This is a genomic window from Paenibacillus sp. FSL L8-0435 (assembly GCF_037965655.1).
Lineage (GTDB): Bacteria > Bacillota > Bacilli > Paenibacillales > Paenibacillaceae > Paenibacillus.
On the sequence record NZ_CP150185.1, the window covers coordinates 807,403 to 922,745 of the forward strand.

The following is a 115,343-nucleotide window of genomic DNA, read 5'->3' on the forward strand; positions in this document are numbered from 1 at the left end:
ACTGATGTAGCTAGAGATATCTTCTTTAATTTCAGAGTTATATTTCACGAAAGCCGCATAATTCATTATGGGATAGAGGGAGCCTTCGAGCATGACGAGGCGGTAGCCGCTGTCACGGGCTTCTTTTAACAGTGCACGCAGATCAGAGTCCTGGGTACGCTCCATGAGTTTGGTGAAGCTATCATTCAACTTGTAGGCCTTGATCATCTTGTCCTGAACATTAGGTACGAGTATGCGGTCCGTCATGGCTGTTAGCGCCTCCAGGCGAGCATTCTCCAATTGAAGCACCATCAGGGTGGCGTGATGCTTTGTTACTTTTTTGATATGAGATTCGAGATAGGTATCCGCGGCAGGCAAGCCGTTCTTTTTATAGAGCATGGATTGAAATGTTTTATATATCGTTGTTGAACTGGCCGTCGTGACTTTGGTATCTGTACTGGAAGAAGCGGCAGCAGCGACTCCGGATAATGGAGCGACAGCCGTTTGGAGTAGCAAGACAATGGCGGTAGCTGTAATGAAGGTGCGCATGCCTGTACGTTTGGCGGATTGAAACGATGATGTCATAGATATGAACCTCCCGTAGTTGAGAAAATGATAGGCGTTGTTCACTAGTCACTATACATTAACCCAATTGGTGCAGGATGTGGTTGCGGAATGGTGACAAATTCTTCTGTTATTTTTAACTTTTGGAGGGTGGAAGATAGAGGAAGACTTCTGAGAAAATATTTTTTGTACAACTGGAAACTTTTGAGCCGATCGGAACGTCTTAGTTGTGCATAGGTAAATACAGGAATTAATGAAAAGAACAGCGAATCTATTTCGATGTTAACTAATTGCGAGAATGGGGATATGGGACATGAGGAAAGCGGGAGGAAAACAAGTGAAGAAGGTAATGTCAGCGCTGGCTGTATCGGCCATGCTGATGTCCGCACTTCCAACGTCGGTTATGGATGCAGCTGCGAGAATCAGTATATATATTAATGATGCAGAGTTATCATCTGCTCAGGCACCTGTCATGAAAGGTGGACGTGTACTGGTTCCACTTCGGTCGATTTTTGAAGGATTGGACGCGAAGGTATCGTACACCAACAGAACCAAAACGATTGTTGCAACTCGTGATGATCAGGAAGTTACTTTGAAACTTGGTTCCAAAACGGCATACATCAACGGAGAAGCGATCTCGCTGGATGTACCTGCGAACACGATTAAGGGCAACACGATGGTTCCAATTCGTTTTGTCAGTGAAGCTTTTGGAGAGAAAGTATTCTGGAACTCGCGTAATCAGCGTGTAGATATCAAGACAACCGCGACGCCTCCAGTGGATGAGACACAATATGCTGCATGGAACATCTATGGTTCGGTATCTGGAAGTAATGGAGATGGTCGTGACCTGACCGTGAGCTTCACACGTCCAACTTCAGAGAAGGCTGTATCTGCTTACCGAATTATGCTGGTGAAAACTCGCGATGTGAATAGCTTTACGGAGTCGGCAGCGTCTGCCGTACCTTCTGCGAACTATACATCGGTTACACCAAATGGCAGCAACCCGAAACTGACACTTAATGCACAGACGCGTGACGTAAACGGGGATTTGCTTAACAGCAATGAAACGTATCGCCTGTATGTACTGACTGTTGGAAACAGCAGCAATAATTATAAAAATGCATTGAACTGGTCTTCCCAAGCATTGAAGCTCAATAATGTGAAATCCACAGTACAGGCGGTTACAAGTCTGCGTGCCGCAGATATTAGTGACTATGGCGATGGCCGCGATCTGGAGATTAACTTCACGCAGCCGAACACAACATCGAATATTACGTATTATCGTGCTTTTGTTGTTAAAGCGAAGGACTCTTCTGCATTTAATCTGGCTGCAGCGAACAAAGTGTCCAGTGCAAACTCCACGATCATATACAAAGGAAACAGTACCGCAGTGAAAAGCCAGTTGACTTCTTCGACACGGGATACGTCCGGCGAATTGATCAAAAGCGGTACAGCATATGTAGTTTACATCTTGTCGGTAAGCACTAATACAACAACAGACAGCAAGCTGTCCGCAGCAACATCTTCACTTACGCTGTCCGTGAACACAGCAACCTCTCCAGTAATTACGCAGGTGAAGGATAACTCGGATTATGGAGATGGTCGTGATATTCAGGTGAGCTTCAACCGTTCATCAGATGAGTCCAAGGTGGCGAATTATCGCGTCTTTGTGGTGCGCAACTCGGTTGCCAGCAGCTTTAATCTGACAACGGCAAGCAACCTGTCCTCCAGTCTGTACTATACGGTGAATAAAACAGGTAACAACATTACAACGACTTTGCCTTCATCCATGAAGGACACAAGTGGTTATAACGTAACGAATCTGCAAGATTATCGCATCTTTGTGATGGCGGTGGGCAATCAGCAAAATGGATACACCAATGCGCTGTCAGCTTCCTCCACAGCTCTGAGACTGACAACGACCGGTAACGCGGGAGTTATTAGCAACCTGTCTGTTGCGGATATTAGTGACTACGGTGATGGGCGTGATCTGCGGGTGTCTTTCAACAAAGCTGCGGATGAATCCAGAATCTCTGCCTACCGAGTATATGTAGTTCGTTCCGCTAATGTGGGCAGCTTCACACTAAGCGCAGCTAATGCGTCAAACAACTATACGCAGGTGAACAAAACGGGTGGTAACCTGTCCGTTACGCTTCCAAACTATGCGGTAGATACCAATGGTTATACCATTAGCAATAATGTTGCTTATCGGGTATTCGTTCTGTCGGTGAACAACAACGGAAACTCCAGTCAGAATGCTTTGTCTGGTTACTCTTCCCAAATTACATTGTCGGCAAACGCGGCTGTAACAGCTCCGAGCAATGTGGTTGCAAGTGATATTGGGGATACTGGAGATGGACGTGATCTGCGTGTGACGTTCACTAAATCCGCAGATGAGACAAATGTGAATCATTATCGGGTGTTTGTAGTGAAAAATGCAAATGCAGGCAGCTTCAATCTGAACGTAGCCAATACAGTGAATAGCTCAAATTATACGTATGTAAGTAGAACTGGAAGCAACCAGACGATTACTTTATCTGGTTCGAGAACAGTGGATGGTGACTTGATCCGTAATGATGTAGGCTATCGCGTTTACGTGATGGCTGTGAATAATAATACATCTTTGGCAAATGCATTATCGTCAGCCTCCAGTGTAATCACATTAACTTCAAATTCCGCTGTAGCAGTGGCGAGTAATGTGAATGCAACCGTTAAAGATCAAGGACAGTCTGGAACGCCTTCGGATGTAACAATAACCTTCAATAAGGCAACTAACGAGACCAATATCTCCAATTATCGTATCCTGATTGTGCCTGCTAACCAAGTGAGTGCATTCAATACAAGTTCTGCTCTTGGAATTAATTCTTTTATTGAAATTAACAAAAACAATGCAGGCAGTCCGGTAGTACTAAACGGTGGACATCGAGATATTAATGGTAGTGCCCTTGTAGCTGGACAGAAGTACAGAGTGTTTGTCTTGTCCGTTTCGGACAGTACATCACGTGCTTCCAATCTGTCTTCTGCTTCCAATGAGTTTAATATCTTTGCACAAGCAAATGTGGTTCAAACTGCCACTATAACAGGTCTTCAAAATACAAGTACTGTAACCGAGGCAAGTTATAAGCTTAGCTTTGCTAAACCAACTTCTGAAACTGGGATTTCTGCATACCGACTCTTTATTGTTAAAGGAACAGATAATTTGGATATTACTACAGCAAGCTCTAACACTAGCTACCCAATTGGAAATCCTGCAGCGGTTGAAGTTACATTAACGAAAACAGCTATAGATTCAACTGGAGCCAATCTGGTGGAAGGAGGCGAGTACAAGGTGTATATTCTTTCAGTTGCTGCAAATACACCAACGAATAAACATACACTTTCAGGCCCATCGGATACATTCAAGCTTGATAAAGCTCAGTCTACGCCAACACAGGAGCCGACGCCTTCTACCAATCCACCAGCCTCAAGTGAGGGGCAAACACCTCCACAGGGCTGAATGTAAAAATTTACACTGAAACAAACTCGAACACCCTTTCCATCCGGAAAGGGTGTTTTCATTATGTATGAACGACAATCGTCTGGCTAGTATTTCAAATTGCTTTTTGAAAATCTTGTCGCCAAAAAGGTTCCTTAGACCATTGTTACATAAGGAACGAATAATGGATAATAAAGGTAAATAGGCGATATAGATCGAACTAAACATTTACACGAAACGGAGTGGCCAGTGTAAATATCATTAGTTTACCTTATGTAAAGCCTATGAGCCGAAAGGAATGATGGAATGCTTGCATTTCGTTTGACCGGCCTGCCGGATTCCCGGTTGCCGCTGTACCTGTATTGTGTAGGCACGCAGGAAGAGAAAGTTCTGCATAGACCGAATGGATTTCCGGTGTATCAATTGTTTTTGTCACATGGTGGTGAAGGGCAGTTCAGGCTTCCGGATAAAGGGGCATGGACGATGGGAGCAGGGCAGTTATTTATCATGGAACCCGAGGTTGCGCATGAGTATGTGCCTCATTCCAAATCCAAAGGAGAACTTGGTTATATCGGTATTGGCGGTGCATCGGCTGGATCGGTGCTACAATGCGCGGGTTTGATTCAGAACGAGCCGTACCATATCTCCGGTTTTGAAATCATCTGGTCAAGGATGACCAATCTCTGGCATGGGCTGGATCGAGGAGCAACGGAGATGTGGAACACATCAACCCTGATCTACCAGCTTATTTTGGATATAGCACAATCGAAAATTCCATCTGTTGTAGATATTGGCGGTGATGGATCATCGATGGCACAGGACGGCACTGTAACACGTTCTAATCGGGAGTCTGATCCGAGCAAGGATGCACTCATCCGAGCAGTAGCATTGATGCATACGCACTATCAAGACGATCTGTTATTGAAGCATGTTGCTGACGCAGTGGGTTATTCGGTTCAGCATCTCAATCGATTATTTCACCAGCATTATGGCGTGACAGGACATCAATATATGCAAAGATTACGTTTAAAGAAGGCTTCGGACTGGATGGACAAGCATCCACGAGCAAGTGTTCGAGAGGCGGCAGAGACCGTTGGGATGGAAGTGAACTATTTCATCAGGATGTTCAAGCGGGAGTTTGGAGAGACACCGGGCAAAGGAATCAAACATCGGAATCAGCTCCAAATGGAAAAAGACCTCACGAATTCGTGAAGCCTCGCTTATATAACGTGTAGCGTGTTATGCAGTTTTCTTTTGTCCAAATAAAGGCCTTACCGTTGCAAGTCCCACAACTCCGATCACCGCACTCACCCACGGAGCCAGTGCAAATACCGGCAATTTATCACGCAATGGATACCCTACAAATAGCACAAGGACCACGATGACGATGTAGATGATGATTCCCTTAAGGTTAACCTTAGGTACGGTGTTCTTGTCCGCTCCTTCATCGTCCGGTCGCTCAGCAAGACGGCGAAGCATCTCCACCAATGCGATCCCTCCAACTGCCGCAATGATCAGAGAGAACAGACTAATGTGTTGGAAAGGCTCCGTATCTCCGCCAGTCCAACCCACGAACAATCCCACACATCCTTGAATCAACATGACAAAAGACAAAGCCGCCCAAGCGATCATGGCATACCACTTTGGTGTCCGTTTCACAGGCTCTGGATTCTCGGTTGGCTGTGGTTCTACAGCGTTGGCTTTCTTTTTCGATGAAGCTGTTGGACTATTACCACGAGTTGGGCTGGATTTACCCAGCTCAACGGCAGCCGTCTTCTCCGGTGCTTTATTTGTTATCCCGAGCTGTGCATGGATGTCTTGTTCCAGATCAGGTCCGTATAACTCGCGAGCGGGTTTGTTATCCCGCTGAGCCTGTACGATTGCTTTTCCTGCGGAGAGTATCCACTCTTCCTGTGTTCTCTCGTCCGCTGGCGCATGACGCGCAATTGTGCTGATCTGGTCATACAATTTCACATGTTCAGGTGTCATTCGACTCATCTCGGTTATTTGCCGATTCTGTATTTCTTTAAGCTTCTTATAGGAAATCCCCAATGATTGCTCCCCCTGTCTACACACGTTCTGATCTTCCAATGGTCTGAAGACCCTGACGGTATTTTAGTATACGGGAAGGGCTCTCGTTTCGCAAAGTTATTCCTTATAAAAAAGCTGCTCATGGTGGACCCATATCCATACACAGGCCAGTATAACACAGGTGCATAACAGCACCAGTTTACCGTGATGTTGAATCCATTCCAGTAGATGTTCCATGAATTCATTCCTTTCGGCAGAAGGATTCCGAGGCATATGCTACCTATGTTTGTTCATTTATTTTCCCCTGTTCATGTAAAAAAATACCCTCACGCCTCCCAGATCTAACGATTGTGTGAAGGATGCATAAAGAGCAGCCGATTCCATCACAATAGTAGCATTTCCAACAGAAATCCAAGATTGGAGTGTGCTTGTTATGGATAAACAAACAGAATTGACGCGGAAGCTGCTACTGAACAGCAACTCCCGTGGAGTCGTGGACGAAGTTGTATCCTTTGAAGAGAACCTGGAGGATACGGAGTATGCAGAAGAACTGACAGATGGCAATTTGAAGGGAAGAAGTTTCTGGGACAATAGTGATTCGGGTCATGAGCATGAGTGGAATGGGCGGGTGGAGACCCACGAGATGTTCCGTAGAAGCTACGAATAACGATCCTGCAACACTTGTTAGAATTCCAAATGATATCCGGGCCAGCTGTTATCAGCGTGGCTCATTTTTTTGCGGTCATCAACCGATAAAATGTAGAATAACAGTCGACGTAGAAAGGATTCTTACGTACGTTGACTTGAAGGTTACGGGATGATAATATATGAATAACATCTTAATACACACTAAACTTATCGGATTATATATATTTAATAAATGAAGCTCAACAGGCTAAGCGTGAAAGGGGAAATCGGTATGGAACGTCAGATCAGTATCCGTCATGGGCAGGAAGAATTAACAGCCACGATTCATTATCCGGTTGTGAAAGATATCAAGGAGGAGAAGAGCCAGCAACGGGTCCCTCTGGCGGTCATCTGCCACGGCTTTGTTGGTAGCCGGATCGGCGTGGATCGTTTGTTTGTAAAGACTGCTCGGGAGCTGGCTGAAGACGGTTATCTGGTCCTGCGTTTCGATTATATCGGTTGCGGAGAGAGCAGTGGGGAGTACGGAGCGGAAGGACTGGAGTCCATGGTGCTGCAGACCCGATCGGTGCTGGATTACGCGGTGAATTGCAGTGATGTAGATCCTACGCGTGTTACGCTGATTGGTCATAGTCTGGGTGGTGCCGTTGCATTACTAACTGCAGTACGTGACAAACGTGTCAAAAACCTGGTGATGTGGTCCTCCGTGGGTTATCCATTCAATGATATCGTGAAGATTACGGGACGGGAAGTATACGATGAAGGCGTGAAACTGGGTGCGGCTGATTATCTGGGATACAAATTCACACCGACGTTCTTCGAGTCCCTAGCTGAACAACAGCCATTCCAGGAAGCAGTTAAGTTTAGCGGAGATGTACTCGTCGTGCATGGCACGTCAGATGAGATTATTCCTGTAGACTACGCATTCCTGTATCAAAAGGTATTCTGGATGCGCCAAGAGGGCCGCTGTGACAAGGAGATCATCTTCCAGGGCGATCACACCTTCTCTTCAGGTAAAGAGCGGGAACAGCTGATTACGCGTACCAGAGAGTGGCTTGGCGAACGTCAGAAGATCGAGCAGGATTGGCAGCACTGGATGATATAAGTGGCAGGATTACAACTGTTTGGGATGTCAGCTTGGAAAAGCGCCTTCTTAAGGGTAAAATAGAGGAGTAAGCATTCTATCCGTGTCTGGAGGTTGGCAGCAATGACATTACCCGCACTTTTCATTGCGCATGGTTCTCCCGCTCTGGCGGTGGAGAGCAATGACTACACTCACTTCTTGAACCAGCTTGGAGACAGGCTGCCGGCTCCGAAAGCCATTGTCGTATTTACGGCGCATTGGGATTGTCCTGAACCGTCCGTGACGATGGATGATACACATCAGACCTTGCATGATTTTTACGGATTTCCTTCTACGATGTATACGATGGAATACCCTGCATCTGGGCAGCCAGATTTAGCAAACGAGATATGTGCTTTGTTCACCCGCAGCAATCTGGCACATCAGCCGATTCGAGGCCGAGGGCTGGATCATGGCGTATGGGTACCGTTGCTCCATATGTATCCCGAGGCTAACATTCCTGTGATTGCTGTATCTGTAGACTCACTGCGTACGCCGCAGGAACAGTATGATATTGGCCGAATGCTGGAACAGCTGCGGCATGATGATGTGTTAATCATTGGCAGCGGTGGAACGGTTCACAATTTGCGATTGCTGGGCAATACGGATGAACCGCAAGAGTGGGCGGTGGAGTTTGATAACTGGATCGGGGAGCGCTTGCAGCAGTGGAACACAAGAGAACTGTTTCAATATGAGAAAAAAGCCCCTCATGCACGTACGGCGGTTCCGTCGTATGGTACAGAACACATTGCACCTTTGTTCTACGCCATGGGTACAGCGGATATGTCCCGATCAGCGAAGCGTCTATTCCAGTCTTACCCTTATGGAACGCTCAGTTTGAACTGCTGGCAGTTTGGAGACGGCGTGTAACTTGGAACAGACAACAGCCTGATTATGGTGCTTGAAGCCAGTTTCGTACGAATAACGTGTATTAATGCATACAATTACAATATATAAACAAAAAAGAAGGTTACTGTACACCCTTGATGGGCTACAGTAACCTTTTTTCAATACAAGGACTTATTCATGCAATAGATCTTTATTTGCGGATTTCGAACAATTCACAGTCTGTACGCGAATGATAAGCGAGCTCACTGACACTGGATTGTACCACTACGGTGTTGCTGTCAAAACGGATAATGATGCCACCGGAGTCAATCTGGTGATTATCTTTAAAAACTCGAACCTTATACTTCATATTCATGGCTTCCTGGAAGTCCGCATCGGTCTCGAGACGTCGCTGGGTCGGCATATCCTGTACTCCTTTGAAGTTCAACTTTATTTCATCATAATACGATTTTCTGTGGATGGGCAAGTCAGTCAGGCATTCGGGCTGATTTTGAAAAGTAAAAAGCCCTGCTCTCCAGGGGGATTGGGAGCAGGGCCGAGAATGCTATGAATGATTGCTTAAGCTGTTTTTTGAGTAGGGCTAATCGTTGGTGTGTCTTTAGGAAGATTTCCTTTGTTGTTACGAGTGAACAATCCGCGAAGGTAAGGCAGTACCCAGTGATCCAGACCAATTTTACCTGCATTTGCACCAGCAACGACAAGGAAGATTTCCATTACAACCAGTTGAGCATTCGTGCTTACTGTTCCCGAGAAGAGGAACGCGAAGTTCATGACCATAGCCATCAGGGCAGCCAGTGTTGTGAAGCAGCCGAGGATGAGACCCAAACCTACAAGGAATTCACCCAATGGGATAACGAAGTCGAACAGTCCTGCGTTTGGTACTGCGAATTTCTCAAGGAACGTTGCCCACCAAGCTTGGACAGCCGGGTGATCACCTGTTGCTTTTTCTACCGCACCGGCCAAGAACCCGCCAGCTTGGAATCCGCCAGTTAATTTGCTCCATCCATGAGTCATCCAATCATAACCGATATACACCCGAAGTACTGTCAAAATCCACATTGCTACTTTGTTTTCTCTAAGCCATTGGTTTGTGCTGAACATATGAACCACTCCTTCATGGAATTTAGTGTGTGTTGTTTTTTTTCTTTTTCTAAGTGATCACCTTTGATGTCTTTATTGTATAGTTCAAAAGTCGTTTTGTTTGTGATTAAAATCACAATCTAGTTCAAATTTTAAGTAAGGTTTGAGGAGTTCACATTTAGGACATATTTTTCTCGCGATATGCTGTTTCAAATATGAATTACACGCTGTATCAAGGCCTTCTGGGCGCAGACAAATCGGATGGGGTGTGATTAAATGGAAAGAAATACGTGAAATGGTTGCCTACATGAGACATATATCACAACTTAGAACCAGGCCATATCGTTCAGGAGGTCCTATATTGAAGCTTTTTAAATGGAACAAAGCAGCATCGGCTGCATCTCTCTTTATTCTCTCATTGAGTCTTGTTGCCTGCCAAAACCAGGAGGCGACCCCGATGCCACTTCAGCCAGAACCGACACTTGCCCCTGTACAAGAAGAACAGAATGTGGAGGAATCCAACACGTCTCTTTATACAGCACCTCTGACGGGTCTGCCTGTAGATGAAGCGATTACGCGTCGACCACTCGCCGTAATGATTAATAATGCACCAGCAGCTCGGCCCCAATCGGGTCTTAGTTCAGCCGATATCATTCTTGAAGTCCTCGCTGAGGGAGGCATTACCCGTTTCATAGCCATCTTCCAGAGTGAAGGCGGTGCGGAGACGGTTGGACCTGTCCGCAGTATACGTCCATATCTGATTGAGCTGGGCGAGAGTTATGATGGGGTACTTGTTCACGCTGGAGGCAGTCCGGATGCGTATTCCATTTTGCAAAGGCAGCAGAAACAGCATATGGATGAAATTTCGAATGGTGGACCATATTTCTGGCGTTCCTCTGATCGTAAAGCTCCGCATAATCTATATACTTCAGCGGACAAGCTGAGAGAAGGATCAGATATCAAGGGTTATAGCCATGACTTCAAGTCTCCCGTATACATCTATAACGAAGAAGGCGCGACATCCGCAGGAGAGGCAGTGAAGCAATTCGATATCCATTATTTATTGGATAGTTACCGGGTGACGTATGATTATGATGAAGTTAGCGGACGATATATGAGAATGGTGAATGGCAAGGCAGATCAGGATCTGGATAATGGCACTCAACTTGGCGCAGCGAACATCATTGTGGCAGGTGCAGATCACAAGGTGCTCGATAGTGTAGGTCGGTTGTCCGTTAATTTGGAACAGGGCGGGGAAGCCATGTTGTTTCAGAAGGGCAAGATGATTCGTGGGCAGTGGGTGAAGAAGCAGGGGGATATTATACGATTTGCTCAGGGTGGTAATGAAGTTGCTCTTGTGCCGGGTAAAACCTTTATCAGCATTGTTCCCAATCAACCGGAATTTTCCAGTCACGTGAAGCTGGCTGTGCACCAATAAAAGGATGTAATGAAAGAAAACAATGAAACATGTATCCATTTTGTTGTCAAAAAGGCATTATAACTTACCTTATCGTGAAAAGTAGAATCGTGTCGATTCTGTATTTTGATGTCGAATTGTAAACGCAGTGTAAAATCTTGACTTGAATTTACCATTATTCCAAATAATTAAGATTCATTTCAGATTAATGTGATAAGAATATAAAAAAGGATCACACCTTTTGTACAAACCATGAAACAAATATGATAAGATATCAAAGGTTGTCATTTCATGTTTCATCGGTTATCAGCAATTTTTCTCGTAAAGGGGATAGAGCTATGAAGCTTAAGAAGAAGAAGGATATATTTTTTGAGACACTGGAGAACATGGCAGATACGGTTGTTCAAGCGGCGGATTATTTCTCCCAGCATGTTTCCAACCTTCAGGATGTGACTCTTTTCGCTAATGAAATGAAGAAGTACGAGTCGAAATGTGATGATTTCGTGCATACGATTATTACAGAACTCAACAAAACATTTATCACGCCGATCGAACGCGATGACATCATGGAGCTGACAACAACACTTGATGACGTATTGGACGGACTCGAAGCAACGGCTTCCCGTTTCTATATGTACCAATTGACTGAACCGGATGAATTTATCGTTCAGTTCTCTGAAATTTTGCGCCAATCGGCTTACGAAATTCAGAAGGCGATCCATCTGCTGTCCCAGAAAAAATTGCTGGCTATTCGTGAGTACACCATTCGTTTGAATGATCTGGAAAACCAGGGCGACGAAGTGCTTCGCATGTGTATCAAACATCTCTTCGCTACCGTGTCTGATCCGATTGAACTGATCAAGCGTAAGGAAATTTACGAGCGTCTTGAGACAACAACGGATGCTTGTGAAGACGTAGCGAATGTGCTTGAATCCATCATTATGCGTAATTCTTAAGGAGCCAGAGAATAATGGAAACAACGATTTGGGTATTAGGTATAGTCGTCTTCCTTGCACTGGCGTTTGACTTCATCAACGGTTTTCACGACACGGCCAATGCCATTGCGACTTCGGTCTCAACCCGAGCGCTGACGCCACGTCGAGCTATTCTTATGGCAGCGGTGATGAACTTTGTCGGTGCGATGATGTTCACAGGTGTTGCGAAGACGATTGGGGGGAGTGTGACCGACCCCACCACGCTGGATAACGGGATAGAGGTCGTCATAGTCACCTTGATATCAGCGATTATCTGGAACCTGGTTACATGGTGGTTCGGTATTCCGTCCTCATCCTCACATGCACTTATTGGAGCCCTTGCAGGTGCCGTACTCGTTGGCGCAGGATCTGATAAAGTGAAATGGAGCGGATTCATTGATATCGTCGGTGGTTTGTTATTATCACCTCTGATCGCATTTGCGATAGGTTATGTGGTCATGACGATTCTCAAATATATTTTCGCCAAACGCAGTCCGCATAACGTGAACAAAGGTTTCCGTACGGTACAGATTTTCACGGCAGCACTGCAAGCATTCACGCATGGTACGAATGATGCACAGAAAGCGATGGGGATTATTACGTTTGCTCTGGTTGCAGCAGGTGTGCAGGATAATCTGGATGTTCCGCTGTGGGTTAAAATCTCAGCAGCAACTGCGATGGCTCTGGGTACATCCATTGGTGGTTGGAAAATCATCAAAACGATGGGTACCAAAATCTTTAAAATTGAACCGATCAACGGTTTTGCCGCGGATCTGTCAGCTGCATCCGTTATTTTCACAGCAACGTTGCTTCACCTTCCAGTTAGTACAACGCACGCGATCACATCAGCTATTCTGGGTGTGGGCTCCGCGAAACGTTTCTCTGCGGTGAAATGGGGACTTGCTGGACGTATTATTATTACGTGGTTCATTACGATTCCGATTACTGGGGCACTGGCAGGATTATTGTACTGGATTATTTTCTAAAAAGAGAAGTTATCCCGAACAAATTCGGAGTTACCAGACAATCTGTTCATAACTGTGTGAATATCGGGATATGTGGATAAATATACAACCAAAATCAAGAGACGCCTGTGCATGAACGTGTGGACAGGCTGGATATGTGGATAGCCATCCGTGGAATGATAAACCAAAAGAAGATATTCCTGTGGATACAGGGAACTGTGGATAGGGAAATGAGAGAAGCCAACAGGGTTGGCTTTTTTTGTTGTCGAGTTTGAATGCGTCTGTGGATATTTTGGACACGTGGGAGACGTACCTATGGTTAAAGTTGTACAATGACGTAAAGATACAGGACAAGGACGTGGTCTAATTTATGATTCGTACACTCGCCATTACACGAGAACATCAAGTCTCCGTTAACGTACCACTTACACAGCTGGATCTGAACGATTACGCCTGGGTATGGGCCGATTTTAACCAGCCAACGGAAGAGGAAAGCCGTTTGCTGGATACATATTTTCATTTTCACCCTTTAGCTATTGAGGACTGTCTGCATGTATTGCAGCGGCCTAAGCTTGATTATTATGATAATCTGCAGTTTCTTGTACTGCATGCACTGAACCCGTCCACACTGGAAGCCGAGGAGGTTGACTTGTTTCTCGGATCAAACTTCCTAGTGTCTTTTCATCATGGCGTATTGGAGGAAGTGGATGAAGCGTGGGAGCGCTTGTTGCACCATGCACATGAACGAACCATCTGGGCGCGAGGTCCGGTGGCAGCAGCCTATACGGTGATGGACAAGCTGGTCGATCATTATTTTCCGTCTTTATTTGCGATTGAGGATGAACTGGCTGAACTGGAGAACCGGGGTGGACAGGAGTCAGTTGAAGACTTGATGAACCAGGTGTTTGATCTGCGGACTCGATTGCTGAAGCTGAGACGAACGGTAGTACCGATGCGGGATCTGCTCTATCGGGTGGTCAATTCCCAGCATGTACAGCGAACAGGTGAACATACGGCTTATTTTACCGATATCTATGACCATTTATTGAAGCTGACGGATATGATTGAAGCTGATCGGGAGATGACCGCTGACCTGCGCGACAGTTATATTTCCCTGAACTCCAACCGGATGAATCAGATCATGAAGACACTCACGGTGATTACGACCGTATTTATGCCACTCACACTGATCGCGGGTATTTATGGCATGAACTTTGCCTATATGCCTGAGCTGCAATGGAAGTTTGGGTATGGTGCGGTGCTGCTGTTAATGTTTGTGCTTGGCGGAAGTATGGTGGCTTGGTTTGTAAAACGGGGTTGGTTTAAGTAGAAAATGTTATACCTTACTGCTCCGTATGCAGTTCCATCTTTCGGTGATAAGCGCACGCTATTGCAAGCAGATCATCAGAAGAAGATAGCTAGCTGAAGCAACGTTTGTTACATATGAAAAGGGCCACTGGACAAGGATCTCAGGCAGAAATAACTGTCGGGAGATGATGCTTGCCAGGTGGCCTTTCTGATTCTTCTATTAGAAGTTTTGAAAAAAAAATGTATCCACATGTGAATAACTATTCCGCTGCAGTAAGCTGTGTATAACTTACGATGTCTTCCTGTTACTCCACTTCAAGAACAAAAGAAGTCGTTGCTGCCTCTTTACCATTCACAACAATCGTTAGTGTATGTAGTCCAGCATAATATTTTCTTGTTGTAATGATTTTGAACGATTGTGTAGTGGCTACCTTGGTTCTGCCTGTCGGGTACATTTTATCGGAGCATTTGAATCGTTTGGGAGCCTGTTTGCCGTTTGCCTTCATATAACCCATCTCATATTCAATTCGCAGCATCTGTGACTCGCCGCTCTCATTAACGACATCAAACGAAAAGTGAAGATCCTCGCCAATGCTAATCGAATCCTGGACAAGCAGAAGCTGCTCAATGTGAATCGAATCCTGCTCGTTATAACCAAAAAGACTTAGTGCTTTGCTATGTCCTTTCTTCAGTAATGACCTGCTGGCATGCCGGACAATCCAGTCTGTGTGTACATGTTGTCCATACCAGGTCGTGGCCAGATCCATAACTAGTTCAGGGTGGTCCTTGGAGATGTCATTCAGATGATTGGCGACACTTTTGCGAACATAGAGGGACTCGTCCTGTTTCAATGCATGCAGAATCGGAAGTACAGGTGTTGGATCGGTGATAAAGTTCTGGAGTTTGGCGCCCCATGGCAACCGTGGCCGGCTGCCTTCACTGGCAAGTCTGCGGTTATGCTCGTTGTTGCTCTCTGCCCACGTCATCATATGTTTCATCGTTTGGATTGGATAATGTTCAATAAACGGGCGTACCGCGAACTCAGAGCTGGAATAAGGTGTGAAGAGGGTCAGATACTTCATGGATAACTCGTAATCCTCTGGGTCAAGTCCGTTCACTTCGATAAAATCGGGTACAAATAGATATTCAACACCTCTCATCGTCGGGGCGGCTTGTTCAATAATATGTAATGCTTCCTCATAATTGTCCGGCAGTACCTGGGTCAAAGCCAGTGTGATTCTGCGAATGCGCGCTTTGAATTCTAACTGTCCCCAGCCTTCAGCGAAAACCAATTCATGAAATTGCTGTGTATCCAGCTTTGGGTAGAATTGACGCAACAGTTCGCCGGTCCGATCGATTAATGCGGGAGTGTATTTGTCTTTGATAAGTTCCATGGTCCGCCTCCTTTAGTTACTATCCAGTATACCTCAAATTACAGAAATAAGAACGTAAGTTCCTGAAATTTATTTGTATACGGATGAACGTTGTTAAGGCACCCGCCTTTTGCAAGGGGATGCCTGGATTTTTTAACCTTTGCGACTTTTGGGACGACGCTTCGTGGAATTGGATTTGCGGCGGACTGGAGTTGTGTTGCGGCGACGTGTAGCATTCGTTGTTTTGTTCCGACGTTTGTTTTTACGTTTCCGGGGTGGCGTATATTCTTCATAGTCTGCATCAGCTGCGCTGTTATTCGATTTTCCTTTTCCAAAAGGCAGAATGCCCATAACAAGTTTCATCATCGGAGCCATCTGCTGGATCCCACCGACGACCTTCTGCATTTTGCCTATTCCACTCATGATCCCATCAATGCCGCCGAAGCGGTCAATCATTCCTTTTAACTCACCGATGTTGGCTAATGAAAAGCCGGAACTGCCAGTAGCAGGCGCCGGTACCGGAGCTGGGGGAAGAACCTGAGCTGCGCCTCCATATAAGTTCCCGCCAGCTACACCTTGCCCATACGGTACGATTGCAGATGCTTCGACTTCACCAAAGCCCGGGTAGTGTGGTTCTACGCCAGGGTACATCGGTTGGATCTGGGTTTCATTCAAAGACCGTGGAACCACACCGGGCGGCATATAGGCAGAAGTATGCGCCTGGCGATGAGCATGAGAAGACGGACGCTGCCTTGGTGCTGGCTGGCGGTGATAATAATGCTGTGGCATGAACGATCACGTTCCTTCTATGTTGGATTTCGGAATTGCGTTCCATGAGTTGCATGACAGATGTACATCATAGACCCTTGTGGAACTCCCTTTTGTTATACTGTATGTCATTCGCGGAGAGACGGCGTAGGCGGGTATCCCGGAAAACGGGATATTTGCGGATTTGGGCGCATGTAAGATGGCAGGTTCACGAAGAGTAAAATGCAGTTCAGACACAAAGTTGTAACATTTAGGAGGATTGAAATCCTACATAAGTAATCGGATATATACAGGTGAAAACTGGGAAATAGCGCGGTAAATTCGTCCGATGTACGCGAGGGGAGGACAATAGTACCTTTTGTAAGCGGTAACATGTATTTTTATTCTGTAGTGCGTGAAATCGGTAACGCTTGAAATACCAACTCAGGGTGAGTACAATGTAGGTACACAGTAACCGCTAGGGGATGATGATGAAATGCAGCTGAAAAAGCTAAATGATAAAAGCATTGAACAACTATTCGAGGCTATTTTGACGCTAAAAGATATTGAAGAGTGTTATGTTTTCTTTGATGACCTCTGCACAGTTAACGAGATCCAATCCATGTCCCAGCGGCTGGAAGTGGCTCGTATGTTGGGTAAAGGCAATACGTATAACCAGATTGAAGCAGAGACAGGCGCGAGTACAGCTACAATTTCACGTGTGAAACGCTGCCTGAATTACGGCAATGATGGTTATAAAATGACGCTGGAACGCCTGGGACGCTAATATGAAGAAGCCGGGTGTACTCATCATCAGTCACGGTTCACAGGAGCAGACCTGGGTGGAATCCGTCGATGACGCGATCTCCCGGTTGAATCTGCCTATTCCATTACCGGTTGAAGCCGGTTTTCTTGAACTTGTGGAAGGACGCCTGATCCAGGACGGTATCGACCGACTGGAAGCACAAGGCGTAACCGATATTCTGGTCGTACCTCTATTTGTTTCGTCCGGGAGTACACATGTGGATGAAATTGAATATGCCATTGGTGCAAAGGAAACACCTGATCGCGAAACGGATCTGGAACCGTTCGATGTGAAGGCTCGGGTTCACTTCGGGTATCCGGTGGATAACGATCCGGATATTGCCGTGATGGTGTGGGACAAAGTCCGATTGTTGTCGCAGCAACCAGAGAAGGAAACGATTCTGCTGGTAGGCCATGGGAGTATTCATGATGGTTTTCGCGAGCGTTGGGAAGCCGGAATTTCTTCCCTTGCAGAGCGTGTGCAGGAAGTTAGTGGTGTAGCCCATATGGATTATGCATTGCTGAATCCGGAGAGTGTGTACGATAAAGTGAAGTACTGGAGCGAAGAGCGGGGGAACCGAGTCATTGTGGCGCCGCTGTTTTTGAGTGCCGGTTATTTCACGAGGAACGTTATCCCGGATCGGCTGCAGGAACTGAACTATGTGTACAGCGGTGAGACACTGTTACCACATCCATTGCTTGGGCAGTGGCTGGAGCGCCAAATCCAGATTTTGCTGGAGAGATGTAATGAGGTTAAAGCTTCTTCTTGAAGTGATCGCTTTGGCATAGGTGTGTAATCACATCGCTCGCAGTAATGTCGTATCAATTGATTTGAACTCCATAGCTTCATAAACAATCAAACCACGTCGAAGGACGTGGTTTTTGTTTGTTGTAGATCACTTGAAAGAAATTGGGCTATCCATTAATCGGTGCGTGCAATTGCAGATGTAGCTCCAGTAAACTTATTAATTGGTCAACGATCTCCTCGGCCGGATAAGGCATGGAATTCATAATCCACCACTCCAGGAGGCCCACAGCAGCGGAAGCAAGAAACTGTATGGTGATCTCTTTTTTCATACCTTCCTGTATACCACAGGCATCCATCTGTTCCTCCACTCCCTGGACCAACAATGTCATCAACTTACTACGGAATGCCGGAATACCTTTTTTGGTTAGAAGTATGGTATAGGTAGACGCATGTTGTTCCAGATAACGGAAGGTTCTGAGAAGCGCATCCTTGGCCGTAACGGGTGTTGTAGTAGAGCTTTCGATCATACAGGCATCCAACAACCGCTGCAAATAGGTCTCAATGCATTGATCCAACAGGTCGAACTTGTCAGCGTAATGCAAATAGATTGTTCCTCGGTTTACATTAGCCCGATCAGCAATATCGTTTATCGTAATTTGCTCGAAATCCCGTTCTTCCAGTAACCCGACAAAAGCTTCGATTATCGCCTTTCGTGTCTTGAGTACTCGTCTGTCCATGGCCCCTCCTATGATGGTTTTCAACAATAAGGAATCATTCGTTGATTATTCAACAAAAACGGATATTTTAACGATTGAAGCACAGTAGGTGCTTTGTTAATCTTATTTTATCAACAAATGTTCATAAAGCAACGAATATTGATAAAATATGAAATAGAGGGATAACCAATGAAAATATTAGTGTATGGTGCAGGTGTTTTGGGCAGTCAACTGGCGCATGTTCTGGTGCGCGGCGGCAATGAAGTCACCATTCTGGCTAGAGGGAAGCGGGCAGAGGAGCTGGAGAAGGATGGAATCGTCATCCGGCATGTTTTTCAATTCAAAACGACAGTTGATCCGGTTCGGGTAGCCAGAACGTTGGAAATGGATGACCAATATGATCTGATTTTTGTTGTCATGAAATATAATGATTTTCCTTCAGTGTTACCTATTCTGGCAGAGAATCAGAGCAGCAATATTGTGATTGTGGGAAACAACGCAGATGCGCGAAGCATGCAAAATTTTTTGGAGGAAAACAGCAGGGTAGCAAAACAGGTCGCGTTTGGATTCCATGTGAGTGGAGGAAAGCGGGAAAAGGACCGAATGTTATCGATCGGTGGAGGTAGCGGACAAATGGTGATCGGCAGTCTGGACGGTGAGATAGGCTTCAAACCTTTGCTGGATCAAGCTTTCCAACATGTGAAATACAAGTTAAATGTCCTGAGCGATATTGATGCCTGGCTGAAAAGCCATATCATCCCCATTCTGATGCTTAATGCGGTGAGCTTTAATGAGAAGCGTGAGTTGATCAAGTTGGACGGGAACAGAAAGCAAATCCAACATATGATTAGGGCGATGGATGAGGGCTTTAGCGTGCTTGAGGCTATGGGCATAACGATTATACCGGAGATTCAGGCTAAAATGATTCGCAAGCATCAACGGATGTTGCACCTTCTGTTGAAGATCTATAGTGTGCTTCCAATTCATAAGCTGATTGCGGGTTCTTTTGGAGAGATTGAGGCGTTAAATAATGCATTTACCGATTGGAAAAAGACAACAGGCGTCCCGACTCCCCATTGGGACGTGCTGAAAAGAGATTTTACTCCCCTTAAATGATGTATTGCTCATTCCCTGCATACCGACTACAATAAAACCAACTAATAAAATGGGGATAAGGAGATATACAGATGCGGGAAATACCTATGCGCTATGTGAAAGCGAATCAGGTCGGTATTGTATTGTTTGTTTTACTCTCGTTTGTGTTCAATCCGCTGGTAGTTCTGGGCTTGCTGTGGATCATTCAGGTGGTGGGGCTGGTTTCCAGTGGCAAATTGAATCTGTTTGTGCAAATTGGCAAAGTCGTGCTGACTGGTCAAGGGACAGAGACGCAGGCGGTGGAGCTCCAGCGATTCAACAATATTCTGGCTGTACTCTTCCTGTCTCTGGCACTCATCTCGTTCTCGCTCAGCTGGGTAGCTGCAGGTTATGTATTCTCCGTCATGCTTCTCATGGCTGCAAGTGCGGCCCTGCTGGGTTATTGTGTAGGCTGCACCGTCTATTTCTGGTATAAACAGCTGCATGCAGGTAGAAAAATCGGATTTTGAGGTTGGCTGAAGAGCGATACGAGGACAGAATAACTTATTCTTCGAGTAAGGATAAAGACAGTCATGTTCCGAGGAGCTTTCTGGCGGGAAGCTTTTAGCTGGACCTATATGGCGATCGGAATACGATCGCATTATAATGAAATCCCCCTCAAGTGAATTGTTCACTCGAAGAGGATTTTCTTTTTTTATCTAAACCAGGCCTTGTTCAAATTGTTCGTGAAATTGTTATCGTTCATAGGTACGTTGGCACTGCCAAAGTCCGTGGTGTTGAGTGCATTCCGTGCCGCAGAAGTCAGATCGTCCCATCCGATTAAAGGCTGAGTTCCACCTACAGCATTAGTAACGCCAAGCTCATGGTTCAGTGGCCAGGTACTATTATAGGAAATCAACGGATGGTTACCTTGTGTATTGGTATTGCTTGGTGTAACTTTTGTAAATTGTCCGTGACCGGAATAGGCGATGGAGAGGATTTGGGGATTGGCCGCTGCCGGATTATCGACCCACACGACGATCCCTTCCCAATCATGACGATGGCCGAGTCCAGAGGAAGGGGAGTCTTTGGGGAAATACCACGAATACATGATAGCCCACACCCCATTGTGCCATGCGGAGCGGGAGTAGATCTGCCCTGTATTTGAGCTACAGTTCCCATTCGATGACCCGGACGTATTCAAGCCAGCACTGGTATTGCCCTGTTGATCCACTGCGGGGAAAGGCACGCATCCATGATAGACTTTTAGAAAAGGCTGAAAACGCTTGGCTGCTTGTTGCGTGACGGTGACAGGCGTAACTTCCTGGAATCCGACTACCTGATCATGATTAATTTCTGCCGCTTCAATAACAGTGACCCAAGGAATACAGGCCATAAGCGAAACCATGAGCATTAACACGATTTTTTTCATTTACACTTCTCCTTCAAGGGTATGATGTGGTGCTAAGTTGAGAGTTCAATAAAACTATATTGGAAAAAGGTTGATGTTATTTATCTTTTCATCTTAAGATTTGTAAATTTGTAGCATATCTATGTCATAATCATATGAAGATCATCGAAATCGAAGACTAATTCCTGTCCAAGCGGGCAGAATGGTTGATTAATGAGACTATTTTACATAAAAGGTAGTGGGGAAGATTCAGGAGCGGTGCGTGAGGTTTATTGGGTAATGGATGGATTAATGGGTACCTATATGAAAAAATATACTTATGGATTACAGGCTAGGACATCTTTACATTTGATGATATGATAGGAGTTAAAGGCTTTGGAATGAGACGGAATTCCTGATGCATAGATATAGGTAAGACGAAAGATTCGAGCAGAATGAACGGAAGATCATTTATATGTAAAAAATATACCCTTCTGTGGACTCGTGCAACGTAAGAATATGAGGTCGTTTAGACTCATGGATAATGTGGAATAGGTGGCGTATGAGATGAAAAAAGCTCGCTTAATATATAATCCGACCTCAGGCCGGGAAGAAATGAAGAAACGTCTGGCTGATATTTTGCAGCGTTTGGATCAAGGTGGTATTGAAGCTTCATGTCACGCAACAACGGGTGAAGGTGACGCAACCCGGGAAGCTGAACTAGCGATTGAGCGCGGTTATGACATGATTATTGCTGCTGGTGGCGATGGCACGTTGTATGAAGTGATTAACGGTATGGCTGAGCGGGAGAACCGTCCTCCGCTGGGTGTGTTTCCTTTGGGAACGACGAATGATTTTGCGCGTGCTCTAGGCATTCCGAGACAGTGGGAAGACTACGTGGATCTGGTCATTAACCAGCAGCTTCGTCCACTAGATCTGGGCAAAGCGAATGATAAATATTTTATCAACATCGCCGGTGGCGGCTCATTGACTGAACTGACCTATGAAGTACCGAGTCGTCTGAAAACGATGATTGGGCAACTGGCCTATTATATGAAGGGTATTGAGAAAATGGCGAGTCTGTCTCCACAGGAGCTGATTATTCGCGCCGACGGTCAGGAAGAAATCCATGATGAATTTATGTTATTCCTCATCGCCAATACCAATTCGGTCGGGGGATTTGAGAAGTTGGCTCCAGGTGCAACCATTGATGATGGTCTGTTCGATGTGATCGGTGTTCGCAAGTGTAATCTGGCCGATATGATCCGCCTCGTAACGCTCGCGCTGCGTGGGGAGCATCTGAACGACAAGAAAGTGGTTCATTTCCAGACGAGTCATATGGAAGTTACGTCCCCGGGATATGTGCAATTGAACCTCGATGGAGAGTTGGGGGGAACATTGCCAGCTACATTTACCAACTTGCGTCATCATCTGATGTTGTATCGTTAAATACTAAAAAGAAAGAAGTGAATGTACGTTGTCTAATACGAACCGCAGCGGTCGTGGAAAAAACCGCCGGAATTCGGCTGCCTCTCAGGGGCAAGGGAACGCTTCAGCGTCCCGTCAGCCAAGTCAATCATCTCGTCCATCTACACGTCAGCAGGGAAAAGAGGTGCGGCCACAAGGCGCATCTCTTTCTGCCGTTCGTCCAAAGGGGAGAACGCGTGAATCTGCACCAATCGAAGGTCTGCCCGTTAGCAAAAATGAAGAGACCGTCATCGACATCATTGGCATGAACCATGACGGTGAGGGTGTAGGTCGTGCGAATGGATACACGCTCTTTGTGCAGGGTGCGCTTCCAGGTGAAACCGTGCGTGTGCGCGTGATGAAAACCAAGAAGCAGTATGGCTATGCCAAACTGCTGGAGATCGTGAAAGCAAGCCCGGATCGTGTGTCCGCGCCATGCCCGATCTATGATCAGTGCGGCGGCTGCCAGATCCAGCATATGAGTTATGCCGGACAGCTTGCTTGGAAACGCCAATTGGTGGTAGATAATTTGCAGCGGATTGGCAAGTTGAACGTAATGGTGGAGGATGCAGAGACGTTGGCATCCAACGTGGATGATAATGAGGGCGCCGAACAGCACGTGCAGGATGACGTTTCAGTTGGTGAGGCGAATGAAGCACAAATGATTGGAAGTAATCGTATTCGTTTTCGTCTCGAAGGTGTCATGAACGAAGAGGATACGGAGCAGGGCATTCGTGTACTGCCTACGATGGGTATGGACGAGCCATGGCGCTATCGGAACAAGGCACAGGTGCCAATTGGCGTGACCGAGGACGGCTTGGTGGGTGGATTTTACGCTAAAGGAAGCCACCGGATCATTGACATGGAGACTTGTCTCATTCAGCACGAACATAATGATGAAGTGGTTGCGAAGGTGAAGGAGATCGGCAGTCATTTTGGAATTAGTGCCTATAACGAAGAGACAGGTCGCGGCTTGTTGCGTCACGTGGTCGTGAAGAAAGCGTTCCGTACTGGCGAGATGATGCTTGTTCTGGTTACGAATGGTCGAGACATTCCGTACAAAGACGAATGGATTGGCAGTATCCGTGAAGCGATTCCGCATGTGGCGAGCATCTGCCAGAACGTGAACAAAAAACAGACGAACGTCATCTTTGGCGATGAGACCCGCGTCTTGTGGGGCCGTGATGTAATCTATGATTATATTGGTGATGTGCAGTTTGCAATCTCAGCGCGTTCATTCTATCAGGTGAATCCGGTGCAGACGGAAGTACTGTATGGGAAGACGGTAGAGTATGCAGGACTGAGTGGCAAAGAGACAGTCATTGATGCCTATTGCGGCATCGGTACGATCTCTCTTTTCCTCGCGCAACATGCGGATCAGGTGTACGGGGTAGAGATCGTGCCTGAAGCAATCGAGGATGCACGTAGCAATGCGCTCTTGAACGAGATGCGTAACGTGAAGTTCGAAGTTGGTGCCTCAGAGGACGTTATTCCACGCTGGAAAGAACAAGGCATCGAAGCTGATGTGATCGTCGTCGATCCGCCGCGGAAGGGTTGCGATCCACGTTTGCTGGAAACGATCCAGGAGATGAAGCCGGAGCGAGTTGTGTACGTGAGTTGTAATCCAAGTACGCTGGCGCGTGATTTGCGTGTGCTGGAGGATGGCGGATATCGGACGGTTGAGGTAACGCCGGTGGACATGTTCCCACACACGGTGCATGTGGAGAGTGTAGCGATGTTGGTTAGGGTGTAGTGTTTTGAAGCTACATTTACCTTTTTAATAAATAGCTACTTTGCCCGAAGCTTCTAAAGCTCGGGCTATAGTTGTTATAACCATTAGTAGAGTTGATGTTGGTCTGAACAATATCCAGTTTTCAGTTTATCATTTCTCAATAGCTTTGTGTTGTTGCTCAGTGTTTGCAAATGCCGCAGTAAGCCGTGGTGAAGGCATACCTAACTTTTTTGCTTCTCTCACAACTTCTTGTACTGCAAAGCCGGCTTTACTATTGTTGTATTCAATGAAAAGTCGCGGTAAGCTGCCCTTTGCAAAAATAACCTTGTTAAACAGCGTGCCGAGAAGTGCTGATGGAATTTTGGTCAACAGTAGAGTAATCGCGTCCATCTTTGCTCCTCTTGCTTTAAGTACAGGTGCCATTTCCCGCATATTCTTACCAACATTTGCGAATGAGTCACGATGATTCATAAGTGCTGGAAAACTTCCCCGTTTTAACACCTCGGTCTCCATCGCCGCATTCATGGCAAAGTGATTCCATAGCCAGCTTTGCATATCCTTTATCCAATTGATTTTAAAATGGGCGCTCTCAAATAGTTCTTTGAATTTGTTGTTAATCTGTTCCGTGCCTACACGTGGTTTCTCCAGAAATATCATTTTTAAAAAGCCGCCCCTAAGCTTATTGTCCTCAATGCCGCCTCCTGCTCCTGGGAAACCAAAGACAACATTGTTCATAGACAAGGGCAAGATCGATGATTTTAAATCCTGCCAAATATTATTGAATATAAGGATCGGGGTGTTACCCGCGGTAGTCGATAGTAATTGTGCTGCTTCGGGAAGTTGTTTCGTGTTGACACTCGCAATAATGAGATCGTAATTTGGGCTTACCTCCTCATGCAACTTGACTTTCCAGCTTTCCTGGATTAACTGTTTCCCTCTTCGCGCATCCCACATTTCAAGCGCTATATGGCTTCCAAAGGTTTCTTTTCTCCCTTTTCTAACGTAAAACTCAACGGTATGCCCTGCCTTTTCGAAAGCCCATGCGTATTGGGTCGATATGACACCTCTACCGAAAAATAAAATTCTCATCTTAGCCTCCTAATAATCCATATTCATCCTTGTTGATGATCCAACAACGTGTTGTATAATGTTATTGTATTGATTCACTATACGGTCATCAACCATCAGATTTTTAATATCTGTCGGATAATTGATCGAACAGCAAACGGAGGCAAATAATGAAAAAGCAACCTGAAATTACGGACAAAACAAGGCAGACATTCATAAATGTATTCTGCGATTTATATAGCCGAAAACCAATAGAAAAAATATCCATTCAAGAGATTGCTAACCAATCAGGATATAATCGGAGTACATTTTATCAATACTTTACAGATATCTATGAGTTGTTGGACTGCGTTGAAGAGCGTGTTTTGAAATCCATTAACGAGGAAATGGCAGGCAGAGAGTTTTCTACACATACGTTCCAGGATGCACTTCAATGCTTGGAAAATGCAGAGGACATTTCAGTTCTGAAAGCCCTCTTGGGCGACTATGGTTCTGTTCATTTTGTGGAACGCTTGAAAAGAGAAATTCCCTTTGAGCGATTGATTGTGGATTTTCCAACAGATGATGTCTTGGCACCATATATCATTGAGTTTTACATTTCAACATTAATATCTATGTTTCGCCTTTGGATACACAGAGACAAAGATCTATCGTCGGAAGAATTGATCAAGCTGATCGATAGTCTATTTTCAAAGGGGATTACACCGTATCATATCTTTGGCACGGACAATCCGCAGCGTTCTGGAGTGTAGAGATGTCGGTTAGAAGCTAAATATAAACATAAAGGGTTCGAGAATTTATACATAATTCTCGAACCCCTTCTTGTCTTTGTTTCAATAGCATCCATTAACTAAAATAGTCTAGAACTCCCATCATCCCAGCCGGTAATTAATATACGTGCACACCCGTACCAACCACGGATTTGTTTTGTACGGAATTACCGGATAGATATACCTTTTGCAGATCAGGCAGCTGGCTTAGGGTCTCGATATTGGAAATGGCATTGTTCTCGAGATGAAGCTCTTCTATGCCCTGCCAGTTACTCATGAATTCCAAAGAATCCAAATTGCTATCCTGCATGGTGAAGGAACGTAGAGCGGACATGTTGGCAAAGTAAGGCATCATCTGGTCAACTTCAGTAACAGAGGTATTGTTCATGCTAAAATATGACTGGTCTAAGATCAAATGTTCAAGTACGCTGTTCTCCGCGGCCGCCTTTTGTTCAAAGTTCAGCCTACACTCGGAGCACACCAAAGATTTCACCTGCTTCAAACGAAATAAGGCATCGCTTTCCTTGAACAGTGACGAGTCGTAAATGTTTAAGGTTTCTAGGCGGGACAAGCCGTCCAGGGCGGCAAGACGGGTTATTTCATCGATCTCCCAGAGCGAGAGTTGCTCCAGTTTCGGGAATTTCCCCAGCGCAGCCAAGTTCAGTTCCCCACTTCCGCCACGGAGCGTCAGACTGGTTGTAGCCGGGGCCTTTAGCCCGGGGAGAAAGGAGCTTGGAACTTCCACTCGCTCTACTTTAGGCAGTGTCAGCGCTTCTGCATTCTCGTAGTAGCCGGACAACGCTAATTCCCGCAAAGAGGACAGGCTATTGATGGCCTTTACCGAGCCAAGCTCACTTAGAGAAGCCAGGCGTAGTGTGGTAATAGAGTTTTTGCCGGTCAAGCGCTCCAGACTGGAGAAGTTTACATTTTCAATATCTAATGTTTGTAGAGCAGGCATATTTTGCACAAAGTCGATGGACTTTACATTCGTTAAATAGGACAACTGAAGCTCCTGAAGCTGGGTCAAGGCATACAGCGGCTGCAGGTCTGTGGTTTCACTGTACTGTATAGACAAGGATGATAGCCCGGTCATGGACGACAACCATCCGAGTTCATCGACAAAGGTGAGCGACAGGGACTTGATTGGCAATTGGTTTAACAAGTGAAAATCCGTTACGGACTCATCCACATAGGTAATGGATAAAGAGTTCAGATTGGGGAAGTCCAGCAACATGGCCAATTCCTGATTGCTGCGAAGCTGAGTGGTAAGCTCCGTAATTGTAGACTTGTCGCCAAAGTAGCCCGAAAATGTACTAAAGGATTCGTTAAAAGCGCCAGCATAACTTTTTAATCCGGGCATATGGGCCAAAGTGGTTTGGTCCGTCTGGGATATTTCATAGGTATTCGTCAGGTCCAATGCCGTCAGTCCCTTAAAAGCTTCAAAATCTCGCTGATCAATCCGCTGGCTATTCAGTTTCTTGTCCTGAGTAACATAAGTGATCTTCTCGGCCTGTTCATCGCTGAAGGGATCGGAGAGGCTATATGTAAACTTCCACTGATCATTCTCCGAATGCTCTACGGTTAAATAGCGAATACGAGCCAAGTCCTCCTCTGTTGGCAAGGCGGACCCTTTATCGAAGATATCTCGCAAAAATGAGAGCAGAACCTCGCTTTCGGGCATCTTTCGCACAGGCAGATTGGCTTCTGTTTTTGGATAGGTGGAGCTGTTGCTATAATAAAAATATGTACCGATCGCGCCAGTTAGGACTAACATCAGTATCAGCATTACCTTTACGGAGGCAGTCTGCTTCGGTGGTACTTTAGGGGGCGTTCCATGGTAATGATTAATAGTCTGGTCTACGTAATAGACATGATTTTGCTTCAATAAAAGCTCTGTTTCACAATAGGGACACTTTAAAACCTCATCCTTCTTGTATTCAATTTTTCCGTTGCAATTGGGGCAGTTTAACGGGATAAACGCCACGAATGTCCCCTCCTTCATTATGATGGTCATAAGATCATGCTGAACGGTCATCTGATTTCATTATACCTTGTGAATTTACGTTTGATGAGAGAAAGAAGTTTCACATAACGAAGGAGCAGGGAAATCCTGCTCCTTTTTGATCTTTTTTTAATATGGTCAGGTGGTAGGTCTTATTTAAATTAAATCATCAAGCAATAGATGTAATCGGATGTTTAACGTGCAGAGGGTAGATATGTTCACCATGGGTTCTTACAAATAAACCTTCATTGGTGATCGAACTTTTTAGATCAAGACCCTGATCATCTGGAGTGAAATGAAAGGTTACTCTCTCTGTATCTTCATCTGCAATCTTATCCAAGATATCTTTCATATTCATTTCGTTTAAGCTAACAACGTCGAAGAGCTCAATATGATTGTCTTCTTTCTGATAAATAACAATGACGTTTTCGTTTTCCAAGTAATAAATATCATCACTAAAAACATTCAGGCAATAAAACATGAGTATTCCTTGAGCATGATGGGTGGAGAAATACTGAGAAACAGGTAATCGTTCCGATGCCAATTTTTGAATAAGACGTAAATCCTCCGCGTTAGTTACATTTAGTTTTCGGATATTCGCAGGCTCGGGTGATTTTTTTGCCGTATAATTCATTGAAAAAAGACGTTCTTCCACGGGTTTAAATCCAAACTTGGGGTAAAAATCGAGCACCGATTCATTGGCAAAAAGGTACATGTAATCGTACTTGTTCTCGTATTCCTCTAAAACTTTATTCATTAAATGTGTAGAGAGTCCTTTCCCCCGATAATCAGGATGTGTCATCACCGTACCGATTTGAATCGCTTTTTTCTTCTCACCCTGAATGATGAGCTCAAGGATGTTAACAGAAACGTTGGCAATAACCTGGTCTCCATCGACATATGAATAAGGGATGTAACGCTCGCCCCAGTATCCTTGTTGATACCAATCTTCAAAATTGATCTCAAACGTGTTGACAGCAAGCTCGAAAAAACTCTTGCGCAGTACTTCATTGTTTTTATAATTCTTCATAAATATTAATTCTTGCATGGTATTCTCCCCTTAATCCTCAAAAATGACTATTTGTATAGTTGTACGATCCCGTATTTAACTATGTAAAATATGATTGCAGGTGACAATTCTGCTTATAAGTTGTTGTTGTTGTTGTTTAAGCAGGAGTTGTAACAAGAGAAAGTGGAGTATGATATGGAAAGAGACGCGAGCGAATTCGCGTCTTCTTTTTTGCATGCTTTATAGGATATGTTTAAATGCAATTGCGTCAGTGAACTGTTTTTCACTATTTAAAATCTTGGTCCATTAATTTACGGCAAAATGCACGATTGCACTATATAACATCTTGTTGCGAAAAGGGTCAAACGTTACTTGATGTTGAACTTGCTTCACACGCAGCATTAATGCTTTGTTCATTCCGATTCGTTCTTCGATCGCTCGTTCCAGTTCACGGAAGTCATAAGCCTGTAAGCATTCGACTTTGTCTTTGATCATATCCAGTGAAATTTCCATATCTAATTCAGGCCTCCTTAAAATCTCGATTTGCAGGTTAAAAGCCTGTCGAGCTTCATTTTAGAGGAGCTTTTCCAGTTCGGCAAGAGCAATCGGGCTGAAAATCTAATAAAGACGTGATAAAATCGGGAAAGGGCAATTTCGAGATCATCGAACTTCCGTTAATCTGAAGATCTAATGGAAGTAATAACAGATACTGCTGTTTGAACAAAGTTACATTTGCATGGTATAAGTGAAGAAGAAGCTAGGACACCATAATGTGAATTGCAACGAAAATGCGAATGATCATGTAAATGATAGCAATCAGATGCATGAGTTACGAGTTTTACTATTAATGAGGACAAAGACTGTCCTGGAATGTATAGAGGAGCTTTTGAGATGACAAAGGAAAACTTTTGGCGTGAATTGCCACGACCATTTTTTATTCTGGCACCGATGGAAGATGTGACGGATGTTGTGTTTCGGCATGTCGTAGGTGAAGCGGGCAGACCGGATGTGTTTTTTACGGAGTTTGCGAATACAGAGAGTTATTGTCACCCGGAGGGGCACCATAGTGTGCGCGGGCGTCTGACATTTACAGCGGATGAACAGCCTATTGTGGCTCATATCTGGGGAGATAAACCGGAATTCTTTCGTGAGATGAGTATCGGTATGGCAAAGGAAGGCTTTAAAGGCATCGATATCAATATGGGCTGTCCGGTAGCGAATGTAGCTGAGAATGGAAAAGGAAGTGGATTGATCTGCCGGCCAGCCCTTGCGGCGGAGATTATTCAGGCGGCGAAAGCCGGGGGGCTGCCGGTCAGTGTAAAAACGCGTCTTGGATTTACTGAGGTCGATGAATGGCGCGACTGGTTGACCCATATTTTGCAACAGGACATCGTGAATCTGTCCATTCACTTACGAACGAGAGAAGAAATGAGCAAAGTAGACGCTCACTGGGAACTGATTCCGGAGATTAAGAAACTTCGCGATGAGATAGCGCCTAATACACTGCTGACGATTAATGGGGATATTCCTGACCGTGAAACAGGCCTCAGGCTCGTGGAGCAATATGGTGTGGATGGTATTATGATTGGACGCGGTATTTTCCAGAATCCGTTTGCTTTTGAGAAGGAGCCGAAGGAACACAGCAGTAAGGAATTGCTTGATCTGCTAAGGCTGCATTTGGATCTCCATGATCAATATTCCGAGCTTGACCCACGTTCATTCAGCCCGCTGGCCCGTTTTTTCAAAATCTATGTTCGTGGCTTCCGCGGTGCTAGTGAGCTGAGAAACAGCTTGATGAACGCCAAGACCACTTCTAAAGTACGCGAATTGCTCAATGAGTTTGAAAGTAATGAACAGACCGAGTAGAGTAAGGCGTAATCATGGATACGGAGTATGATTCAGGTAGATTAATAGCAAAAAAAAGAAGCGGTAACTCATCCGCTTCTTTTTTTTTGCTTTGCTGTTTAACGCGTATACGCAGGCTTCTCCATTGCGACCGGTTGAGGATTGGCAAGCACCCATATCACAGCCAACTCGGATAATCTGGCAGGCGCATCAAAATCGTATCCATTGTGAAGTCTGCTGACTAAGTCTGCTGCCTCTTGGAGCAGGGCCGGGGCGAGTGGCGCACCAGTGCCCAGGTGACGAATCAGTGCATCCAGCATCTTGCGATACTCCGCATCCCAGTTTCCACCGCCATTATCCAATACTTCATGGGACACACGTCCTGTGATGCGGATGACCTCTCCCTGCACCGTTTGAGCGTGGCCTTGGGCCGGAATGAGATATTCCCACAGCTCTTGGTGCTGTTTGGTCCAAGTGGTTGCCTTTACATGAATGGGTGAAGTCCCGTCATGCATGATCCGATTCGCTACCGTTTCGACATCAAATAACTGGTACAGTTTGATCAGCGCGTCTGAAACTTCATCGACCTTGTCCTTATTGAACTTCTCACGGACGAATTCAAAATCCTTACCGATCCGCTTCACCGATTCTTTCATATCCGGGGTGACCGATGCTCCGGCATCCAGCAGAATTGCGGCAATCTCTGCCAGATTGACTATATCGCTATTCCTGCAATTGGCTAACCCCTTAGCTAATGGCGTATTTCCCTGTTTATTTTCTACGTTAATAGTAGCGCCTTGGTTTACCAACTCTTGAACCACTTTGGTTCGATACCCATTGACCGCTGCATGTAACGGAGTTTCATTTTGGTAATCCACAGCGTCCAGATCCGCACCTAATTCAAGGAACAGGGGCACATTTCCTGACCAATGTGAGGCATGGGCATGTAAAGGCGTGCGTTGATATTTGTCGCGTGCATTAATATCTGCCCCTTGCGCTACCAGCCAACGAACCAATTCATCCGATATTTGACGAAAGCTGAGGGTCGTACCTTTGCTGTAGCCCCCGCGGGCATCCCATTCGCATTGCTCGAAAACCTCTTTTACGGTTGCGATATCATTATCTTTAACGAGTTTTTCCATATGAGCAGGTAAGGTTGCTTCCTTCGTAGCCATTACACTCTTCCTCTCCTTTGTGAATAACAACGTATGTTCCAATGGTAGGCTATGACGATTTAATAGTAAGTAGATAATTTTCTGCAATTTTATCACATAGGGAAATTTAAAACCAATAACTGGGTTTCTTCCATCGTCAATTTGTTTTGCTATGTTATAATTTAGATGAATGTTGATACTGGAGACGGATTGAAAAATATTTGAAATGATCGCCGCAAATCGTGCGGTAGGCTTTTGATAATAGGAGGATTTATGTCCTGGAGCAAATTGAAGCAACAACTGGAGAGTTTTCTTAGTCCTGCGTTAGTTGGAAGGGTAGAGTACCGTGCTACCAGCTATCGCTATTCACCTGATAAATCAGGCAATTGTTATATTACTGTAGATAAAAAGAATGTACTCAACATGAACGATACAACAACCCCAATCCGATGGTATGAGACAGAGCAGGAGATCAAGAGCGACCCGGAGATTATGATTCCTGTGAGCGATGAAGAGATTGAAGTTATTCGAAAAGATTCCAAAGGACCCATTCCCGAGGATCGTCTTCAAGTCATGGCAAGAAGCAGAAAAATCTCCGTACATGCCAAAGAGCTTTTGCTGGCTCAGACCGCACTCAGTAAATCAAATTTTACGGTTGCAGCTACGACGTATTTATCCACTTCTATAGAGTATAATCTGGAGAGCAAGGATATCTTATTTAATATTCTGGCTTTAATGGATAGACGAGTTGGCAAAAAGCGAATTCTAAACATGTCGGAGCAGGTCAAATTAAAGCATCCAGCGGTACAATATTTTTATGAACTGCGTCGTCGTACGGTGTGAAATTGAATAACGTTCACGGATAGAGGTACACTGTGTCGGTGACGGTTTCACTGAAATCTGTCTAATAAGTGGATATAGCTTTTAACTATAACCAGTTATGGTTTTTAAGTATCCCTTCTAACTGCTCTCAGCATGATATGATCATTGTATACAACGAGGGGGTTTTTTACATGACTGATAAGTTCCAGATCGTAGGAAGTTTATTGCGGCCGGATGAGCTGCTGAAATATAAAACGCAAATTGAACATAATGATGATATCCAATATCCGTTCTATGAAAACTACGAAGGATATGAGAAGTGTGAGACAGAGGCAATCAAACAAGTTGTCGCTAAGGAAATCGAACATAACTTGTCCGTGGTTACCGATGGCGAATTTTCCAAATCGATGTGGCATCTGGACTTTGTATGGGGATTTGGCGGAGTGAAGCGTTACATCGCGGATCATGGCTATTTTTTCAGAGATGTGGACGGAACTTCGAAGTATGAAACACGCAAAGATATTGGACTGCGCATCACTGATAAATTGAGTGGAAAGAACCATCATTTCATTCAATTGTTCCAACAACTGCAAGACACGGCTGGCGAGCAACAAACGAAACTTTGCGTACCGTCTCCTTCCCATATTTTCGGTGAGCTTTCCTGGTCGGATAACATTGGTGGAACGGATGCTGTATATCAAAACATACAGGAACTAAAAGAGGGTCTTGTGATCGCGTATAAGGAATTCGTGGAGGAATTCGCTGCAGTGGGCGGTAAAATTTTGCAATTCGATGATTGCTTGTGGGAACTGTTTGCAGACGACAACCCGAACTCTCCTTTTACAGGGGAAAATATTAATCAAGATGAAGTAAAGGGACTTGCTACCGAATTCATTGATATTAATAATACCGTGATTGACTTTGGTCATAGCCTTGGCTTGAAAATGTGGACACATAACTGCCGCGGCAATTATGATTCCCGCAACATGGGTGGTGGATCGTATGCCAAAATTGCGAATCTGTTCCTGAAGCAATTGAAGTATGACCGTTTCTTCCTGGAGTGGGATGATGATCGTGCGGGTTCAATTGAAGCTCTGGAAGTGTTCAAGGACAGACCTGAAACGGAAATTGTACTGGGTCTGTTGTCATCCAAAACGAGTACACTCGATGATGAAACACGTGTTGTCCGTTTGCTGGACGAAGCTTCCAAAATCATCGATAAGGATCGGCTGCTGTTGTCTCACCAATGCGGATTTGCATCCTGCGATGGTGGTAACGAATTAAGCGAAGCTCAGCAATGGGCGAAGATTGATCAGGGGCAGAAGATTGCAAAGCAATATTGGGGCAGTACCGTCTAGGATTTAAGCTGAATGTATTGTGACCTTATAAACACATTGCTCGAACAATAGGTGTTCTGAGCGATAATGAAACGGCGACTTTTCCTCTGGAATCTATCCAGGGAGAAGCCGCCATTTTTGTTGTGGAACGTACACATGGGTACGTTCTCATTTCTATAACTTTTTTAAACTAATGATGAGGCATAGGTATGTCATTCTTTATTTCTGTGATTCACGCTGTGCCAGCCATTCCTTTTTCAACAAAGCATACTGATACGTATTCTCGTATTTCGGTGTGCCGTCCTCATTTTTGACAAATGAAATGAACTCCAAAAAAAGACCTTCCCGGCGCATGCCCAGCTTCTCACACAGTTTCTGAGAACGGAAGTTATCATCCTCGACATAGGCGTACAATCTTCTTATTCCCTGTTCCATAAAGAGGTGCTCAATGAAAGCATTGGCGCTCTCACTGGCGTACCCGTTCCCTTCATATCTGCCATTAAAATTCCAACCAATACTGTACGTATCTGAATTCGAATCCTTATCCGTATCGGAATCCCGATCTTCCCTCATACCAAACAGCTCACCGATCAACTCGTTACTGTCTTTCAGGCAGACCGCGATGTGGGAATCGTCACTGCTTCTTTTTGCGACTGCTGCCGCCGCGTCTTCCAATGTGGAAATTCTTTGATCCATAAAACAATTCACTCTGGGATTTGCCGTGTATTCCAACAGTCCGGCTGCGTCCGTTACGGTGAAATTTCGCAGGCTTAATCGATTGGTTTCAAGTGTTTGCATAAGATGATATACCTCCGGTTTTCATATCAATAGATTGGCTATGATCATGTTGTATCTCTTTTTATTTTACGAGACTCCCTATTAGTACTATAACTGGGTATAACCTTGGGTTTGGCTTTGGTACTGTCTGACCGGGAGAACAATCCCACCAATTTCTCCCTATAGATATAACCGAGTACAAACCCGATTACAGCGATAACAGAAATAATAATGGCGATTGTGTATTGTTGCATATGAATCGTGGACCCTATAACGGTAGATGCGATGATCCATGGCAGACGACCGACGATAAGGATCGTGAAGAACCTAAACGAACTAATCGATGTAAGTGCGGCGACAAATACAAGCATGTCTTTGGGTAAGCCAGGAATTACGAAAAAGATGAATAAAAATGCGGAGAACTTCTTCTCATCATGAATTAACGACATCCACTTATTATTTTTCTTTTGTATTAGTCGTGAAATATAGGTGCGACCGATATAACGGGTGAAATAGAAGGCGATCGCTGAGCCTATAATCAAGCCTATTGTAGTATACAAAGACCCAATTGTAACCCCGTAGATATAACCGCCTGCGACCTGTACCACTTCTCCTGGAATAGGTGCAACCACGATCTGAAGAATCTGGAATAAAATAAACATGACCGGACCCCAATGGCCTGTTGAGTGAATATACGCTCTGAAGTTGTCCATGGAAGACATGATTCTAATAATGGCAGGAGAATAATACACCAGTAGACCAATGGACAACATGATGAACAGACCCAACAATATGTTAATCATTACTTTTTTCGAAGTTTGTGGCATTCCTGACGACCCCTTTGTGTAATAACTTCTACATATTTACAGTATAAGACGAAATTATTAAGAGATACCTACATAACTTCTGAAGAATTCTTAAGTCGATTGTATTTGCTGGTAGTCGCTAATAGCGCATATTATACTGAAATTAGACGGAGGGATCAGATGAGCAAGAAAATTCTAATTGCTGATGATAACAGTGAAATTCGTGAAATTGTAAGGATTTTGTTAGAGAGTGAGAATTATGAAGTGATTGAAGCGATAGATGGTCAAGATGCGATTGATAAAGTGAACGAAGAGACGGATCTCATTATTTTGGATATGATGATGCCCAATAAATCGGGGCTGAAGGCGTGTCTGGAGATTCGTGAAAAAACAAGCGCACCGATCCTGTTTCTCACAGCGAAAACTCAGGACTCTGACAAACAATTGGCCTTTTCCTCAGGCAGTGATGACTTTTTGTCCAAACCCTTTTCCTATACAGAACTTGTTTCGCGGGTGAAGGCCTTACTGCGGAGGTATTATGTTTATCGGGGCAAGGAGAAGACCGAAGAACAGGACCAGATTATCGTTAAGGATCTTACCGTCCATCAGGATTCAAAAACCGTGTTTGTTGGAGAGAAGGAGATTGCTCTAACTGAAATTGAATACCAGATTTTGCTGCTGTTGGCTAAGAAGCGACGAAAGGTGTTTTCGGCAGAAAATATATATGAGAGTGTTTGGGGGCAACCCTATTTTTATACGTGTAATAACACAGTGATGGTTCATATTCGTAACTTGAGAGGCAAACTGGAGGATGACCCGCAGAACCCTAAATATGTGAAGACCGTTTGGGGGAAGGGGTACAAAATTGAATAGATTATTAATCGGAAAAAAGCTGAAGATTAAACTGGTTCTGGCGGTTGTCATTTCTTTGGTCATTTCCATAAGTGCACTCGTTATTTTACAAGTTGTTGGCGAGACGGTATTGGATAGTTATTTAAGCAAATCCACTTTTGTAGAGAACAGGCAGCAAGATGCGCTGGATCGATTAGAAGCATTTGTGAATAACCAGAACGTGTCAACTCGTGATCATGAGGAATTGTCTGCTTGGATAAGACATGAGCGCTACTTAAATCTGTATATTTTTGCAAAAGACAAATTGATATTTTCCTCCAACACGGAAGTTGATCCTGCCATTAATGAAGAGTTGTTAACTCAATTCGTGCCATCGAAAATACCCATCACCACCATCCATTTTGCGGATCAGGATGCCCAGATATACTTGGTTAGCTTTTATGAGTATCAATATTACAACCTCATTCTGATTATTGGTGTTTTCATAGCGGCGATTGTGTTCCTTGTTTCCTTTCTACTGATGATTAATAAGAAAACATCTTATATTGGCGTGCTTGAACAAGAGATCAAAATACTCGAAGGTGGAAATTTGGATTATTCGATTACGATATCGGGAAAGGATGAACTGTCATCTCTGGCCCAGAGTATTGATGAGATGAGGAAATCATTTGTGGAGCGGCTGGACAGCGAGGAGAGGGTCAGGATGGCCAACCGTGAATTGATCACGGCGATTTCCCATGATTTGCGTACGCCACTCACGATTCTATTAGGATATATGGATATCATAGAGCTTAACAAATATAAGACACATGAGGATCTGTTGCAGTATATTCATAATAGCCGGGAGAAGGCCTATCAGATCAAAGTGCTGTCGGACAAACTATTCGAATATTTTACGGTATCCTCTGCCGCTGAAGAAGAGGAAGTAGAATTTGAAATGTATGAGGGCAGAGCTCTTATCGATCAACTCATAGATGAGCAATTAGTGGTTTTAGACGATATAGATGTGCAGGTTCAGACAGATGCTCATCATGAGGAGTTTTTGCTGGAAATCAATCTGGTCGCCATGCGTCGCGTAATGGATAACATATTTTCAAATATTCGAAAATACGCCGATCCAGTGCATCCCGTTCATATCCAGATTTCTTTGAGGCAACAATGGGTCATTCTTGCGGTGGAGAATAAGATTAAACGTGTTGGCAAAAAGAAAGATAGCAACGAAATTGGACTCGTTAGTTGTCAGAAAATGATCCAGCAGCACAACGGGACGTTGACAGTATCGGAGGAAGAAGATACCTTTTCGCTACAGATTAAGCTACCTGTCATCTTCAACAAACCAACTCAGACTCATATATAATGGAGGGGAAAGAGACGTTATCATTATCGCGAGCAACAAAAACGAATCTCTTGGAATGATGTTGATGGTCTTCCGTGGGGGTTCTCTGGCTGTCTAATTTTGTTACCTTAGACTGCTGTAGTGGAGAAGCTTGCTAGATAGGCATAGGCGAAAGAACATCGCTCTACCATTCACACTATACAAAAAGAGCCATGCGACCGCATGGCTCTTACATATATCGCGAGAGGGCAAGCCTTATGTTTTAAACAACAGGTGCATTCTGTTTCTTGAAATATTGTTCAATTAGAAACGCGAGCATTGGTCCGGACTCGGCCTTCTGTAATTGAGCTTGATCGCCAAATTCCATGAGATACGGCTGTTCCGTAGTACAAGAAGTCCAATGAGGCATCAACTTTCCGGTGGAATCCGAGCCGTTTGGGTCACCTGTAGCAATAAAATTGGATAAATAATTACACATCTGGCGAGCCAGATCATAATGCTTGCCTGTGAATGGCCGCCAGCATTTGGCAAGTGTTTCGAAGAAAAACCACAGATCAACGGAGTGAAAAGTACCTGGCTGATCCCAGCCCGGAATCTCGGCGTCGAAGTTATAATAGTAGAGAGGCGTTTCAGACGGATGACCGCTGTTCGCGCGGATGGCGAGCAGAATGGCATGTTGGATCATGCGGACCGATGCTTGTTGCAGAGCATGTTCGATTTGGCCGGAATCAGCCTCACATAGCTGCAAAAAGGCAGGAGCATCCTCGCCAAACAACTCCACAGCCATCTGCTTCAGTTCTTCCAGATTGGCTGCGGCGGGACGGGTCCAAAATTCGGAAGACGTATGCCCCAGCATTACGGGTATCGCCTCGCGCTCCTGCTGAACAAAACGAGTAAACGGATCGCCTGCGCAGAATTGTTCGTCGATGACGGTTCCCCAGAAGCTTTTGTATTCGAGTGCTTTGTCACGGAGATATTCAGCGTCCAGTTGTCTCGCCTCAGCCAGTGAAGCTACGCCCAGGAAGCCAAAAAATTCAACCCCTGCTTGCTCTGCATCCCTTAGTGTGGAGCGGACAGAAGGCACTCGGACCTTCGGGTACAACTCGGTAGCTATACCGCTCATGATGACGGCTCGCTGGAACAAGCCTTTATTTTGCGGAGAGGTCATCTGGCTGAGTACACTTCCTCCGCCTGCCGACTGTCCGCCGATGGTGATCTGTTCTGGATCACCGCCAAAGGCGGCAATGTTGCGTTTGACCCACTGGGTACCTGCTTGCTGATCGAGATGCCCGAAGTTGGCGGGTGCATGGGGGGATTCGGCACTAATCTCAGGATGGCACAGGAAGCCAAAGGCATTCAGCCGATAATTAATTGTTACAACGACAATACCTCTGCGAGCGATTCGCTCGCCATCAAATTCCATTTCGGCCGTATGGCCGACTTGCAGGCCCCCGCCAAAATACCAGACAAAGACAGGCAGCTTCTCGTCCATGCGCTTGGCGGGTGTCCAGACATTCAGATACAGACAATCCTCGTTCATAGGCAGGTCGGGATCAACGGCCCATTCGCGGGTATAGATATTGTTATCATCGATGACTGTTGGGGCTTGCATGGAGATGGGGGCAAAATCAAAAGCTTGCAGTACACCTTCCCAGTTCGACTGCGGCTGCGGAGCGCGCCAGCGGTTCTCACCTACAGGAGGTGCGGCAAAAGGAATTCCCTTGAAGCTGGTAATCCGCGGGTCCGCCGCGGGCAGTCCTTGCACTTGTCCATGTTCTACCGTAACCATTCTAAGCATACAACATTCTCCTCTCTGGATTTAGCGTGTAAGCGTTACCGGACATCTGATCAACGTGGCATTAGAAAGGGGGAATCAAGGTTGAATCCGATTTGGCATGAGAGCAGTAGGGCCAGTAATTTGTATTTTATCAGCGGTGGTCACAAGCCAGCTAACCCTCACCAGTGGGGGCCAGGCGTGCGTGACGTTTATGCGCTGCACTATATTATCCGCGGCCAAGGGACGCTGGAGACGGGCGGCCGCGTTTTTCGGCTCGTTACGGGGGAAAGCTTTATCATATTTCCGCAAAAGGAGATTTACTATTATCCAGACCCGCAAGATCCATGGGAGTACGTCTGGGTGGAATTTAGCGGTGAGGATGCCGGGCGGTTGCTGGGGCTGACACAGCTCTCAGAGGTACAACCCGTGGTGACGGTATCGCCGGAGACACTGCAGCCTTTTTTCCACCTTGCCTGGAACGCGGGTGCATCTTCCTATGAATTACTGCGGGCGGATGCGCGTTTGCGTCTGTTGCTCTCCTACTATATGGAATATTATCCGAAGGAGCCGCAGGTAGAAGCCAAGGATTATGTCTGGCTGGCAAGAAAGTACATCGAGCAGAACTACTGGAAGCCGACATTGACCGTCACCGAGATTGTAAAGGCAGTTAATCTGGAGCGCAGTTATTTGTTTCGTCTGTTTAAGGCAGCAACCGGCAAGTCTGTTTTGGAGTATATTACATCCTGCCGTATCGGGCACGCCTGTGAACTGCTGAAGACGTCGGGCCTGCCGATCCAATCGGTAGCCTATTCTGTCGGCTACAATGACCCGTTATATTTTTCCAAAGTATTCAAGAAAGCAACTTCACACACGCCAACCGCGTACATGACGCTGCACCGGACCAAGGCATAACGTTAACGGAACAGGGCGCAGTTCCCGGACTCTCGGAAATAACGGATCAGCTTCTCAATAGGCTCACGTCCACAGTTCAGCTTCACTCCTATACAATCGATGCACAGAAATTGCTGGGCAGAGCGCGAGATCAATTTAAGGTAGATGCCCACATCGTCTGAAGAGAGCGGAACATGACATGAGGTGCACAGGCGATGTTGAGCCATCTATTTCACCAGTTTGGCCCGGACGACGAGGCAATCATGTGCTGCGACAACGGGAGCGAAGCGTTCACGGAATACGCCAAGCTCTTGATGTTCCCAGCAGTCATACAGGGACAGGGCATAACCGGCAGCGTAAGGCAGACCCATATCCCAAAATTGCAAAGACAATTCCCGCTGGCTGTCGCTCAGGTTGAAGAAACCAATAGCTAGATCTCCATCTGTGAGTACCTTCACCAGCATAAATACATCGTCCGTGTGAAACCATTGCGGTTCTGGTTTAATGCGGTAAGCTCCGCGTGCTTCTACATCCTGATTGATAGCGATTAGGTCAGGATTCAGGAGAATATCCTTTGTAACCTGGTTAGCCTTACGCACGTCACATCCAATCATTAGCGGTGAACCCATCATGGACCAGAGTGAGAAGTGGGTTTTATATTCGACGTCGTTGCATCCGCCGATGCTGCCAATATAATCATTATTGCTTCCACCGTACATACCAACAATCAGCATATCCATGTCGTTATGGCAGAAGGAGCCGGTGTAGCTTTGTTTTCCCAATTGGGACAGGGCAAGTTCCTTCACTGAATCCCAATTGTCGCGGATATCGCCGGTGGAGCGGTACATATGAGCGCCCGATTCCCGAATCCAATCGTATACATCGTCGGCTCCCCAGTTGCAGGCGGAGAACAGGATATCGCGTCCGCAGTTTTTGAGCGCAAGGCTCATCCGTTTGTACAGCAGCTCTCCTGAGATATGGCGCGGCTTGAAGCAGTAATCATACTTCAAATAATCAACACCCCATTCGGCAAAAAGGGCAGCATCCTGGAATTCATGCTCGAAGCTGCCTGGATACCCGGCACATGTATGTGTACCCACGCATGAATACATGCCGAACTTTAGTCCTTTGCTATGGATATAATCAGAAAGCGCTCTCATTCCACTCGGGAATTTCTCCGGGTCAGCCACCAGATTGCCACTCGCATCACGTTCCTTCAGGCTCCAGCAATCATCAATGACAATGTACTCGTAGCCAGCAGCCAGATAACCTTCCGATACAAACACATCAGCGACATCCCGAATTAATTGTTCGTTAATATCCCACGTAAAGGTATTCCACGAATTCCAGCCCAGGGCAGGGGCAAAGCCTAACACTTGATTGTTGCTCATGCTCTCGCATCCTTCCTCATCTCGGTTTTGTTAACAACACTAAACTGAACATAAACGATGAGCGACGTTTCCTGCCATAGCTTAACGTTGCTTGAACATGGACGTATGTTGCTCCGCTTGTGCTGTGGGAATTAGCTCTTCCAATCAGGCTCTCGGCAGGTATTCAGAAATTGCCGGTAGAAGTATAAGAAAGGAAAAATGTCTGTCTGCAAAGAAGTTATATCTACCTTTTCAGGGATCTGTGCGAAACAAGGATATAGATGTTATGATCGGTAATAATGCTCGAACAGGTTGTCAGAGCAACAGGGAATTTGAATAGTATTCAGTTTTTTTTAGGAAAAATACCCCAGTGGGGAATCCCTCATAAGAAAGGTAATAATCTCGCCGGAATGATTATGCATATGGCTGAATGGTTCGAATTGGATAATGTGCGATTTTCCATCGCTTATTCGTTAAACATAAGTGTCTGTTTGATTTGATTAGATATATAATTTATAGGATTGGGAGTGTTGTGAAATGAATCTAGATGAAGTAATGCAGGAGCTTGAAGCGCTGGGCAAAGAACGAACGAAAAAAATCTATATCTCCAATGGTGCGCATGAACCGCTATTTGGCGTGGCAACCGGGGCGATGAAACCAATGGCGAAGCGGATCAAAAAGGATCAACCTTTGGCAGAGCAACTATACGCGACGGGGAATTATGATGCGATGTACTTTGCGGGTGTGATTGCCGATCCTCAAGCGATGACGGAAGCGGATTTTGACCGTTGGATTGACGCTGCTTATTTTTACATGATCTCTGACTTCATCGTTGCCGTCACGTTGGCAGAGACGGATATTGCTCAAGAAGTTTCGGATAAGTGGATCGCGAGCGGAGATGAGCTGAAAATGTCAGCAGGATGGAGCTGTTACTGTTGGTTGCTCGGCAGTCGAAAGGATGCTGAGTTTTCGGAGAATAAACTGATGGAGATGCTGGAACAGGTGAAAAAGACGATTCACGAATCTCCGGAACGAACCAAATATTCGATGAACAACTTCCTGTATACCGTTGCAACATCCTATCAACCGTTGCACGATCAGGCGGTAGAGACTGCCAATGCCGTTGGCCCTGTCGAAGTGAACAAGAACATGCCCAAGAGCAAGCTGCTGAATGCCTCTGAGAACATCCAAAAGGCAGTGGAAAAAGGGCGGACGGGCTTCAAGCGTAAATATGTAAGATGTTAATGGGAATCGCTGTAAAATAGACTAGAACATCAGGAGATGTAACACATGCAGGAGGTGCTCGTATGAATGTAGAGAGTGTCTCCCTTTTTGTGTTGTTGTGAATATCACGTACTTGGGTAACTGAAATCTAGTAACCGTCAAGCTACAACTTAGTCAACAAATTTTCTGTCGATCCTTTATACTAATAAAGCCAGAAACATATCTAAGGAGTTGCCGAATCCAATATGAATAAAAAAGAAGTCGCGCATATACGCAAGCAGTTTAAACTCGATCACGATCTACTGAATATTTACGATATTCTCAACGTGTATATTACGAAGGAAACCAATGAGGTCTATCACTGGGAGCGTCACCCGTTCGAACTGGTGGACAGAGAGAAGCAGGAACTGTACATGGGCAATTTCAAAAAATTGCTGACAGGTGATTTGGATCAGAAGTTGTTTGAGTTGAAGTTCCAGGAAGCCGCGGAGGACCCGGCTCAGGTACTGCTTCACCAGGCTCTGGTAACAGGTGATCCGGATGAATGGCAGGATCTGATGTTGCTGCTCGTGGATCGAATGTTGGTGGATACGAAGTTTGAGCGGGACATGGTAGCTACGTTCGTGCGTGGACAGTATTACTTGCCGACCAAGGCTAGAAACGAAGCTACGGAAGAGAGCGAGAAGAATGAGGTGTTCGCCCATCCGTTTATTCTGTGCAGTGTGAATTCCACGGAGAAACAGCGGAAGACACTCTTGTTTGATTATGTGGAGAGAGAATTCAAATACAACATTATTGTCGATCCGATTATCAAATTAAGCACGCCAGAGCAAGGATTCTTGTACCCTAGCGTGACGGACAACTACTCCGATGTGAATCGTGTACTGTATTGTACAGGGAAATCTAATTTCCCGGATCCGCATTTTGTTGAAAATGTATTGAATGGAGAAAGATCCGTTACCGCACTGGAAGAACGGGCGATCTTCGAAGATATCGTCAAGGAAGTGGCCGGTGAACAGCTCGATTCAGCCACCATTGCACATGTATACGAGGAGATCAACCGAGTCATCGAGATTAACGAAGAGTCCCATGAGGAAGAACCTCCGAAGCTGGATTATAAAGATCTGGAACGTGTACTGACCGCAAGCGGTATAGAGGATCTGACAACGGAGAAAGTAGAACGTGCCTTCGAAACGATCGTTGATAACAAGAACTATGAGATGAAGGCAACCAGTGTTATGCCGAAGTTTACGTCCAAGTCCATTAAGATTGAGACCAAGGTTGCTACGATTTCGGTTAGCCCGCAAGACCTGAGATATGTGAAGCAGGTAAATTATCAAGGCAGACGTTGCATCATGATTGAAGTGGACGAAGATGTTGTGATTGAAGGCTTTACCCTTAATACAGAAAAACTTATAAATGAGTAATTGATTCTAGACAATGATGATGTAAAATCATCAGTTATGGACGAATAAACGTCCATTTATTGCAAAAAGCCCAAGCCAAAAGCAACACTGAACTGCTCCCTGTCATAGTAGACCGCAGAAGACTACGATGGGAGCAGTTCGTTATCGCCAAGGCATGGGCTTTTTTGCTGTTTCATGACTGTCGCAACAGTTGTTTGATATCCACTGCCGGACTGGAGCCAAGCTCCTCTTTGAGCAATTCCTCCAACACCAGATACTGTCGCTGCGCTTCGGTTCTTCGTCCAAGCGACAGATACAACAGGATGATCTCGCGATGAATATCTTCCCGAATCGAATCAATCTGGAGGATACGTTCAAAATAATACAGCGCCCGTAACGGCTCGCCTGCCTTCGCGTGATAGTGGGCCGCAGTTTCCATCGTCATGATGAAATCCAGCTCCAGCTGTCTGGACCACGCGAAAGCCCACTCATAATGCCTTCCTTTCAGAAGTTCACCCGTATACAACGTGTCCATCCGCTCGAAGAGCTCGGGGCGATGTGCCGATGCCTGACGCATCTGCCGGAACAAAGCCTCGAACTCGTACAGATCACAGTTAATCGCTTCCCGGTCGATACGGATACCGTTTCTGTCCTTGAGAATGATCGGCACGTCACTGTTATCACCGATGGCACGTCGCACATAGTACAGTGTGGAATTGATGTTGGTCCAGGCTTTCTGCGGACTGAGGTCCTTCCACAACGTATCGGCCAAGGCATCGCGGGTGGTTGATTTGGTATACAGCAAGAATGCAAGTAACTCTTCCGTCTTGGGCGTTCTAAGCTTGATGGGACTGTCTGCTCCGGCACCGCCAAACACAGTGAATTCACCGAACAGACGAACGTTCAGTTTGGGTCCAGGTACCGCTAATTCAGGTGTTGTCACGGACTTGTGAAGCTTTTCCTGCAATCGCTTGATGCTGCGGTTCAGTCGCTCAGCCGTGACCGGCTTGATAACGTAATCGATCACTTCTTTGTCGAAAGCCTGCACTGCATATTCCTCATAACCGGTCACTAGCACAATGGGAAGCGAAGGGTGATGTTTACGCAATTCACCAATGAGTTGCATACCCGAGATGCGAGGCATCGTAATGTCCAGAAATGCCGCATCGAAGCTATTCTCTGCCGCATATTCACAGGCTTCCTCCGGGTCATGAAATGCACGAGATACCTCAACTTCTCCGCTTTCTGTCAAAATACGATTCAGTCGCTTCAGCGACAAATCCTCATCATCCACGATGATGACTTTCATCATGATTCATAACCCCCATTCCCATCTGTGCTTAGACGTTGATTTGGAAGATCAAATGTAATCCGCGTTCCCTCGCCGTCCAGACTTTCCATCTGAAGGTGTCTGCCATACAGCAGGTTCAACCGGCTGGAAATATTCCATAGGCCAACACCTTTACTGCCGTCTGTGGATTGCCGAATTTCGTCCATCCGTTGCTTGGTTATGCCGATTCCGTTGTCCTCGATGGTGAAACGTGTTTCCGTATCATTCAGATTGCGGATAGATAACATGACCCGGCCACCGCGAATGCTGGACATCAGCCCATGCCGAATCGCATTTTCGATCAGGGGCTGTAACGTGAGCGGTGGAATGTCCATGTTCCGGTTCACGTCCGCATCCACGTCGATAATGACCTCCAACCTTGAGCCAAAGCGGGCTTGCTCAATCGCTACGTATGCCTCGATCATCTCCAGTTCGTTCATCAAGCTGGTTTTTGAGTCCAGATGTTTAAAGTGCACACTGCGTCTTAAGTAACTCGATAATTGCAAAATCAATTGTTCTGCCCGATTCGGCGCATCCACGCACAATTCGGCAATGGCATTCAGGGCGTTATACAGAAAGTGTGGGTTCATCTGTGACCGCAAAAAGGATATTTCCGCATCTCGCGCAGCTTGGACGGATGTTTTCATCCGAGTCAAACCGCCGATCCGTGCCAGCAGTTCCTCCGATTCGAACGGCTTGGATACAAAATCATTGGCGCCTTTCTCCAAGGCCAGCTTCAATTGATTAGCTTTATTGCTCGCCGTCAGCATGAGTACAGGCAACTCGGAAGGGGAGAAGCGCTCCCTGATCCGTTCCAGCAATTCGTAACCTGACATGTCGGGCATCATGATATCAGCAATGACGAGATGCACAGTAGGTAGCTTGTCCAGCAGCTCCAGTACGGAAGGGGAGCTTGAAGTGACCGCATAACTGTATCCTTCCAGCTTCAAGAGATTAACAATCGTCTGCAAATTAGCTGAGTCGTCATCCACAACGATGATCCATTCATCTTTATTCCCTTGTACAATCGTTGGTTCTTCGAACCGGAGTAGCCGATGACCAGGACCTGTAGGAGCGATGGTAAGCGGCATGACGTTGGAACGTTTCTCTCCTTTTTTCTCTGCCAGCGGGAACGTCAGGATGAACGTGGCACCCATGCCGGGTGCTGATTCCGCATGAATGCTTCCCCCATGTAACTCGACCAGCTTGCGCGTAATGCTCAGTCCTAGACCGGTGCCTCCAGCAACGACTGGCCCCGTGTCTGCTTCCTGCTCGAACGGCAGGAAGATATGCTCCAGCTTGTCCGTACCGATACCACGTCCGGTATCCACAATGCGTATTTCCGCTTTGCCTTGCACAATCGCAGCTTTGATACTTACCGTGCCACGTTCCGTGAACTTAACTGCATTGCCGATCAGATTATGCAAAATCTGAATCAGTCGATTGCCGTCTGCATGGATCGGCGGGAAATGCACCGGGATGCGGTTGATAAGCTCCACCTTTTTCGCGCCAAGCAGGAAGGAGTGCATACGCATGACCGATTCGACAAACGAGTACAGGTCGGTCGAAGACCGGTGGAGCGGGATGTCGCCATGTTTCATTTTCGAATAATCCAGCAATTCATCGACCAGATAGGTTAATCGTCTGCCACTTCCCGTCACGATCGCCAGATTGTGCGCTTGCTCATCGGTAAGGGGACCTTCTGCGCCTTTAAGTAGGCTTTCACTGATGTTAACAATCGCGTTCAGCGGTGTTTTGAGCTCATGCGAAGTATTGGACAGGAAGTCATCCTTCACTTTGTCGAGTAAGAGCAGCTGATCTTTGAGCGTGCGGACCGTACGATAGGCCTCAAAGAACCGAAGCACCGCCAGAAACAGCATCAGGATGCTGAACAGGACAATGGAAGCCTGCCCGATATTCATGTTTTCCTTGAGCGAGATCGAGAAGAGATTAATGTCCAGACAGTACAGCATGATGCTTAAGAGGGCTGCGTACCACAGAAAAGTAGACAGCCGTTCGCCCTTCTCACTGGTTAGGAACTGTTTTGCACATTGATACAGCAACCAGAGCAGCATCAACGTGTACATAACGACGACGTAAGGTGCAGCCAGCCCATAGATGGAAATAGGCAGGAACGCGACCATGCATAAGTATGCTCCGAAGATGATCAGGATCACCGCCGTGAGCATACCGGACAGGATGCCTGTTTTGAATCGGTAGAAGTAAAAGGTTAACAGACCCAGACATGCCACAGAGCAGAAATCTTTTAATTTATAGAGTGTGCTAAAGGAAATTTCCGTGCCCGCCATGGATAACACACGTTCGCTGATCATGCCGTTATAGAGTGCATACAGCAGACAGATTAGACCAATCAGCAGCAGGGAATCGTCCCTGTTTCGGTAGAGTGCAGACCCCAGGTAACTGATGAGGAATATGATCGAAATGGTGCCCAGTACAGCAAGCGTGCCAAATTCGATAGCTGTGTTGAACTGATGTTTTTTCAGCATGGCTGCTTGTTCGCCGAAAAAGAGTGGACCTGGAATGCCCGAGTCCGTGTAATCGTAATTAGCCACCCGGATCAAAATCTCAATGTCACCGCCATGATAGGGGAAAAAGCCAATCTGGGGGGAGTTTCCTGGTCGGTAACCTGCGGATTTTGCCACGGCATGCCCATCTTCCAGCAACTTGTTGCCATTGATGTAGATCTCGCTGGCAAAACGAATGTTCATTTTTTTGATCGCCAGCGTTCCTTCAACAGGTGCATTACGCAGCACTAGTCGATACGTGGCGAATCCGTGGGTAGGCAGTCGTTCGCCATCCACTTTAAGTCGATTCCAGGAGCCGGGAACGGTTGCATAGGTGTCGGGTGCTTTCGTTGGACCAGCCTGATGCGATGTTACAGATTCGTCAGGAAGCAATTGCTCCCAGTAAAATTCCCACTCCCCGTCCAGCTTGATCCGCTCGTCTTGTTCAGGGTTCCAGACCGAGAGATCCAGAACACCTTGACGGGCATGAAGCGCAGCAGATTGTGGTTCTCTGATCGTTGACAGCAGCAGTACGGTAATGGCAAGTACAACAGTCAGGACAATGCCTGAAATTTTTAATAACACGAAATGCTGCTCCTTTAGAGATTGTTCAATCCTTTGGTAGCTTCGGACAAAATCTCTTGTATTCTATCGGCATTGTAGCGAATATCTCTGGGGGGCGCAATCACATTTCGACAAATTCCTTCATACCCAACCCGTGAATTCCAATATCGACGCTTTTGCAGACTGTGCTTCTGTATGAGCCCCTTTGCGCCAGGCTTTGGGTGATTCTCCCATCAGTTTGGCGAAGCAGCGGTTAAAGCTGGAGATGGATCGGAAGCCGACCTGCTCAGAGATGGACAGAATGGAGGCCTCGGTGCTTTTTAATCGTTTGCATGCCTCTTCAATCCGGGTACTGTTCAGAAAATCAAGCGGCGTGGTTCCCATAATTTCATGGAACTTGCGGCGAAAATGCGTTGTACTCAGATGACACAGTTCAGCGAGGTAATCTATGGTCACAGGCATCATATAGTTTACGGTGATAAACTCCAGCACGGGTGAGATGACCAAGTCACCTTGGAGGTCTCTTTCCCGTTCGTGATCCTGAGATGACAAGCGTTCGCTGCTCGCATGAATTCGAAGCAGTTCGATATATAGAGACATCAACAAGCCGTACGCGCTCTCCCGATAGTAGGGGGACTGCTGCTTCATTTCTTCAACGATTGAAGTTGCGAGCATATGAATTTTGGGATGCTGTTCCTTATTCAGAATGCAATTGGTTCCCTGAATCGCCCATAGATTCGGTTCAATGTGAGTTTGTGCTGTTTTGAGCGAATGACGGAAGAGTTCTTCCGGTGAAAAAAAGATATAAGCCCACAGGCTGGCGTTATTAGGTGAACTGTATGTGGTATGCGGAAGATAGCGGGGAATGAACGTGATGTCGCCTGCCCGAAAAGGCACAGATTCTCCCTTAATCTCCATGATGCCTCCATCTGAATAACAGATGCCAATCTCCATGTGGTTATGGAAATGAAGATGCTCACTTTTGATATCGGATATTCTCCAGCGGTCTCCACTGAGTAACAGGACAGGGAAATCAATGGGCAGGCTGTAGTGACGATATTCAATGACCGGTTTCTTCGGTTTGGGCATTTTCGAGGACTCCTATGTATAAATGATTGAAATTGCGCAGTTTTGTTATGAATATGCTTAGAATGAGACTATTTTACTGCGTACAATGGAATAAGTAAAGCGTTTACAAAAATGGACGGACACCTCTCAGGGCGCACTTGGGGGCGTGTGCGCAGGGAGAGGGGAATAACAATGCTTCAAGTGAAATATGACAGGGAACAGATTCTACATGTAATCGAGAACGTTACCAAGAAAACACTGGATATGGATCTGACATGGGATTGGCCCGGTGGAGTGGCTTATTATGGTGTATCCAGGGCCTATCAAACGACAGGCAACCAAGAGATTCTGGACAGGCTGGTGAAATGGGCAGACGAATATATCGAGCTGGGGCTGCCAAGTTGGACGGTAAATACATGTGCCATGGGCCATGTGCTCATCACTTTATATGAAGAAACCGGAGATCAGAAATATTGGGATATTGTCCTCAGCAAGGTTGATTATCTCCAGAATCATGCACTTCGCTTTGGAGACAATGTGCTTCAGCATACGGTATCCGTTTCCAATGATTTTCCGGAACAGGCTTGGGCGGACACCTTGTTTATGGCGGCATTTTTCCTGCTTCGCGTAGGTAGCAAATTAAAAGATGAAGCCATGATTCAGGATGCGCTGAATCAGTATTACTGGCATATCAAATACCTGCAAGATCCGAGCAGCAGTCTGTGGTATCACGGCTATAACAATATCAACAAGGACCACATGTCCGGATTTTACTGGGGCAGAGCGAATGCTTGGGGAGCCTATACAATGTCTCAAGTGAAACCGCAACTGAACGACTGGTACTTGTATCCGCAGTGTATGGATGTAGAATGTGCCCTTCGCGATCAATTGGCAGCTCTCAAGCTGGTGCAGACCGAGAATGGCTTGTGGCGTACCGTTTTGGATGACGAAGAATCGTATGAAGAGGTGTCAGCCTCCGCTGGTATTGCAGCAGCCATGATCAATAACGGCAATCCACTGCATACCAAGTACGTGCAAAAGGCACTGGAGGGCATCCTGAACAACATTAGCGAAGATGGACGCGTGCTTGGTGTATCTGGCGGTACGGCGGTGATGAAGGATCGGGATGGCTATCGCAATATTCCAAAAGACTGGATTCAGGGCTGGGGTCAGGGCCTGGCACTCGCTTTTCTGTCCGATATGTTGAGATAGGGAGGGAACCCAATTGTCCAAACCAACCAAAGGCTCTTTTACATTGCCGGGAGAATCCGGTTATGAGGCACTGACGCTGGAACTTGCTGATCGCTGGGGTGCCGATGTGATCCGTGACAGTGACGGTACGAAATTGTCTGATGAGATTATTAATGCCGGATATGGCATCTATTCAACCATTTGCATTATTCGGGATCATAATGAGTGGGCATCCCGTAATCTGGATAAGCTGCAGCAATGTTTTCTCATTACCAATCCGAAAGTCGCTGTACAAGATTATGTATCCATCTATCTGATGGAGGATTTCTTCGCTGAACAATTCAGAGTGAATGATTCCAAAGAAGCGTTTAAATATTGGCAGGTGTATGACCGAACGACTGGGGAAGAGGTACCTAGAGGACAGTGGAATTATGAAAGGGAATCAGGCAATGTTGTCATTACCGGCGTTTCTCCTTGGCATAAATACACGGTGAGTTTCATGGTTTATCGGATCTGGGAAGAGATTTCCATGTACAATCATACAACGAATAATTGGGACAAAGAGCATCTGATGCAGATTGACCCGATCTATACGGACACACAAACCTATCTGCTGGATTGGATGGAAAAGTGGTGTCAAGACCATCCGGAAACAACCGTTGTACGTTTTACGTCCCTATTTTATAACTTCGCCTGGATCTGGGGCAGTGATGAGCGGAATCGCCATCTGTTCTCGGATTGGGGTTCATACGATTTTACCGTAAGTTCGAGAGCACTGGATCTGTTTGCTCAAAAATATGGGTATTCACTCTCCGCCGAGGACTTTGTGAATGGCGGTAAATATCGGGTCACTCACATGCCTGCGGATCAGCGAAAGCTGGATTGGATGGCATTTATCAATGATTTTGTCATTGAATTCGGTAAGAAATTAATTGATATTGTCCACAAGCATGACAAGCTGGCGTATGTCTTCTATGATGACAGCTGGGTAGGCATGGAGCCGTACAATGATCGCTTTGAGGAGTTTGGATTCGACGGCATGATCAAATGTGTGTTCTCCGGTTATGAGGCAAGAATGTGCTCAGGCGTTAAGGCTGATACCCATGAGATTCGCTTGCATCCCTACTTGTTTCCGGTTGGCTTAGGCGGGCTTCCTACCTTCAAGGAGGGCGGAGACCCTACCCTGGATGCCAAGAAATATTGGATTAATATCCGGCGTGCGCTGCTACGTGAGTCGATCGACCGGATTGGACTGGGCGGATATTTGCATCTTGTTGAGCCTTACCCGGACTTTGTGGATTATATCGAGAAGATTGCCCATGAATTCAGGGAAATGAAAGAGCTGCATCAGGCTGGAAAACCATATCAGATCAAAACAAAGGTAGCCGTGCTGCATAGCTGGGGCAAGTTAAGATCGTGGACCTTGTCCGGTCATTTTCATGAAACGCATATGCATGATCTGATTCATGTGAATGAGGCATTAGCCGGGTTGCCTGTTGACGTGCAGTTTATTGATTTTGATGATATTCGTCAGGGCGCATTGAAGGATGTGGATGTTGTCATTAATGCCGGCTCTGCAGGTTCAGCATGGAGCGGTGGAGCGCATTGGAGTGAACACAAGTCTGTGGACTTATTGACCCAATGGGTGTATGAGGGTGGGACCTTTATTGGCATTAACCAGCCTTCGGCAATGGACGGGTACGACAGCTTTTTCAGAATGGCTCATGTGCTTGGGGTGGATGAGGATACAGGTGCAAGGGTTGTTCATGGAAAATGGTCGTATGAGGTTAATGATGAGTATGGTTTGGTGCCTAAGGGGGCCAGCATACTTCCGAAAAATAACATTTATCTTACTGATGGATCAGCAGCTGTAGTGAGTGAAACGGATGGTCAGATCACACTGTCCACACATGCTTTTGGAAAAGGAAAAGGGATCTACCTGCCTTCCTTCGAATTCAGCTGGGAAAATACAAGACTGCTTCTGAATTTGATTCGATTTGCGGGCAATGAATTCCATGAAACAAAGTACATCACGGATAACTTGTATACTGAGTGCGCCTACTACCCTGAGAGCAACATATTGGTTGTGATCAATAATAGTGATCAGGTTCAGTCTACGACAATCAATACAGAGCATGGAAAACAGACCGTGGAATTGGACCCGTATGATACGGTGATCACCAAAATTGGTTTAACAAAATCGGTATCCCCATAGAATAATGATTCAATAGACCGTATTCCTTAACCAGGGAGCGGTCTATTTCAGTTATTAGTTAAAAGAAACTTACTGTATAGTGTTAACACTATTTAGTAGAATATTTAAATAAGGATAGGGATCATGAGCCCTAATATATTATTGTTTTCAACCTTTTAAAGGAGAGAGTGCCCTAATGTACAGTTATAAAATGTTGGACAAGATAAGCATGGAGACACTTCACGATGCGTTTGTGGATGCGTTCTCCGACTACCAGGTTAAAATGGATTTGCCTTTTTGGAAGTTTCAACAGATGCTCCAACGAAGGGGGTATCACCCCGAAATATCTATGGGAGCCTTTAAAGATGAGAGAATGGTCGGATTTGTTATCAATGGACTTCGAAGCTGGAATGGAAAGGCAACTGCATATGACCTTGGGACAGGCGTTGTAAAAGATTGCAGGCGGCAAGGCATTACAAGCGATCTGCTCTTGAATATTCAAAAGCTGTTAAAAGAAAAAAATGTAGAGCAATATTTGCTGGAAGTCATCCAATCCAACGAATCTGCAGTTCAGCTGTACAGTAAACAAAACTTCAAAATTCAAAGGGAATTTTCATGTTTCCAGTTGCCAAAAGATCAATTCATACCGCAAACGACCTGCACGGTGGAATGTGTGGAGAGAATCAATTTGGAGCAGTTCAAGGAATTTTGGGATATGGAGCCCTCCTGGCAAAATTCAATAGATTCCATCTACGCTTTACCGGAAGCTTTTATCTATGTGGTTGCACGTCAGGATCACAGCATTGTTGGTTATGGCATTATAGATCAAAAAACAGGTGATATTCCACAGCTCGCAGTGAATCAAAATTACCGGGGCAAAGGTATTGCAAGCAGCATCCTGACAGAGATGGTCCAACGCACAGAATCGCCTAGAATCAGTGTCCTCAATGTGGAGTCTCATCTGAAACCGATGGAAGATTTCCTCCTGGTCAAATCAGGTTTTGCATATCATGTGGGCCAGTACGAAATGCTCTTGAAATTATAACGTGATCGCTGTTTCGGCGTAAGGTCAGATCGGGTTCAAACGAAAATATGTGATATGTTAGCGTCTGTCTTGTTGGGCCAGTTGAACGGGAGGTTGATTAAAGGCAAGCTTCCCGGAAATCCTGGATTGCAGTATCCAACCCATCCTGTACTCGTTATAATAATGTTGATATATGACATGGTTAGAGGAGACAAAGACATAACATGAGCCGAAAGACATACTGTAAGCGTATTCAGTTTCTGGATGATTGGAGTCTCAAAACCAAGTTGTACATATTGTTCATTTTTTGTGTGCTGGTCCCGGTCCTGGTCACAAATACCGTGTTTTACCAAAGCATCAAAGGTAACATTGAAGAGAAGGAGCATAGCCGATTCAATGAAATGCAGCAAAGGATCAAGTTCAACCTGCGGAACAGTATAGACAACAGCTTGTATGTGTCCAATTTTCTCTATACCGATGGAACGCTGAACCGGTTCATGGAGTTCAAGTATCGCGATCAGGAAGACTATTACTCTGCCTACTATGATATGCTTAGCAACAACAATCTGGTCAGGTACTACTACAGCTACCAGCAGGTGAATCAAATTACGTTTTATGTTGGCAATGATACCTTCGTCAATGGAGGAAACTTCATTAAGCTGGATGATGAGGTGAAGAAAAGTGATTGGTATCAAGCGCTGATGAACACGAGTGACCATATCATGATCTATTCGTATTTTGACAAACAGCAGGCGGAGATGTCGCAAAGTCAGGGAGGACGCAAAGTAAGCATTATTCGTAAGCTGGATTACTTTGGGGAGCAGCAGGTTGAAAAGGTGTTAAAGGTTGATTTGGACTACGCTTTCATCAACAAATCGCTTAAAAATGAGGGAGCCAATGGGAAGGTGTATGTCGTATCGGATGGCAGGGTCATTTTCTCGAACGATTCAAAAATGAATCAGACGCGCAAGCCGTTTAATCTGATTGCAAACAGTCCAATTGACCCTGTTCAATCGATGCAATCAATTCCCGTCGTATCCGAGGATTGGCAGATTGTCGTCAGCACAGAGAAATTGGACGTTCTGTCGGAGATTGTTAATTCCAAGCTTAATTTGACTTTACTAATCATTCTTAATCTGTTGGTGCCGACACTGCTAATCTGGTTGATATCCAGATCACTGGTCATCAGAGTTGATCGGATAGCGAAGCACCTGGATCAAGTGAAGCATGAGAAATTTGAGGTGATATCGGGACCTGTGGGCAAAGACGAGATCGGCAGCCTGACCCATAGTTATAACATGATGGTCATTAAGATCAAGAACCTGATTGAGATTGTGTTTAAGGGCCAGGTGGAGCGGCAAGCCCTTGAGCTCTCCAAGAAACAGGCGGAGCTGAAAGCCCTTCAGAGTCAGGTGAATCCCCATTTCATGTTCAACACGCTTGAAACGATCCGTATGCGGAGTTTGATCAAGGACGAGCTTGAAACCTCCGATGTCATTCATAAACTGGCACTGCTGTTACGTCAGACGATCAATTGGGGCGATGATCTGATTACAATCGCAGAGGAAATCAATTTTGTGGAGAGTTATCTGAGTATCCAGCAGTATCGCTTTGGCGAAAAGCTGCAATTTGCAATCCGGATCACAGACGAATCCATTGCTGCCATGATGATACCCAAGCTAACCGTTCTCACCTTTGTGGAGAATGCTTGTATCCATGGCATTGAGGGGACGTCGAATGATGGGGTCGTGGAGGTATTATTCGAGATTCGAAGTGATGAACTGTACATTTCCATTCGAGATACCGGAGTCGGTATGGATCAGGACAAGCTGGCCTCGCTCCGCAAAATGATGCAAGACCCGAGTATGGATCGGATGAGCGAGCTTAGCAGCATTGGTATGATGAATGCATATATTCGGCTGCGGATGTATTTTGATGATTTCGTTCAGGTGCACATATTCAGTGAAAAGGGGAAGGGAACAACGATTGGCATTCGAATTCCTCTTATGCAGGCATCTCAAGAATAAGGAGCGAGGATATGATCAACGTGCTGATTGTGGACGATGAGCCATTTATTCGCCAAGGACTTCTATTGTTAATTGATTGGGAGTCTTACGGATTTCAGATTTGCGGTCAGGCTTCCAATGGCATGCAGGCATTGGAGTGTATACGCGCTATGCAGCCCGATCTGGTGATTTCCGACATTAAGATGCCGGAAATGGACGGAATGCAGCTTGCCAAAACTTTGTACGAGCAATATAACGGTGACATCAAGCTGATTCTTCTAAGTGGATTCTATGAGTTCGGATATGCCAAGCAGGCGATTAAATACCAGGTGGATGACTACATTCTCAAGCCTATTGTGAAGACCGAACTGGTTCAGGTGCTTGAGGAGTTCAGGAGCGCATTTAATGCGCGGACGGAAGAGAAGCGATATCAGCAAAAAAAAGATCGGATTATTATGGCTCAGCATATGCAGTCAATCTTGCTTGGGGTGGCTGAGGAGGATGCTGTTACGAGTCTGCAGTCCCACTATCAAGATGCCGGCATACTGCGTTGCATCCTGATTGAGGCGGAAGCCGGTCCAGAACAGGGAACGGATTGGTGCGCTCGGGTTGAGGCGTGGGTGGGCAAGCCCTTGCCGGGACAAATTTTGAAGCCCTTCACAGGTGATAAAAATGCGGTTCTGCTCATGGTTACGGACCTGATGGTGAACCGTGAGGCAGTGACCTTGGAGCAATATTTGACCCGATTACATGCCGATCTGATCCATGGTCAAGAGGCGGCTATTGCTTGTTATGTCGGGAAGGAAGTACATGAGTTGGAGGCGCTGCACGAGTCTTATCAATCTTGCGGCATAATGAAAAGCTTACGTTTCTTCACCACTTGCAGGCCCATTTATTACTTCGAACTTATGGATACGACCTTATTTGTTAATCGGCCGGGACAGTTCGAAAAACAATTGTTTGATGGGCTAGTCAAGTCTATTGAGGAACAGCAGACGGATGAGTTATACAGTCATGCAAAGGCGATTTTTCAATTTTTTCTGGATGAGCGAATCGAGCCTGGTATTGTCCGCATCCACTTGCATTATCTGGCATACACTTTGCTGGATCTCGTGAACAACGATACGGTTACTCCAGATTCCGGGTTGATGGAATCGACTTTTCTGAAGGTGAACTACGCGATGTTATCGATGGAGGAAAACATTGAACATTTATGCGAATTCTCGCTCATGTGCGCAGAGAAACTGAAGGAGCAGCAAAAGTCGAATGCGATGGGCGTATTAGCCAAAATTGAGGCCTTCATTCACGAGCATTACAGAGAAAATATCAGTCTGAAATTGCTCGGGGAGCAGTTTTACATGAATAGTGCGTATCTGGGTCAGATTTTCAAAAAGCATTTCTCGATCAGCTTCAGTGATTATTTGAATCAATTGCGTATTGAGGAAGCCGCCCGGCTGTTGCGCAGAACAGATCAAAGAGTATACGAAATCGCAACAATGGTGGGATATCGGGATTCCGATTACTTTATTAGCCGGTTCGAGAAACTCATGGGGGAGACTCCTGCACAATATCGTAAAAGTGCCCATGCTGCGTACTCTCTTGATTAACATCCTGCACTCCTTGACGGAGCGGCGGGATATTTTTTTTCGCAGATGCTGGAATTAGTGGGATTCCATCTATAGTTTATCCCGTTGAGAGGGGCATGGAAGCATGATAATTTTAAGTCAGCCTTTGGAAAGCGCTTTCCAAAAAGCTTCTGTCAATATAATCGATGGAGGGGTCATGATGAAAAAGGATGTTAGAAAAAGAATCAAGTATAGTGCTCTGTTAGCTTTAATACTGGTCATCGCACTCACTGGATGTACAACGGGATCATCCTCGAAAGGGGAAAAGACAGCAGATGGAAGGGAATTGAAACAATTTTCCGCATTTTTTGCCGTACCGGGAAAAATTGCGCCTGACGATAATCGGGTGTTAAAGGCTATTGAGGAGAAAACAGGCGTCAGAGTCACGATGGACTGGCTTACGGGCCAAACAGCCAAAGAGCGGATTGGCGTACTCATTGCAGGCGGCGAATATCCCGATTTTATCGATGGGAGTGATGGTACTCAGCAACTGGTAGCAGCAGGGGCGTTAGTACCACTTGAGGATTACATCGATAAATATCCAAACATCAAAAATTACCTGGGCGAAGACTGGAAGAAGATGAAAAATACGACGGATGGACATATCTACTTCATTCCTCAATTCGGAAATATACAAGAAAAGTCGATGAAAGTATCCCATGACGGAGAAGCATTCTGGATTCAGAAGGCCGTACTGGAGTGGGATAATTATCCGACAATTAAAACGCTTGACCAATACTTCGACTTGATTGAACGGTATAAAGCAGCTCACCCGACCGTTGATGGTCAGCCAACAATTGGATTTGAAATTATCTCCTATGACTGGCGTTATTTCGCACTGGAGAACCCTCCGCTCTTCATGGCTGGTTATCCGAACGAAGGCGCAGCCATCGTTGATAAAGAAACGCTGACGGCCAAAAACTATAATACCATTCCGGAAGCAAAGGCATATTTCAAGAAAATTAATGAGGTATATCATCAAGGCCTGGTCGATAACGAAACCTTCACAGCAAACTATGATCAATATATCTCCAAAATTTCAACCGGACGTGTGCTGGGCATGGTGGATCAAGGATGGCAGTTCCTTGACGCCGAGGCATCACTCGTGAAGCAAAAATTGTATGACAAAACCTATGTACCGTTGTCCATTACACTCTCCGAGGATGTTAAAGGGCGCTATCAGAACAATCCAATCCTTAATGTGAATGGTGGCTTGGCTATTACAAAGAGCTGCGAGGATATCGAGGGAGCACTTCAATATATTAATGATCTGTTGGACCCTGAGATGGAAGTATTGAGAACCTGGGGACAGGAAGGCGTGGATTATCAAGTCGATGACAAAGGCGTGTTCTCCAGAAATGAGGAGCAACGTGCGAATTCCAAAGATCCGGACTGGGTACTGGCGAACACGGGAAGCCCATTGGTCTATTTCCCGCATCATGAGGGCATGACCGCTGACGGGAAGAATGCCCTTGACCCTAAGGAGCAGCCGGAGGAGTACCTTGCCACATTGAATGACATCGACAAAAAAGTGTTGAAGGCCTACGGATTCACGAAATTTACCGACTTCCTTGAGCCTGCGGAGGAAAATGAACCGTGGTTCCCAATCTATACCTATAATTTTGAACCAAATAAACCGGAGACCATCGCCAGACAGAAAATGGACGATGTAAAACGCAAATGGTTGCCAAAAGTGATTATGACTTCACCATCCGAATTTGATAAGGCTTGGGAAGAATATCAAGCCACGCTTAAGGAAAGTGCAGATATTAAAGCGTATGAAGATGCGCTGACGGAAGAAGTCCGCAGACGCATGGAACTGTGGGGATAAAGGCCTGTCACACAGAAAGGCTATGGGGAACCCCGTAGCCTTTCTTACACGCTAGATTGGGAGATTGGATAGGAATGGAATCGATTCACTCAGACTGGGTGATATAGATAAACTCGTAAGCAAGGAGAGAAAAAACATGGCCAAAAAGGAGTTGCAGCCTTCGTTAAAAACCAGCCATATCCCAGCGGGAACAAGCTGGATCGGGTATAACCTTTCCAGAATGAAAAGTCAGCGACAATTAATGTGGATGTCATTTCCGTTTATTGCGTTTATCGCTATTTTTGCGTATGGACCATTATGGGGCTGGTTGATGGCGTTTCAGAATTATAGACCGGGCATTGGTTTTATGGAGCAGGATTGGGTGGGGGTGGATCATTTTCGAACGTTATTCACGGACCCTACATTTTTACGTGTCATTCGCAATACGCTGGCGATGAGCCTGATCAGTCTGTTTCTGGGATTTGTCGGCTCAATTGGTCTGGCACTCTTATTGAATGAACTGCGAATGGTATTGTTCAAACGCGTGGTACAGACGGTTTCCTACCTTCCACATTTCCTGTCGTGGATCATCGTAACAGGTATCGTTGCGAATGTATTATCAACGGAAACAGGAATAGTGAATGTGCTGTTGACGAAATTGGGCCTGATTGATGCACCGATCAATTTTTTTGCCGAACCCAAATACTTCTGGGGGATTGTAGGTCTGTCCAGCATGTGGAAGGAAATTGGCTGGGGCACGATTATTTATCTGGCGGCCATGGCGTCGATTAATCCGAGCCTGTACGAGGCAGCTTCCATCGACGGAGCCGGACGGTTTCGTAAAATGTTCAATGTCACGCTTCCAAGCATCAAACCAACGATTATTATCCTGCTCATCATCAACGTTGGTAACGTACTGAACGCAGGTTTTGAGATTCAATACTTGTTGGGGAACGGACTTGTGCAGGATGTATCCGAGACGATCGACATTTTTGTTTTGAAATACGGGATTAATCTCGGCAACTACTCACTTGCCACCGCAGCAGGCATTTTCAAAAGTGTGGTCAGTCTGGTGCTCATATTTATCGCCAACGGGATTGCCAAGTCTCTTGGTGAAGAGCGATTGATATGATAAGGGGGCAGAGCTGTGAAGAGATTTAGTAGAAAACGAAGCTTGGGAGACTCTATTTTTTCCATCACCAATGGCATATTTATGTTGCTTGTCATGGTTGTTACGTTATATCCTTTTTTAAACACCATTGCCGTATCTTTCAATAACGGGCTGGATACGATTCGCGGGGGGATCTATCTCTGGCCGAGGGAATGGACGCTGCAAAATTACGTCTCCGTATTCCAGAATCCGAATCTGACGCAAGCCGCATTTGTTTCGGTTGCCAGAACCGTGGTGGGAACGGTTGTACAGCTGTTCTGTACAGCCATGCTGGCCTATGTACTGAGCCGCAAAGAGTACATGTTTAACAAATTGGTCACGACGCTGTTTGTCATGACGATGTATTTCAGCGGGGGCTTAATTCCGGGATACATGCTGATCAAACAAGTGGGGCTGCTGAACAGCTTCTGGGTATACATTATTCCCGGCTTGATCGGGGTGTTCAACATGATCGTCATTCGTACCTACATTCAGGGACTGTCGGAGGGGTTAATTGAATCCGCGAAGATGGATGGAGCCGGAGATTTTCGGATTTTCATGCGTATCGTGCTTCCCTTATCCAAGCCGGTTCTGGCTACGGTCGCACTGTTTATTGCTGTAGGTCAGTGGAACTCCTGGTTTGACTCCATGTTGTACACAGCGGGAAATCGGAATTTGACCACCTTGCAGTATGAGCTGATGAAATTGTTGTCCTCTGCGACCTCACAGGGGGGGACGGTCAACGTGGATTCATTCAAAAATGTAACCAACATGGTGACGCCTGTATCCATTCGGGCAGCCATCACGGTTGTGACGGCAATGCCGATCGTTTTACTGTATCCGTTCTTGCAAAAATACTTTGTGACTGGACTAACCATTGGAGGGGTAAAAGAATGAAAAATGTAAATCAAAGCGAACAATGCACGTTTAACAATCCGATTATGCCCGGGTTTTATCCAGATCCGTCCGTATGCCGGGTGGGTGAAGATTTTTATCTGGTGACATCCACATTTGCCTATTTTCCTGGCGTTCCGATCTTTCAGAGCCGTGATCTAGTGAATTGGAAACAGATTGGCAATGTGCTGGACCGCCCTTCGCAATTAAATCTTCAGGGAGCAGGCCATTCACAGGGGATATTCGCTCCAACGCTTCGGTATCATGAAGGCACCTTCTATATGATTACAACTAATGTATCACATGGCGGCAATTTTGTTGTAACCGCTACCGACCCGGCTGGGCCATGGTCTGATCCTTATTTTATTGAAGGCGCAGAAGGCATAGACCCTACAATTTTCTTCGATGATGGCAAAGCGTATTACCTTGGTACACGTCCTTGCTCGGAGGGAGTTCGTTACAATGGGAACTGGGAAGTTTGGCTGAGAGAGCTTGATCTGGGCAGTATGAAGCTGGTGGGAGATAGTTACGTTCTGTGGCGCGGAGCGATGGTGGATGTCATCTGGCCGGAAGGCCCGCATCTGTATAAGATCGATGAATATTACTATTTATTGATTGCAGAGGGAGGCACAGGGCCCAACCATGCCGTGACCATTGCTCGTAGCAAAAGTTTGACCGAAGGATACGTCGGGAATCCGAATAATCCAATCATTACACATCGCCATTTGGGTAAGCGTTACCCTGTTGTTAATGTCGGACATGCCGACTTGGTGCAGGCTGCGAACGGTCAATGGTTCATGGTCATGCTTGCTTCGCGTCCATATGGGGGGAGTTATAGCAATCTGGGGCGGGAGACGTTCCTTGCTTCTGTCGTTTGGGAGGACGGATGGCCTGTTGTCAATGAGGGCCGCGGAATCCTGGAGGAGCAGGGCACGTTGGATTTGAAGCCTGTTCCGGTAGAGCCGCAACTGCGTTTTGACCATTTTGACAGCGATCGTCTGGGTTTACAATGGATGTTCCTGCGCAATCCTCAGGAGGATCTCTATTCATTAACCGAACGAAAAGGATACTTGCGGCTGAAGCTGAAACCGCAAACATTGAAGGAAAAAGAAAATTCCAGCTTTGTATGTCTACGTCAAAGGCATATGGATTATGTCGCAGCTACAGCGATGGAATTTGTGCCCGGGAGTGCCAACGAAACCGCTGGTCTTGTCGTCATTCAGAACGATCTGTATCACGTACGGATTGAGCGTGCTCTGGTCGAGAATCAGCAGGTGCTGCGTGTGCTGACCTGTATAGATGGTCAGGATACCCACATTGCGCAAATCGCACTGGAGGGTGATGTATCGCGGGTGTATATCAAACTGGCCGCAACAGGTCAGCAACTAAACTTCTATTACAGCACAGATGGAAGTCAGTATCATCTGGTGGCGGAACAGGTGGATACAAGCAGCTTGAGCACCGAAGTAGCCGGCGGCTTTGTTGGCTGTTGTATCGGGATGTTTAGCAGCAGCAATGGTACTTCTTCCGATCAGGTAGCGGACTTTGATTGGTTTGAATATGGTTCATATAAATAATATTTAGATGACAGAATAACAGCAAGAAAGCTCAATCCGGTGGCGCTAGTCCAGGGATTGAGCTTTTTTTTGTTCTTTTTGCCAAAGGAGTATGGGGGAGGCGTTACAGTTTATTGTCCAGCTTCATGTGCTGAGTTTTTTATGATGTTAACCATTTTACGCTGAGCATCCCTGGCTTCCGGAATCGGATAGAGGACAAAGACATGGTTCATTTTGGGGTAAACGTACGTTTGGTGATCGATTCTTTGATCCGTCAGCAGCTTGTCGAGCTTCATATTATCAGGAAACAAGCCCTCGTGAGTCCCGATAAAGATGCTGATTTTGCCCAAACCGGCGAAATCTCCGTAGATTGGACTGATTAACGGATCGTTCAATGGTTTGTCAGCTGCCCAGATCCGCCGGATGACATCATACCCTTCGACAGCGAGCATAGGGTCGCGGGTCTCGTAATCAAATATGACCGGATTGTCCAGCACCATATCCACACAAGGCGATAACAAGATGATATCTTTGGGCTGCGGGAGATCATGCATCTTCAGATAATGGGCCAAGGCCAGGGATATGTTCCCGCCTGCGGAATCCCCCATAATGGTGAGTTGTGCCGGGTCGTCCACGGAGGAAAGGAGATCCCGGTATAGATTGAGCAGTTTCGGATATGTGTGCTGATAATTAAAATGCGGAACCTTTGGATAGATGGGAGCAACAACTTTGGCATTCAGGGCCTGAGCCATGCGGTCCATGAATTTCCAATGTAAAGACAGCGGCTGGTGTGTATGCGCCCCGCCATGAATGTAGAGAATGACCTTCTGTTCACGGGAATGCTGATCGTTTAAGGTGAACACCTGCATGTCTTCATGGGAGCGCTCTTTGATGGAAGATAACAGTTTTGTTTTACCCAACGTATAAGGTTTAATGTTTTCCAAGCCCATATGATCCAGGTGTTTGCGGGTAAGCTCACGTGTTGAAAAAAATTTCTTGGTATCTAACGTTCCGATATATTTCTCGAATAGAAAGCTCGTCAACGAGCGTTTGTGATTATGGATATACATGTTCATTGAGGAATCACCCTTCCTGATGGAGTTCAGATATACGGTCTGTGGAGACTATAAGTAAAGTATAAAGGTTGAAGTGTACTTCAAGGTCAATCTTAATTTTTCCATCAAACCGTTACGGTTAGAGTAAAGCATGGTACCCGTTCTATGTTATGATATTTGCATCTTCAAAAGTTCGATTGAAGGGGCATAGCGTATGAATCAGAGCATACAACAGTTTAAAGCGGATTTTTTCAAAGCGTTGGCACACCCGATGCGAATTCAGATTCTGGAGCTGCTGAGTGAAGGAGCCAAGAACGTGAATGAACTGCAAAGCATTCTGGGATCGGAAGGCTCTGCCGTTTCACAACAACTGGCTGTATTGCGCAGCAAAAACGTTGTCCACGGAATCAAAGAAGGGACAACCGTCACCTATTCGCTGCGTGATCCGCTGATTAAGGACCTGCTGGCAGTCACCAAACAGATTTTTGACAATCATCTGGTTGATGCCATTTCCATGCTGGAAGATATTCGTAAAGAGTCCTGACACAATAAACAAGAGCAACTGGGTGTAATCACCGGAGGTTCTTGTTTTTTTGTGTTAAGTTCCTGCTGTGATTGTGTGTAATCCGATTGACAGGACGTATGTAGGGGAGTAGTCTTTTAAATATATTCAAATATTCAAATATATGAAGAAAAGAAGGTTTTTTTTACATGAAATGGATGGGGAGATATGCAGGGTACAATGCTGCCGCTTTTCGCAAGGATCTGTTATCAGGACTGATTGTAGGTATCATTGCGATTCCACTCGGTATGGCCTTTGCCATCGCTTCCGGGGTCAAACCGGAGTATGGATTATATACCACAGTAATCGCTGGGATTCTCATTTCTTTGCTGGGTGGGTCCAAGTTCCAGATTGGCGGGCCAACGGGGGCATTCATTCCGATCCTCTTTGCCATTGTGATGCAGTATGGATATGAGAATCTGCTGATCGCCGGAATGATGGCCGGAATGATGCTTGTACTAATGGGTGTATTCAAGCTTGGGGCATTAATTAAGTTTATTCCAAAGCCGGTGACTATCGGTTTTACGGCAGGGATTGCCGTCATTATTTTTAGCGGACAAATAACGAACTTTCTGGGACTTCGAGGCATCGAGAAACACGAGGATTTCTGGTCCAATATGAAAGAAATCGGGATGCATATCTCGACGATTAATATATACAGTGTGCTTACAGCTGGAATCTGTCTGGCTGTTCTTCTGCTTGTGCCCAGGTTTGCACCAAAGGTACCTGCATCACTGGTAGGGCTGGTTCTTTCGACGGTAGTCGCGGCGTTCTTTTTTGAAGGGCAGGTGGCTACAATTGGTTCGTCCTTTGGCGCTATACCTAACTCCTTGCCTCAGTTTCATGTGCCTGAGATCACTTGGGAGCGTATCGTGAACTTGCTGCAACCCGCTTTTGTCATCGCCATGCTGGGTGGAATTGAATCGCTGCTATCCGCAGTTGTTGCTGATGGCATGACCGGAAGTCGGCATAACAGCAATCGAGAGTTGATTGGGCAGGGGATTGCTAATATGGTGACGCCGTTATTTGGTGGTATTCCTGCAACAGGAGCGATTGCACGTACAGCAACAAATATCAAATCCGGCGCAGTATCGCCATGGTCTGGCGTGATTCACGGTGTGGTGGTTTTGCTGGTACTTGTTCTCTTTGCGCCATATGCATCCCACATTCCTCTTGCCAGTATGGCTCCCGTTCTCATGCTGGTTGCCTGGAATATGAGTGAACGGAGATCCTTCATACATGTCATGAAAACCAAAACGAGTGATTCACTCGTTCTGCTGATTACCTTTTTGCTGACCGTATTTACAAGTTTAACAACGGCTGTAGAGGTTGGGTTGATTCTGGCGGTCCTTTTATTTGTTAAACGGATGAGTGAGATGTTGAAGGTTGCCAAAGTACTGCCTGATCCCGATCATAAACATGAGAAAGTCATGGCCCACATGGTTCGGGAAGGACATGACTGTCCGCAAATAAGCCTATATACAATTGAAGGGCCACTTTTTTTCGGCGCAGCGGATATGTTCGAGAAGTCGGTCATGGATTCGATTCATCGGCGCCCAGGCACTCTGCTGTTGCGCATGGGCAAGGTGCCTTTTATGGATACGACAGGTGAATCCAATCTGGCCCGTGTTGTCAAACATATGGAGAGATCCGGGGGCAGGGTTTTACTTTCAGGCACTCAGGCGCAACCTCTGGAGATGCTGAAGAGAACAGGTTTGATTGAACGGATTGGTTCGGATCATATGTTTGAGCACACGGGTGAAGCCATCAATTATGCATTAGTACATCTGGATGTTCAAAAATGCAGGGGGTGCAAACATTTTGCCTTTCGTGAATGTGCTGCATTGTCGAGCGCTGGCATCGACCCAGAGTGTAATAACCTGCTGATGAGAAAGATGGAACTATAACAGTCTAAAGAGTATTTGTTTATCAAAATATATATTCTGGAAAATAAATGAAAAATATACTATGTTATAGGTTGATAGGGGAAAGGATTACCTCGTTCATCAGATGAGAAATAATCATATTAAACCGAAGGAGCAACCATATGTCCAATCAACCGACTGCTTTACGTTCAGTGCTTAACCCCAGGTACCTGGAGTCTGCATTAAGGAATCACTATGACATTGGAACATGGGAAGAATGTTTGTTTTGGCTTAGAGGATTAAATGATACCTACCGGGTTCGTACGTCCAGCGGCATGTACATTCTCCGTATCTACCGCACTGAAATTACGGAGGCAGATGTTCAGTATGAGCTTTCGTTATTGTCTCAACTGAAGAACGTTCTAGGTCCTGCGGAACATACCGACATTGGAGAATACATCGAGAAGAAAGATCATACAGGATATACGATGTTGGAGGCTGCGGAAGGCAAGCGGGTTGCTGTAATGTTTCGGTATATTGAAGGTACGGAGAACAACCTGGAGGATGAGGAGTCTTGTTACGCCTTTGGCCAATCTGCCGCTGAATTGCATGAGGCTATGGATCAGGTAAACATGGAGCTGCCACGATATGAGCTGGATCTGAAGTTACTTATTGACGAACCTCTTGAGCGAATTATTCACTATATCGGTGAGAACAATGAAGCAGCAGCATTTCTCCGTACGTTTGCCACAACATTAAAAGAACGCATCGTTGCCACTTCCAGACAAGACCTGGACTTTGGTCTGTGCCATGGCGATATGCATGGGAATAACAATGTGTTTCAACAGGAACATCAGTTCATCCATTATGACTTCGAGTGGGCAGCCAAAGGCTGGCGTGCTTACGATTTAGCTCAAGTGAAAGTTCGAAAAAGACAGTCTGATGAGCGAAAGGCAGTATTATGGGATGCGTTAATGGCAGGTTATCGTTCAGTCAGAAGCTTCTCTGCCGAAGATGAGCAGGCGGTTGATCTCTTTATTGTTGCTCGCCGATTCTGGGTGATGGGACTAGATGTTGCTTTTATTGAGAGTGATATGGGTGCGCTGGACTATGGTTCGGATTGGCTGGATAGTTTCGTGGAAGAGTTCCGGGATACGGGGATTATATCCTAGCAAATGATGAACATTATTTTAGGTGTAGGTTTGAATGTTTTAAGACCCTTCCGAGTCAACTTGAACTCGGGAGGGTCTTTTTCATCTTATATTGAAGGTAAGGGTCACTTGTTAGTTCGATGATGATGAAGAAGCGGCAGCAGCCGATGCTGTGGCAGCTGCGGCCATGGCGGCCTGCTGGGCAATAATAATGTTTGTGATACTGGTTGAAATTGCTGTCGTAAGCACACCGTTGCGCAGATTCTCCACATGTTGAATGGCTACCAGAGCAGACGAGAACAGGAGCAACTCCTGTTTGTCGATTGACCAGGCACCGAAGCCTTTTTGAGTCCGTAACCAGTCATTTGTTTCCGCGACTTCATCCACTAAAGAGTCTCTGTCCGAGGGCAACAGGGAGAGTATCCCGAGAGATGGTAACGTATACGTTTTGTCCATTCGAAGATCCCTTTTACGAAAAGCTTCATTTAAGGCAATCACACGAGCACCTGCATCCGGGATATCCTCTCCAAGAACCAGGACCTGTGTTAATGCCTGCACACTGTTTCTGGAAGAGAACTCCGGTTTTAATTCGCCATAAAGTTGTTCCATGCGTGCCACACCGGTATCTACTTCGAGATCGGAAAGGGCTAACATGGCAGCGAAAATGTAGTCATCCTGTCCAGTGAGGAAACGATGCTCTGCTTTCATGCCGTCATAAAATAATTTGGCCCGCTCCACCGTAGGTTGAAACAGGTCAGGTGATGTCTGAGTAGCGATCTGATAGGCAGCAATAACCAGATAATCAGAGTTGCGGAATTTGATCTCTTTCATCAAGTCATAGACATGCAAGGTGTCTGCCAGTCTCGTCTCTTCATCCGTTGTAAGGGAGAGCATGGCAGCAATGCTAACGGCCGAATTACCTCTAAAAGCAGAGAAGAGTTTTGTGTTTTGCTTAATCAACTCATGGCTTTGACGAATGGCTTCCCCATCCGCTGTTTTATTCTCCGCTGCATAGAGCAGGGCAGCCAGACGGTGCATCATCGCATGTTGCCATTTGAACGATTTCTTGATGATCTGGGTGTTGGAAACAAATAATTCAACTCGTTCTGCATGATGCTGCTGCATAGGCACACCTCCATATTCACTGTTATTCTACAATACCGTTCCAGCTTCCTTCATTCCGTCGGTGTAAACAGATTAGATGATTAGGAATATCAAATGAATTAAAGCGATTATTCCCATAGGGTAGATCAATGATCTGGAGAACCCGTTTTTAAATTCATTTCGAGGATGTTTTTCGAAAAAGAAGTGTAATACGGTATGTATGATGAAAAAAATATCCAGCACCCAAAATGTAATGGTCTGATATGAGCTAAAAAGAAGAGAGAGAATGATGGTATACATTGGCAGGTGAATCCAAGTGAAATACCTATAGGCCTTATCATCTTCCATATCTTTTAACACCATGAACAATTTCCACTCGGACCGCCGGATGGCATCCATTTCGTGAAGCAGAAAGAGAGACAGGTTAAACAAAAATAAAACCAGTAAAAAGTCAGGCATGTAAAGTCTCCTTTTCCTATTCAATCTGCTCCTATCTTACTAAAGGTCATTTAATTTGGCAAAATATGAAAAAAGGTTCACGCTCCGTTCATACGTGCTTGATATGCTCTCGAAAGAAAGCGTAAGAACAGGTATTAAAAAATATGCGGAGTGGTGGGGTAAAGTCATGTCATCGTTGATAAGAAAGATTTTTGGGAAAATGATTTTACTGGTGTTATTGTTAGGCATGATATTAGGGGCAACTGGATTAGGGACCATGCCCCTATCGGCAACAGTATCCAATCAGGGATTAAATTCGGGTAAATTGGAGCAAGAAGTCGTAGCTAATCTGGAGGATACTGATCAGTTAACGGCATTCATGGATGGGATGATGGATGTGCAAATGCGATCTTTACAGATTCCAGGCGCAGTCATTTCGATTGTGAAGGATGGGAAGATCCTGCTCTCCAAAGGGTACGGACATTCGAACATGGAAGAAAATAAACCCGTTGATCCCCAAACCAGCTTATTTCGAATTGCTTCAACAACAAAGCTGTTCACATGGACCGCCGTGATGCAATTGGTTGAGGCGGGCAAGCTTGATCTTGATACAGACGTCAACACTTATCTGAAAACGGTGCAAATACCGAAAACCTATGAGGAACCGATTACGTTGCGCCATCTCATGACCCATACCGCAGGGTTCGAGGAAGGCGGTGTAGGTTACCAGATCACTACCGATCCGGGGAAACTTCCCGTCTCTATTGCTGAAACGATGGCAAAACATATACCTGCAAGGGTTAAGCCACCAGGCGAGATGCTGTCGTATTCCAATTATGGCGCTTCACTCGCGGGACTTATTGTCGAAGAAGTCAGCGGTGTTGCCTACAATGACTATATACAGAAAAATATATTTGATCCGCTGGGCATGAATTATGCTACGGTAGAGGAGCCTGTTCCAGCCTCTCTGGGCCCCTATGCTGTCCTTGGATACACCCGAGCCAACGGCGATTTTGTAACCAAACGGCCAACGTATGAGGGCGGATTCCGTCCTGCGGGATCAGGGAGTGTGTCGGCGAACGATATGGCTCATTTTATGATTGCTCATCTTCAAGACGGGCGATATGAAGATAAACAAATACTCAAGCCGGAAACTGCCAAGCTCATGCATTCTCCGGCATTCCAGTTTGATGAGCGTTTACCTGCCATGGATCTGGGCTTTTACGAGTTGAATATGAATGGACTGCGTGTGATCTCTCATGGAGGGGCCGATGAGCTGTTTAATACAGCGCTTTATCTTGTACCCGACAAAAAAGTGGGCATCTTTGTTTCCTATAGTGGAGGGGAAGGCGGAACGGCAGCAGAAGGGTTGGTGCAAGCTTTTTTTGACCGATATTATCCTGTACATGCAACTGAGCAGCCTAATGAGACTTCTATTGAATTAGGAGAGTCCCTGGAAAAATATGCAGGCTCCTATCAATTTACCCGTCGTAATCATACCAAAATTGATAAGTTTTTCAGTTTTCTGACCCAAATCAATATTGAGGTTTCGGATAACCGACTGTTTATTGGAAGTGGTGCAGATCAGCAAGTATATATTCCAATTGGAGTGAATTTATTCCAAGAGGTTGGTGGGACACATCAGATGGGGTTCCGCACCGATGCAGAGGGCAAGGTCACGTATCTGTTTCTGGATATATTAAACCCAATGCCGCTGGAACCTGCACCGTTAATGAACCAATCGAAGTTCTGGCTCCTCTTGCTGGGCATTTCGGTTGTTCTGTTCATCACTGTATTGCATGGATTTGTTTATCGCAGACGCGAAATCAGAGCGATGCCAAAAGCACAGAAATGGGCAGTCCGGCTGTCGGCTATGACATCTATATGGGGATTGTTAACCTTGGGCGCAACACTTCTGGTGTTGAACATGAATCTGATTGATCGGCTTAGCCATATTCCACTATCTTTACGTCTCTATCTGTTTATGCCGGTTATCCTTGTAGGGCTGACTGCGGCAATATTCATCATGGGCGTTCTGGCCTGGAAAAACCAATATTGGACGTTACTGAAGCGTGTGCACTATACGTTTGTAACGGTAGCAGCAGTGATCTTGAGTTTATTTTTCTATCATTGGAACCTGCTGGGCTGGCATTTTGGTTGAAGGCCTCCTCCCAAGTGGAAGAAAAAAGATAGATATCGGAGGCATACATTTCATATGACCAAAATCCTAGTTGTGGATGACGATGTGCATATTCGTGAGCTGATTACCTTGTTTTTGCGCAATGAAGGATTCGAGATTGTGGTAGCCAAAGACGGAGCAGAAGCACTGGAGATTGTGGAGAAATCCCAAATTGATTTGGTGATCCTGGATATTATGATGCCGCGATTAGATGGTTGGGAATTATGCAGGGAGATCCGGCGTATGGATCTGAATATGCCATTGCTAATGGTCACGGTAAAAGGGGAATCGGCCCAGAAAGTGAAGGGATTTCAGTTGGGAACAGATGATTATTTAACAAAACCCTTCGATCCACTAGAGCTTGTGATGCGAGTAAAAGCTTTGCTGAAACGTTACTTGATTGTCTCCTCCCAGACGATTCAACTAGGGGGCATTGTGCTGAATCGACGTAGCTTTCAAGTGATTCGTGGAGAGGAAACAATCCATTTGCCTTTAAAAGAGTTTGAATTGCTGTTCATGCTGGCAAACCAGCCTGGGCAGATTTTTACCCGGGAACAGTTAATCATCAAGATCTGGGGCAGTGATTACGAAGGGGATGACCGGACAGTTGATGTTCACATCAAGCGACTAAGGGAAAAATTTACTGGTGATGCACACCATTTTCAGATTGAAACGGCTCGCAGTCTGGGCTACCGGTTAGTCATCACATGATCAAAACCTTATATGTTCGTATTATTTGCACGTTTCTGGTTGTCATTGTTTTCAGCTTGCTAACCTCTTTCTTCATGGGGATCTTCCTCTTCAAAAAAGAAGTAAATCATATCGGTCAGAATGACATGATTTCTGTAGGGGAGGAACTGATCCATCTATATGAGCAGACGCAACCTGAGGACAAGGATGCTTTCATCAAAAGTATGGTGAAAGTGTCCACCTACCCCATACATCTATATGACGTTTCGGGTAACGTAACCTATTATGACCTAGACCATACAGATACCGTTGAAATTGCACCAGAAGCGGTTCAAATGGTGTTGCAGGGTCAGGTCTATCGTTCTCCCGGAGAAGTGGAGCAGACGTTCATCGGTCTTCCTTTTCCATACAAAGGGGAACCACAAGCCATGTTTATGCAGTATTCTCCGCAGAACGAAAATATCATTAATCGGATAATTTTGCTGGTGTTAATGTTTGCACTGTTGATCGGAAGTTTTTGTATCCTAATTGCTGCAAGGTATTTGGTGAAGCCGATTCAGGTGTTGACGCGGGCAACCAAACGACTGGCGAAGGGCGATTTTAATGTGGAAATCCAAACAAAGTGCGTGGACGAAATGGGAGCATTGACGCAGAGTTTTAATGAAATGGCGAGTGAGCTTAAACAGCTGGAACAGATGAGACAGGATTTTGTTTCCAATGTATCTCACGAGATTCAAACGCCGCTGACCTCTATTTCCGGTTTTGCCATGGCTTTGAAAAACAGCAGCCTGGTCGCTGAGGCCGATCGTAACTATTACCTCGATATCATTATTACGGAGAGTGGACGACTATCCAGACTAAGTGATAATCTGCTGGAGCTTGCGTCTCTGGATTCCGATCATCATCCGTTCGAGACAACCACCTATAATCTTGATGAGCAAATCAGACAAGTGGTGGTGACTTGCGAGCCTCAATGGTCAGCCAAAGGCATTCCAGTTCATTTAGAATTGGCAGACGGTATCAAAATAAGGGCAGATCAGGACCAGCTTAACCAAGTGTGGATGAATTTACTAGGCAACAGTATTAAGTTTACTCCCATGGGCGGCCGTATCGAAATACGCACGAGCCAGTCTGTGGATGGAATTTTGTTCACGATAACCGATTCGGGCATTGGAATAACGCCGGAGCAACTGAGTTATGTTTTCGAGCGGTTTTATAAAACAGACCTGTCACGCGATCGTAGCATCAGTGGTAACGGTCTGGGCCTCGCCATCGTCAAAAAAATCGTGATGCTTCATCACGGAACTGTCGAAATGAAAAGTCAGGTGGGTGTGGGGACAACGGTGATGGTTCACCTGCCTTCCGGATATGGTTCCATGGTTCGCGCTGGCGTTCAGCCAGTTCGGATTCAGAAAGCGTTGGGGAAACAAGATGGCTGACCATAACTTTAAGTCCAGATGGTTCCCGTTCGCATTTGGCATCGGCAAAAGACAACGGATAGATGGCGGCGAAGATTGCTAGTCTCGTATTCCAAAGTCAACTTACAACGTAATACTACACATGCATTCCTTGAAACCATTGGAGAACCTGAGGGTGATTCAGCGTCATTCAGGGAGTGCATTTTTTTATCCGCAAAAATCATGCTTGAATCTCCTGTAACTGGAGGTTTTAAGATTGGAGGCAGACAAGGGGGCATACATCTTATGAAAACAGTAGAATGGATTTATCTTATTTTCAACCTGCTTATATTCGTGGGGGTAATCGGGATCGGGAGACAGAGTCAACATTTTCGGAAAATGGTATGGGGTGGATTCGCCATATCAGGTGTGCTGTTGATCATCCATGGTATAGTCGAGGGATTTCGTTGGCCGATGATTCCGGCGTATCTGCTCACGTTGGTTCCACTGGTTGTGTTATTTACAAAGGCAAGACGCCAGCAACAGTCAGGTGTAACCTCGCTGAATAGTAAACGTTCGGAGGTATCCACTTCCACATCACCTGTGGCGGGCAAATTCGGGCGTGTTCGAATCATTGCAACGTCTCTTCTGGTGCTGGTATACGCTATTGTGAGCATTGGCTTGCCACTACTGTTCCCGGTATTTTCGTTTGCCAAGCCAGCAGGTCCTTATGGAATCGGAACGGTATCCTACGATTGGACAGATAACAGCCGTGACGAACTTCTGACGAGTAACGCCGGAGAGAAACGGGAGCTGATGGTGCAGATCTGGTACCCAACGAATCCAGACGCAGAGGGCGCAACAGCTCCTTATGTTAATAAGCCGGAGATCTACGGGACAGCCTTCAATGAAGTGCTGAAACTGCCAAAGCTTTTATTTTCCAGTCTGAGTCAGGTTAAAACACATGCGATACAGGAAGCTCAGTTGTCTGATGCCGAAGCCAAGTATCCGGTTGTTCTCTTCTCTCATGGTCTGCATGGGTATGAAAATCAGAATACGTTCCAGGTCGAGCAGCTGGTCAGTCAAGGTTACATTGTCGTAGGCATCAATCACACGTATAGCAGTCTGGTGTCTGTATTTCCGGATGGACGTGTGGCGCAGTTTGAATCCGAAGGGAAAGAAGGCTTTGAACAGCTGCAATTCAGTTACATGGACAAGTTGAATGAGACATGGGTGAAGGATGCACAGTTTGTACTGGATGAGGTAGAGAAGTTGGCTAAGGGGGACCCAAGTGGGCGATTTACCGGACATATGGATCTGGACAACATCGGCATGTTTGGGCATTCATTTGGCGGAGCAACGACAGTACAGATGTTAATGGATGATCCGCGTGTGAGAGCAGGCATGAATATGGACGGTGTATTGTTTGGCGAGAAACGTATCCCTGCGGAAGGCGTGGGCAAGCCGTTCCTGATGATGAGTGCAGACTCAACCGTTGCAGGTACAAGTGTGATGAGTGACGAGGAAATTGCTGCGATGGGCACGACCCGTCCGGAAGCCGAGAAATATTATGAGGAAGTGTACGCTCGGTATGAGCCGGTAACCGCAGGAGGGAACTACTGGATGGAGCTGACCAACACCAAACATCTGAGTTTCTCCGATCTCTACCTGATCTCTCCACTGCTCGAATGGACGCAAGGTGTAGATGCGCGGGCGACGCAACAGTTGGTGAACGATACAACGATTGATTTCTTCAACCACTACTTGAAAGGGCAATCGCTTCATTTGGACACGGAAGTGGGAGAACATGAATCCTATTCGTTGAAAAAAGGCTAAACGTAAAAATGGAAGGAGACTGAAGTTCAGTCTTCTTCCATTTGTTTTAATCGTAACCGCATGCCCTCCTGCAACAGGTTAATGCCATCTACAATCTGGCTCCATTCGGGATTCATCACCTTGCACAGTTTGTTAAAACGCAGAATGCGATCGGTCACAGAGTCCAGCATATATCGGGCCTGTTTACTGAAAAATACTTCGGGTGTTTCGGCATGCTCGACACTTGCATACATCAACACAAAGTCCCACACCATGCTTTGCACAGCAGGGCTACCGATGGCCCAACGTTTGTCCAGCGCTTCGGCAGTGCGAATGCGAATTGCTTCCATTTTCTTCACCCAGACATCCGCTTCGACTTGTGGCTGATTCGCCATAATGAAGAATGGAACCTCCAACTGAGCCAGATCGGCCCAATAGGCCGGATCATTGATCAGTTCCTGAATTTCCTTCCAGGCCAGTGTTTGCTGAGCCGTCAGTTTGGTATCTTTCATCATGTATTTGTCGAAAAAGTGCAGGAACGACACTCTCCAATCCTGCGGAATGCTGTCCAGCAGATGGGATTCATCCACCTTGGCAGCAACGAATTGTTTTCGCTTACTCGCATTCGCCGTCAGAGATTCTACCAGACTGGAGATATAAGTGAGAGACTGTTCCGAGCGCAGTGAAGTTTCTTCTTCATGCTGCCTCGCTTGGTGTAAAACAGAGAGCATGGAATTCATCGTGCCGATCTGGGTTTCCAAGGCTTCAATCTGCAGATCCAATGCCTGTGATACCGCGAGTTCACCAGACATGAGCTTTCGAATATCCGGTATGCTGAAATTCAGATAACGTAGTGTTGTAATGAGTTCGAGTTGCCACAGGTCTTGCGTTGTATAGAGTCGATGCCCACCTTCCGTATGACTGGAGGGCTGTAACAGTTCAATCTCATCGTAATAACGGATCGTTTTCACCGTGGAACCGATCAGTTTGGCTGCTTCACCGATGGAATAGGGTTCTTTATTTGAGTTCAACGAGATCACCTCATGATTCATTATACAACCTCCAGTCACTGGAGATTCAATACCGGAATAGTTGCCAAGGAAATGTAGCAGGTCCAGTTTAAATTCCACCCATCTCGGTTACAAAGGAAAGAGTGCAACTTTTACGCAAACAACTTCTGATAATAAATTTAATATTTACATGATAACGAAGAGCACAGAAATAATCTGAAGAAACGGAGTGCTCGCCTAAAAGCTTTCTGAAAGAAAGCTACATCGGAAGCATACGCTATCACCGGATTTTCACCTTATATAAGGGAGAGAAAAAAATCTGGGGATAACAGCGATCGGAAGGTTATTCTGTGATCGTAGTGATCAATGTAAATAACCAAGGAGGAAATTGAACATGGCTAATCAAGACCAGCACACCATGCAAGATCCAACGACCCAATATCCGAAGGCTACACCGGAGTGGAAACAGCAGCAGGATGAGCCGGGGCTCCAGCGTGAGATGACCCCTGTTCCCGATGCGGGTGAGAAAAGTTATAAAGGCAGCGGACGATTAACGGGACGCAAAGCAGTTGTGACCGGAGCCGACAGCGGAATTGGTCGGGCGGCAGCAATTGCGTTTGCCCGTGAAGGTGCAGATGTTGTTCTGGCTTATCTGCCGGAAGAGGAAGCGGATGCGCAGGAAGTTGTGAAGCTGATTGAGGAAGCCGGTCGCAAAGCAATTACGATGCCAGGTGACCTGAAGGATGAGAAATACTGTGAAGAACTTATTGAGTCTGCGGTAAAAGAGCTTGGCGGGATTGATATCCTAGCTAACGTGGCAGGTAAACAGCAGTTTGTGGAGCAGATTGCGGATCTGACTACCGAGCAATTCGATGCAACGTTCAAAACAAATGTGTATTCCATGTTCTGGCTCTGCAAAGCAGCTGTGAAACACATGAAGCCGGGCAGCTCCATTATCAACACATCATCGATTCAGGCGTACAAACCTTCGCCAATCCTGCTGGATTATGCGACAACGAAGGCATCCATTAACACGTTCAGCAAAGCGCTGGCACAACAGGTGGGTAGCAAAGGGATCCGTGTCAATGTTGTTGCACCAGGACCGGTATGGACACCGCTCCAGGTCGTGGGTGGACAACCAGTCGAGAAGCTGGCTGATTTCGGCTCCAATACACCGCTAGGTCGGGCAGGACAACCTGCCGAGATGGCTCCGGCATTTGTGTTCCTGGCAAGCCAGGAATCCAGCTATGTGAGTGGCGAGACATTGAATGCAAATGGCGGTACGGTTAGTCCTTAAATATCTTAGGTAATCCGATCATTGTATAAGAGGATACGGTCTCCATATTGGGGGGCGGTATCCTCTTTTTTGTCATTAAGATGAGAGAAATAAAATATTTTTATATATGAAAGCGTTCTTATATAAAATAGGAAAGGTACATGGTAATATATTCAAGAACATGTTCTTCGCTCCCAGCTCTGAGAGTGCGTTGCTTATACAATGAATCTGTTCAGATCAATATACTATGCCTAGGAATCGAAGGAGGAATTCTGTAATGGCCAAGAATGTACTTAAACTAGGTGACCCTGTCATAAGCACGTACACATCGTATGGGACATTAACATCCGTTATGAACGAAGATTTATGGCCATGGATTTTCAATAACTTTATACAAATCAGGTATGCACATGGATGGGGAATTTTTTCGTTTGATTCTCATCAGTTTCTGCTAAGTACCTGTCCGGGAATTTCCTTTTACAACCTGCCACAAGAAATTGTGATTAGCAAATGGGGAACATCACTTAAGCAAGTGATTACAGAAGCGATAGATATGGGATATTATCTATATATTTATGCAGATAGATACTACATTGCGTGTACAGACTATTATCAGAAAGAACATCTTATGCATGAATTGTTGGTGTACGGGTATGACCTGGATCAAAATTTGATATACATTGCTGATAATCTAGATGATGGTAAATTCATACAAACCGCATGCAGTCTGGATGAACTTGAGAAAGGCTACTGGGCCATGTCTAACGAATACAGTTTTTGGACAGAAGTGAGATTTCTTAAGCCTATCCAGAATATCAATTATGCAATTCATGTGGAGCAAATGATAACGGCGATGGAAAACTATCTTAATTCAAGCGAGACATATGACTTAGTGAGAGATCAGAAATACGATTTTGGAATGAAAGCCATTCAACGTATCTTTACCGACATTGAGCAGGCAGCCCTAGTTGGAGAAGCGTTGGATTCACGAGTCTTTCATCTCTTGTATGAACATAAGCTATTAATGGAGTTACGTTTATCTTACTTAATGGAGAAATCAATCATTGAACGAGATGCAACCTTCATGGAATTAAGCACTATTCTGAAACAGGACTACTTTAAATTGAGAAATATAGTTCTGAAATACAATATAACGCGTGATGCAAGTACACTTAGTAAAATAAGTGAGAGGCTGCAACAGAATCTCATGAAAGAAAAAGCATTTATTTCTTCTTTTATTACCAGATTGCAACAGGTTAAATCAATGGCTTGAAGTCATCTAATAATAGACAAAAAATCCCCTTTGCTTGTTAGAAAGCAAGGGGGATTCCTGTGTAACTAAGTTACTTCTGCTCTGGTTTCGGGTCCAGAATGGCATAACTGCCTAGCGTGGCTAATTGTGCTGTATTCAGAAGCGCTTCATCCACTGCAGCGAGGGCTTCACCGGCAGCTGTCATCAGCTCATCAGAGTCAACAGGTGAGGCGAAACGGAGAATGACCCGGTTCTCTCCTTTTTTGAGTTCACTCTCAGCCTTGGTTTTGTACTCATTAATGGACGCGACTTCGAGATCATTCTGCACATAATAATCATTGGCATCGCTCTCGCCATTAAACATCGTGAGCTCGGAATCAAGCCAATAATCTTGATCCGCTATCGTTTTCTGACTTGCAGCAGTCTCATCATTGGCATTGTACAGGAAATACGGGATGCCGGAGTTCGTCAGGTTGTTGGTGGCATCGACATGGAACCATTCGTTCCCGATTTTGACCTTGTTCCATGCATGTGGAACGCCGCTGGAAGCGCCCGTTACAACGATGCTTTCCAATCCCGAGAGATCGGAGAGCAATTTGTAAACGGAAGCATAGCTGGCACATACCCCAACTCCTTTGACCAGAATACCGTATGTGGTAAACGAGTCATTAAACTGTGGATCGACATTTTTGAAGTTGTTTTGCTCCGCATTTTCCAGCGCTGCATCATCATACTTCGCGTTATCGTTCAGATAATCGTAGATGGCTTTCCGTTTCTCGTCTTCGTTCATACCATTCTTGATAATGGAAGCCACCACTTCGTTTGCTTTGGCAATAATCTCATCTTGCTTCTTCTGGATTCCACTAGCCGATTCATTGTAATAAATGGAAAGGGTAAGTGTACCATAGTTGTATTCGAAACCTTCCACACCAAGAATCAATGGATTCTGGTACATCACTTTCAGAACAACATCCGAGAGTGTCGAGAAATTTTGAGCTTCGGGAAAAGCTTTTAACGAAATTTTATCTTGTGCCGCAATCATATTTTTGGCTAAAACTTCTTCCAATGCGGAATCTGCATTGATCATTGCATCACCTGTAGCAGGCTGAGGCACGGTTTCCTGATTACCTTGTTCTACATTTTGCTGTGTATTGGATTTCTGTTCATCTACCAGGTTGTCTTCTTCAGCTTCGGGAGCTGGAGCAGGTGCTTCATTGGAAGCTTCTTCAGAAGCCATATCTGAAGAATTATCAGAAGTATCATCGGAAGCCTCAGTAGATAGAGGATCAGTTGCATCTTCTGACGTTCCAGTATCGGTTGTAGACTCTGGAGTTGAAGTTTCCGAAGCCGGTGCTTCCTCTGTTTCCGTTGCAGACTCAGGTGCATCATGATTGTTGATGATCGTTGGCACATCAGGTGCAGGAACGTAAGGTGTGTCATTCTTTGGTTCCACCAGTCCGTTGCTGGAATCGGCTACGGTTTGCTGAGCAAGTCTGTCCAGGTCTGCTTGGGTCACATTTTCTACACGCACGTAACTTTTCAGAGCTGTTCCTTTAATATGAAAAGGAATATTCGTTTCATTGAACTCTGAAATTTCTACGCTTTTGGTATCATAGACAATGGTTTCACGAGCTAGAGAGCCGTCATTGTACTCAACTGTTGCTTTCTGAGGAAGTACATCTATATTCTTTAATTTCTCCCTATACAATTGTTCTTTCAGAGATGTTGGCAACTGGGAAGCAAGCGGAGCTGTAGGGACACCTCTGCTAAAATTGGATTCTTTGCCTCCGCCGATTGCAGTGACGTAATATTCTCCTCGTATACCATGGTTCTGAGTGGTAGTTATCATTTCATTATAAGTGCCTAGCCCGCCTTTTCCGTCTCTCAAAAAATCATTGAAAGACGTCTCTGTCGTTACCGCAATATCTAAAGGCAGACTATTACTGAACGCGTCCTCTGCGCCAGTTAGAGGTACATTTGTATCGAAGTTGGTTAGGTCAGAACGTTTATAAATTTTATATTCTGTGGCACCTTCAACCTTGTCCCAGACCAACTTGAACCGTCTATCTTTGTCAATTTCGTATCTTAGGTTAGGTACAGGTAACTCTGACTTCACTGTAAACGGAATAATGATGGGTTCATCGAGCAACGTCATGTTCTCTGCGTCAGGATCATAATTCAGACGAATGTAATAAATGGGGGCACCACCCCAAGAACTTTGGCCCCTGTTCATCATGGAATCTGAACTTAAAACGCCCCATCCAAGAGGTCTAATAGAAATACTATTGTCATGAATATCTGATAATAAAGGTACTTCACTTGCTTTGAGTGCTTTAATATCGGTATGTACGGATATGGTATCTCTCAGGGACCAATTAGATTTTCCTAAATCTGCTTTAAAATTGAACGTAAATTCTTCATCCTGAGCTACATTGTACATCGGCATGATCGCTTGTTCCGATTCAGAGCCGTATTTCTGCTTCAAACTTAAAATGGTAGAACCTTCTACTACTTCTGTAGGGTTATTTTCGGACGGACTACTCTCCTGTTCAGTACTCTGGCATCCAGCCAGTAACAGGGTGAGTGCAAACATAATGAAAAATAGACGTTTCATGATACACCGCTTTCTTGTTTTTCTGAGTTGTTCTAATGCTACGTTTCTACACACCGAAAGATTATCAGATATGGTTAAAACCCTTACTCGAACCTCTTAACGGACAAACCTCCTATTAATTTCCTAATATCCTTTGCTAGTTTATGGTCATATTGACGCATTGTCAAGGCGATATGGTAGGTTTTAAGTCCTGTAGAACAATAGAACAGTTGTAATTATGTAGCGAGGGGACCATGTTAAAATACAAGAGTTACTACATATTTATATATATAACAGAATAATCTGAGGAGGCTGGGGTGGCGTATGACAGCAGAAAAGATTGTCAGAACCTTTTTTGAAGAGGTCCGATCAGGCCGAAATCCTGATTATGCAAACAAAGTGATGGCGGAACAGGTAATGCCCATCAAGTGATATCTGAAGAAGAGGTCACAGTGACCCGAACCCCTTCCGATTATGCGGATCATGTCCGAGAAATGATCGAAGCTTACGGGGAGTTTTCACTCGAAATTCAGGAGTTGCTGACGCAAGGCGATAAAGTCTATGTGCGCTGGAGACAAACGGGAACCCATATCGGCAAAGTGGACGGATACAGTCCAACGAACCTCCCGGTGATTGAAATTGCCAGTGCGGTATATCGAGTGGAAAACGAACGAATTGCAGAGTATTGGATACAGATCGACAGGTTGGGCATCGAGAGACAATTGGAACGTAATCGGAGCTGAGTTTCTCAGCTCTTTTTTAGTTTTCAGTTCTTTGTAAGCGTTCCCGTGTTATAATGGACAAAGTTGTATACAAGTTACCTAAAACGTTTTCTGTCTTTTGACTATTATCTGAAAGTGAGGTTCAGTGATGATTAAAGCAACGGAAGATAATCAATATGTTGAACTAACAAGCCCTACAAGTTTACCGAAGGCATCCGGATTCCTTTGGAATGAAAAGATGATGATTCATGTGAATTGCCGGGGGTACGCGGTGGCCCAATTCATGCAGCCCGAACCTGCTAAATACTCGTATGCGCCCAACCTGGAAGCGAAGACGTTTATGCAACCGGAGCAGCCATATTATGCACACCATCCGGGACGGTTTGTCTACATTAAAGATGAAGTAAGTGGCGAAATCTTCTCCGCTCCGTATGAACCGGTTCGCAAGCAAGCGGATAGCTATACGTTCGCCGTAGGCAAACACGATATTCATTGGAAAGTCGTCCAAGACGACATTTGCATCGAGATGTCCCTGCGTCTGCCGAAGGAAGAGGTCATGGAGCTGTGGCGTGTGAAGGTAACCAATCTGTCTTCGAGAAAACGCAAGCTTAGTATCTACCCGTATTATACGGTTGGCTATATGTCATGGATGAACCAGTCCGGTTCATATGTGGAAGATTTGCAGGGCATTGTCTGCTCGGCGGTTACGCCGTATCAGAAATATCAGGATTATAGCAAAATCAAAAACTACAGCGACAAAACCTATCTGCTTGCAGATCACCAGCCGACCGCGTGGGAAGTGAATCATGAGAGCTTTGAAGGCGAAGGCGGACTTCATAATCCTTCTGCCCTTCAGTCGGAGACACTCGCTGGTGGAGATGCACGTTATGAGACACCAGTGGCCGTATTGCAATACAGAGTAGAGTTGGAAGCGGGAGCGGAGCAGGCATATCGATTTATTTTTGGCCCGGCTCATGATGAGACAGAGATTGAGGGCATTCGTCAGCATTATTTTGTGAAGCAGAATGAGGCAGGACAGGATGGTTTCACCGCAGCCGAGCAGGAATATGCTGAATATATTGCAGAAGGGCAAGGGAACATCCAGATTGAGACACCGGACAGCTGGTTAGATAATGTCGTGAATCACTGGTTGCCTCGCCAGATGTATTATCATGGCAAAACGAATCGTCTGACAACTGATCCGCAGACGCGGAATTATTTGCAGGACAACATGGGCATGAGTTACATTCAGCCGCAGATTGCGCGGGCTGCGTTCTTGACCGCTCTCTCTCAGCAGCATATAAGCGGCGCCATGCCAGATGGCATTATTTTGCACCCGGACGCAGAACTGAAATATATTAACCAGGTTCCTCATACCGATCACTGCATCTGGCTTCCGGTCTGTATGAAGACCTATTTGGATGAAACGAATGACTATAGCATTTTGGAGGAACAGGTTGCTTTTACAGACAGTGAACAGAAGGTTACCGTACTGGAGCATATGAATCTTGCAATGCGCTGGTTGATCCATGAGCGTGATGCGCGTGGGTTGAACTATATCAATCAGGGTGACTGGTGTGATCCGATGAACATGGTGGGATACAAAGGCAAAGGCGTATCCGGCTGGCTGACCATTGCGACGGCATATGCGTTCAATGTGTGGGCAGATATTGGTGAACAGGCAGGGCATGCCGAGGTTGCAGCGGAATTCCGTCAGGAAGCCAATCAGACCAATGCGGTAGCCAATGAGTATCTGTGGGATGGAGACTGGTATGCCCGCGGAATTACAGATGATAACGTCGTGTTTGGTGTAAGCAAAGACGTGGAAGGACGCATCTATATCAATCCTCAGAGCTGGGCACTTATGAGCGGTGCTGCGGATCAGGAGAAACAGGAGAAGTTAATCCGTGCCGTAGAGGAACAATTGGAGACGCCATATGGTGTCGAAAAGCTTGCGCCGTCCTTTACAGCCATGCGGGAGGATGTAGGACGTGTTACGCAGAAACATCCCGGAAGTGCAGAGAATGGTGCAGTGTACAATCACGCGGCGGCTTTCTATATTTATGCGTTGTACCTGGTGGGCGAGAAGGAGAAGGCGTATCGTCTGCTGCGTAAAATGATTCCGGGGCCCGATGCCGAGGATATTCTCCAACGGGGTCAGCTACCTGTATTTATCCCAAATTATTATCGTGGAGCCTATCATCAATTCCCACGTACAGCCGGGCGTTCCAGTCATCTGTTCAACACCGGCACGGTGCCTTGGGTGTATCGTTGCCTGATCGATGGCCTGTTCGGACTGCAAGGTCATGCACAAGGACTTCAAGTGCGTCCACAACTGCCTGAGGATTGGAGCGAGGCGTCGGTTACACGGTTGTTCCGCGGGGCTGAGCTGAACGTGAACATGAAGAAGGATGCAGCTGTCCAAGCGATTGAAGTGCATGTTGACGGTCAACGAATTGAAGGCGATATCATCAAGAACATACAAGCCGGCGTGAAATATGAGGTGCTGGTGAAGCTGCCATTGTAGAAAAGCGCAAGGAGTAATGCTGAACGATGTGAAGAGTTTTGAACAACCACGAAGCAAATTAAAAACTGCCTTTCCTTCATAGAAGGAGGGCAGTTTTTAATTTCAGCTTGATCAGGACTCGCTCGATTCTTTGACTCGGTACCAATAGCTATAAATCTCGGAATAACCCAGCTTGGCGTAAAGCTTCAAGGCAGGTGCATTATTCGCAACCACTTGCAGGTAACTGGAGGTAGCGCCCTGTCTTTTTGCCCAATGGAGGAGATGAAGGATCATCTGTTCAGCAAGCCCACGATTTCGGAAGTTAGCGTCTGTAATGATGTCATATAATCCAATGTAGCCACGTTCAATTACACCGAACCCACAAGCGACGACTTGCCCGTCGATCAACAGCGAAATGAAACCTACCTTTGTCCGGATATTGTCCAACATTAATTTGGTCGTTTCCCGTTGCAGATCATTCACCTGATTTAGCCTGCAAAAATGATCCAGCCACGTTGCGGTCAACTGCTCGTCAATCTGTACAGCATGGTGCTCAGGCTCTTTGATATGTTCCAGACTCCGAGTCTGGAGGTGGGTGAGATCCACTACAGCATACCCTTTGTCTTGCAAAAGTTGATCGAGATGATCCGGCTGAATAAACGGCGTGATTTTAAATATGGTATTTAACTGATTGGAAGCATAGATGCGCTCACATTCCTCTATCTTTTCATGCACATCTAGCGTGGAGTAGTGGATCGGTTGAACGGAGTTGGCACGTTTGGTGTATCCTTTGGCAAAACGCAGTACCCAGCCGTCATATAATAAGGTGGACAAGGGTTGCCAGTGGTTAAGCGATAGTTCTTCAATGGTTTTGTGTTCTGAATCTATGGTATGCGTCATATCCAACCTCCGATTTTATGATTAAATAATAATACATAATAATGTATAAAAATACAATAAGGATAGATATATCGTCGAACAGTATGCATTATAGCCGGAGATGGTATACAATTTGATTTGGTTGAAAGAATAACTTCAGAAGCGGAGCGCATTATGCTAACTATAGAATTAAATAATCACAGTATTAACTGTCATATCCAATACGGCAAACGCAAGAAAGTTTCAATCACGATGGACTTACCTTATATGGTAACAATCAAAGCACCCAATGGTACCAGTGAAGACATGATCCGGCAACTTGTAGAGCAGCACGGGGATGTGATTTTGAAGAAATCCGCTCTGATGCAGCGGGCGCTCGATGGTCCTCAAGCCAAGGAATACGAAGATGAGGGCAAGGGAAAGTTTCTGCTTTTTGGCAAGGAGCATGCACTGCATGAATTAATCCCTGTAGAGGGTCTGACAGAAGAAGAGCTGCGAGCGAATCTGAAGAAGTTTTATTTTGCCGAGTGTAAACGCATGATTGGGGAGCGCATTGGACGTTATCAGCAGGAGTTGAAGGTGAAGCCGAAGTCAGTAGAGATCGTAGATTCTCCCACCAAGTGGGGCAGTTGCAGCTGGGACAAAAAACTTACGTTCAATTATCGCCTGGCGATGGCGCCACTGGAAGTGATCGATTATGTCATCATTCATGAACTTTGCCATATTCACCACATGAATCATGATCGCTCTTTCTGGCGGCGTATTGGCAGTATCATGCCGGATTACAAAACAAAAGAAGATTATCTGATGCGCAATGGTCGAGCCATGACGTTGTAATTCCAGACCCAAGCTTTCACTTGGACACGATAGATACCTCCATTATAATTTGTGAAATCCGCGAAGGTCCCACTGTTTGCAGTGAGCGGCTTCGCGGATTTTTGGTTATGTCTGGATCAGGAGTGGGTTACTTGAACGCCGTATTGTTTGAAAAAATGAGTAACCGCATCCATATCCATTCGATCATCGAATAGATGCTCAGGATAATAGATGCCTGGAGCCATAGGCTTGTCCGTTGGCATCATCAGTATCTTCTCGGCTTGCACCGCAGCGCCGAGTGCAGTCATGTGGGTCTGACCGAGTGGGTCAGAGACTGTCATCGTTCGTTTAACGTCGTTTCCTTTTGCATCCAGCCCTTTCAATTGAATGACCAGATGATGTGCACTTCCAGTTCCTGGATTATAGAGCAACTTTCGCCGGAATGGCTTGAAACGTTCACCGCTGATCATCTTCCAGACTCCAGTTTTAACCAGTCCCGTGAGTGCATAGGTAGATACTTTACTATCGAATGCAATGCGGAAGCTGGATGAATCAATATGACTGGTATGAGGTAATGTGACGTGATCGGGTGTATCCAATCTGTAACATGGAGTCGTATACCCGTTCGGGAAATGAACTTTGATCGGATCTGTCATGGGATAGACGAGTCGATGTGTATTGGATTCGGTTATCTGAAAAGGAATACTCATCCGGTCCATGAAGGCTGCCGAATCAGGGCCGGCCTTATCCCGCAGCGACCATAGGGCATGAATGTTTACTTCGACATGTTGCAGAGAGTTAGAAAGTATCATGGCAAAGAGTGACGCCGTTCCTGCCATCCATCCAGAGGACAGCACTACCGGAGCATGAAGCTCTTCCTGCTCTATTGTACGGATCGCTTGATTGAACACCTCAGTCCAGCGTGTTATATCGATGAGTGGGATTCTCCTCCGCACTGCCGATACCAGTAGCCGATCATCCAGATCGTTCACTGCATTAATGATTAACGATATATTCTCTCCTGCGTGAATCAGTGGATCGTCTGCATGGGTATCAACAACAACCGTTTGGACACGATTGGATGGAAAAGGTGCTGCTTTACCCGCAGAACGACCTCCCAATACCAATTCCAGATCAGGATGCCTGTCATGCAAAATGCGGGCAAGCTGTGCGCCTACAGCACCATAGCCTCCAGCGATGAGAACTCTTTTTCTGTTCATTCGATAAACCTCCGTTGATGTGTTTATGTACTTATATGTTTAAACTTTTAAACATAATAGAGTGAAGAAAAGGAATGCAGTTCACCAGCGCGGTACGCGCTAGCTCTGACATTCCACTTCCACGAGATGAACGAGCTGTTTGAGCAATTCGATCGCATCGTTGAACTCCAGCTTGTAATACATCTCCGTACCTTTTTTCTGAACCGATAACAGCCCGGATTGACGCAATATTTTCAAATGATGAGAGACCGTAGGGCGTGACATGGGGACATGCTCTGCAATCTGTGATACGTTCATGCTCTCTTGATCAATGAGCAGCGATATGATTCGCTGGCGAACGGGATCTCCCAAACCTTGAAGATAAGGACTTAGATTCTCGAAAATATCAATTACTTTTTGGTTACCCATCGATTCGTTCATGGCTCACTCCGTTATAATGTTTAATTGTTTAAACGTATTATAAGGCTTAGTTCACTTAAAAATCAAATTTAACATTCCAAGTTGCAGGAAAATAGCTGTTCCGTTTGTCCATTTGAAGTACAATATAAGCAAATATGCCCGTACCACGAATCCATTGATGTATCCGTGGGTGGAAGGAGTCCAAGATGGCTGAGAGTAACCATTATTCGGTGCTGGTAGATGAATATATCTCGGAGTTTGCACCTGATGTACAGGTGAGATTACAGGCGTTAAGACAGATTATTCGTGAAGCGGCTCCGAACGCCGAAGAGAAGATCAGTTACAAGATGCCCACGTATGCACAGCATGGGAATCTGGTTCATTTTGCCGCATACCAGCATCATATTGGGTTTTACCCTGCTCCCACGGGGATTCTGGCGTTCAAGGAGGAACTCTCCAAGTACAAAGGGGCTAAGGGATCTGTCCAGTTTCCGCTGGACCAGCCATTGCCGGAGGATCTGATCCGCCGGATTGTGGAGTATCGGGTGAAAGAAAATGTGGAGATCGCGTCAGAAAAAAAACGCAAAAAAGGTAGCGCTGGAGGCTGAAAGGCCTGTCTATGGAAGGAGATAGCGGGTGAATAAAGGGTTAATTGTACTTGATGTGCAGCATGGGCTTACAAGTCTGAGGGATGTATCTGTTACAATTGCAAAGATTCAGTCTGTTATTACCATTTTTGAAAAGATGAACTGGCCTATTGTGTTTACCAAACATCTGGACCAGGACAATGAAGAATCCTCTCTATATTATGAGAAAAGTGCCAATTTGGAGATTGTAGTTGATACCAGGGAACATCCTATTCTGGAGAAAAGTAAACCGAGTGCGTTCAGTAATAAGGAACTGATAAAGTGGCTGCTGGATCATCAGATTGAACATGTATTCATTGTTGGATTCAACATGGAGTATTGTTGTCTGTTTACAGCGATTAATGCTGAACATGAGGGGTTTAAAGTAACCCTGATTGAAGATGCGGCGGGTACAGTAAATACAGCAGAAACGTATGAAATGAAGGGATTAGACATACAGGATTTTATCGGTTCGATTCTGAATTGGTCAGGTTGTATTGAGGTTCTATACATGAATGAATTCAAGGAACAGTATACTTAATTCTTGAGTTCAATCTCTCAAAAGCTCATATCATAAACCAAAAAACAGTCGGATGCCTACGCATTCGACTGTTTGTGTTTTTAGATTTTACTTTGGTCGTTACTACACTGTACTTCGTTCTGTTCCTATTCTCTTCCTTCACTTCTATTCAAAGGAATAGGTGACGTTTGAATTACTTGCTGTAGGAATGAAGTACATGAAACTTGGGTCCACTTGCAAATAGATGGTCAGATCAGACACGCCCAGATTAGGAACCGTCAGACTGAATCGACCGTTAGCATCCAGCTTCACCGTTTCCGTACGAATATGTTTTTCTTCTGGAGAAGGACCGTGGATTTGGAAAGAGAACGTTTTATTCGCATAAGCCGCGAGTGTTCCCCGTACTTTCAGCGTACGAGCCGCTGTATATTCGAACTGCATCAGATGATTATCGAGATAATCTTCGTTCCCCGTATCCGGTTTTTGTGGCTCTGTTCCAGGGTCTTGTGGTTCTGTCCCAGGATTCTGTGGATCAGTCACAGGCTCTTGTGAAGGATTGCTAACTGAGAAGAAACGAGTCTGGTATGAAATTTCTGCTTTGGCCCCGTCTTTCCTTTTCAAACCTGTAATACGAACGTTGAATGTGTCGCCTGCCTTCAAGGATTTCAAATTATCCGGGCGGAAAATGACAGCATAGTTATACCCATAACCATCAGTATTTACATTGAAAAAGGCCTTTGCAGGATCACTGCTAACCGGGGTTTTAGATCCCAATACCCAAGTTTTCTGATCTGATGAACGGACGATCTCCACTTGTACCTCGGAATTGGAAGGCTTTGCGAAGACGTCCGGGTTCAGCTGTGCAGACCAGGCTTGAGACACATGGAATGCCTCAATCGGGAATGCCCCTTTGTTTGGATACAAGTTGTAATTGTAATTGAGTTTTCCTGAACGGCTTGTATCCATAACCTGCATGGTACTGAAATGGCTTGCATAGTTTTTGTTGTCCCGGGATGCAATCCCGAAGCCAACCTTCTTCAGTTGCGGACTCAAAATCCAGCGGCGATGGCCGAGTGCTGCAATGTTGCTGGCATCGGAATCATCCATATATGCTTCAACGCTTTTGACTGCAAGGTTGCCGGCAGCAGTATAGGAAGCGTACAGGTTGGAGCTTGAAGTCGACTTGGCTCCCAGATCAAAGAAGTCTTTCGGCATATCTGCCGGACGAGCCGGGAAGTGGGTCAATTCTCCGGTAGAAACAACAACTGCTCCATGTTGGGCTTGACGATTGAGTGCAGCGTCCAGGACAAGATCGCCCTCTAACCCGGATAGATAACGATAGAAGTTCGCTGCACCTAGAGCCTGTTTCAATGAGGAATCACTTACTACACCAGCAACGTAAGGTGCCTTGGTCGAGGGGTTCTGTGTGAAAGTGGCTGTCTGGTCCTTACTACTCATCCATTGCGTCCATTTCTGACTGATTTCCTGTTCACTTCGCTCAGGCAGCAAACTGTCGACAGGGGCCGCAGCGATCTGCTGGGTTCCGAGCAGCAGGAATAACAGGCCTGCCAGAGGAAGAGAGAGTAACGAGCGGATGTACCTTTTTTGAATAACCATCTTCTGATCTCCTTTTAGTTAAAAATATTAATATTATGTATTCGATGTATATTATCGACATTAGAGGGATAATTCGTTAGATTTATGAATTGAATTGTTTGTTCGAATTCAGCGATTTTTCAGCCAGAGCCTTTATAATACTCACGGAATCCTGTATTCGAAAAGGAGTTTTGGTATGTCTAAGATGCTGCAAAAATCGTTTTATCTCATTCTGCTCGTGTTTGTTGCGGTGTTTATTGTTTCGTCCTTGTTGGTTCGGGCGCAGTACAACTACGCTTTGTATGGGGACAATCCCATTCTGAGCAGGCAGCAGTGGAGTGTTTTTCTCCCGGTCATTCTTTTGCTTCTGGGTTCAGGTGTCGGGTTATATGTTCTGTGTCTGAAACTGAACAAATACAGCCCGAAGGTAGTTATTCCGATTGTGCTGTTATGTTCTCTGGTCATTCAGATCATCATCATTTTTGTATTTCCGAGAGTGCCCACCGATGATTCACAGACCGTTCTCTCACTCGCCATAAACATGCTGTATGACCAAGACTACTCCACGTTTGAAGCGGGTGGTTATCTGCATATGTTCCCGTTTAATTACTCGATCGTGTTGTACCTGAAGACATTGCTGTACCTGTTTCCAGACAACTATCTGGTCATCAAACTATTTAATATTTTGTTTTCAACGTTAACAACGTTCATGATTTATCTTATTTATAAACAAGTGAATGACAGATCCACGGAACGTGATTACGGTGTGTTGATCTTTGCAGCAACGTACCTGCCTTCCCTGTTCCTAAACAACCTGATCTATAACGATGTGATTGCTACAGCATTTCTGACATCTTGTTTATACTTTGTTATTCGTTTTGTACGTGAAAAGTCTTGGAAAACAATTGTCATTGCCGCCGTTTTTCTCGCGATGGGCAACTACTTCCGAAGCATCGGCGTGATCGTGCTAATTGCTGCCATCATATATATTCTGCTGAATATGCGGAGTATTGGAGCGAAGAAAGTTGTCATTTCCATCGGTGTGCTAGCTATGTTGTTTAATGTACCAACCTGGACTCAGAATGCGGTTCTTCAATCCTCGGGTGCTGTGAGCGAACCTGTCGGAGAGAATGCTGCACCAGTCTATATGTGGTTGAATATGGGGATTAATCTGGAGCGTTTTGGCTTCTGGGACAATATGGAGAGTTATCAGATCTATCAGAGACAGGCCAACTACAGTAAGGCTGAGAGCACAGCTTTATTTAAACAAGAGATTGGCAACAAGCTGTCTGAAGCAAGTGTGAGTGATTTGGTACAGATGTATTACAAAAAGATTATATGGACCTGGACCGAAGGGACGTACCAGATGGACCGCTACGGAATTGGCAATGAAAGTTCCTTGAGTGCAGGAAGAGGAAGGGTAGGTGGAATCGCAGGCTCCTATAGTTATACCAATGCGATAACAGAACTGTTGCAAGGGGATTCGGTTTATCGGACAAGTTTGCTCTGGATTGTATATGTGATGAATTTTTTGATGTACTGTTTTATTTTCATCCGGTTGGTCGGAGGAATTCGTCGTAAACAGTATGATGAAGTCTCAATAATCCTGGTCATTCTCGGATTCATCGGATTTTATATTCTGTGGGAGATTAAGTCCAGATACATCTACCCTGTATATCCGTTGTTGGTTGTGCTGTCCTATATGGGTTTCAAAGATACGTATGACTTCATATTCCATCGTAAAGGTACCTTGGAGAGATATTCCCTGAGAAAAAGGTGATCATATGCGAAAAAATAAATATTTTACATCGGTTACGCTACTCCTACTGCTGGGATGTTCGGTTATGCTTACGGGCTGTGATGTGATAACTGCCCAGAATATTACTAAGACCAGTTCTGTGCAAGGCATGAACGGTGGCGGTATGCCGAATGGTGGAACACCGAGAGGTGGAAGAGGCACCGCGGGCATGAATGATCGAACAGGCAGTCCGGGCATGACGCAGGGGATGATGAATGCCGACATTAATGGAAGAGTCATCTCCGTGAATGGAAACACAGTTACGCTGGCGTTACTTGAGGTGCAGGATACCTCATCTCCAAGCATGGAGTGGAAGGATACCGGAATGGAGATGAGATTGAATATAACTGATGATGTTACTATCACTGAAGGCATGGGAACGCCGAGTTCTGGCAATTCCAGCCCACGTGCGAATTCGTCCATTCAAGTGTCTGATCTTCAAAAAGAAAACATCGTGATGGTGTGGTATAAGGACAACACCGAGACGGTGGAACGGGTGAGGGTTGTCCAGTAAAAAATGATGGGATTATCGTCATTTTGTAATTGCTTACATTTGGCTTATCGGCTATTATGGTAACAACTGGTTTTTTGAAGGGAGTGAGCGTCATGAAACGACGGTCTAAGATGGTATGTTCTATTACTACAATGAAGGTAAGCATGAACTGAATAATTCCGGCAGACCATTCAGATACAGTGTGGGACACATCCAGTTCCCCAGTCCGATCTGAGATTTGCCGATATATAGGGATATAACTGCTCAATTTTTCTGGCGTATGCGAGGTTTATTTGCTTGTGCAAATTTCTCATACACTCAGAATTTTTAAAAGCCGCAGGCATAGCCTGCGGCTTTTTGCGCGCAAAAATAGGCATTCGTTGCCTACAAGCAATGCACATGAAACGACCAAAAAGGAGAAATGCCCATGTTAAATTTAAAATATTTATTTCAAAATAATGATCTTGCCGAGATGATTTTAAAGAATTGGAACTATGATCCTGAGTCGCTGGATATGTTTCAGTATTATCGTATATCCTCCAATGCCGTGTATCCGTTCAGAGATCAGAGGGAAGTGAGATTACTTCGATTTGCTCCGGTAGAGGAGAAAAATCTAATCAACCTTAGCGCGGAATTGGAGTTCCTCCGTTATCTTCGAACGAATCAGTATGGAGCCATGGAGGCTGTACCTTCTCATTCAGGGACAGAACTTGTAGAGGCTCACACCCCATGGGGAACGTACTATGCTTCCGTATTCAAACGAGTACCCGGATCGCAGTTAGGAAGTATTGATTTGAATGACACCATCCTGTACAGCTATGGTCAGGCGTTGGGTGAGCTGCATCATTTATCACGTACATTCATGCCTGAGCAAAAGGAGAAACGCTGGACCTATACGGATGTTTTGGATTGGATGCAGGAGATCCTGAAGGTTTTTCCTGGTGAAAGGGCTGCTCTGAACGAGGTGGAGTTCCTCCGAACATATTTTGCGATTTTACCGATGACCCAGCAAAATTTCGGACTCATCCACTACGATTTTGAACCGGACAATGTCTTCTATGACGAAGGAAGCAAGTCTTGTTATGCCATTGATTTTGATGACTCGATGTATCACTGGTACGCGATGGACGTGGAACAGAGTCTGGATAGTTTACGTGAGGAAATCGAGCCTGAGCAATGGGAAGTGAAGAAACAATTGTTCCTGAACGGGTATTGGTCGAAGACAGGAGAACGTTATGATCTGGAGAGTATGTTCCCCGCTTGTCGCCGTTTTGCCAACTTGTACGGCTATGTGCGTATGCTTCGATCTGTTGCAGAGCAGTGGTCACATGAGCCAGAGTGGATGAGCGGACTAAGAGCGAGGTTGGAGAGGAAGATGACAGAAAAGGCAGAGCAATTCAATCATCCAATTTAAAGTCTACACATAAAAAGTTATATCCACCAATACTTTGAACACTTAATATTGAACGTATGTCATGACTCATACCAGAATCAGTCCTCATAACAAACAAACCAGCTTGGGAATTCAATGTAGAATTCCTAAGCTGGTTTTTACATGTTACTCGGTATAATCACTTATCGCAGTACGCCCCGCTTCTACACTGATCCAGTAGGAATAATCTTCGCGTACGTCCACATAGAGGTTAAGTTCCTTCGCATCAAGGTTACTTACCGTTAGTTTAAAATTGCCATAGGCATCTGTTGTAACCTGCTGGGTTTGGATGTGCTCTGCAGCAGGCGAAGGACCATGAATTTTAATTGGCATCGTCTGGTTGGCATACGCCGGGAGCGTACCTTGAAGGACCAATGTGTGGTCGGCAGAATATACTGCTTTCATGGTCTGATCCGGTAGGCCGCCGTTCTTTTCATTCTCGGTAGCTTCAGTTGCATTCTTCGGTCTGCTCCATAATTCGAAGCCTTTTTCCTTCAGGTTCTGGAGAAAAACAACGGCCTCTGCCCGGGTCAAGGATTCTTGTCCCGCATAACCTTGCACCGTAGCTGCAGTTTTGCCTGAAGAGTATCCCATGTTCAGCAGATACCGGATGGCATCTTCATCCTGGGTATAATTTTTACCGCCAAGCCCCGCCACGATTACGGCTACTTCTGTTCGATTTAAGGCATGATTGCGCATCTTCGGATTCTGATTGCTGGCATCCAGCTTCAGATTCAACGCGGAAGCATAGGTATAATAACGATCACTCCAGATGTTTCCTTTGATAGCTTGTCCCTCTGCAGCATCGATGCTCTGAATGACATGGGAATTCGCATACAGCTTGAACAACATGGAGAGGAATTCGGCTTCACTCACCTGATTGTTGGGTTTGAACGTTCCATCCTCGTATCCACTGACCATCTCCTGTTGAACGGCCCATTGAATGGCATCTTTCGCCCAATGTGTGCGGATATCAGTTAATTGGGGGATTCCCGTTACCGTAACAGAGACAACCACTTCTTTCCCTTCAAAACGAACCCGAATTTCGGCTTTACCAGCCTGAAGTCCAATGATTTTTCCATCCTTGATGGCAATGCGATCTGACGTCGTGGTGAACGAAACGTTAGACTGTGGAACATAGGATGTTCCGTTATCATTCACGGCAGTGATCGAAGGCAGATCAATCTGTTCTCCTGCTCGGACTTTCAGGTTTGGTTGTTCTGGCGTTATACGGGTAAGTGTTGTATCTTGAACACCGTCCACATGGAAGAAACGTGTGGAGTATGAGATTTCCGCTGCTGTATCGTTCTTCTTTTGCAGACCTGTAATTCGAATGTTGAACGTATCGCCGTTCTTTAATAATTGCACATCGTCGGGACGGAAGATGATGGCGTAGCCATATCCATATCCACCTGTCTCTACATTGAAATAGGCTTGATTAAACCATTGTTTATCCGCAGGGTCCACGTTGTAATAACCCGTTGGAAAGCCAGTGTTCTGGTTCTTGGCATTAAAGGTCCATGTACGTTGATCGGAAGTTCGAGTCATCTCGACCTGTACCTCAGACAGTGATGGTTTCGCGAATACATCTGTATTCAGTTGAACAGACCAGGCCTGTGTACTACCAAAGGCTTCGATTGGAAAAGCTCCCTGATTCGGAAACAGACTGTAGTTAAACGAAGTTCCCCCCGTTCTGCTTTTATCAAATACCTGCATGGCACTATAGTACTGATCATATGTCTTGCCTGCTTCACTACGAGTAGCGAGTCCAAAACCGATTCTTTGCAGTTGTGGGCTCAAGATCCAGCGCCGATGGCCGAGTCGATCAATATTGGAGGCATCTGAATCATCCATGTAAGCCTGAATGCTTTTGGTCAGGACGTTATTCTTGGCACTGCTGGTAACGTACAGATTGGAGCTGCTGGCAGATTTTGAACCTGTGTCAAAGAAATCCTTTGGCATATCTCCTGGCTGTTTCGGAGAATGGGACAGGTATCCACCCGTGGAGACCACAACAGCCCCATGCTGAGCTTGACGATTCAAGGTAGGATCAAGAACAAGATCGCCCTGTAGCCCCGTGATAAAACGATAAAAGTTGGCTGCGTTCAGCCCCTGCTCCAGATAGGCATCACTTACCACACCAGCAGAGTAGGGAGCACTTGTCGAAGGTGTCTTTGTATACAGGGGAGATGTATCATTGCCATTCATCATCCACTGATTCCACTTTTGAACGATCTCCTGCTGACTTCGCTCAGGTAACAAACTGTCAACCTGTTCTGCATGTGCCGCTTGAGCACCCCATAACAGAAACAGTAAACCTGCCAACGGCAGAGTGAACAGTGAATGCATTTTATTTTTCCGGTAAACCATGTTTCCAACCCCTCTCATTTCTGAACGCACGAAGAACATATGCAAGTTCAGCATTATGGTATATTCATCGACATTACAGCTGGTTTTGCTTAGAGCCAGGCATAGGAGCATAAGGCCGAGCGTATGAAGGAGGGGGGAATTAGGAAGTTAGTGGTTCATTTGTTGAAAAAAGAGCACAGGCCACCCCGCTGATTCGGGGCAGCTTATGCTCTTTCTACATATGTATCTACTTTTTAGTCGAGACTCAGGTCGAAATCAGGCTCACACATATAATCTAATGGGTACAGATCATCTCGTGCCGAGATTAATGCACGGAAATACAGATCCCTGATACCGTGCTCAGTTGCGCTTCCATCTGAGCGATTGGAGACAAGTTCAGCTACCACAAATACGTCTTCTGCGAGGTTGCATTTAAAAAGGACATTCTTCGGATGAATAACTTCCTCCAGGTAACTGTATGTCATCACGTGAAATGTTTGTCCGCGCCAGTTTGTCTTGATCACTTTATAGGACTGCGTTCGCACCAGATCCAAATAACGTTCCAGCTGGAACGTATGCTCGAATTGTGTAATATAACCTTTTTTATCTACATCAATCGTAAACTCCACATCATAGCTTACATGCATTTCATCTTTATAAGTTCCGTTCATAACCTTCATGGCGTCAAAGTGTAATCCGAATTCCGGATCTTCTACATAGGGAATGGTAATGAGTTCGGGGTCAACATGATCTGTGATCTTGCTGTTCATGGATGGTGTGCTGTAATACTTCGATGGCTGTAGATCAATCGATCCAATCATGCTTCCTGGGAAACCAGGGCTGCAAGTTATTCGCATAGTCATCTCCTTAGTTGTTGGTCAGTAGTTAGACGAACAAGTAAGAATAAAGTTGCACCAGAGTCAATGTATTAATTTTTTGAGATTTTGTTATATTCAGAAAAATAAACTTCTATGCTTTTGATCTTTTACTATCCAAATTTCGTTAATTATTTGTAGAGGGGGTGAGGGAGCGTTGAGTGATGAAGAGCTTATTCAAGAGATTCGCGAAGGTAGCCGTGCTGCCATGGAAGTACTGGTGAAACGGCATTATAAGTCGATATTTGCTTATGTTTACCGGAAAACCGGAGAGTACCATACTGCTTATGATCTAACACAAGAGGTATTTGTAAAAATGATGAATTCCTTGGACAAGTATCAGAACACAGGACAATTCAGTCACTGGCTACTGAAGATTGCAGTGAACCATTGTAGAGATTATTATCGTGGGCGGGAGTTCAAGCAGCAACAAAGAGAGAGTGAATTAACTGAGGATGCGTTCCCTGCCAGTGAACAACAGAATGTTTGGAATATTTTTCATAAGCGATTTCAGAATGAGCAAGTCAGGCGGGCTGTATTAAGTTTGCCTGATCACCAGCGAGATGCCGTCATTCTAAACTATTACAATGGATTGAAGATCAGGGAAGTTGCTGAACTTACGGGAACCAACGAATCGACCGTAAAGTCACGCATTCGATTGGGGATAACGAAATTAAAGGAGATTATTGTGGGAGGTGAACGTGATGAAAAGCAGAGGAAACGGAGATGAATCGAACCCTGTAGCAGAGTTGGAAATAGAAGAGTACAACGAAATTGCTTCATATCTGGATGAGTATCCGGTCGAATTTCCATCCGAGATGGAGATTGACAAGACAATTAGAATACTGGATACATATATGCCAGATCACATGAATGCTCATCTGAAACAAAAATCATCTGGGAATTCAGTTAAGGAATTGTTCCAGTTAGTTTATGGTGAGGTTGCTGTCTTCCACAAATCTTACTGGTTAGTCTGCTCAATGCTCTTGTTGTTCGGCTATTGGCTAGGTACCCACAGTACGACAGACCCGTACATGAGTGTGCTCTTTATAGTCCCTGTTCCATTTGTACTTGGTTTGCTAGAAGTTTTTAAAGGTCGAGATCAAGGGTTAATGGAAATCGAACTGACCTGCAAAATTACGGCACAGCAACTGATGCTTACCCGTCTAATCGTAGTGCTCATTGGGAATATGGCGTTTGTTTTTTTGCTTAATCTACTTATATCAAACGAAACAGGGGTTTCCATATCATGGAGTGCTATCGGCCTTTCGTATACACAGCTTATGATCGCAGCAGGTACAAGTCTATGGCTTGCGATGCGTGTCAGAGGTGGGACAGCCGTCAGTATCTTTTTAATTGTATGGTTCTCACTGGTTTGGCTTGTACTAAGTAATCCCGAATTGAAGACTCTACTTCAATCGATCCAGCCCACAGTACTTATAGCAATGGCTCTATGCGGAGTTTTACTATTAATCAGTCAGATCTATGAGATGGCAAGAAAATATACATTACAGACAGAAAGAGGTTACTCCTTTGATACTGACCATGGATAACGTATCCAAGAAATACAGGAACAAGTTGGCGGTAAAAGAAGTCTCACTGGAACTATCCAGTGGTGGTGTTTACGGTCTTCTTGGGCCGAATGGGGCAGGGAAGACAACATTGCTTCGCATGATTGTAGACATTTCCAAGCCCACGTCTGGACAAATTTTGTTGAACGGGCAGTCTATCCAAAACATGGGAGACCGTTATCGAAGTTTGTTGGGCTACATGCCCCAGCGATTTGGATTTTATAACCGATTCAGTGCTTATAAATTTCTCATGTATATGTGCTCTTTGAAAGGGCTCAGTATTAATCAAGCTTCAGCACGTGTGCAGGAAACGTTGGTGATGGTGGGTCTTGAAAATCAAGCACAACATAAAATCCGTACATTCTCCGAAGGAATGAAGCAGCGATTGGGAATTGCCCAAGCTTTGCTGAATGATCCACAAATTTTGATTCTTGACGAACCTACAGCTGGATTGGACCCCAAAGAACGCATTCGATTTCGTAACATTATCGGCGAGCTGGGAAGAGATCGTATTATCATGTTATCTACGCATATCATTTCTGATTTGGAGTTTTTATGTAAGGAGATGATTCTGATGAATGAAGGGCAACTCATCGCCAATAATACTCCGGAAGAGATCATGAACCGGATAAAAAATAACGTATGGAAAGCGAAATTAAATCCGCAGCAACTTGCTGATCTTACCTCTCATTTCAAAGTGAGTGGTTTGTCTTATGAGTCTGATGGAATCGTAGCCAGAATACTGGCCAAAGAACAGCCAGTCCCGCAAGCTGTACCAGAATCACCTCGGCTTGAAGATGTATATATGCACTATTTTGGAGAGGAGACGAAGTCTTGATTCGTTTAACTCAATTCGAGTTTTATAAAATTATAACGCGTAAAAGTATTGGTATAGCAATGTCTATTTTAATTGTTTTTCTAGTCGTATACTCATTTTGGAGGCATCCTGGGATAATGGATGGTTCCGCCTTTTACAAACCTTATGAAGGTGCTATTACAACAGAGAAGGTAAAAGTCGCACATAATCAATATGATTCCATTTGGGATAGTACAAAAAGTAGATACCAATATGGTGCTTTCTACGATATTGTGTTTTTTTCCCCAGAGACGATTAAAAACAGCACACGATATGATGATCGCGGCAACATCATGGAGCGTACAGTAAATGTATCCGAAATTTATTATAATAAACCTTGGGGCTACTTACTGGAATACATTGATCAATTTGGTGTAGTTTTTATGATGATTATGATTCTCCTAGGGCTGGCTCCAATATTTACCGAAGAATATGCACTAGGTACAGCATCATTACTGCGCAGCAGCAAAAGAGGCAAAAGCAAGCTTGTATCAGCAAAATGCATTGCTTCCATATTGTACGTTGTAATGTGTGCCGTTTTATTTACTGGTGTAAACTTGATTTTATATTGGTTAAGGTTTGGTAATCTGGCTGGGGCGAATACTTCCATACAGAGCGTGGGCATGTATGTTTACAGCTTTGATTATGAGTTCTCACCGTATACTTTTACTGCTTTTCAATATTATTTAGTTCAATTGTTTACTCATATAGCAGGTAGCTTGGTTTTTGCATCTATTGTTTTACTGGTATCGGTCCTCAGTTCTACATCCTTTATAGCTATAATTGTGAATACTGTGATAGTAGGTCTGCCATACTTGGCCTTTGACGTATTAAATTTAAATTCCGGGTCATTAAAGTGGGTCGAAAAATTTTCGATAAGTACCATGATACGGGTAACAGGGATTTATCAAACACCAACAAACTATTCCTTATTCGGACTGAATATGTCTTATTTAACCTTATATATAGTTGTGATGGCTTTCATTACGGTTTCAACTGTACTTGCCACATATCGTATATTCCACGGCCGAGAAGTGTTTTCTTGAGTGAAGCTATGAGTAATTCCTTTTTTTTGTGGAAATGAGGTTCGCAATCACTGCGGGCTTTTTTTATTTGCAGGAGTACTGGCACTATTTCCAATCTACTTACTCTTTTGATACAGTATCTGTAGGACATTCGGAGGTATATATCGTGTATGGAGCAATTCTTTCATGAATGGGTCATGGAGAACCGTGCCCCATCTCGCTCTCGGAGAGGAGTCCATCTAATGAATGTGAATGATAAGGTGATCGAACAACAGTCCCTTACCTTTGTGGGAATCAAACGAACATTATCTTGTGTGGATGGTGAGAATCTGTGAAGGTTTGGTGTCCATCGAACTTCCCGCGTCCCATTGGGTTGTATTTGAAGCGGATGAATTAAAGCCAGAGGCGATACAACGGTTGTGGCACCATATTATGGCAGAGTGGTTTCCTTCCACTACATATAAGCATGCAGGGATTCCGGAACTTGAAGTGTATAGAGGTCACGGCACACCTCCCCAAGTCTGAATACCTGTAGTTGTTCAAAAAGTCCGCTTTTGATTACGAAGGATGCCTGGAGGCATCATCAGCATCGAATATGGCATTCAGCCGAACTGTCCGTTGCTCACGTAGTTTCCCTACGCTCCGCTACTCCATTTCTACCGTCATCCCATCTTCTTGGTACTGAAAACCGCTCTTTTTGAACATGTATTATGAGCAAAATTGAATTAGGAGGCCTACGATGTTATCCAATAAAGTGATTGAACATTGCCAGGAGCAAGGCTGGTGGCATGAAGATGTTCCAGCAGCATACGAAGAAGCATTGCAAAAGCTGGAGATCGACTTTCAGTCGGAGTTCGCACAATTTTATTTACATGCAGAGGATGGTCCGACTTTTTACAGCAGGCATCAGGAGTTGTATCAGATCTGCTGGTTTATGGAGAACACCGTATATATGGAAGACATGAATGTAGCACAGCTTACACTGGGACTTCCCGAGGCGTATATTCCACTGGACAGTTTTGAAGGTGAGGGTGGATTTTTCTACAACCGTCAGACTGGAGAAGTGGTGCTGGTGGAACTGGGCGAATCGATCGAACGGTTTCTTAATGGCGAGAGTGAGCCGCAGTGGGCTGATTTCAATGCTTTTCTGGAGTGGTATTTCGTCCTGGAGGAGGAGACGGTGCAATGAAAGATCTAACACCGGAACATGCCGAACTGGAGCGACAAATTGTAGAAACGGTAGAAGCCGGTAATGTACTGGATGAGACGCAGCAGCATGAACAAGCACTTATCTATTATGATCAGGCATGGGACATGTTGCCCGAGCCGAAGATGGAATGGGAGATTGCAAGCTGGATCGCATCCTGCCATGCGAATGCACATATCGATCTGAAGCAGTATGAACTGGCGAAGCCGTGGGCTGAGATATCGTTAAGTACGCGGAGTTCGGATAGAAATACGAGTCCGTTGATCGATCTCGGCATGATCTGCATGAGACTTGAACAGCATAACGAGGCGTATTCGTATTTGCATCAGGCGTATGAGTTCGGCAGAGAGCGTGCATTTCAGGGAAGCCCGAGGGACGTGTTGAGTTATTACATTGAAGAGCGGGCTAAGCGCAAGTAGAGTGATTCCGACCATACCATGTACAAAAAGGGTACCCCGGTTTGGCCAAAATATCACCACTGGAGTACCCTTTCGATTATTACGGGATGTTTGGCTTCATCTAATCCGAAATGTTACGCGTATAGTATTCAATAATATCCTTACGACGGATAATACCGAGGAAGACACGATCGACATCCACCACGGGCACAAAATTTTGGTCTGCTGCAAGTGTCAGCATATCCTCCATTTCAGCCTCAATGAATACACATTCATTATATACCCGATTGTTAATCTCATGGACCTGAACCTGATCCATCGTATCAAAAGTCAATCCGGGTGTATTTCGCATTTTCCATAACAAATCGCCTTCGGACAGGGTAGCAACATATTTTCCATCCTGGTCAATCACGGGAATGGCGGTGTAGTGTTGCGATTCCAATTGCTCAATAGCATCTTTCATGGAAGCGGTAGACTTGATATAGGCCACTTCGGCTTTGGGGAGTAAAAAATAGCTGATTTCCATCATCGGGCTCCTTTTCAGCCTTTTGCATAGCAAAAAAGCTTTAGTATGTAATCTCACTCTCCTTATTTAAACATATTATGTGAGCTTTCGGCTATTTTTAATGATAAATTCGTCAGATTTGTTTCATTGTTTAAATGGCTCTGGAAATCTATAGTGTATATTAGAGGTGATGTAACCATGAAATCCAAACGTAAATTAATGTACGGACTGCTGCCCATCTTGTTTGCAGGTGGAATCGGAATGTATCTATACATGCAGAACAACAAAGAAGCAGAGGCCAAACCCCAGACTACCGTGAATCAGTACATAGAGCATCTGCAAAAAAAAGAATTTGACCAGTTGTACACCTTGATGACACCTGCTTCGCTGCAAGAGTCGGGCATGAACAAGGAACAATTTGTTGAGAAATACAATGCGATCTATTCGGGTATGGAAGTATCCACCGTCAAGGCGGAGGTTAAACCTGTGGATGTTGCCGAAACTGCTTCCGATGGCAGTAAGACCGATACAGAGAAACAAAACCCGGATACGTATGAGGTGGATTACAACCTGCAACTGACAACTTTTTTGGGTGAAGTCAGTGAGACGCATACATTGAAACTGGTCCGACAAGAGCTTGAGGACGGAGGGAAAAACTGGCAAATTAACTGGCAGCCTTCGCTGATCCTGAATGACATGGTTAAGGGCAGTAAGGTACGAGTGAGGACACTGTTCCCGGATCGTGGAGACATTGTGGATCGTGATGGTTTGCCGCTCGCTACCAAGGGCACGATGAATGAATGGGGAATTGTACCTGAGAAACTTGGTGATAACCCGGACCAGATGATTGCCCGAATTGCGAACCATTATCAGGTTTCGGAAGATGCCATTCATAAGGCGCTTGCGCAGACATGGGTGAAGCCGGAGTATTTTGTCCCGATTGGTTCAACGGAGGAGTTTGACGTACCAGAATCTTTAAGCGGGGTTACGATGCAAAGCAAGGAAATCCGCTATTATCCACTCGGCGAGGCGGCTGCGCACCTGATTGGTTACGTGCGCAAAGCCACCAAGGAAGATCTGGATAAGGATACGGAAGGGTATTATCGCGCCGAGGATTGGATCGGGAAAGCAGGTTTGGAGCAGTCCATGGAGAAGCAGCTGCGCGGTGAGCGTGGAGGTCTGATTGAAATCACGGATGAATCCGGTAACTCCCGCTCCGAGCTTATTCGCAAGGATGCTGTAGATGGACAGAATGTTCAGCTGACGATTAGCTCCAAGCAGCAAAAGAAATTGTATCAGACATTATCCAGCGGAGGAGACGCCGGTGCGATGGTTCTGATGAATCCGACGGACGGCAACCTGTTAGCGTTGGTCAGTGCGCCTTCCTATAACCCAAACAAGATGGTTACAGGACTTACTCAGGCAGAGTGGGATGCTTATTCGGCGAATGAGAAGCTTCCTTTTATCAACAGAGTCACTACCCGATACGCACCAGGATCAACCTTCAAAGCCATTACAGCCGCAGCAGGACTGATGGAGAAGGTGACCACAGCGGACAAAACCCATGATATCTCTGGCTTGCAATGGCGTAAAGACGATAGCTGGGGCGGTTATTATGTCAAGCGTGTGAAGAGTTTATCCCCAGTTAATATGGTCGATGCACTAGTATACTCGGACAATATTTACTTTGCCATGGAAGCGATTGAGATGGGCAGCGCCAAGTTTATTGATGGGATCCAGAAGTTTGGTTTTGGCGATAACTTTGGACTGGATGAACTGTATTTGAAGCCAAGCCAATATGCCAATGAAGCACATCTGGATCTGTCGTCTGAGGTGTTACTCGCTGATACGTCCTACGGGCAAGGGGAGATGTTGATGTCCCCGATTCATCTGGCGTCGTCATTTACACCTTTTATTAATGAAGGGAAACTAGTGAAACCTGTTCTGATCGAGGGAAAAGAAAGCACTGACCCTGAGGTAATCATTACTCCGGAAGCCGCAAATACGGTTAAGGATGCTTTGGGAGAAGTTGTTTCCCGGCAGGGAGGCACCGCCCATACCTTGAATTCAATACCTGGAGGACTCGCGGGCAAGACGGGAACAGCGGAACTGAAAGCAAAGAAGGGAGAGAAGGGGCAGGAAAATGGATTTTTCGTAGTGTTTGATACTGACTCTCCGACCTTCCTGTTATCCGCTGTAATTGAAGAGGTGAACGGCCGAGGCGGAAGCCACTATGTCGTGGATAAATTGAAGCCTTTTTTGGAAAAGTTGGAGATTGCGGATAAAGTAAACTTTGCAGACGAATAAAGTGTGCGAAGAAACAAAGTGAAGTTGTAAATAACAAAAAAACACCGGTGTGGTATTATCCCCTTTAAGTAGACACTTGAAAAAACCTTCATGTTATCATGAGGGTTCAAGTGACACTTGGAGGGGATATTTTTATGGCAAAAAAAGGACAAACATTTCAGACGTATACCGAAGAATTTAAATTGAATGCGGTTAGATCCTATGTCGAAGGGTCTTCAAGTTATAAAGTGGTAGCTGAACGCGAAGGAATTCGAAACTGTTCACAACTGAAGGTGTGGGTGAAAAAGTGGAAAAACGGGGAAGCGTTCGATGAGCGAAAAAACAATGTTCCGAATCCAATGAAAGGACGTCCCCGTACTGCCTTTAGCAGTGTAGAAGAAGAACGTGACTACCTTCAAGCACAGGTGGATTATTTAAAAAAGCGGTATCCAAATCTAGTAAAGGAGAAGCGCTGAGCCAACGGGAGAACTACGATATCATAGACGAATTGCGCTGCTCGCATAGCATTACACGCCTATTATCGATTACAGGAATACCCCGTTCCAGTTATTACAAATGGCGAGCAACACAGCCGCAGCGAGACGCAAGACAAGACCGTGATCGTGAGATCATAGAACACATGATGGCTATTCATTTTGCAAACCGAGAGTTTGGTTATCCTCGCATGACAACGGCGCTCTGGGAGGCTGGTCTGAACGTTAATCACAAGAAAGTATGGCGAATCATGCGGGAACTATCGATCCAATCGGTCATTCGTAAGAAGCGGAAGAAGTCCAGCTATACGCCATCTGTGATTTATCCGAATCGCCTGAAGCGCAAATTTCATGCCACAGCACCCCAGCAAAAAATGGTGACGGATATTACTTATATTTCGGATGGAAACACATTCGTTTATCTGTCTGTCATTCAAGACTTGTTCAACAACGAAATTGTAGCTTGGCAATTATCTAAACGGAACGATGTTCAGCTCGTATTGGATACGGTGGAACAATGGACACAAAAAAGAGACGTTTCGGAAGCCGTGCTCCATTCGGATCAAGGCTTCCAATACACGTCTCAGGCGTACAACACACGATTAGAAGCATTCGGCGTGAAGGGCAGCCACTCTCGCAAAGCAACCTGCCTGGATAACGCATGCATCGAATCCTTCTTTTCGCATCTCAAGACAGAGAAGCTGTACCTTAACCAGTGTAATTCAGAAGCAGAGATTCGACAAGCCGTGGAAGATTACATGTACCATTACAACTACCGACGATTTCAAGCCAAACTCAAACAGCGCGCACCGATTGAATATCGATGCGCGCTGGCAGCATAGCTTTTTTCATCTGTCTACTTGACAGGGGTAAGACCAGGTGACGGTGTTTTTTTGTCTGAGGCTATATCAAACGGTTTATATCTTTGATAGGTATTCGGTTAATTGATGGAATGTTCCAGTAAATCCGGTGTGTACCATCTCTTTTGAAGCCTCAAAAGTTTGATTTTCTTCCTCAGTTGGAGATACAGGTGCAACAATCATTTTAATGGTTGTTACACCTTCGTACTCGCTGAACAGCACAGTATTCAGAGTTTTCATAGGCCAGCTTTCGTCAAAGGGCGCACGGACTGTGTCACCTTTCTCATCAGAAAAGAAACTGGTGTACACGATTTTCTCTGATGAAATAATCTCACTGTACACAAATTTAACCCACATGGTGTCGCCATCATCAGGTTTCTGGTTGTAATGAAAGACACCGCCAGAACGAAAATCTGATTTAGCAACAGTAAATGTCCAACCTTTTGGGCCCCACCAGTTCTGCAGATGTTCTGATTCGGTAAATGCCTTAAACACAAGTTCACGTGGAGCATTGAAACGATAAGAGATTTCAACTTGATTTGACATTGTGTTTCCTCCAATAGGTTTAGGATAAAGTTCGCCATTATTTCCTTGCAGTAATCATAAAGCGTGCCGAGTTGGTACGAATGCCCTTTTCATCGTGATGTTCTTTCACCAACTGCTGGAATCGCTCGAAGTCAGTGTCTACCTTTCCGAAATCAGGAATGATGGGTGCATGGGCGAATAGGATCAAATTGGACAGACGTATCCCTTGATAGCTGGTACGCGTTTTGACCCAGCCCGACGACTAATTACTTCGAACCATTCGGAGCAACATCCATGTCACCTCACAAGTTGGAATATCATTAATTATATTCAATTGACAGCGTATACGCGAGGTGTTATTTTGAGGTGGAATCTATTCTATGAGTTCGAGGTGATCCAGGGTGGCTATTCGTGCTAAGCAGATTTTTGTCAATTTACCTGTTCAAGATTTGAAGAAATCCGTTGAGTTTTTTACCAAGGTGGGATTTGAGTTTGACGCCAATTTTACGGACGAGTCTGCTACTTGTATGATTATCGGGGATAATATTTATGCCATGCTTCTTGTGGAGGAACGTTTCCAATCCTTCATTTCGAAAAAAATCTCCAATGCCGCCGATACAACCGAAGTCATCGTTGCCCTGTCTGTAGATAGCCGTGAGCAGGTGGATGCGATTGTACAAGCTGCCCTCGATGCAGGAGCGAAGCCATCCAACGAACCACAAGATCACGGATTCATGTATGGATGGAGTTTTCAGGATCTGGATGATCATCTGTGGGAAGTTTCCTATATGGATCTCAGCGCTTTTCCTTCGGAGTAATAAAATGAAAATAACTAGAGCCTTCCTAGATTAATAGGAAGGTTTTTTTGCATCCAGTATGACTCGTTTAAACATGATATCTACAGAACATATGGTGTAATATTCCTTTTTGCTATATGATAATTATCGATTCATGTTGGTGTTTTTTAGCAATTGATGCGATAGGCGAACCCCGGGAAAGCGAAGTATACATATGTTCTTAAGTGGAGGGATCAGGGTGTATTGTCATGTATGTGGGACCAAAAACAGTCCGGCGGATAACACGTGCAGAAAGTGTAGAACCAAATTGAAAGAAACAAGCTCTACAGAGGAACAGATCTGGGCAGAAACAGCCATTGACTTGGATAAAGGAACGCAAAAAGCAATTGATTCGTTGTCCCGTCAGCAGCAACCAGCTTCCAAACAGGGAAATACGGGTCAAGGCCTTGCATTTAGCTGGATTATTCCCATACTTCTGGCAGTAGTTGTAGGAGCTTTGCTAACGTATTATTACAAGCAGGAAACAGGTATAAATGCAGAGGTTAAATCACTGCACCAACAGGCGGAACAGGCTGCACTAGAGGGAAAATATAAAGAGGCTCTCCAACTGCTGGACAGCGCTCTAACGAAACGACCGAACTATGATGCACTTATACAGGATCGGCAAATTACAGCGAAGGCGTTCAACTTGATGAATCAGTTGGATGAGGCGTCCACAAGTCTGAAGACAGGAAAGCTGTCCGCAGGAGACAAGACCATTCAGGCTGTAGCCAAAGCGTTGATGGAGCGGGAAGAACCTGTTTTTGCCAAAGTGCGTGCCGCATTCAACAACAGAAAGGTAACACTGGCCGTATTGAAGGTGAAAAAGGAAATCGACAGTTTGACAACAATTGAGGCACTAGCCGAGAAGTTGGACACCATATCAGACTTGAAAGGCAAGGAAGCTGAGACAGTAGAGAAGCAAATTGTCGACAAGCTCGCAAGCATAAGTTATAAAGAGGCGGAACAGCAAGTAAAGCAAAAGAATTTCACAATTGCGTTACAAACGGTCGACCAGGGATTGTCCTATGCGCCGGAAAATGAAAAACTGACTTCGTATCGTGAACGGGTGCTCAGTGAAAAAAAGGCATTTGAAAAAGCGGAAGCGGATCGGATTCAACTGGCGGAGCAACAGGCTGCAGAAGAAGATCTGATGAATCGAACGGCGGCAGTAAGTGTCGTGAACGTTGATGCGACGCTTGATATGTACGGGGATCTTTATATTAGCGGTTCATTGATCAATAATGCAACTCGTCCGATCTCTTCCGTTACAGTTTTGATTGATATATATGATATAGACGGTATATACCTGGGCCAAACTTATGCAGATGTGTATCCAAACTGGCTGGATGTGGGGGAAGAAGGTTTTTTTGAAACCTATTATTATGGTGTGTACGAGGAAGCGGAAATCTCTGTTGTGAATGCAACGTGGTATCTCGAATAGGAGGACAGGTTGGAATGGCCAAACGAACATGGAGTACGATCATATCCAGTGCTATTATCATTGGTGCTGGAGCAGGAGGCGTGTTCTGGATACACCAGCATTCAGCAGATCAGTTGCAGGATGGGCCCAGACTGGCAGTTGTTGCCGCGAAGGAAACGGAAAATGCGGTAGCGACGACAGCCTCCAAGCAACCTGTGAAGAAGACACGCAAACAGATTATAGAAGAAAGTCAGAAGAAAGTCGTAACGATCGAGAGTAACAGCGGACTGGGCTCCGGTTTTCTTTACAATGATCAGGGAGATGTCGTGACCAATGCACATGTGGTGGAGGGGGCGAATGAAGTAACTATTCGGACCTTGAACCATGAGGAATATAAGGGGACGGTTATTGGTATTGGGGATGAAACAGACGTAGCTGTGGTCAGGGTTCCTGATTTGAAAAAAGTTAAGCCGTTAATCATCGCCAAATCCAAAGCTGAGACCGGAGACGAGATTCTGGCATTGGGTAGTCCACTTGGGCTAGAGAACACCGTAACAACCGGAATCATCAGTGGGTTGGGGCGTAGCTTTGAAATAGCGCCTTACATCTATAGTAACCTCTATCAGATCTCGGCACCAATAACCCATGGCAACAGTGGTGGACCACTCATTAGTGCGGAGACTGGTGAAGTGATCGGCATTAATTCGGCGGTCGTGGAACAGGAGGGGGGAATAGGATTCAGTATTCCTATGACTAGTGTGCTCAAGCAGGTTCAGGCATGGTCCAAAAATCCTTCTGGCACAACGTCGGTGCGGACGGCTGGAGATACTCACTTGGGTTCAGCCACTAAGACATTGCAAGCAGAAGGAATTGTAACGGACTTTTATGCAAGTCTTAATCTGAGTGATTATGTCACCGCTTATGCACTGCTCGGAAGCGAGTGGCAGAGTGCTACAACATATGCCAAGTTCAGAGAAGGATATCTGAATACAAGTGAGGTGACCATCAGTGAGGTATCCTCAGTTAATAAAGGCGATGACGAGATGGAAGTGAAGGCAATGATTACAGCAAATGAACGCAAAGATGGGGAATATATACTATCGCAATATCGGGTCGAGTATCAGTTGGGTTATGAGAATGGTCAACTGAAAATATTGCATGGTAAAGGTAAAAAAGTGAAATGATTGTTGAGGGAGAGTAGGCATGCGTGCCAATTCTCCTTTTTCATTGCTTATATTGGGTGCATCTGTTAAAATACAGAACGAATGTTCAGTATGGATGGGACGGAGTGAAATGGAATGAATATGAATAAAAAACAACTACAGACTGAGCAGACCAAGAAGAAACTTGCGGATGCTTCCAAAGCCCTTTTTGTACAAAAAGGTTATAAAGCAACGTCCATTGAGGATATTGTAGCTGCGACGGGCAGCAGCAAAGGCAATATATATTACCATTTTAAAAGTAAGGAAGGTCTGTTCCTTTATCTAATCGATGAGTGGGACCGGGAGTGGGAAGAGAGCTGGGCGGCCAAAGAACATCTCTATCGCACCTCCACGGAGAAAATTTATGGTTTGGCGGAACAACTCGTCATGGATGATATGAATCACCCGCTGACGAAGGCAGCTGATGAGTTCTTCACAGGGGAAAAGAAAGAAAATGATATTGAGGAGCGGATCTCCTTAATGTTTGAGCGGCATATTCAATTTAATAAACAAATGATAGAGCAAGGCATTGAGAGCGGTGAGTTCAAAGCAGACAATGAAGATAATCTCGCGCTCATATTGGAAAGTACCATTATTGGCCTTAGTCAGATGTCACGGGGGATGGAGCCTGATCAGGCTCTTGCGTTATACCGCCAGGCCGCTAGTGTATTCTTGCACGGGATTGCAAAAGATAAAGCTTAAGCAACATTTTGACAACTACGGAGGATGGAATCATGGCATTACTAACACGGAACAGGGGCGCACTGCTGCTGTTAATGTTTAATATTTTTCTCGTTTTTACGGGTATTGGTCTGGTTGTACCGATCATGCCTGCGTATATGGATCTACTGCATATCACCGGATTCACGGTTGGATTGCTGGTAGCGGCATTTTCCTTCACCCAGTTTCTGTTCTCCCCGCTTGCGGGTCGTTGGTCGGATACATGGGGACGTAAGAAAATTATAGTCGGCGGCATGCTGATCTTTGCTGTATCGGAGTTTATGTTTGGTGCGGTCAATGCACCAGTCTTGCTCTTCGCAGCCCGCATGTTAGGCGGTATTGGTGCGGCGATGATCTTCCCGGCGGTTATGGCTTATACCGCAGATATTACAACAGAGGAAGAACGCGGTAAAGGTATGGGCTTGATTAATGCAGCCATTACAACTGGATTTATCATCGGTCCGGGAATTGGTGGATACATTGCGGACTTTGGCATTCGAATTCCGTTCTACGCCGCAGGGGTTGCCGGTTTATTGGCAGCGATCATTACAATGATTATCTTGCCTGAATCGGCACGAAGCACAGGAGAGCAAAGTAAACCTGTCGCTGGCGCAGTGAAAGTCAAAGCTCCGGGTATGGTAGCCCAATTGTTGAATTCGTACCGTGAGCCATACTTTTTCAGCTTGATCATTGTGTTTGTTATGGCATTTGGTCTGGCGAACTATGAGACAGTATTTTCACTGTTTGTGGATCACAAGTTTGGTTTCACGACGAAAGATATTGCATTCATTATTACATTTGGTTCCATTGCGGGTGCGGTTGTGCAAGTATCATTGATCGGTTGGTTGCTCAACCGGTTTGGTGAAAAGATGGTCATTTCGGTCTGTCTGTTATTCGTAGCGGTATTTGTACTGTTGACTTTGTTTGTGCATACGTACTGGCTCATTCTTGTTGTAACTTTTATCGTCTTCTTGGGAATGGATATCTTACGTCCGGCGATCAGTACACAGATGTCCAAATTGGCACAAGAACAACAGGGCTTTGTGGCCGGACTGAACTCGGCCTACACAAGTTTGGGGAATATCGCAGGTCCAATCGTAGCTGGAGCACTATTTGATGTGAATATTAATTATCCTTACGTTTCGGCAGCAGCCGTTTTGGCGATCTGTTTCCTGTTATCTCTACGGGTACTCAGAGGGGCCAAAGCGGTAAAACAACCGAAGGCTGAAATGTAATTTTATAATTGGAAAATAAAGCTTCCATATCAATGCATCAACACCAAAAAAGTCGACTACACCTGTTTCATGTGCAGTCGACTTTTTTATTAGTGCGTGTATTAACGGATTTCTCCATTCGTTTCAATCAGTTTTTGATACCAGTGGGAGCTCTGTTTGCGGATACGTCTCAATTCCTTGATATCGAATTCCTCACGATCCACATAGATGAATCCATAACGTTTGCTTGACCCTTGATGTGTACTCACCAGATCGATCGCAGACCAAGGGCAGAAGCCAAACACATCCACGCCGTCCGTAATCGCCAGTTGAATCTGTTCGATATGTTTATTGAAGAATTCAATGCGATACGGATCGTTAACCACGTCACCTTCCTCCAGTTTATCAAAGGCACCCAGACCGTTTTCCGTAACAATCAATGGCAGATGATAACGGGAGTAGATCTGGCGAAGGGTAGAGCGGAAGCCCACGGGATCAATTTCCCAACCAAACTCCGTTTTTTGCAGATTAGGATTCACAGATCCTCTATATGCGCCCGGTTCACCTACGATTTCGTGCTGATCTCCTGTATGGGAGAAGTCATTACCATCGTTCAGACTTTCACCAACCGTCTGGGAAGTATAGTAGTTAAACGCAATAAAATCAGGGTTTCCTTGAGCCAGGATGTCCATATCCCCGTCTTCAATGACAGGCGTGTATCCTTTCTCTTCGAGATAACTCCAGGCAATATGATTATAACGCCCATATACCGCCATATCGAGATAGAGCCAGTTACGAATGGCAGCATAGTTATCAGCCGCGAGTGTGTCTTCTGGTTTGGAGCTAGCCGGGTAAATTACACCGATATTAGGAGCTGGGCCAATCTTGGCTTCAGGCAGCATTTCATGACACAGGACCATCGCTTTAGCTTGAGCAACCAGCATGTGGTGATTTTGCTGATACAGTGTTTTTTGCGGATCAACAAGTGTTGTATCCAGTGTACCCAGAGAGCCAGGATGCAGGATCAGCATATTTTGTTCGTTAATGGTCAACCAATATTTAACCCGGTCTCCGTAGTTCTCATAAAGGGTCTTGGCATATTGTTCAAAAGCATCAATCGTTGCACGGTTGGACCAGCCGCCTTTTTCTTCAAGTGCATAAGGAAGATCGAAGTGATACATCGTCACTATGGGTTCAATACCGTATTTAATTAACTCATTAATGAGAGAATCGTAAAACGCGAGCCCCTTCGGATTTACTTCACCCGCTCCTTGCGGATAGATGCGTGTCCATGCGATGGAGAAACGGTAGGCTTTGAAGCCCATTTCAGCCAGCAACGCCACGTCTTCTTTGTACATATGATAGTGATCACTGGTTACCTTGAAGTCGGTCACACCTTCCACATGGTTGCCCATGTCGATAACAGAAGGGCCTTTACCATCTTCATTCCAGGCTCCCTCAATCTGATAGGCAGAGGTTGAACCTCCCCAGAAAAAATCTTTAGGAAATGGTTTCAGTTGAGTATGTTTCATGGTTAGTTCCTCCTAAGTTGAATTCGTATAATATAAGTTGTGTCAGACAACGAGAGTCAAAAGGACATCATTTTTCTGTACATGTTCTTGAGTTGTTTCGAACACATCCACTTCTTGCTGCGTAAGAGTAACAATGACAGGGGTTACGGTTTCGTATCCGGCTTCCTTGATCTTATCGATGTCAAACCGGATTAACAGATCGCCCTGTCTGACGATATCCCCTTCCT

At 45.3% G+C, this 115,343-nt stretch carries 97 protein-coding genes and 4 pseudogenes (2 of these 101 only partly in view); 65 read left to right on the forward strand and 36 right to left on the reverse strand.

From position 1 onward, the window contains the following. Positions 1-564, reverse strand: the 5' portion of a protein-coding gene (locus NST33_RS03770) for a hypothetical protein (RefSeq protein ID WP_339306805.1). The gene continues 405 nt to the left of window position 1, outside the view; the window shows 564 of its 969 coding nt (coding positions 1-564); it begins with the start codon at positions 562-564; the stop codon falls past the left edge of the window. Positions 565-880: 316 nt separating this feature from the next. Between NST33_RS03770 and NST33_RS03775 the strand changes: the two genes are divergently transcribed. Both NST33_RS03775 and NST33_RS03780 read left to right on the forward strand, forming a co-directional pair. Beyond that, on the forward strand, positions 881-4,039 hold the full coding sequence (locus tag NST33_RS03775; protein ID WP_339306807.1) for a copper amine oxidase N-terminal domain-containing protein: 3,159 nt from the start codon (positions 881-883) through the stop codon (positions 4,037-4,039). 285 nt (positions 4,040-4,324) lie between these two features. Then, the gene (locus tag NST33_RS03780) at positions 4,325-5,230 is read left to right on the forward strand and encodes an AraC family transcriptional regulator (RefSeq protein WP_221818720.1); all 906 of its coding nucleotides are present in this window, start codon (positions 4,325-4,327) and stop codon (positions 5,228-5,230) included. A 27-nt stretch (positions 5,231-5,257) separates the two neighbouring features. Here NST33_RS03780 and NST33_RS03785 read toward each other — a convergent pair whose 3' ends face one another. Beyond that, a complete protein-coding gene (locus NST33_RS03785; RefSeq protein WP_221818721.1) occupies positions 5,258-6,070 on the reverse strand; it encodes a DUF1129 family protein in 813 nt (270 codons plus the stop codon). Between the two features lie 412 nt (positions 6,071-6,482). Here NST33_RS03785 and NST33_RS03790 point away from each other — a divergent pair, with 412 nt between their 5' ends. The 3 genes from NST33_RS03790 to NST33_RS03800 all read left to right on the forward strand — a co-directional run bounded on the left by NST33_RS03790 (position 6,483) and on the right by NST33_RS03800 (position 8,687). After that, positions 6,483-6,716 carry a hypothetical protein gene (locus tag NST33_RS03790; RefSeq protein ID WP_047840502.1) on the forward strand — a complete coding sequence of 78 codons (234 nt, stop codon included), beginning with the start codon at positions 6,483-6,485 and terminating at the stop codon, positions 6,714-6,716. A gap of 252 nt (positions 6,717-6,968) precedes the next feature. Next, positions 6,969-7,799 (forward strand): alpha/beta fold hydrolase, encoded by an 831-nt coding sequence (locus NST33_RS03795; protein ID WP_036606057.1) that lies wholly within the window; start codon positions 6,969-6,971, stop codon positions 7,797-7,799. A 102-nt stretch (positions 7,800-7,901) separates the two neighbouring features. Continuing rightward, positions 7,902-8,687, forward strand: a complete 786-nt coding sequence (locus tag NST33_RS03800; protein ID WP_017690674.1) for a class III extradiol ring-cleavage dioxygenase — start codon at positions 7,902-7,904, stop codon at positions 8,685-8,687. A gap of 169 nt (positions 8,688-8,856) precedes the next feature. Here the strand turns inward: NST33_RS03800 and NST33_RS03805 are convergent, their stop codons facing one another. After that, positions 8,857-9,069, reverse strand: coding sequence for a hypothetical protein (locus tag NST33_RS03805; protein ID WP_017690673.1), 213 nt, complete (start codon positions 9,067-9,069; stop codon positions 8,857-8,859). A 155-nt stretch (positions 9,070-9,224) separates the two neighbouring features. Further along, positions 9,225-9,767: a DoxX family protein gene (locus NST33_RS03810; protein ID WP_036606056.1), complete on the reverse strand. Its 543-nt coding sequence runs from the start codon at positions 9,765-9,767 to the stop codon at positions 9,225-9,227. A gap of 340 nt (positions 9,768-10,107) precedes the next feature. On the opposite strand from NST33_RS03810, the gene NST33_RS03815 reads away from it, so the two are divergent. From NST33_RS03815 to corA, 4 genes are all read left to right on the forward strand, one after another. Further along, on the forward strand, positions 10,108-11,184 hold the full coding sequence (locus NST33_RS03815) for a DUF3048 domain-containing protein (protein WP_339306809.1): 1,077 nt from the start codon (positions 10,108-10,110) through the stop codon (positions 11,182-11,184). A gap of 317 nt (positions 11,185-11,501) precedes the next feature. Next, positions 11,502-12,119, forward strand: a complete 618-nt coding sequence (locus NST33_RS03820) for a DUF47 family protein (RefSeq protein ID WP_221818723.1) — start codon at positions 11,502-11,504, stop codon at positions 12,117-12,119. Between the two features lie 14 nt (positions 12,120-12,133). After that, entirely contained in the window at positions 12,134-13,123 is a 990-nt protein-coding gene (locus NST33_RS03825; RefSeq protein ID WP_036668387.1) for an inorganic phosphate transporter, read from the forward strand. 349 nt (positions 13,124-13,472) lie between these two features. Beyond that, on the forward strand, positions 13,473-14,432 hold the full coding sequence (gene corA / locus NST33_RS03830; RefSeq protein ID WP_036668386.1) for a magnesium/cobalt transporter CorA: 960 nt from the start codon (positions 13,473-13,475) through the stop codon (positions 14,430-14,432). 283 nt (positions 14,433-14,715) lie between these two features. On the opposite strand, the gene NST33_RS03835 is transcribed toward corA, so the two are convergent. Continuing rightward, the gene (locus NST33_RS03835; RefSeq protein WP_339306811.1) at positions 14,716-15,804 is read right to left on the reverse strand and encodes a DNA alkylation repair protein; all 1,089 of its coding nucleotides are present in this window, start codon (positions 15,802-15,804) and stop codon (positions 14,716-14,718) included. Positions 15,805-15,936: 132 nt separating this feature from the next. Further along, positions 15,937-16,572 (reverse strand): tyrosine protein kinase, encoded by a 636-nt coding sequence (locus NST33_RS03840; RefSeq protein WP_339306813.1) that lies wholly within the window; start codon positions 16,570-16,572, stop codon positions 15,937-15,939. Between the two features lie 454 nt (positions 16,573-17,026). Between NST33_RS03840 and NST33_RS03845 the strand changes: the two genes are divergently transcribed. After that, positions 17,027-17,317 (forward strand): YerC/YecD family TrpR-related protein, encoded by a 291-nt coding sequence (locus tag NST33_RS03845; protein WP_017690665.1) that lies wholly within the window; start codon positions 17,027-17,029, stop codon positions 17,315-17,317. 1 nt (position 17,318) lies between these two features. Then, positions 17,319-18,104 (forward strand): CbiX/SirB N-terminal domain-containing protein, encoded by a 786-nt coding sequence (locus tag NST33_RS03850; RefSeq protein WP_339306815.1) that lies wholly within the window; start codon positions 17,319-17,321, stop codon positions 18,102-18,104. Positions 18,105-18,249: 145 nt separating this feature from the next. Here NST33_RS03850 and NST33_RS03855 read toward each other — a convergent pair whose 3' ends face one another. Then, positions 18,250-18,819, reverse strand: coding sequence for a TetR/AcrR family transcriptional regulator C-terminal domain-containing protein (locus NST33_RS03855; protein ID WP_339306817.1), 570 nt, complete (start codon positions 18,817-18,819; stop codon positions 18,250-18,252). 168 nt (positions 18,820-18,987) lie between these two features. Between NST33_RS03855 and NST33_RS03860 the strand changes: the two genes are divergently transcribed. Then, positions 18,988-19,914 carry a 2-dehydropantoate 2-reductase N-terminal domain-containing protein gene (locus NST33_RS03860; RefSeq protein WP_339306819.1) on the forward strand — a complete coding sequence of 309 codons (927 nt, stop codon included), beginning with the start codon at positions 18,988-18,990 and terminating at the stop codon, positions 19,912-19,914. 71 nt (positions 19,915-19,985) lie between these two features. Continuing rightward, positions 19,986-20,402 carry a DUF4395 domain-containing protein gene (locus NST33_RS03865; protein WP_339306822.1) on the forward strand — a complete coding sequence of 139 codons (417 nt, stop codon included), beginning with the start codon at positions 19,986-19,988 and terminating at the stop codon, positions 20,400-20,402. Positions 20,403-20,587: 185 nt separating this feature from the next. Here the strand turns inward: NST33_RS03865 and NST33_RS03870 are convergent, their stop codons facing one another. Continuing rightward, the gene (locus tag NST33_RS03870; protein ID WP_339306825.1) at positions 20,588-21,304 is read right to left on the reverse strand and encodes an NPP1 family protein; all 717 of its coding nucleotides are present in this window, start codon (positions 21,302-21,304) and stop codon (positions 20,588-20,590) included. Between the two features lie 525 nt (positions 21,305-21,829). Here NST33_RS03870 and NST33_RS03875 point away from each other — a divergent pair. Beyond that, positions 21,830-22,711, forward strand: coding sequence for a diacylglycerol kinase (locus NST33_RS03875; RefSeq protein ID WP_017690659.1), 882 nt, complete (start codon positions 21,830-21,832; stop codon positions 22,709-22,711). 28 nt (positions 22,712-22,739) lie between these two features. Next, positions 22,740-24,482 carry a 23S rRNA (uracil(1939)-C(5))-methyltransferase RlmD gene (gene rlmD / locus NST33_RS03880; protein WP_339306827.1) on the forward strand — a complete coding sequence of 581 codons (1,743 nt, stop codon included), beginning with the start codon at positions 22,740-22,742 and terminating at the stop codon, positions 24,480-24,482. 129 nt (positions 24,483-24,611) lie between these two features. Here rlmD and NST33_RS03885 read toward each other — a convergent pair whose 3' ends face one another. Next, positions 24,612-25,550 carry a 2-dehydropantoate 2-reductase N-terminal domain-containing protein gene (locus NST33_RS03885; protein WP_339306829.1) on the reverse strand — a complete coding sequence of 313 codons (939 nt, stop codon included), beginning with the start codon at positions 25,548-25,550 and terminating at the stop codon, positions 24,612-24,614. Positions 25,551-25,699: 149 nt separating this feature from the next. Here NST33_RS03885 and NST33_RS03890 point away from each other — a divergent pair, with 149 nt between their 5' ends. Further along, complete coding sequence (locus tag NST33_RS03890) at positions 25,700-26,281, forward strand: TetR/AcrR family transcriptional regulator (RefSeq protein WP_339306831.1); 582 nt, start codon at positions 25,700-25,702, stop codon at positions 26,279-26,281. A 136-nt stretch (positions 26,282-26,417) separates the two neighbouring features. Here the strand turns inward: NST33_RS03890 and NST33_RS03895 are convergent, their stop codons facing one another. From NST33_RS03895 to NST33_RS03905, 3 genes are all read right to left on the reverse strand, one after another. Continuing rightward, a complete protein-coding gene (locus NST33_RS03895) occupies positions 26,418-28,073 on the reverse strand; it encodes a leucine-rich repeat domain-containing protein (RefSeq protein ID WP_339306833.1) in 1,656 nt (551 codons plus the stop codon). 397 nt (positions 28,074-28,470) lie between these two features. Continuing rightward, positions 28,471-29,349 carry a GNAT family N-acetyltransferase gene (locus tag NST33_RS03900; RefSeq protein WP_339306835.1) on the reverse strand — a complete coding sequence of 293 codons (879 nt, stop codon included), beginning with the start codon at positions 29,347-29,349 and terminating at the stop codon, positions 28,471-28,473. Between the two features lie 267 nt (positions 29,350-29,616). After that, positions 29,617-29,823, reverse strand: coding sequence for a DUF2536 family protein (locus NST33_RS03905; RefSeq protein ID WP_076329555.1), 207 nt, complete (start codon positions 29,821-29,823; stop codon positions 29,617-29,619). 378 nt (positions 29,824-30,201) lie between these two features. Between NST33_RS03905 and NST33_RS03910 the strand changes: the two genes are divergently transcribed. Then, positions 30,202-31,176 (forward strand): tRNA-dihydrouridine synthase, encoded by a 975-nt coding sequence (locus NST33_RS03910; RefSeq protein WP_339306837.1) that lies wholly within the window; start codon positions 30,202-30,204, stop codon positions 31,174-31,176. Between the two features lie 98 nt (positions 31,177-31,274). Here the strand turns inward: NST33_RS03910 and NST33_RS03915 are convergent, their stop codons facing one another. Next, positions 31,275-32,330: an ankyrin repeat domain-containing protein gene (locus NST33_RS03915; protein WP_339306839.1), complete on the reverse strand. Its 1,056-nt coding sequence runs from the start codon at positions 32,328-32,330 to the stop codon at positions 31,275-31,277. Between the two features lie 252 nt (positions 32,331-32,582). Between NST33_RS03915 and NST33_RS03920 the strand changes: the two genes are divergently transcribed. Together NST33_RS03920 and NST33_RS03925 are read left to right on the forward strand one after the other, a co-directional pair. Next, positions 32,583-33,152 carry a hypothetical protein gene (locus tag NST33_RS03920; RefSeq protein WP_221818743.1) on the forward strand — a complete coding sequence of 190 codons (570 nt, stop codon included), beginning with the start codon at positions 32,583-32,585 and terminating at the stop codon, positions 33,150-33,152. Between the two features lie 170 nt (positions 33,153-33,322). Beyond that, the gene (locus NST33_RS03925; protein WP_339306842.1) at positions 33,323-34,489 is read left to right on the forward strand and encodes a cobalamin-independent methionine synthase II family protein; all 1,167 of its coding nucleotides are present in this window, start codon (positions 33,323-33,325) and stop codon (positions 34,487-34,489) included. A 198-nt stretch (positions 34,490-34,687) separates the two neighbouring features. On the opposite strand, the gene NST33_RS03930 is transcribed toward NST33_RS03925, so the two are convergent. Continuing rightward, positions 34,688-35,266 (reverse strand): GNAT family protein, encoded by a 579-nt coding sequence (locus NST33_RS03930; RefSeq protein WP_221818744.1) that lies wholly within the window; start codon positions 35,264-35,266, stop codon positions 34,688-34,690. Between the two features lie 44 nt (positions 35,267-35,310). After that, a complete protein-coding gene (locus tag NST33_RS03935; protein ID WP_221818745.1) occupies positions 35,311-36,072 on the reverse strand; it encodes a TVP38/TMEM64 family protein in 762 nt (253 codons plus the stop codon). Positions 36,073-36,231: 159 nt separating this feature from the next. Here NST33_RS03935 and NST33_RS03940 point away from each other — a divergent pair, with 159 nt between their 5' ends. After that, positions 36,232-36,924 (forward strand): response regulator transcription factor, encoded by a 693-nt coding sequence (locus NST33_RS03940; RefSeq protein ID WP_076253798.1) that lies wholly within the window; start codon positions 36,232-36,234, stop codon positions 36,922-36,924. Continuing rightward, the gene (locus tag NST33_RS03945; protein ID WP_221818746.1) at positions 36,917-38,260 is read left to right on the forward strand and encodes a HAMP domain-containing sensor histidine kinase; all 1,344 of its coding nucleotides are present in this window, start codon (positions 36,917-36,919) and stop codon (positions 38,258-38,260) included. Before NST33_RS03940 ends, NST33_RS03945 begins: the two co-directional genes overlap by 8 nt. Before the next feature lie 241 nt (positions 38,261-38,501). Here the strand turns inward: NST33_RS03945 and NST33_RS03950 are convergent, their stop codons facing one another. Further along, the gene (locus NST33_RS03950) at positions 38,502-40,037 is read right to left on the reverse strand and encodes a carboxylesterase family protein (protein ID WP_221818747.1); all 1,536 of its coding nucleotides are present in this window, start codon (positions 40,035-40,037) and stop codon (positions 38,502-38,504) included. Between NST33_RS03950 and NST33_RS03955 the strand changes: the two genes are divergently transcribed. Next, on the forward strand, positions 40,011-40,928 hold the full coding sequence (locus NST33_RS03955; RefSeq protein ID WP_339306846.1) for an AraC family transcriptional regulator: 918 nt from the start codon (positions 40,011-40,013) through the stop codon (positions 40,926-40,928). The two genes, NST33_RS03950 and NST33_RS03955, sit on opposite strands and share 27 nt — an antisense overlap. 2 nt (positions 40,929-40,930) lie before the next feature. Here the strand turns inward: NST33_RS03955 and NST33_RS03960 are convergent, their stop codons facing one another. Both NST33_RS03960 and NST33_RS03965 read right to left on the reverse strand, forming a co-directional pair. Beyond that, entirely contained in the window at positions 40,931-41,134 is a 204-nt protein-coding gene (locus NST33_RS03960; protein ID WP_221818749.1) for a hypothetical protein, read from the reverse strand. Continuing rightward, the gene (locus NST33_RS03965; protein ID WP_221818750.1) at positions 41,135-42,298 is read right to left on the reverse strand and encodes a glycoside hydrolase family 27 protein; all 1,164 of its coding nucleotides are present in this window, start codon (positions 42,296-42,298) and stop codon (positions 41,135-41,137) included. It abuts the gene before it with no gap. A 516-nt stretch (positions 42,299-42,814) separates the two neighbouring features. On the opposite strand from NST33_RS03965, the gene NST33_RS03970 reads away from it, so the two are divergent. Together NST33_RS03970 and NST33_RS03975 are read left to right on the forward strand one after the other, a co-directional pair. Then, entirely contained in the window at positions 42,815-43,522 is a 708-nt protein-coding gene (locus NST33_RS03970; protein WP_221818751.1) for a DNA alkylation repair protein, read from the forward strand. Positions 43,523-43,746: 224 nt separating this feature from the next. Next, a complete protein-coding gene (locus NST33_RS03975; RefSeq protein WP_036668338.1) occupies positions 43,747-44,928 on the forward strand; it encodes a DUF4317 domain-containing protein in 1,182 nt (393 codons plus the stop codon). A 172-nt stretch (positions 44,929-45,100) separates the two neighbouring features. On the opposite strand, the gene NST33_RS03980 is transcribed toward NST33_RS03975, so the two are convergent. From NST33_RS03980 to NST33_RS03990, 3 genes are all read right to left on the reverse strand, one after another. Then, complete coding sequence (locus NST33_RS03980) at positions 45,101-46,219, reverse strand: response regulator (protein WP_221818752.1); 1,119 nt, start codon at positions 46,217-46,219, stop codon at positions 45,101-45,103. Next, positions 46,216-49,347: an ATP-binding protein gene (locus tag NST33_RS03985; RefSeq protein ID WP_339181979.1), complete on the reverse strand. Its 3,132-nt coding sequence runs from the start codon at positions 49,345-49,347 to the stop codon at positions 46,216-46,218. The genes NST33_RS03980 and NST33_RS03985 overlap by 4 nt, the downstream gene beginning before the upstream one ends. A 120-nt stretch (positions 49,348-49,467) precedes the next feature. Beyond that, a complete protein-coding gene (locus tag NST33_RS03990; RefSeq protein ID WP_221818754.1) occupies positions 49,468-50,415 on the reverse strand; it encodes an AraC family transcriptional regulator in 948 nt (315 codons plus the stop codon). A gap of 171 nt (positions 50,416-50,586) precedes the next feature. Here NST33_RS03990 and NST33_RS03995 point away from each other — a divergent pair, with 171 nt between their 5' ends. From NST33_RS03995 to NST33_RS04035, 9 genes are all read left to right on the forward strand, one after another. Beyond that, the gene (locus tag NST33_RS03995; protein ID WP_210110177.1) at positions 50,587-51,606 is read left to right on the forward strand and encodes a glycoside hydrolase family 88 protein; all 1,020 of its coding nucleotides are present in this window, start codon (positions 50,587-50,589) and stop codon (positions 51,604-51,606) included. A gap of 13 nt (positions 51,607-51,619) precedes the next feature. Continuing rightward, positions 51,620-53,800: a 1,3-beta-galactosyl-N-acetylhexosamine phosphorylase gene (gene gnpA, locus NST33_RS04000; RefSeq protein ID WP_339181982.1), complete on the forward strand. Its 2,181-nt coding sequence runs from the start codon at positions 51,620-51,622 to the stop codon at positions 53,798-53,800. 175 nt (positions 53,801-53,975) lie between these two features. Continuing rightward, entirely contained in the window at positions 53,976-54,824 is an 849-nt protein-coding gene (locus NST33_RS04005) for a GNAT family N-acetyltransferase (protein ID WP_221818756.1), read from the forward strand. Between the two features lie 203 nt (positions 54,825-55,027). Beyond that, positions 55,028-56,830: a sensor histidine kinase gene (locus tag NST33_RS04010; RefSeq protein ID WP_221818757.1), complete on the forward strand. Its 1,803-nt coding sequence runs from the start codon at positions 55,028-55,030 to the stop codon at positions 56,828-56,830. Between the two features lie 11 nt (positions 56,831-56,841). Beyond that, positions 56,842-58,416 (forward strand): response regulator, encoded by a 1,575-nt coding sequence (locus NST33_RS04015; RefSeq protein WP_221818758.1) that lies wholly within the window; start codon positions 56,842-56,844, stop codon positions 58,414-58,416. Between the two features lie 175 nt (positions 58,417-58,591). After that, positions 58,592-60,265, forward strand: coding sequence for an extracellular solute-binding protein (locus tag NST33_RS04020; RefSeq protein ID WP_260632549.1), 1,674 nt, complete (start codon positions 58,592-58,594; stop codon positions 60,263-60,265). Positions 60,266-60,401: 136 nt separating this feature from the next. After that, entirely contained in the window at positions 60,402-61,376 is a 975-nt protein-coding gene (locus tag NST33_RS04025; RefSeq protein WP_036606005.1) for an ABC transporter permease subunit, read from the forward strand. 81 nt (positions 61,377-61,457) lie between these two features. Continuing rightward, positions 61,458-62,291, forward strand: a complete 834-nt coding sequence (locus NST33_RS04030) for a carbohydrate ABC transporter permease (protein ID WP_081745822.1) — start codon at positions 61,458-61,460, stop codon at positions 62,289-62,291. Beyond that, positions 62,288-63,865, forward strand: a complete 1,578-nt coding sequence (locus NST33_RS04035) for a glycoside hydrolase family 43 protein (protein WP_339306853.1) — start codon at positions 62,288-62,290, stop codon at positions 63,863-63,865. Before NST33_RS04030 ends, NST33_RS04035 begins: the two co-directional genes overlap by 4 nt. Before the next feature lie 110 nt (positions 63,866-63,975). Here the strand turns inward: NST33_RS04035 and NST33_RS04040 are convergent, their stop codons facing one another. Further along, entirely contained in the window at positions 63,976-64,920 is a 945-nt protein-coding gene (locus NST33_RS04040) for an alpha/beta hydrolase (protein ID WP_339306855.1), read from the reverse strand. Between the two features lie 193 nt (positions 64,921-65,113). Between NST33_RS04040 and NST33_RS04045 the strand changes: the two genes are divergently transcribed. From NST33_RS04045 to NST33_RS04055, 3 genes are all read left to right on the forward strand, one after another. Continuing rightward, complete coding sequence (locus tag NST33_RS04045; protein WP_017690603.1) at positions 65,114-65,443, forward strand: metalloregulator ArsR/SmtB family transcription factor; 330 nt, start codon at positions 65,114-65,116, stop codon at positions 65,441-65,443. A 167-nt stretch (positions 65,444-65,610) separates the two neighbouring features. Beyond that, positions 65,611-67,368 (forward strand): sulfate permease, encoded by a 1,758-nt coding sequence (sulP, locus tag NST33_RS04050; protein ID WP_339306857.1) that lies wholly within the window; start codon positions 65,611-65,613, stop codon positions 67,366-67,368. 140 nt (positions 67,369-67,508) lie between these two features. Next, positions 67,509-68,498, forward strand: coding sequence for a phosphotransferase (locus tag NST33_RS04055; RefSeq protein WP_339306859.1), 990 nt, complete (start codon positions 67,509-67,511; stop codon positions 68,496-68,498). A gap of 111 nt (positions 68,499-68,609) precedes the next feature. Here NST33_RS04055 and NST33_RS04060 read toward each other — a convergent pair whose 3' ends face one another. Both NST33_RS04060 and NST33_RS04065 read right to left on the reverse strand, forming a co-directional pair. Further along, positions 68,610-69,602: a DUF4003 family protein gene (locus tag NST33_RS04060; RefSeq protein WP_339306861.1), complete on the reverse strand. Its 993-nt coding sequence runs from the start codon at positions 69,600-69,602 to the stop codon at positions 68,610-68,612. A gap of 72 nt (positions 69,603-69,674) precedes the next feature. Beyond that, positions 69,675-70,040, reverse strand: a complete 366-nt coding sequence (locus NST33_RS04065) for a DUF6713 family protein (RefSeq protein ID WP_017690584.1) — start codon at positions 70,038-70,040, stop codon at positions 69,675-69,677. Positions 70,041-70,206: 166 nt separating this feature from the next. Here NST33_RS04065 and NST33_RS04070 point away from each other — a divergent pair, with 166 nt between their 5' ends. From NST33_RS04070 to NST33_RS04090, 5 genes and pseudogenes are all read left to right on the forward strand, one after another. Continuing rightward, positions 70,207-72,180, forward strand: coding sequence for a serine hydrolase domain-containing protein (locus tag NST33_RS04070; RefSeq protein ID WP_339306864.1), 1,974 nt, complete (start codon positions 70,207-70,209; stop codon positions 72,178-72,180). 54 nt (positions 72,181-72,234) lie between these two features. Then, positions 72,235-72,909 (forward strand): response regulator transcription factor, encoded by a 675-nt coding sequence (locus NST33_RS04075; RefSeq protein ID WP_339306866.1) that lies wholly within the window; start codon positions 72,235-72,237, stop codon positions 72,907-72,909. 470 nt (positions 72,910-73,379) lie between these two features. After that, positions 73,380-74,189 (forward strand): annotated as a pseudogene (locus NST33_RS04080) (HAMP domain-containing sensor histidine kinase); the annotation flags it as partial. Positions 74,190-74,241: 52 nt separating this feature from the next. Beyond that, positions 74,242-74,409: pseudogene (locus NST33_RS04085) on the forward strand (amino acid permease); the annotation flags it as partial. Positions 74,410-74,591: 182 nt separating this feature from the next. Continuing rightward, positions 74,592-76,121 carry an acetylhydrolase gene (locus tag NST33_RS04090; RefSeq protein ID WP_339306868.1) on the forward strand — a complete coding sequence of 510 codons (1,530 nt, stop codon included), beginning with the start codon at positions 74,592-74,594 and terminating at the stop codon, positions 76,119-76,121. Positions 76,122-76,147: 26 nt separating this feature from the next. Here the strand turns inward: NST33_RS04090 and NST33_RS04095 are convergent, their stop codons facing one another. Beyond that, a complete protein-coding gene (locus tag NST33_RS04095) occupies positions 76,148-77,152 on the reverse strand; it encodes a MerR family transcriptional regulator (RefSeq protein WP_221818766.1) in 1,005 nt (334 codons plus the stop codon). A gap of 352 nt (positions 77,153-77,504) precedes the next feature. On the opposite strand from NST33_RS04095, the gene NST33_RS04100 reads away from it, so the two are divergent. After that, positions 77,505-78,407 carry an SDR family oxidoreductase gene (locus NST33_RS04100; RefSeq protein WP_017690578.1) on the forward strand — a complete coding sequence of 301 codons (903 nt, stop codon included), beginning with the start codon at positions 77,505-77,507 and terminating at the stop codon, positions 78,405-78,407. Positions 78,408-78,663: 256 nt separating this feature from the next. Further along, the gene (locus NST33_RS04105) at positions 78,664-79,659 is read left to right on the forward strand and encodes a BtrH N-terminal domain-containing protein (RefSeq protein WP_221818767.1); all 996 of its coding nucleotides are present in this window, start codon (positions 78,664-78,666) and stop codon (positions 79,657-79,659) included. A 70-nt stretch (positions 79,660-79,729) separates the two neighbouring features. On the opposite strand, the gene NST33_RS04110 is transcribed toward NST33_RS04105, so the two are convergent. Beyond that, positions 79,730-82,252 carry a transglutaminase-like domain-containing protein gene (locus tag NST33_RS04110; protein WP_339306871.1) on the reverse strand — a complete coding sequence of 841 codons (2,523 nt, stop codon included), beginning with the start codon at positions 82,250-82,252 and terminating at the stop codon, positions 79,730-79,732. A 303-nt stretch (positions 82,253-82,555) separates the two neighbouring features. On the opposite strand from NST33_RS04110, the pseudogene NST33_RS04115 reads away from it, so the two are divergent. Beyond that, positions 82,556-82,974, forward strand: a pseudogene (locus NST33_RS04115) (ester cyclase). A gap of 127 nt (positions 82,975-83,101) precedes the next feature. Next, positions 83,102-85,480 carry an NdvB protein gene (locus NST33_RS04120; protein WP_221818769.1) on the forward strand — a complete coding sequence of 793 codons (2,379 nt, stop codon included), beginning with the start codon at positions 83,102-83,104 and terminating at the stop codon, positions 85,478-85,480. Between the two features lie 111 nt (positions 85,481-85,591). Here the strand turns inward: NST33_RS04120 and NST33_RS04125 are convergent, their stop codons facing one another. Next, positions 85,592-86,359, reverse strand: a complete 768-nt coding sequence (locus NST33_RS04125) for a GNAT family N-acetyltransferase (protein ID WP_221818770.1) — start codon at positions 86,357-86,359, stop codon at positions 85,592-85,594. A 153-nt stretch (positions 86,360-86,512) separates the two neighbouring features. On the opposite strand from NST33_RS04125, the gene NST33_RS04130 reads away from it, so the two are divergent. Then, a complete protein-coding gene (locus tag NST33_RS04130) occupies positions 86,513-87,175 on the forward strand; it encodes a SprT family zinc-dependent metalloprotease (protein WP_105602145.1) in 663 nt (220 codons plus the stop codon). 116 nt (positions 87,176-87,291) lie between these two features. Here NST33_RS04130 and NST33_RS04135 read toward each other — a convergent pair whose 3' ends face one another. Together NST33_RS04135 and NST33_RS04140 are read right to left on the reverse strand one after the other, a co-directional pair. Then, positions 87,292-88,374, reverse strand: coding sequence for a saccharopine dehydrogenase (locus NST33_RS04135; RefSeq protein WP_339306873.1), 1,083 nt, complete (start codon positions 88,372-88,374; stop codon positions 87,292-87,294). A gap of 99 nt (positions 88,375-88,473) precedes the next feature. After that, complete coding sequence (locus tag NST33_RS04140) at positions 88,474-88,794, reverse strand: metalloregulator ArsR/SmtB family transcription factor (protein WP_017690570.1); 321 nt, start codon at positions 88,792-88,794, stop codon at positions 88,474-88,476. 185 nt (positions 88,795-88,979) lie between these two features. Between NST33_RS04140 and NST33_RS04145 the strand changes: the two genes are divergently transcribed. Together NST33_RS04145 and NST33_RS04150 are read left to right on the forward strand one after the other, a co-directional pair. After that, positions 88,980-89,381: a DUF1801 domain-containing protein gene (locus NST33_RS04145; protein WP_221818772.1), complete on the forward strand. Its 402-nt coding sequence runs from the start codon at positions 88,980-88,982 to the stop codon at positions 89,379-89,381. Between the two features lie 28 nt (positions 89,382-89,409). After that, positions 89,410-89,940, forward strand: a complete 531-nt coding sequence (locus tag NST33_RS04150) for an isochorismatase family protein (protein ID WP_339306876.1) — start codon at positions 89,410-89,412, stop codon at positions 89,938-89,940. A 144-nt stretch (positions 89,941-90,084) separates the two neighbouring features. On the opposite strand, the gene NST33_RS04155 is transcribed toward NST33_RS04150, so the two are convergent. Continuing rightward, entirely contained in the window at positions 90,085-91,536 is a 1,452-nt protein-coding gene (locus tag NST33_RS04155) for a CAP domain-containing protein (protein WP_339182026.1), read from the reverse strand. 175 nt (positions 91,537-91,711) lie between these two features. Here NST33_RS04155 and NST33_RS04160 point away from each other — a divergent pair, with 175 nt between their 5' ends. The 3 genes from NST33_RS04160 to NST33_RS04170 all read left to right on the forward strand — a co-directional run bounded on the left by NST33_RS04160 (position 91,712) and on the right by NST33_RS04170 (position 95,220). Continuing rightward, on the forward strand, positions 91,712-93,295 hold the full coding sequence (locus NST33_RS04160; RefSeq protein WP_339306878.1) for a glycosyltransferase family 39 protein: 1,584 nt from the start codon (positions 91,712-91,714) through the stop codon (positions 93,293-93,295). Positions 93,296-93,299: 4 nt separating this feature from the next. Continuing rightward, positions 93,300-93,827: a hypothetical protein gene (locus tag NST33_RS04165; RefSeq protein WP_339306880.1), complete on the forward strand. Its 528-nt coding sequence runs from the start codon at positions 93,300-93,302 to the stop codon at positions 93,825-93,827. Between the two features lie 406 nt (positions 93,828-94,233). After that, on the forward strand, positions 94,234-95,220 hold the full coding sequence (locus NST33_RS04170) for a phosphotransferase (protein WP_339306882.1): 987 nt from the start codon (positions 94,234-94,236) through the stop codon (positions 95,218-95,220). Between the two features lie 144 nt (positions 95,221-95,364). Here NST33_RS04170 and NST33_RS04175 read toward each other — a convergent pair whose 3' ends face one another. After that, positions 95,365-97,608: an S-layer homology domain-containing protein gene (locus NST33_RS04175; protein WP_339306884.1), complete on the reverse strand. Its 2,244-nt coding sequence runs from the start codon at positions 97,606-97,608 to the stop codon at positions 95,365-95,367. A 233-nt stretch (positions 97,609-97,841) separates the two neighbouring features. Then, a complete protein-coding gene (locus tag NST33_RS04180) occupies positions 97,842-98,444 on the reverse strand; it encodes a hypothetical protein (protein ID WP_339306886.1) in 603 nt (200 codons plus the stop codon). Between the two features lie 175 nt (positions 98,445-98,619). On the opposite strand from NST33_RS04180, the gene NST33_RS04185 reads away from it, so the two are divergent. From NST33_RS04185 to NST33_RS04215, 7 genes are all read left to right on the forward strand, one after another. Next, the gene (locus NST33_RS04185; protein WP_260632551.1) at positions 98,620-99,192 is read left to right on the forward strand and encodes an RNA polymerase sigma factor; all 573 of its coding nucleotides are present in this window, start codon (positions 98,620-98,622) and stop codon (positions 99,190-99,192) included. Beyond that, entirely contained in the window at positions 99,167-100,015 is an 849-nt protein-coding gene (locus tag NST33_RS04190) for a hypothetical protein (protein ID WP_339182042.1), read from the forward strand. The genes NST33_RS04185 and NST33_RS04190 overlap by 26 nt, the downstream gene beginning before the upstream one ends. Further along, entirely contained in the window at positions 99,996-100,871 is an 876-nt protein-coding gene (locus tag NST33_RS04195) for an ABC transporter ATP-binding protein (protein WP_339306888.1), read from the forward strand. Before NST33_RS04190 ends, NST33_RS04195 begins: the two co-directional genes overlap by 20 nt. Beyond that, complete coding sequence (locus tag NST33_RS04200) at positions 100,868-101,935, forward strand: hypothetical protein (RefSeq protein WP_339306890.1); 1,068 nt, start codon at positions 100,868-100,870, stop codon at positions 101,933-101,935. The genes NST33_RS04195 and NST33_RS04200 overlap by 4 nt, the downstream gene beginning before the upstream one ends. A gap of 297 nt (positions 101,936-102,232) precedes the next feature. Then, the gene (locus tag NST33_RS04205; RefSeq protein ID WP_339182050.1) at positions 102,233-102,439 is read left to right on the forward strand and encodes an effector binding domain-containing protein; all 207 of its coding nucleotides are present in this window, start codon (positions 102,233-102,235) and stop codon (positions 102,437-102,439) included. A gap of 214 nt (positions 102,440-102,653) precedes the next feature. Next, on the forward strand, positions 102,654-103,103 hold the full coding sequence (locus tag NST33_RS04210) for a hypothetical protein (protein ID WP_221818783.1): 450 nt from the start codon (positions 102,654-102,656) through the stop codon (positions 103,101-103,103). Continuing rightward, on the forward strand, positions 103,100-103,540 hold the full coding sequence (locus NST33_RS04215) for a hypothetical protein (protein WP_221818784.1): 441 nt from the start codon (positions 103,100-103,102) through the stop codon (positions 103,538-103,540). Before NST33_RS04210 ends, NST33_RS04215 begins: the two co-directional genes overlap by 4 nt. Positions 103,541-103,640: 100 nt before the next feature. Here the strand turns inward: NST33_RS04215 and NST33_RS04220 are convergent, their stop codons facing one another. Further along, a complete protein-coding gene (locus NST33_RS04220) occupies positions 103,641-104,045 on the reverse strand; it encodes a CBS domain-containing protein (RefSeq protein WP_047840578.1) in 405 nt (134 codons plus the stop codon). Positions 104,046-104,222: 177 nt separating this feature from the next. On the opposite strand from NST33_RS04220, the gene NST33_RS04225 reads away from it, so the two are divergent. Both NST33_RS04225 and NST33_RS04230 read left to right on the forward strand, forming a co-directional pair. Continuing rightward, a complete protein-coding gene (locus tag NST33_RS04225; protein ID WP_221818785.1) occupies positions 104,223-106,331 on the forward strand; it encodes a penicillin-binding transpeptidase domain-containing protein in 2,109 nt (702 codons plus the stop codon). Positions 106,332-106,465: 134 nt separating this feature from the next. Further along, a pseudogene (locus tag NST33_RS04230) lies at positions 106,466-107,646 on the forward strand (IS3 family transposase). A gap of 75 nt (positions 107,647-107,721) precedes the next feature. On the opposite strand, the gene NST33_RS04235 reads toward NST33_RS04230, so the two are convergent. Further along, on the reverse strand, positions 107,722-108,210 hold the full coding sequence (locus NST33_RS04235) for an SRPBCC domain-containing protein (protein WP_221818786.1): 489 nt from the start codon (positions 108,208-108,210) through the stop codon (positions 107,722-107,724). Between the two features lie 380 nt (positions 108,211-108,590). Here NST33_RS04235 and NST33_RS04240 point away from each other — a divergent pair, with 380 nt between their 5' ends. From NST33_RS04240 to NST33_RS04260, 5 genes are all read left to right on the forward strand, one after another. Then, on the forward strand, positions 108,591-109,007 hold the full coding sequence (locus NST33_RS04240) for a VOC family protein (protein ID WP_221818787.1): 417 nt from the start codon (positions 108,591-108,593) through the stop codon (positions 109,005-109,007). 286 nt (positions 109,008-109,293) lie between these two features. Beyond that, entirely contained in the window at positions 109,294-110,469 is a 1,176-nt protein-coding gene (locus NST33_RS04245) for an FxLYD domain-containing protein (RefSeq protein ID WP_339306896.1), read from the forward strand. Between the two features lie 14 nt (positions 110,470-110,483). Continuing rightward, positions 110,484-111,632: a trypsin-like peptidase domain-containing protein gene (locus NST33_RS04250; RefSeq protein WP_339306898.1), complete on the forward strand. Its 1,149-nt coding sequence runs from the start codon at positions 110,484-110,486 to the stop codon at positions 111,630-111,632. A gap of 120 nt (positions 111,633-111,752) precedes the next feature. Beyond that, positions 111,753-112,352: a TetR/AcrR family transcriptional regulator gene (locus NST33_RS04255; protein ID WP_221818803.1), complete on the forward strand. Its 600-nt coding sequence runs from the start codon at positions 111,753-111,755 to the stop codon at positions 112,350-112,352. Between the two features lie 32 nt (positions 112,353-112,384). Next, positions 112,385-113,605, forward strand: coding sequence for an MFS transporter (locus NST33_RS04260; RefSeq protein ID WP_221818790.1), 1,221 nt, complete (start codon positions 112,385-112,387; stop codon positions 113,603-113,605). Positions 113,606-113,706: 101 nt separating this feature from the next. Here the strand turns inward: NST33_RS04260 and NST33_RS04265 are convergent, their stop codons facing one another. Together NST33_RS04265 and NST33_RS04270 are read right to left on the reverse strand one after the other, a co-directional pair. Beyond that, the gene (locus NST33_RS04265; protein ID WP_221818791.1) at positions 113,707-115,116 is read right to left on the reverse strand and encodes a glycoside hydrolase family 1 protein; all 1,410 of its coding nucleotides are present in this window, start codon (positions 115,114-115,116) and stop codon (positions 113,707-113,709) included. Between the two features lie 42 nt (positions 115,117-115,158). Continuing rightward, positions 115,159-115,343 carry the 3' end of a beta-glucoside-specific PTS transporter subunit IIABC gene (locus NST33_RS04270; protein ID WP_221818792.1) on the reverse strand. It continues 1,714 nt past the right edge of the window, so 185 of the gene's 1,899 nt are visible here — the last part of the coding sequence; its start codon lies off the right edge, out of view — the gene reads right to left on this strand; its stop codon occupies positions 115,159-115,161.

Excerpts from the sequence above, each read along its gene's own strand:
- NST33_RS03780 (WP_221818720.1), top strand. The coding sequence starts at position 4,325 with ATGCTTGCATTTCGTTTGACCGGCCTGCCGGATTCCCGGTTGCCGCTG.
- NST33_RS03790 (WP_047840502.1), top strand. The coding sequence starts at position 6,483 with ATGGATAAACAAACAGAATTGACGCGGAAGCTGCTACTGAACAGCAAC.
- NST33_RS03795 (WP_036606057.1), top strand. The coding sequence starts at position 6,969 with ATGGAACGTCAGATCAGTATCCGTCATGGGCAGGAAGAATTAACAGCC.
- NST33_RS03800 (WP_017690674.1), top strand. The coding sequence starts at position 7,902 with ATGACATTACCCGCACTTTTCATTGCGCATGGTTCTCCCGCTCTGGCG.
- NST33_RS03805 (WP_017690673.1), bottom strand. The coding sequence starts at position 9,069 with ATGCCGACCCAGCGACGTCTCGAGACCGATGCGGACTTCCAGGAAGCC.
- NST33_RS03810 (WP_036606056.1), bottom strand. The coding sequence starts at position 9,767 with ATGTTCAGCACAAACCAATGGCTTAGAGAAAACAAAGTAGCAATGTGG.
- NST33_RS03820 (WP_221818723.1), top strand. The coding sequence starts at position 11,502 with ATGAAGCTTAAGAAGAAGAAGGATATATTTTTTGAGACACTGGAGAAC.
- NST33_RS03825 (WP_036668387.1), top strand. The coding sequence starts at position 12,134 with ATGGAAACAACGATTTGGGTATTAGGTATAGTCGTCTTCCTTGCACTG.
- corA (WP_036668386.1), top strand. The coding sequence starts at position 13,473 with ATGATTCGTACACTCGCCATTACACGAGAACATCAAGTCTCCGTTAAC.
- NST33_RS03835 (WP_339306811.1), bottom strand. The coding sequence starts at position 15,804 with ATGGAACTTATCAAAGACAAATACACTCCCGCATTAATCGATCGGACC.
- NST33_RS03840 (WP_339306813.1), bottom strand. The coding sequence starts at position 16,572 with ATGCCACAGCATTATTATCACCGCCAGCCAGCACCAAGGCAGCGTCCG.
- NST33_RS03845 (WP_017690665.1), top strand. The coding sequence starts at position 17,027 with ATGCAGCTGAAAAAGCTAAATGATAAAAGCATTGAACAACTATTCGAG.
- NST33_RS03850 (WP_339306815.1), top strand. The coding sequence starts at position 17,319 with ATGAAGAAGCCGGGTGTACTCATCATCAGTCACGGTTCACAGGAGCAG.
- NST33_RS03855 (WP_339306817.1), bottom strand. The coding sequence starts at position 18,819 with ATGGACAGACGAGTACTCAAGACACGAAAGGCGATAATCGAAGCTTTT.
- NST33_RS03860 (WP_339306819.1), top strand. The coding sequence starts at position 18,988 with ATGAAAATATTAGTGTATGGTGCAGGTGTTTTGGGCAGTCAACTGGCG.
- NST33_RS03865 (WP_339306822.1), top strand. The coding sequence starts at position 19,986 with ATGCGGGAAATACCTATGCGCTATGTGAAAGCGAATCAGGTCGGTATT.
- NST33_RS03870 (WP_339306825.1), bottom strand. The coding sequence starts at position 21,304 with ATGAAAAAAATCGTGTTAATGCTCATGGTTTCGCTTATGGCCTGTATT.
- NST33_RS03875 (WP_017690659.1), top strand. The coding sequence starts at position 21,830 with ATGAAAAAAGCTCGCTTAATATATAATCCGACCTCAGGCCGGGAAGAA.
- NST33_RS03885 (WP_339306829.1), bottom strand. The coding sequence starts at position 25,550 with ATGAGAATTTTATTTTTCGGTAGAGGTGTCATATCGACCCAATACGCA.
- NST33_RS03890 (WP_339306831.1), top strand. The coding sequence starts at position 25,700 with ATGAAAAAGCAACCTGAAATTACGGACAAAACAAGGCAGACATTCATA.
- NST33_RS03895 (WP_339306833.1), bottom strand. The coding sequence starts at position 28,073 with ATGTTAGTCCTAACTGGCGCGATCGGTACATATTTTTATTATAGCAAC.
- NST33_RS03900 (WP_339306835.1), bottom strand. The coding sequence starts at position 29,349 with ATGCAAGAATTAATATTTATGAAGAATTATAAAAACAATGAAGTACTG.
- NST33_RS03905 (WP_076329555.1), bottom strand. The coding sequence starts at position 29,823 with ATGGAAATTTCACTGGATATGATCAAAGACAAAGTCGAATGCTTACAG.
- NST33_RS03910 (WP_339306837.1), top strand. The coding sequence starts at position 30,202 with ATGACAAAGGAAAACTTTTGGCGTGAATTGCCACGACCATTTTTTATT.
- NST33_RS03915 (WP_339306839.1), bottom strand. The coding sequence starts at position 32,330 with ATGGCTACGAAGGAAGCAACCTTACCTGCTCATATGGAAAAACTCGTT.
- NST33_RS03920 (WP_221818743.1), top strand. The coding sequence starts at position 32,583 with ATGTCCTGGAGCAAATTGAAGCAACAACTGGAGAGTTTTCTTAGTCCT.
- NST33_RS03925 (WP_339306842.1), top strand. The coding sequence starts at position 33,323 with ATGACTGATAAGTTCCAGATCGTAGGAAGTTTATTGCGGCCGGATGAG.
- NST33_RS03930 (WP_221818744.1), bottom strand. The coding sequence starts at position 35,266 with ATGCAAACACTTGAAACCAATCGATTAAGCCTGCGAAATTTCACCGTA.
- NST33_RS03935 (WP_221818745.1), bottom strand. The coding sequence starts at position 36,072 with ATGCCACAAACTTCGAAAAAAGTAATGATTAACATATTGTTGGGTCTG.
- NST33_RS03940 (WP_076253798.1), top strand. The coding sequence starts at position 36,232 with ATGAGCAAGAAAATTCTAATTGCTGATGATAACAGTGAAATTCGTGAA.
- NST33_RS03955 (WP_339306846.1), top strand. The coding sequence starts at position 40,011 with ATGTTCTACCGTAACCATTCTAAGCATACAACATTCTCCTCTCTGGAT.
- NST33_RS03950 (WP_221818747.1), bottom strand. The coding sequence starts at position 40,037 with ATGCTTAGAATGGTTACGGTAGAACATGGACAAGTGCAAGGACTGCCC.
- NST33_RS03960 (WP_221818749.1), bottom strand. The coding sequence starts at position 41,134 with ATGGCTCAACATCGCCTGTGCACCTCATGTCATGTTCCGCTCTCTTCA.
- NST33_RS03965 (WP_221818750.1), bottom strand. The coding sequence starts at position 42,298 with ATGAGCAACAATCAAGTGTTAGGCTTTGCCCCTGCCCTGGGCTGGAAT.
- NST33_RS03970 (WP_221818751.1), top strand. The coding sequence starts at position 42,815 with ATGAATCTAGATGAAGTAATGCAGGAGCTTGAAGCGCTGGGCAAAGAA.
- NST33_RS03975 (WP_036668338.1), top strand. The coding sequence starts at position 43,747 with ATGAATAAAAAAGAAGTCGCGCATATACGCAAGCAGTTTAAACTCGAT.
- NST33_RS03980 (WP_221818752.1), bottom strand. The coding sequence starts at position 46,219 with ATGATGAAAGTCATCATCGTGGATGATGAGGATTTGTCGCTGAAGCGA.
- NST33_RS03990 (WP_221818754.1), bottom strand. The coding sequence starts at position 50,415 with ATGCCCAAACCGAAGAAACCGGTCATTGAATATCGTCACTACAGCCTG.
- NST33_RS03995 (WP_210110177.1), top strand. The coding sequence starts at position 50,587 with ATGCTTCAAGTGAAATATGACAGGGAACAGATTCTACATGTAATCGAG.
- NST33_RS04005 (WP_221818756.1), top strand. The coding sequence starts at position 53,976 with ATGTACAGTTATAAAATGTTGGACAAGATAAGCATGGAGACACTTCAC.
- NST33_RS04010 (WP_221818757.1), top strand. The coding sequence starts at position 55,028 with ATGAGCCGAAAGACATACTGTAAGCGTATTCAGTTTCTGGATGATTGG.
- NST33_RS04015 (WP_221818758.1), top strand. The coding sequence starts at position 56,842 with ATGATCAACGTGCTGATTGTGGACGATGAGCCATTTATTCGCCAAGGA.
- NST33_RS04020 (WP_260632549.1), top strand. The coding sequence starts at position 58,592 with ATGATGAAAAAGGATGTTAGAAAAAGAATCAAGTATAGTGCTCTGTTA.
- NST33_RS04025 (WP_036606005.1), top strand. The coding sequence starts at position 60,402 with ATGGCCAAAAAGGAGTTGCAGCCTTCGTTAAAAACCAGCCATATCCCA.
- NST33_RS04030 (WP_081745822.1), top strand. The coding sequence starts at position 61,458 with ATGTTGCTTGTCATGGTTGTTACGTTATATCCTTTTTTAAACACCATT.
- NST33_RS04035 (WP_339306853.1), top strand. The coding sequence starts at position 62,288 with ATGAAAAATGTAAATCAAAGCGAACAATGCACGTTTAACAATCCGATT.
- NST33_RS04040 (WP_339306855.1), bottom strand. The coding sequence starts at position 64,920 with ATGAACATGTATATCCATAATCACAAACGCTCGTTGACGAGCTTTCTA.
- NST33_RS04045 (WP_017690603.1), top strand. The coding sequence starts at position 65,114 with ATGAATCAGAGCATACAACAGTTTAAAGCGGATTTTTTCAAAGCGTTG.
- sulP (WP_339306857.1), top strand. The coding sequence starts at position 65,611 with ATGAAATGGATGGGGAGATATGCAGGGTACAATGCTGCCGCTTTTCGC.
- NST33_RS04055 (WP_339306859.1), top strand. The coding sequence starts at position 67,509 with ATGTCCAATCAACCGACTGCTTTACGTTCAGTGCTTAACCCCAGGTAC.
- NST33_RS04060 (WP_339306861.1), bottom strand. The coding sequence starts at position 69,602 with ATGCAGCAGCATCATGCAGAACGAGTTGAATTATTTGTTTCCAACACC.
- NST33_RS04065 (WP_017690584.1), bottom strand. The coding sequence starts at position 70,040 with ATGCCTGACTTTTTACTGGTTTTATTTTTGTTTAACCTGTCTCTCTTT.
- NST33_RS04070 (WP_339306864.1), top strand. The coding sequence starts at position 70,207 with ATGTCATCGTTGATAAGAAAGATTTTTGGGAAAATGATTTTACTGGTG.
- NST33_RS04075 (WP_339306866.1), top strand. The coding sequence starts at position 72,235 with ATGACCAAAATCCTAGTTGTGGATGACGATGTGCATATTCGTGAGCTG.
- NST33_RS04090 (WP_339306868.1), top strand. The coding sequence starts at position 74,592 with ATGAAAACAGTAGAATGGATTTATCTTATTTTCAACCTGCTTATATTC.
- NST33_RS04095 (WP_221818766.1), bottom strand. The coding sequence starts at position 77,152 with ATGAATCATGAGGTGATCTCGTTGAACTCAAATAAAGAACCCTATTCC.
- NST33_RS04100 (WP_017690578.1), top strand. The coding sequence starts at position 77,505 with ATGGCTAATCAAGACCAGCACACCATGCAAGATCCAACGACCCAATAT.
- NST33_RS04105 (WP_221818767.1), top strand. The coding sequence starts at position 78,664 with ATGGCCAAGAATGTACTTAAACTAGGTGACCCTGTCATAAGCACGTAC.
- NST33_RS04110 (WP_339306871.1), bottom strand. The coding sequence starts at position 82,252 with ATGAAACGTCTATTTTTCATTATGTTTGCACTCACCCTGTTACTGGCT.
- NST33_RS04120 (WP_221818769.1), top strand. The coding sequence starts at position 83,102 with ATGATTAAAGCAACGGAAGATAATCAATATGTTGAACTAACAAGCCCT.
- NST33_RS04125 (WP_221818770.1), bottom strand. The coding sequence starts at position 86,359 with ATGACGCATACCATAGATTCAGAACACAAAACCATTGAAGAACTATCG.
- NST33_RS04130 (WP_105602145.1), top strand. The coding sequence starts at position 86,513 with ATGCTAACTATAGAATTAAATAATCACAGTATTAACTGTCATATCCAA.
- NST33_RS04135 (WP_339306873.1), bottom strand. The coding sequence starts at position 88,374 with ATGAACAGAAAAAGAGTTCTCATCGCTGGAGGCTATGGTGCTGTAGGC.
- NST33_RS04140 (WP_017690570.1), bottom strand. The coding sequence starts at position 88,794 with ATGAACGAATCGATGGGTAACCAAAAAGTAATTGATATTTTCGAGAAT.
- NST33_RS04145 (WP_221818772.1), top strand. The coding sequence starts at position 88,980 with ATGGCTGAGAGTAACCATTATTCGGTGCTGGTAGATGAATATATCTCG.
- NST33_RS04155 (WP_339182026.1), bottom strand. The coding sequence starts at position 91,536 with ATGGTTATTCAAAAAAGGTACATCCGCTCGTTACTCTCTCTTCCTCTG.
- NST33_RS04160 (WP_339306878.1), top strand. The coding sequence starts at position 91,712 with ATGTCTAAGATGCTGCAAAAATCGTTTTATCTCATTCTGCTCGTGTTT.
- NST33_RS04165 (WP_339306880.1), top strand. The coding sequence starts at position 93,300 with ATGCGAAAAAATAAATATTTTACATCGGTTACGCTACTCCTACTGCTG.
- NST33_RS04170 (WP_339306882.1), top strand. The coding sequence starts at position 94,234 with ATGTTAAATTTAAAATATTTATTTCAAAATAATGATCTTGCCGAGATG.
- NST33_RS04175 (WP_339306884.1), bottom strand. The coding sequence starts at position 97,608 with ATGGTTTACCGGAAAAATAAAATGCATTCACTGTTCACTCTGCCGTTG.
- NST33_RS04180 (WP_339306886.1), bottom strand. The coding sequence starts at position 98,444 with ATGCGAATAACTTGCAGCCCTGGTTTCCCAGGAAGCATGATTGGATCG.
- NST33_RS04190 (WP_339182042.1), top strand. The coding sequence starts at position 99,167 with ATGAAAAGCAGAGGAAACGGAGATGAATCGAACCCTGTAGCAGAGTTG.
- NST33_RS04205 (WP_339182050.1), top strand. The coding sequence starts at position 102,233 with ATGGTGAGAATCTGTGAAGGTTTGGTGTCCATCGAACTTCCCGCGTCC.
- NST33_RS04210 (WP_221818783.1), top strand. The coding sequence starts at position 102,654 with ATGTTATCCAATAAAGTGATTGAACATTGCCAGGAGCAAGGCTGGTGG.
- NST33_RS04215 (WP_221818784.1), top strand. The coding sequence starts at position 103,100 with ATGAAAGATCTAACACCGGAACATGCCGAACTGGAGCGACAAATTGTA.
- NST33_RS04220 (WP_047840578.1), bottom strand. The coding sequence starts at position 104,045 with ATGGAAATCAGCTATTTTTTACTCCCCAAAGCCGAAGTGGCCTATATC.
- NST33_RS04225 (WP_221818785.1), top strand. The coding sequence starts at position 104,223 with ATGAAATCCAAACGTAAATTAATGTACGGACTGCTGCCCATCTTGTTT.
- NST33_RS04235 (WP_221818786.1), bottom strand. The coding sequence starts at position 108,210 with ATGTCAAATCAAGTTGAAATCTCTTATCGTTTCAATGCTCCACGTGAA.
- NST33_RS04250 (WP_339306898.1), top strand. The coding sequence starts at position 110,484 with ATGGCCAAACGAACATGGAGTACGATCATATCCAGTGCTATTATCATT.
- NST33_RS04255 (WP_221818803.1), top strand. The coding sequence starts at position 111,753 with ATGAATAAAAAACAACTACAGACTGAGCAGACCAAGAAGAAACTTGCG.
- NST33_RS04260 (WP_221818790.1), top strand. The coding sequence starts at position 112,385 with ATGGCATTACTAACACGGAACAGGGGCGCACTGCTGCTGTTAATGTTT.
- NST33_RS04265 (WP_221818791.1), bottom strand. The coding sequence starts at position 115,116 with ATGAAACATACTCAACTGAAACCATTTCCTAAAGATTTTTTCTGGGGA.